The 115,343-nt window shown below is 42.5% G+C and carries 104 protein-coding genes (2 of these 104 running past the window's edge); 54 read left to right on the forward strand and 50 right to left on the reverse strand.

What is annotated here, in order from left to right; translation table 11 throughout:
• The 3 genes from ACFSJE_RS10890 to ACFSJE_RS10900 all read left to right on the forward strand — a co-directional run.
• Window positions 1–378: the 3' portion of an APC family permease gene (locus ACFSJE_RS10890; protein WP_379831002.1), read on the forward strand. The gene continues 918 nt to the left of window position 1, outside the view; the window shows 378 of its 1,296 coding nt (coding positions 919–1,296); its start codon lies off the left edge, out of view; the stop codon is at window positions 376–378.
• Window positions 375–2,810, forward strand: a complete 2,436-nt coding sequence (locus ACFSJE_RS10895) for a family 78 glycoside hydrolase catalytic domain (protein WP_379831003.1) — start codon at window positions 375–377, stop codon at window positions 2,808–2,810. The genes ACFSJE_RS10890 and ACFSJE_RS10895 overlap by 4 nt, the downstream gene beginning before the upstream one ends.
• 201 nt (window positions 2,811–3,011) lie before the next feature.
• On the forward strand, window positions 3,012–3,767 hold the full coding sequence (locus ACFSJE_RS10900) for a class I SAM-dependent methyltransferase (RefSeq protein ID WP_379831004.1): 756 nt from the start codon (window positions 3,012–3,014) through the stop codon (window positions 3,765–3,767).
• A gap of 16 nt (window positions 3,768–3,783) precedes the next feature.
• Here the strand turns inward: ACFSJE_RS10900 and brnQ are convergent, their stop codons facing one another.
• Window positions 3,784–5,037 (reverse strand): branched-chain amino acid transport system II carrier protein, encoded by a 1,254-nt coding sequence (gene brnQ, locus ACFSJE_RS10905; RefSeq protein WP_379831005.1) that lies wholly within the window; start codon window positions 5,035–5,037, stop codon window positions 3,784–3,786.
• A 265-nt stretch (window positions 5,038–5,302) separates the two neighbouring features.
• On the opposite strand from brnQ, the gene ACFSJE_RS10910 reads away from it, so the two are divergent.
• Window positions 5,303–5,557 carry a hypothetical protein gene (locus ACFSJE_RS10910; protein ID WP_379831006.1) on the forward strand — a complete coding sequence of 85 codons (255 nt, stop codon included), beginning with the start codon at window positions 5,303–5,305 and terminating at the stop codon, window positions 5,555–5,557.
• A gap of 131 nt (window positions 5,558–5,688) precedes the next feature.
• Here the strand turns inward: ACFSJE_RS10910 and thiL are convergent, their stop codons facing one another.
• Entirely contained in the window at window positions 5,689–6,729 is a 1,041-nt protein-coding gene (gene thiL, locus ACFSJE_RS10915) for a thiamine-phosphate kinase (RefSeq protein ID WP_379831007.1), read from the reverse strand.
• A gap of 75 nt (window positions 6,730–6,804) precedes the next feature.
• Between thiL and ACFSJE_RS10920 the strand changes: the two genes are divergently transcribed.
• The 12 genes from ACFSJE_RS10920 (at window position 6,805) to ACFSJE_RS10975 (ending at window position 16,939) form a co-directional block, all read left to right on the forward strand.
• The gene (locus ACFSJE_RS10920; RefSeq protein WP_379831008.1) at window positions 6,805–8,064 is read left to right on the forward strand and encodes a choice-of-anchor B family protein; all 1,260 of its coding nucleotides are present in this window, start codon (window positions 6,805–6,807) and stop codon (window positions 8,062–8,064) included.
• Between the two features lie 3 nt (window positions 8,065–8,067).
• Window positions 8,068–9,411 (forward strand): hypothetical protein, encoded by a 1,344-nt coding sequence (locus tag ACFSJE_RS10925; RefSeq protein WP_379831009.1) that lies wholly within the window; start codon window positions 8,068–8,070, stop codon window positions 9,409–9,411.
• Between the two features lie 46 nt (window positions 9,412–9,457).
• Window positions 9,458–9,667: a hypothetical protein gene (locus ACFSJE_RS10930; protein WP_379831010.1), complete on the forward strand. Its 210-nt coding sequence runs from the start codon at window positions 9,458–9,460 to the stop codon at window positions 9,665–9,667.
• Between the two features lie 157 nt (window positions 9,668–9,824).
• The gene (locus tag ACFSJE_RS10935) at window positions 9,825–10,154 is read left to right on the forward strand and encodes a HesB/IscA family protein (RefSeq protein ID WP_379831011.1); all 330 of its coding nucleotides are present in this window, start codon (window positions 9,825–9,827) and stop codon (window positions 10,152–10,154) included.
• 38 nt (window positions 10,155–10,192) lie between these two features.
• The gene (sufB, locus tag ACFSJE_RS10940) at window positions 10,193–11,638 is read left to right on the forward strand and encodes a Fe-S cluster assembly protein SufB (RefSeq protein ID WP_379831012.1); all 1,446 of its coding nucleotides are present in this window, start codon (window positions 10,193–10,195) and stop codon (window positions 11,636–11,638) included.
• A 46-nt stretch (window positions 11,639–11,684) separates the two neighbouring features.
• Window positions 11,685–12,437, forward strand: a complete 753-nt coding sequence (gene sufC / locus ACFSJE_RS10945) for a Fe-S cluster assembly ATPase SufC (RefSeq protein ID WP_379831013.1) — start codon at window positions 11,685–11,687, stop codon at window positions 12,435–12,437.
• A gap of 59 nt (window positions 12,438–12,496) precedes the next feature.
• The gene (gene sufD / locus ACFSJE_RS10950; protein ID WP_379831014.1) at window positions 12,497–13,813 is read left to right on the forward strand and encodes a Fe-S cluster assembly protein SufD; all 1,317 of its coding nucleotides are present in this window, start codon (window positions 12,497–12,499) and stop codon (window positions 13,811–13,813) included.
• Between the two features lie 26 nt (window positions 13,814–13,839).
• On the forward strand, window positions 13,840–15,066 hold the full coding sequence (locus ACFSJE_RS10955) for an aminotransferase class V-fold PLP-dependent enzyme (protein ID WP_379831015.1): 1,227 nt from the start codon (window positions 13,840–13,842) through the stop codon (window positions 15,064–15,066).
• A 72-nt stretch (window positions 15,067–15,138) separates the two neighbouring features.
• On the forward strand, window positions 15,139–15,561 hold the full coding sequence (locus tag ACFSJE_RS10960) for a SufE family protein (protein ID WP_379831016.1): 423 nt from the start codon (window positions 15,139–15,141) through the stop codon (window positions 15,559–15,561).
• Between the two features lie 6 nt (window positions 15,562–15,567).
• Window positions 15,568–15,897 carry an SUF system Fe-S cluster assembly protein gene (locus ACFSJE_RS10965; protein ID WP_379831017.1) on the forward strand — a complete coding sequence of 110 codons (330 nt, stop codon included), beginning with the start codon at window positions 15,568–15,570 and terminating at the stop codon, window positions 15,895–15,897.
• A 117-nt stretch (window positions 15,898–16,014) separates the two neighbouring features.
• Window positions 16,015–16,377 carry a four helix bundle protein gene (locus ACFSJE_RS10970; RefSeq protein WP_379831018.1) on the forward strand — a complete coding sequence of 121 codons (363 nt, stop codon included), beginning with the start codon at window positions 16,015–16,017 and terminating at the stop codon, window positions 16,375–16,377.
• 61 nt (window positions 16,378–16,438) lie between these two features.
• Window positions 16,439–16,939: a DUF2480 family protein gene (locus tag ACFSJE_RS10975; RefSeq protein ID WP_379831019.1), complete on the forward strand. Its 501-nt coding sequence runs from the start codon at window positions 16,439–16,441 to the stop codon at window positions 16,937–16,939.
• Between the two features lie 69 nt (window positions 16,940–17,008).
• Here the strand turns inward: ACFSJE_RS10975 and ACFSJE_RS10980 are convergent, their stop codons facing one another.
• The 4 genes from ACFSJE_RS10980 to ACFSJE_RS10995 all read right to left on the reverse strand — a co-directional run bounded on the left by ACFSJE_RS10980 (window position 17,009) and on the right by ACFSJE_RS10995 (window position 22,573).
• Window positions 17,009–18,529, reverse strand: a complete 1,521-nt coding sequence (locus ACFSJE_RS10980) for an IPT/TIG domain-containing protein (protein ID WP_379831020.1) — start codon at window positions 18,527–18,529, stop codon at window positions 17,009–17,011.
• 124 nt (window positions 18,530–18,653) lie between these two features.
• A complete protein-coding gene (locus ACFSJE_RS10985; protein ID WP_379831021.1) occupies window positions 18,654–18,947 on the reverse strand; it encodes a hypothetical protein in 294 nt (97 codons plus the stop codon).
• A gap of 26 nt (window positions 18,948–18,973) precedes the next feature.
• Window positions 18,974–20,707, reverse strand: a complete 1,734-nt coding sequence (locus tag ACFSJE_RS10990; protein WP_379831022.1) for an Ig-like domain-containing protein — start codon at window positions 20,705–20,707, stop codon at window positions 18,974–18,976.
• A 327-nt stretch (window positions 20,708–21,034) separates the two neighbouring features.
• Window positions 21,035–22,573 carry an Ig-like domain-containing protein gene (locus ACFSJE_RS10995; RefSeq protein WP_379831023.1) on the reverse strand — a complete coding sequence of 513 codons (1,539 nt, stop codon included), beginning with the start codon at window positions 22,571–22,573 and terminating at the stop codon, window positions 21,035–21,037.
• A 236-nt stretch (window positions 22,574–22,809) separates the two neighbouring features.
• Here ACFSJE_RS10995 and ACFSJE_RS11000 point away from each other — a divergent pair, with 236 nt between their 5' ends.
• Complete coding sequence (locus ACFSJE_RS11000) at window positions 22,810–23,742, forward strand: DUF3078 domain-containing protein (RefSeq protein ID WP_379831024.1); 933 nt, start codon at window positions 22,810–22,812, stop codon at window positions 23,740–23,742.
• A 264-nt stretch (window positions 23,743–24,006) separates the two neighbouring features.
• On the opposite strand, the gene hflX is transcribed toward ACFSJE_RS11000, so the two are convergent.
• Complete coding sequence (gene hflX / locus ACFSJE_RS11005) at window positions 24,007–25,218, reverse strand: GTPase HflX (RefSeq protein ID WP_379831025.1); 1,212 nt, start codon at window positions 25,216–25,218, stop codon at window positions 24,007–24,009.
• A gap of 324 nt (window positions 25,219–25,542) precedes the next feature.
• Here hflX and ACFSJE_RS11010 point away from each other — a divergent pair, with 324 nt between their 5' ends.
• Entirely contained in the window at window positions 25,543–27,738 is a 2,196-nt protein-coding gene (locus ACFSJE_RS11010) for a S8 family serine peptidase (protein WP_379831026.1), read from the forward strand.
• Between the two features lie 175 nt (window positions 27,739–27,913).
• Here the strand turns inward: ACFSJE_RS11010 and ACFSJE_RS11015 are convergent, their stop codons facing one another.
• The 15 genes from ACFSJE_RS11015 to hemA all read right to left on the reverse strand — a co-directional run bounded on the left by ACFSJE_RS11015 (window position 27,914) and on the right by hemA (window position 45,334).
• Window positions 27,914–28,627 (reverse strand): 3'-5' exonuclease, encoded by a 714-nt coding sequence (locus ACFSJE_RS11015; RefSeq protein WP_379831027.1) that lies wholly within the window; start codon window positions 28,625–28,627, stop codon window positions 27,914–27,916.
• Window positions 28,628–28,636: 9 nt separating this feature from the next.
• Entirely contained in the window at window positions 28,637–29,107 is a 471-nt protein-coding gene (locus ACFSJE_RS11020; RefSeq protein WP_379831028.1) for a methylated-DNA--[protein]-cysteine S-methyltransferase, read from the reverse strand.
• On the reverse strand, window positions 29,107–30,228 hold the full coding sequence (locus ACFSJE_RS11025) for a CNNM domain-containing protein (RefSeq protein ID WP_379831029.1): 1,122 nt from the start codon (window positions 30,226–30,228) through the stop codon (window positions 29,107–29,109). The genes ACFSJE_RS11020 and ACFSJE_RS11025 overlap by 1 nt, the downstream gene beginning before the upstream one ends.
• A gap of 36 nt (window positions 30,229–30,264) precedes the next feature.
• Window positions 30,265–31,569: a serine hydrolase domain-containing protein gene (locus ACFSJE_RS11030; RefSeq protein WP_379831030.1), complete on the reverse strand. Its 1,305-nt coding sequence runs from the start codon at window positions 31,567–31,569 to the stop codon at window positions 30,265–30,267.
• Between the two features lie 74 nt (window positions 31,570–31,643).
• Window positions 31,644–32,339, reverse strand: coding sequence for a hypothetical protein (locus tag ACFSJE_RS11035; protein ID WP_379831031.1), 696 nt, complete (start codon window positions 32,337–32,339; stop codon window positions 31,644–31,646).
• On the reverse strand, window positions 32,336–37,576 hold the full coding sequence (locus ACFSJE_RS11040) for a BspA family leucine-rich repeat surface protein (RefSeq protein WP_379831032.1): 5,241 nt from the start codon (window positions 37,574–37,576) through the stop codon (window positions 32,336–32,338). Before ACFSJE_RS11040 ends, ACFSJE_RS11035 begins: the two co-directional genes overlap by 4 nt.
• A 222-nt stretch (window positions 37,577–37,798) precedes the next feature.
• A complete protein-coding gene (gene hemB / locus ACFSJE_RS11045) occupies window positions 37,799–38,785 on the reverse strand; it encodes a porphobilinogen synthase (RefSeq protein WP_379831033.1) in 987 nt (328 codons plus the stop codon).
• 31 nt (window positions 38,786–38,816) lie between these two features.
• Window positions 38,817–39,182, reverse strand: a complete 366-nt coding sequence (locus tag ACFSJE_RS11050; protein WP_379831034.1) for a four helix bundle protein — start codon at window positions 39,180–39,182, stop codon at window positions 38,817–38,819.
• Between the two features lie 37 nt (window positions 39,183–39,219).
• On the reverse strand, window positions 39,220–40,008 hold the full coding sequence (locus ACFSJE_RS11055) for a PhzF family phenazine biosynthesis protein (protein ID WP_379831035.1): 789 nt from the start codon (window positions 40,006–40,008) through the stop codon (window positions 39,220–39,222).
• A 28-nt stretch (window positions 40,009–40,036) separates the two neighbouring features.
• Window positions 40,037–40,939 (reverse strand): oxygen-dependent coproporphyrinogen oxidase, encoded by a 903-nt coding sequence (hemF, locus tag ACFSJE_RS11060; protein ID WP_379831036.1) that lies wholly within the window; start codon window positions 40,937–40,939, stop codon window positions 40,037–40,039.
• Window positions 40,939–41,430, reverse strand: a complete 492-nt coding sequence (locus ACFSJE_RS11065) for a DUF6973 domain-containing protein (RefSeq protein ID WP_379831037.1) — start codon at window positions 41,428–41,430, stop codon at window positions 40,939–40,941. The genes hemF and ACFSJE_RS11065 overlap by 1 nt, the downstream gene beginning before the upstream one ends.
• Complete coding sequence (gene hemE / locus ACFSJE_RS11070; RefSeq protein ID WP_379831038.1) at window positions 41,427–42,452, reverse strand: uroporphyrinogen decarboxylase; 1,026 nt, start codon at window positions 42,450–42,452, stop codon at window positions 41,427–41,429. The genes ACFSJE_RS11065 and hemE overlap by 4 nt, the downstream gene beginning before the upstream one ends.
• Window positions 42,453–42,508: 56 nt before the next feature.
• The gene (locus tag ACFSJE_RS11075) at window positions 42,509–43,174 is read right to left on the reverse strand and encodes a uroporphyrinogen-III synthase (protein ID WP_379831039.1); all 666 of its coding nucleotides are present in this window, start codon (window positions 43,172–43,174) and stop codon (window positions 42,509–42,511) included.
• Window positions 43,152–44,078 carry a hydroxymethylbilane synthase gene (gene hemC, locus ACFSJE_RS11080; RefSeq protein ID WP_379831040.1) on the reverse strand — a complete coding sequence of 309 codons (927 nt, stop codon included), beginning with the start codon at window positions 44,076–44,078 and terminating at the stop codon, window positions 43,152–43,154. Before hemC ends, ACFSJE_RS11075 begins: the two co-directional genes overlap by 23 nt.
• On the reverse strand, window positions 44,075–45,334 hold the full coding sequence (gene hemA, locus ACFSJE_RS11085; RefSeq protein ID WP_379831041.1) for a glutamyl-tRNA reductase: 1,260 nt from the start codon (window positions 45,332–45,334) through the stop codon (window positions 44,075–44,077). Before hemA ends, hemC begins: the two co-directional genes overlap by 4 nt.
• Before the next feature lie 192 nt (window positions 45,335–45,526).
• On the opposite strand from hemA, the gene ACFSJE_RS11090 reads away from it, so the two are divergent.
• A complete protein-coding gene (locus ACFSJE_RS11090) occupies window positions 45,527–46,423 on the forward strand; it encodes an AraC family transcriptional regulator (protein WP_379831042.1) in 897 nt (298 codons plus the stop codon).
• Between the two features lie 10 nt (window positions 46,424–46,433).
• On the forward strand, window positions 46,434–47,195 hold the full coding sequence (locus ACFSJE_RS11095; RefSeq protein ID WP_379831043.1) for a ThuA domain-containing protein: 762 nt from the start codon (window positions 46,434–46,436) through the stop codon (window positions 47,193–47,195).
• Here ACFSJE_RS11095 and ACFSJE_RS11100 read toward each other — a convergent pair.
• Together ACFSJE_RS11100 and ACFSJE_RS11105 are read right to left on the reverse strand one after the other, a co-directional pair.
• A complete protein-coding gene (locus ACFSJE_RS11100) occupies window positions 47,181–47,921 on the reverse strand; it encodes an N-acetylmuramoyl-L-alanine amidase-like domain-containing protein (protein WP_379831044.1) in 741 nt (246 codons plus the stop codon). The genes ACFSJE_RS11095 and ACFSJE_RS11100 overlap by 15 nt on opposite strands.
• A gap of 100 nt (window positions 47,922–48,021) precedes the next feature.
• Entirely contained in the window at window positions 48,022–49,092 is a 1,071-nt protein-coding gene (locus tag ACFSJE_RS11105; protein ID WP_379831558.1) for a mechanosensitive ion channel family protein, read from the reverse strand.
• Window positions 49,093–49,244: 152 nt separating this feature from the next.
• On the opposite strand from ACFSJE_RS11105, the gene hemH reads away from it, so the two are divergent.
• From hemH to ACFSJE_RS11125, 4 genes are read left to right on the forward strand one after another with little or no spacing between them, the layout of a single operon-like run.
• Complete coding sequence (gene hemH / locus ACFSJE_RS11110) at window positions 49,245–50,291, forward strand: ferrochelatase (protein ID WP_379831045.1); 1,047 nt, start codon at window positions 49,245–49,247, stop codon at window positions 50,289–50,291.
• 23 nt (window positions 50,292–50,314) lie between these two features.
• Window positions 50,315–51,097: a DUF3050 domain-containing protein gene (locus ACFSJE_RS11115; protein WP_379831046.1), complete on the forward strand. Its 783-nt coding sequence runs from the start codon at window positions 50,315–50,317 to the stop codon at window positions 51,095–51,097.
• 33 nt (window positions 51,098–51,130) lie between these two features.
• Window positions 51,131–52,507: an MATE family efflux transporter gene (locus ACFSJE_RS11120; protein WP_379831047.1), complete on the forward strand. Its 1,377-nt coding sequence runs from the start codon at window positions 51,131–51,133 to the stop codon at window positions 52,505–52,507.
• A 45-nt stretch (window positions 52,508–52,552) separates the two neighbouring features.
• Window positions 52,553–53,653: a lactonase family protein gene (locus ACFSJE_RS11125; protein ID WP_379831048.1), complete on the forward strand. Its 1,101-nt coding sequence runs from the start codon at window positions 52,553–52,555 to the stop codon at window positions 53,651–53,653.
• A 36-nt stretch (window positions 53,654–53,689) separates the two neighbouring features.
• Here the strand turns inward: ACFSJE_RS11125 and ACFSJE_RS11130 are convergent, their stop codons facing one another.
• The 3 genes from ACFSJE_RS11130 to ACFSJE_RS11140 all read right to left on the reverse strand — a co-directional run bounded on the left by ACFSJE_RS11130 (window position 53,690) and on the right by ACFSJE_RS11140 (window position 56,516).
• Window positions 53,690–54,826: a TFIIB-type zinc ribbon-containing protein gene (locus ACFSJE_RS11130; protein ID WP_379831049.1), complete on the reverse strand. Its 1,137-nt coding sequence runs from the start codon at window positions 54,824–54,826 to the stop codon at window positions 53,690–53,692.
• 79 nt (window positions 54,827–54,905) lie between these two features.
• Complete coding sequence (locus ACFSJE_RS11135; RefSeq protein WP_379831050.1) at window positions 54,906–56,042, reverse strand: SPFH domain-containing protein; 1,137 nt, start codon at window positions 56,040–56,042, stop codon at window positions 54,906–54,908.
• Between the two features lie 33 nt (window positions 56,043–56,075).
• Window positions 56,076–56,516, reverse strand: coding sequence for a YybH family protein (locus tag ACFSJE_RS11140; RefSeq protein WP_379831051.1), 441 nt, complete (start codon window positions 56,514–56,516; stop codon window positions 56,076–56,078).
• Window positions 56,517–56,637: 121 nt separating this feature from the next.
• Here ACFSJE_RS11140 and ACFSJE_RS11145 point away from each other — a divergent pair, with 121 nt between their 5' ends.
• Entirely contained in the window at window positions 56,638–57,762 is a 1,125-nt protein-coding gene (locus ACFSJE_RS11145; RefSeq protein WP_379831052.1) for a DUF2891 domain-containing protein, read from the forward strand.
• A 6-nt stretch (window positions 57,763–57,768) separates the two neighbouring features.
• On the opposite strand, the gene ACFSJE_RS11150 is transcribed toward ACFSJE_RS11145, so the two are convergent.
• From ACFSJE_RS11150 to ACFSJE_RS11160, 3 genes are read right to left on the reverse strand one after another with little or no spacing between them, the layout of a single operon-like run.
• A complete protein-coding gene (locus ACFSJE_RS11150; RefSeq protein WP_379831053.1) occupies window positions 57,769–58,272 on the reverse strand; it encodes a DinB family protein in 504 nt (167 codons plus the stop codon).
• 18 nt (window positions 58,273–58,290) lie between these two features.
• A complete protein-coding gene (locus ACFSJE_RS11155) occupies window positions 58,291–59,715 on the reverse strand; it encodes a Gfo/Idh/MocA family protein (protein WP_379831054.1) in 1,425 nt (474 codons plus the stop codon).
• A gap of 17 nt (window positions 59,716–59,732) precedes the next feature.
• Window positions 59,733–60,527, reverse strand: coding sequence for a 3-keto-disaccharide hydrolase (locus ACFSJE_RS11160; RefSeq protein ID WP_379831055.1), 795 nt, complete (start codon window positions 60,525–60,527; stop codon window positions 59,733–59,735).
• 104 nt (window positions 60,528–60,631) lie between these two features.
• On the opposite strand from ACFSJE_RS11160, the gene ACFSJE_RS11165 reads away from it, so the two are divergent.
• From ACFSJE_RS11165 to ACFSJE_RS11205, 9 genes are all read left to right on the forward strand, one after another.
• The gene (locus ACFSJE_RS11165) at window positions 60,632–63,766 is read left to right on the forward strand and encodes a WD40/YVTN/BNR-like repeat-containing protein (protein ID WP_379831056.1); all 3,135 of its coding nucleotides are present in this window, start codon (window positions 60,632–60,634) and stop codon (window positions 63,764–63,766) included.
• Between the two features lie 18 nt (window positions 63,767–63,784).
• Window positions 63,785–66,907, forward strand: a complete 3,123-nt coding sequence (locus ACFSJE_RS11170) for a VPS10 domain-containing protein (protein WP_379831057.1) — start codon at window positions 63,785–63,787, stop codon at window positions 66,905–66,907.
• A gap of 16 nt (window positions 66,908–66,923) precedes the next feature.
• Entirely contained in the window at window positions 66,924–67,472 is a 549-nt protein-coding gene (locus tag ACFSJE_RS11175) for a CopD family protein (protein WP_379831559.1), read from the forward strand.
• A gap of 182 nt (window positions 67,473–67,654) precedes the next feature.
• The gene (locus ACFSJE_RS11180) at window positions 67,655–69,061 is read left to right on the forward strand and encodes a sensor histidine kinase (RefSeq protein WP_379831560.1); all 1,407 of its coding nucleotides are present in this window, start codon (window positions 67,655–67,657) and stop codon (window positions 69,059–69,061) included.
• 20 nt (window positions 69,062–69,081) lie between these two features.
• Window positions 69,082–69,864 carry an enoyl-CoA hydratase/isomerase family protein gene (locus tag ACFSJE_RS11185; protein WP_379831058.1) on the forward strand — a complete coding sequence of 261 codons (783 nt, stop codon included), beginning with the start codon at window positions 69,082–69,084 and terminating at the stop codon, window positions 69,862–69,864.
• A gap of 26 nt (window positions 69,865–69,890) precedes the next feature.
• Window positions 69,891–71,441, forward strand: a complete 1,551-nt coding sequence (locus tag ACFSJE_RS11190) for a hypothetical protein (protein ID WP_379831059.1) — start codon at window positions 69,891–69,893, stop codon at window positions 71,439–71,441.
• Between the two features lie 78 nt (window positions 71,442–71,519).
• Window positions 71,520–72,593 carry a PA0069 family radical SAM protein gene (locus tag ACFSJE_RS11195; RefSeq protein WP_379831060.1) on the forward strand — a complete coding sequence of 358 codons (1,074 nt, stop codon included), beginning with the start codon at window positions 71,520–71,522 and terminating at the stop codon, window positions 72,591–72,593.
• A gap of 99 nt (window positions 72,594–72,692) precedes the next feature.
• On the forward strand, window positions 72,693–73,043 hold the full coding sequence (locus tag ACFSJE_RS11200) for a YciI family protein (protein WP_379831061.1): 351 nt from the start codon (window positions 72,693–72,695) through the stop codon (window positions 73,041–73,043).
• Between the two features lie 126 nt (window positions 73,044–73,169).
• Window positions 73,170–74,423, forward strand: a complete 1,254-nt coding sequence (locus ACFSJE_RS11205; RefSeq protein WP_379831062.1) for an RNA polymerase sigma factor — start codon at window positions 73,170–73,172, stop codon at window positions 74,421–74,423.
• A 2-nt stretch (window positions 74,424–74,425) separates the two neighbouring features.
• Here ACFSJE_RS11205 and ACFSJE_RS11210 read toward each other — a convergent pair whose 3' ends face one another.
• The 5 genes from ACFSJE_RS11210 to ACFSJE_RS11230 form a co-directional block, all read right to left on the reverse strand.
• Window positions 74,426–75,895: a vanadium-dependent haloperoxidase gene (locus tag ACFSJE_RS11210; RefSeq protein ID WP_379831063.1), complete on the reverse strand. Its 1,470-nt coding sequence runs from the start codon at window positions 75,893–75,895 to the stop codon at window positions 74,426–74,428.
• A gap of 84 nt (window positions 75,896–75,979) precedes the next feature.
• Window positions 75,980–77,404 (reverse strand): Gfo/Idh/MocA family protein, encoded by a 1,425-nt coding sequence (locus ACFSJE_RS11215; protein ID WP_379831064.1) that lies wholly within the window; start codon window positions 77,402–77,404, stop codon window positions 75,980–75,982.
• 39 nt (window positions 77,405–77,443) lie between these two features.
• Entirely contained in the window at window positions 77,444–78,118 is a 675-nt protein-coding gene (locus ACFSJE_RS11220) for an HD domain-containing protein (RefSeq protein ID WP_379831065.1), read from the reverse strand.
• Complete coding sequence (locus tag ACFSJE_RS11225; RefSeq protein ID WP_379831066.1) at window positions 78,115–78,852, reverse strand: lysophospholipid acyltransferase family protein; 738 nt, start codon at window positions 78,850–78,852, stop codon at window positions 78,115–78,117. Before ACFSJE_RS11225 ends, ACFSJE_RS11220 begins: the two co-directional genes overlap by 4 nt.
• 126 nt (window positions 78,853–78,978) lie before the next feature.
• Window positions 78,979–79,389, reverse strand: a complete 411-nt coding sequence (locus tag ACFSJE_RS11230; protein WP_379831067.1) for a BrxA/BrxB family bacilliredoxin — start codon at window positions 79,387–79,389, stop codon at window positions 78,979–78,981.
• 124 nt (window positions 79,390–79,513) lie between these two features.
• Between ACFSJE_RS11230 and ACFSJE_RS11235 the strand changes: the two genes are divergently transcribed.
• From ACFSJE_RS11235 to ACFSJE_RS11250, 4 genes are all read left to right on the forward strand, one after another.
• A complete protein-coding gene (locus ACFSJE_RS11235; RefSeq protein ID WP_379831068.1) occupies window positions 79,514–80,251 on the forward strand; it encodes a TerB family tellurite resistance protein in 738 nt (245 codons plus the stop codon).
• A 112-nt stretch (window positions 80,252–80,363) separates the two neighbouring features.
• Complete coding sequence (locus tag ACFSJE_RS11240) at window positions 80,364–80,948, forward strand: HupE/UreJ family protein (protein WP_379831069.1); 585 nt, start codon at window positions 80,364–80,366, stop codon at window positions 80,946–80,948.
• Window positions 80,949–81,034: 86 nt separating this feature from the next.
• Entirely contained in the window at window positions 81,035–81,472 is a 438-nt protein-coding gene (locus ACFSJE_RS11245) for a deoxycytidylate deaminase (protein ID WP_036381356.1), read from the forward strand.
• A 16-nt stretch (window positions 81,473–81,488) separates the two neighbouring features.
• Window positions 81,489–83,117 carry a S41 family peptidase gene (locus ACFSJE_RS11250; RefSeq protein WP_379831070.1) on the forward strand — a complete coding sequence of 543 codons (1,629 nt, stop codon included), beginning with the start codon at window positions 81,489–81,491 and terminating at the stop codon, window positions 83,115–83,117.
• Here ACFSJE_RS11250 and ACFSJE_RS11255 read toward each other — a convergent pair.
• On the reverse strand, window positions 83,114–83,317 hold the full coding sequence (locus ACFSJE_RS11255) for a hypothetical protein (protein ID WP_379831071.1): 204 nt from the start codon (window positions 83,315–83,317) through the stop codon (window positions 83,114–83,116). The genes ACFSJE_RS11250 and ACFSJE_RS11255 overlap by 4 nt on opposite strands.
• A 9-nt stretch (window positions 83,318–83,326) precedes the next feature.
• On the reverse strand, window positions 83,327–83,911 hold the full coding sequence (locus tag ACFSJE_RS11260) for a MarC family protein (RefSeq protein ID WP_379831072.1): 585 nt from the start codon (window positions 83,909–83,911) through the stop codon (window positions 83,327–83,329).
• A 121-nt stretch (window positions 83,912–84,032) separates the two neighbouring features.
• Here ACFSJE_RS11260 and ACFSJE_RS11265 point away from each other — a divergent pair, with 121 nt between their 5' ends.
• Entirely contained in the window at window positions 84,033–84,605 is a 573-nt protein-coding gene (locus ACFSJE_RS11265) for a DUF3109 family protein (RefSeq protein WP_379831562.1), read from the forward strand.
• Here the strand turns inward: ACFSJE_RS11265 and ACFSJE_RS11270 are convergent.
• Both ACFSJE_RS11270 and ACFSJE_RS11275 read right to left on the reverse strand, forming a co-directional pair.
• Entirely contained in the window at window positions 84,595–86,559 is a 1,965-nt protein-coding gene (locus ACFSJE_RS11270) for a tetratricopeptide repeat-containing sensor histidine kinase (RefSeq protein WP_379831073.1), read from the reverse strand. The two genes, ACFSJE_RS11265 and ACFSJE_RS11270, sit on opposite strands and share 11 nt — an antisense overlap.
• Window positions 86,560–86,574: 15 nt before the next feature.
• Window positions 86,575–87,309: a LytR/AlgR family response regulator transcription factor gene (locus ACFSJE_RS11275; protein WP_379831074.1), complete on the reverse strand. Its 735-nt coding sequence runs from the start codon at window positions 87,307–87,309 to the stop codon at window positions 86,575–86,577.
• Window positions 87,310–88,221: 912 nt separating this feature from the next.
• Here ACFSJE_RS11275 and ACFSJE_RS11280 point away from each other — a divergent pair.
• Window positions 88,222–89,208, forward strand: a complete 987-nt coding sequence (locus ACFSJE_RS11280) for a ribonucleotide-diphosphate reductase subunit beta (protein WP_379831075.1) — start codon at window positions 88,222–88,224, stop codon at window positions 89,206–89,208.
• Window positions 89,209–89,325: 117 nt separating this feature from the next.
• The gene (locus tag ACFSJE_RS11285; protein WP_379831076.1) at window positions 89,326–91,794 is read left to right on the forward strand and encodes a ribonucleoside-diphosphate reductase subunit alpha; all 2,469 of its coding nucleotides are present in this window, start codon (window positions 89,326–89,328) and stop codon (window positions 91,792–91,794) included.
• A 176-nt stretch (window positions 91,795–91,970) separates the two neighbouring features.
• Here ACFSJE_RS11285 and ACFSJE_RS11290 read toward each other — a convergent pair whose 3' ends face one another.
• On the reverse strand, window positions 91,971–92,624 hold the full coding sequence (locus ACFSJE_RS11290) for a gluconate 2-dehydrogenase subunit 3 family protein (RefSeq protein WP_379831077.1): 654 nt from the start codon (window positions 92,622–92,624) through the stop codon (window positions 91,971–91,973).
• Window positions 92,624–94,342, reverse strand: coding sequence for a GMC oxidoreductase (locus ACFSJE_RS11295; RefSeq protein WP_379831078.1), 1,719 nt, complete (start codon window positions 94,340–94,342; stop codon window positions 92,624–92,626). Before ACFSJE_RS11295 ends, ACFSJE_RS11290 begins: the two co-directional genes overlap by 1 nt.
• A gap of 136 nt (window positions 94,343–94,478) precedes the next feature.
• Between ACFSJE_RS11295 and ACFSJE_RS11300 the strand changes: the two genes are divergently transcribed.
• Genes ACFSJE_RS11300 through ACFSJE_RS11320 form a run of 5 tightly spaced genes read left to right on the forward strand, consistent with a single transcriptional unit; the run spans window position 94,479 to window position 99,606 of the window.
• Complete coding sequence (locus ACFSJE_RS11300) at window positions 94,479–95,474, forward strand: sugar phosphate isomerase/epimerase family protein (RefSeq protein WP_379831079.1); 996 nt, start codon at window positions 94,479–94,481, stop codon at window positions 95,472–95,474.
• A gap of 24 nt (window positions 95,475–95,498) precedes the next feature.
• Window positions 95,499–95,942, forward strand: a complete 444-nt coding sequence (locus tag ACFSJE_RS11305; protein WP_379831080.1) for a DinB family protein — start codon at window positions 95,499–95,501, stop codon at window positions 95,940–95,942.
• A gap of 7 nt (window positions 95,943–95,949) precedes the next feature.
• Window positions 95,950–97,176, forward strand: a complete 1,227-nt coding sequence (locus ACFSJE_RS11310; protein WP_379831081.1) for a nucleoside permease — start codon at window positions 95,950–95,952, stop codon at window positions 97,174–97,176.
• 25 nt (window positions 97,177–97,201) lie between these two features.
• A complete protein-coding gene (locus ACFSJE_RS11315) occupies window positions 97,202–98,440 on the forward strand; it encodes an MFS transporter (RefSeq protein ID WP_379831082.1) in 1,239 nt (412 codons plus the stop codon).
• A gap of 29 nt (window positions 98,441–98,469) precedes the next feature.
• Window positions 98,470–99,606, forward strand: a complete 1,137-nt coding sequence (locus ACFSJE_RS11320) for a Gfo/Idh/MocA family protein (protein WP_379831083.1) — start codon at window positions 98,470–98,472, stop codon at window positions 99,604–99,606.
• A 52-nt stretch (window positions 99,607–99,658) separates the two neighbouring features.
• Here the strand turns inward: ACFSJE_RS11320 and ACFSJE_RS11325 are convergent, their stop codons facing one another.
• The gene (locus tag ACFSJE_RS11325) at window positions 99,659–100,123 is read right to left on the reverse strand and encodes an ASCH domain-containing protein (RefSeq protein WP_379831084.1); all 465 of its coding nucleotides are present in this window, start codon (window positions 100,121–100,123) and stop codon (window positions 99,659–99,661) included.
• Window positions 100,124–100,279: 156 nt separating this feature from the next.
• On the opposite strand from ACFSJE_RS11325, the gene ACFSJE_RS11330 reads away from it, so the two are divergent.
• From ACFSJE_RS11330 to nadD, 6 genes are all read left to right on the forward strand, one after another.
• On the forward strand, window positions 100,280–101,332 hold the full coding sequence (locus ACFSJE_RS11330) for a sugar phosphate isomerase/epimerase family protein (protein WP_379831085.1): 1,053 nt from the start codon (window positions 100,280–100,282) through the stop codon (window positions 101,330–101,332).
• Window positions 101,329–102,096 (forward strand): 3-keto-disaccharide hydrolase, encoded by a 768-nt coding sequence (locus tag ACFSJE_RS11335; protein ID WP_379831086.1) that lies wholly within the window; start codon window positions 101,329–101,331, stop codon window positions 102,094–102,096. The genes ACFSJE_RS11330 and ACFSJE_RS11335 overlap by 4 nt, the downstream gene beginning before the upstream one ends.
• Window position 102,097: 1 nt before the next feature.
• The gene (locus ACFSJE_RS11340) at window positions 102,098–102,853 is read left to right on the forward strand and encodes a 3-keto-disaccharide hydrolase (protein ID WP_379831087.1); all 756 of its coding nucleotides are present in this window, start codon (window positions 102,098–102,100) and stop codon (window positions 102,851–102,853) included.
• Between the two features lie 80 nt (window positions 102,854–102,933).
• Window positions 102,934–103,791, forward strand: coding sequence for a YicC/YloC family endoribonuclease (locus ACFSJE_RS11345; RefSeq protein WP_379831088.1), 858 nt, complete (start codon window positions 102,934–102,936; stop codon window positions 103,789–103,791).
• Window positions 103,788–104,387 (forward strand): guanylate kinase, encoded by a 600-nt coding sequence (gene gmk, locus ACFSJE_RS11350; RefSeq protein WP_379831089.1) that lies wholly within the window; start codon window positions 103,788–103,790, stop codon window positions 104,385–104,387. The genes ACFSJE_RS11345 and gmk overlap by 4 nt, the downstream gene beginning before the upstream one ends.
• A 4-nt stretch (window positions 104,388–104,391) precedes the next feature.
• Window positions 104,392–104,976, forward strand: a complete 585-nt coding sequence (gene nadD / locus ACFSJE_RS11355; RefSeq protein WP_379831090.1) for a nicotinate (nicotinamide) nucleotide adenylyltransferase — start codon at window positions 104,392–104,394, stop codon at window positions 104,974–104,976.
• Between the two features lie 12 nt (window positions 104,977–104,988).
• On the opposite strand, the gene ACFSJE_RS11360 is transcribed toward nadD, so the two are convergent.
• The 3 genes from ACFSJE_RS11360 to ACFSJE_RS11370 form a co-directional block, all read right to left on the reverse strand.
• Window positions 104,989–105,675, reverse strand: coding sequence for a DUF6503 family protein (locus ACFSJE_RS11360; protein ID WP_379831091.1), 687 nt, complete (start codon window positions 105,673–105,675; stop codon window positions 104,989–104,991).
• 44 nt (window positions 105,676–105,719) lie between these two features.
• Window positions 105,720–108,002, reverse strand: coding sequence for an inorganic phosphate transporter (locus tag ACFSJE_RS11365; protein WP_379831092.1), 2,283 nt, complete (start codon window positions 108,000–108,002; stop codon window positions 105,720–105,722).
• Window positions 108,003–108,075: 73 nt separating this feature from the next.
• Window positions 108,076–109,263 (reverse strand): porin, encoded by a 1,188-nt coding sequence (locus ACFSJE_RS11370; RefSeq protein ID WP_379831093.1) that lies wholly within the window; start codon window positions 109,261–109,263, stop codon window positions 108,076–108,078.
• Between the two features lie 353 nt (window positions 109,264–109,616).
• Between ACFSJE_RS11370 and dgt the strand changes: the two genes are divergently transcribed.
• Complete coding sequence (gene dgt, locus ACFSJE_RS11375; RefSeq protein WP_379831094.1) at window positions 109,617–110,975, forward strand: dGTP triphosphohydrolase; 1,359 nt, start codon at window positions 109,617–109,619, stop codon at window positions 110,973–110,975.
• Here dgt and ACFSJE_RS11380 read toward each other — a convergent pair.
• The gene (locus tag ACFSJE_RS11380) at window positions 110,972–112,036 is read right to left on the reverse strand and encodes a DUF3078 domain-containing protein (RefSeq protein ID WP_379831095.1); all 1,065 of its coding nucleotides are present in this window, start codon (window positions 112,034–112,036) and stop codon (window positions 110,972–110,974) included. The genes dgt and ACFSJE_RS11380 overlap by 4 nt on opposite strands.
• Window positions 112,027–113,805, reverse strand: coding sequence for a 1-deoxy-D-xylulose-5-phosphate synthase (dxs, locus tag ACFSJE_RS11385; RefSeq protein WP_379831096.1), 1,779 nt, complete (start codon window positions 113,803–113,805; stop codon window positions 112,027–112,029). Before dxs ends, ACFSJE_RS11380 begins: the two co-directional genes overlap by 10 nt.
• Before the next feature lie 83 nt (window positions 113,806–113,888).
• Between dxs and ACFSJE_RS11390 the strand changes: the two genes are divergently transcribed.
• Complete coding sequence (locus ACFSJE_RS11390; RefSeq protein WP_379831097.1) at window positions 113,889–114,338, forward strand: nucleoside deaminase; 450 nt, start codon at window positions 113,889–113,891, stop codon at window positions 114,336–114,338.
• 51 nt (window positions 114,339–114,389) lie between these two features.
• On the opposite strand, the gene ACFSJE_RS11395 is transcribed toward ACFSJE_RS11390, so the two are convergent.
• The 3 genes from ACFSJE_RS11395 to ACFSJE_RS11405 form a co-directional block, all read right to left on the reverse strand.
• Entirely contained in the window at window positions 114,390–114,584 is a 195-nt protein-coding gene (locus tag ACFSJE_RS11395) for a cold-shock protein (protein ID WP_379831098.1), read from the reverse strand.
• Between the two features lie 79 nt (window positions 114,585–114,663).
• Window positions 114,664–114,927: a hypothetical protein gene (locus ACFSJE_RS11400; RefSeq protein ID WP_379831099.1), complete on the reverse strand. Its 264-nt coding sequence runs from the start codon at window positions 114,925–114,927 to the stop codon at window positions 114,664–114,666.
• Window positions 114,924–115,343 carry the 3' portion of a chloride channel protein gene (locus ACFSJE_RS11405; protein ID WP_379831100.1) on the reverse strand. 1,374 nt of this gene lie beyond the right edge of the window, so only the last 420 of its 1,794 coding nucleotides appear in the window; its start codon lies off the right edge, out of view — the gene reads right to left on this strand; the stop codon is at window positions 114,924–114,926. The genes ACFSJE_RS11400 and ACFSJE_RS11405 overlap by 4 nt, the downstream gene beginning before the upstream one ends.

Genomic DNA, 115,343 nt, shown 5'->3' on the forward strand with positions numbered 1-115,343 from the left:
GAAATCGCTGAGGATGATGAACTTCCCCATCACTTTCTGTCCAAATTTTGGAACCAACCTATTGGGTTGATGATTACCGCAATTGCCACTTTGGTTTTGGTAAATCTCTTGGATTTGGAAAGCATTTCTACTGCAGGGAGTATTGGGTTTCTTTTGATTTTTGCCATCGTCAATTATGTGGGATTCAAACTCCATAATGAAATAGGAGCCCGAAAATGGTTGCCCATAACCGGTTGCATCCTTTGCCTATTGGCTTTGGCTACATTGATCATCCAACAATTAAACTCCAACTGGGCGGGAGTAGCCGTTTCTATTGGGCTGATAGGACTCTGCTTTTTAATCGAGTGGGGGTATAAAAAGACTGAACATAAAAAATGATAAATTCCTTGAGTAAACTTTCAAAGCAGATGCCTGTCCTGGCGATTGTTATTTCCTTAATCGCTTTGTCTTGTAACCCGACCGCAAAAACTAAAGAAAAGAATACCGACACCCATGATTTGGTCAACGCCCAATGGATTGCGGTACAAGAGGATTTGCCCAAGGTAGATTCGCTTCTTTATGATGAACATCCCGCGCCCATTTTTCGGAAAGAGTTCAGCATAAAAAAGGATATCCGTTCGGCCAAGTTGTACATTACCTCAGCAGGGTACTATCGGGCGTCACTCAACGGTGAACGAATCGGTAAAAATTACCTTGACCCTGCATGGACCAATTTTGCAAAACGCGTCTATTATTCGGAATATGACCTCACTAAAGACCTAAAACAAGGTGCAAATTGCCTTGGGGTGACTCTTGGGAACGGATTCTATAACCCACTTCCTATGAAAATGTGGGGAAATTTAAATCTACGGGATGCCTTACCCACCGGAAAACCTCAATTCATAGCCAAGTTAAAATTGGAATATGAAAATGGTGAAATAGAAGAGATTCTCACAGATAATACCTGGACCTATTCCTATGGGCCTATTCGAAAAAACAGCGTGTACCTAGGCGAAGTTTATGATGCAGGAAATGAAGTGGCCAAATGGAAAACCGTAGGTTTTAAAGAGGACTCATGGAAAAAAGCTATTGAGACCAAAGGGCCAGGAGGAGTATTGCAAAAATCATTTTTCCCACCCATTCAAATAACGGACATAAAAACCCCTGTGTCTATAGCAAATGTAGCCGATGGAACGTATGTGATTGATATGGGTGTGAATTTTACGGGTTTATACCGAATCCATCTAAAAGGGGAAAAAGGGGATACCATTTCTTTTCGGTTTGGGGAACGAATTTATGACGATGGAACGCTCAATCCCATGACCACGGTAGCAGGTCAGATTAAAAAGAAAGGTACAGGAGGTCCCGGTGCCCCGGAGATTGCTTGGCAGACGGGCAGCTATATTTTTGGGGACAAAAATGAGATTTGGTACCAGCCGGAGTTTACATTTCATACCTATCAATATATGGAAGTATCGGGGCTTAAGAATGCTCCAGACATTGGAGATGTGGAAGGACTTTCACTACATACCACGGTGAAAAATGAGAATAATTTTGCCTCCTCATCAGAACTTATCAATTCCATACAAGAAATTACGGTGCGTACATTTTTGACGAACCTCATCAGTGTGCAATCGGACTGCCCTGCCCGTGAAAAGTTTGGCTACGGAGGGGATTTAAATGCGACGAGTGAATCGTTCATTTACAATGCAGACATGCAAGATTTTTATAGAAAGACCATTTACGATTGGGTCGATGCGATGAATGATTCAACCTTTGTGGATACTGCGCCTTATGTGGGTATAAAGTATTGTGGGTTGAGTTGGGAATCGGCCTTTATCACCACCCAAAATAAGCTTTGGCTCTATTACAAGGATGCCGACATTATTAAGGAATTGTATGAAAAGGATTTACAATGGATGGATAAAGCAGCTCGTATTCATCCTAATGGCATTGTAGACGAAGGTTTGGCCGACCATGAGTCGTTGGAGCCAGTTCCTGTTGAACTGACCGGAACCTCACATTACCTTCAGTGTGCACGCATCATGAAAGATTTTGCGGCTTACATGGGAGATGCAGCCCATGAAAAACACTTTGAAACCCTCACGGATAAACTAGAAACCATCCTTGTTGACCGTTTTTGGAAGACTCCCGTCACGGAGCCCATAAATAAACAAACCCTTTTCTCGACATTGGTTTATTACGATGTTATTCCAGAAAATGAAATGGAACAAGCGACCGACTCGTTGCTGGCTTCCTTATCTGGACCAGAGGGACATTTTACCACGGGTATTTTTGGAACCAAGTACATGTTGGAAGCGCTATCCAAAACGGGGAATGCCAATACCGTGTACAATATTGTCAACAGCACCGCCTACCCCGGTTGGGGCTATATGATAGATCAGGGGGCAACCACCCTTTGGGAAACCTGGAAGGAAAGTGACAATACCTATTCTAATAATCATCCGATGTTTGGCACGGTGACCGAATGGTTTTATCGATGGCTTGGGGGCATTCGACCCGATCCCGATTACCCAGGATTTGAGAAATTTTTCATCAATCCGGCATTGCCCGATGATTTGTCGGAAGTTACGAGTTCATACCACTCACCTTTAGGTGAAATCGTTTCCAACTGGAAAAAAGAGAAAGGAAAACAGCTTTTCGAAATAACCATTCCTGAAAACAGCGCGGCATGGGTCGAACTTCCAGTAGGTGAGGAACAGGAAATTTCCATTTCTAAAAATGGAACCGCGATTTCTACGGAAAGCAATGGGAATAAAAAAGGATCCTTTGAGCTAACATCAGGCAGCTATACCATTTGGGTTGAATAGGTATACATCCTTTTGAGCCAAATTGAGAATTCGTTGAAATTATTGTCTTGAATTGTTGATTACATTCCCCACTATGAAGGCCAGCACCGCAGGCAATACCGATCTCAACTGGTACTTCGTCAATTCATATACCCAATCCATCAATCGGCAGATTGTACTTAACTGAGTTGCTGTTAATTTTTCTAGAGAAAAATAAATAACATGCAGCAAAGAAAAAATGGTCTTAATAGGTTGTTGACGGAGTATAAAAAATCAAAAAAAGAAAGTATGTATGCTGGGGATAGAGTGCTTTGTCCCATTTGCATGTCATGCTATAAAGAATTTGGGCCGTATGGAAAAAGGAAGAGAAAAAATGCAAGATGCCACAATTGTCTTTCTCTAGAAAGGCATCGTTTGGTTTGGAGTTATATTCAAGAGAAAAAATTGCTGAAGGAAGGAATGACCCTATTGCATTTTGCTCCCGAAAAAGTATTCTACGCTTGGTTTTCCGCGATGGATTATATTGAATATCTCCCCTGTGATTTGAATCCAGAAGATTTTGATTTTCAAGAAAAAGTAGAGATTGTAAAAGTTGATATTACCAATATACCCTTTGTAGATAATTCATTTGATTTTATATTATGCAACCATGTTCTAGAGCACATTCCGAATGATAGGCAGGCCTTGTCTGAATTGTTTAGGGTAATGAAAAAGGGAGGCTGTGGTATCTTTCAAGTTCCCATTGATTATTCTAGAGAGGTTACATATGAAGATTTAACGATCACTTCCAAAAAGGGAAGATTAAAGGCATTTGGTCAACGTGATCATGTAAGATGGTATGGGAAAGATTATGTGAACAGACTTGCTCATGCAGGGTTCAATGTTCAACAGGATGACTTTTTGAATGAGTTTTCGGAACAGGAGCAGTATCGATTTGGGTTTGATGAAACTGAAATGATTTACTTCTGTAGGAAATAAAAGATTTCAAAAATGATCATTTTATATTGCCAACCATAAAAGCCACCACCGCAGGCAATATCCATCCCAATTGAAATTGGGCCAGTGGCAACCATTCTAAGTAGTGGTAGGGCACCAAAAAGCCAAGGGTGCCCAAAAAATCAGGAATACTGAAAACAATTGTGGTGATGACCACCCACCTGAAGACGGCTGGTGACGCCCATTTTTCAGGAACAACATTCAAAAGAATCAATATAATGGTAATGGGGTAGATAAACATGAGTGCCGGTAGGGCCACTGCAATAATATATCCCACATTAAACTGACCTATTAGCACGCCTAAAAGGCATCCAAACAGTGCAGTTATTCGGTAGGCCACATTTGAGTCGTTGAACCGAGCGCGTACAAAATCCGAAGTCCCCGTAACAATCCCAACAGCGGTGGTAAAACAAGCTAGACTTACCAAAAGACTCAAGAATAGGGTGGCAGTGCTACCAAGGGTTTCGGTGCTTATACCACTTAAAAGGGTGGTTCGGGTAATGTCCGAGGCAAAAACATCACTGAATAAAGCCCCAGTTAAAATGAGCCCGGCATAGACGAGAAGCAATCCCAATCCGGCCCAAAATCCTGCCTTTCGTATGAGGTCTTTTTTGGTTTCATAACTCGCCGTTTTGTCTTTTATATTGATGGAAATAATAATGACGGCTCCCACGACCACAGCACCAATGGCATCAAAGGTTTGGTAGCCTTCCAAAATGCCATCACTCAACGGATGTTTTAGTTCCGAAGTGGAAAAATCAAAATCCAAAGTACCTAAAGCTGTAGCCACAATGAGCAAAAGAATAATAAGGATGCCGGGGGTGAGCAGTTTTCCAACGATATCCAGCACCTTGGACCGATTGATGGCAAATACGAAAACCAACGCAAAGTAAATGAGACTGGTGAGCAAGGAAGAGGAATCAAAGAGGGGCTGAATGGCCATCTCATGGGTTACCGATGCTGTTCTGGGCGAGGGGAGGGCAATGGCGATGGCATAGATCAGGTAGCAATACACCAAACTGAACGTTGGGGATACCTTTTTAGCGAAATCGAACAGTGTACCTTGGAGTCGGGCATGGGCCAAAATGCCCAAAATGGGAATCAAAACAGCAGATAGACAAAATCCCAAAGTGACCAACCACCAAGAATCACCTGATTTAAATCCCAAAAGAGGCGGCAAGATAAGATTGCCCGCTCCAAAAAAGAGGGAAAAAAGGGCAAACGATGTAATTGTTAACGTTTTTTTGTTCATAAGATGTTGATAATTATCAGGCAATGTAGTATATTTCGAAAGTGCGCTTCAACGAAAATAATTGACTTTTTGACGATTATGATGTATTTCATCGAAAAAAAGTAGTTGCACAAATTTGATCAAAATAAAAAGTTATCAACATTCGTTGAGATAGAAAACCATTAACTTAAAATCAAACGTATAACTGAAAATTACTAATTAATCAAAACGGCATTTTAAACGATCCCCAAATCGCATCGATGCTTACCTAAAACACAACCGGCTTATGAAAACTTCTACCCACCACCATGGCAACAAAATCTCTTCTTTATTCTGCAACGTATTTGGTCACCACTATGTAGTTTCCAAAAAAGTTACACAACACATTAAGGAATACAAGTGCGTCCATTGTCAAAAAGAAGTTACCACAGATGTTAGTGGTAGACTTTCTATTTTGACTCCCCAGATGCAGGAAATCAACAACACTTTAGAGGACATGTACAGAAAACGAAGAACAAAATTGGTACAGCGCGTGGCGTAACCATTTTTTTTCTTCAAGAAGTTTTTACGGTTTATCCCGGACTTAAGAAAGTACCTACTGCTATACAGGTCGCGTGCCCCAAGACCATGAAGTGGATACCCTTGAGTTTCGGGATTTTTTGTGTCTATCCGTTAAAAAGAATTCCATCCTTGGGCCTTAAGCGGAATTTTGGTTTCAGCGCGGGTAATAAGATGTGCACCTTCGCTCTTATCGGTGATGTGACCAATGACAGTCAAATTGGGATTGGCTTTTATTTTGGGAAAATCAGCTTGGGCTATGGTAAACAATAATTCGTAATCCTCTCCACCACTCAACGCTATCATGGTGCTATCCATTTGAAACTCTTCGGAGGTGGAAATCACCGTTGGGTCCAACGGAATTTTATCTTCAAAAAGGTTGCAGCCTACATCACTTCGCTTGCAGAGATGCAGAATTTCCGATGACAATCCATCGCTGATATCAATCATGGAAGTGGGCTTTACTTCCAGTTTTTTGAGCAGTTCCACAATGTCTTTGCGCGCCTCCGGTTTCAGCTGGCGCTCCACAATATAGGAGTAAGGTTCCAGATCGGGTTGACTTTCCGGGTTGACCTTAAAAACTTCTTTTTCCCGTTCCAAAACTTGTAGTCCCAAATAGGCACCACCTAAATCTCCGGTGACCACCAAAAGGTCATTCGGTTTAGCCCCTTTACGATAAACTATATCCTTTTCTTGAGCCATCCCCAAAGCCGTAACACTAATGAGCATTCCTTTGTTGGAAGAAGTGGTGTCTCCCCCTACCAAATCCACATTATAAAGTTTGCAAGCCAAGGCCACTCCAGCATAAAATTCTTCCAAGGCCTCCAACGGAAATCGATTAGAAACGGCTATGGAAACCGTTACTTGGGTAGCTTCGGCATTCATGGCATAAATATCGGATAGGTTCACCATGACCGATTTGTAGCCCAAATGTTTTAGAGGGGTATAACTGAGGTCAAAATGTACCCCTTCCACCAACATATCGGTGGAAACCACCGTTTTTTTGTCCTTGAAATCCAAAACGGCAGCGTCATCTCCAATGCCCATTTTGGATGAAGGGTGGTGCAGTTCAAAGTTTTGGGTAAGGTGGTCAATCAGGCCAAATTCTCCCAATTCTTCAAGTGATGTACGTTGTGGATTCTTGTCTTCTAGCATTCGGCAAAAGTAAAAAGGATAATTTTAAATTGTATCTTTAAAAGAAAACAAACTTTCAATTGCTATGTTATGGGAATGAAAGCGTTAATACCATTTTTAGTCATTTTATTTTTTGCGTCGTGCTCTGGCGATGGAACTGTTGATTCGGGAGAAGATGATGGAATGGGTATGGTTGATGATGGCCCGGATATTGGGGACGGAAGTGTTTTTCTTGGATTTACCCCATGTGAAGCAGGAATAGCAACGGTTTACCCCTGTGAAGGATATGACCTTCTTTTTCAGATGCGATTGGATGCTTTCAAAGCAAGTGCTGGGAATGACATTTGGGGTTGGACCGATGCTTCCACCGGGAACGAATACGCATTGGTCGGATTGGATAACGGCACTGCCTTTGTGGACATTACCGATACTTCAAATCCAGTTTATCTGGGAAAACTTCCCACCGCTACTGAATCCAGTATTTGGCGAGATATTAAAGTGTATGGGGACTATGCCTTTATTGTGTCCGAAGCCGCTAACCATGGTATGCAGGTTTTCGACCTAAAGAAACTACGCAATGTTACAGACCCGCCACAGCTCTTTGCTTCGGATGCCCGCTATACTGGAATTGGGAATGCCCACAATATTGTGATCAATGAAGAAACGGGTTTTGCTTACCCTGTAGGAACAGCTCGAAATGATGCGTTTAATGGAGGCGTCCATTTTGTAGATATCCAAAATCCAACCAGTCCAACCGGAGTGGGAGGTTATGGTGCCAATGGCTACACGCATGATGCCCAAGTGATTACGTACAATGGACCGGACACCGATTATTCGGGGCGAGAAATTTTTATTGGAGCCAATGAAACCCAGATAGCCATTGCCGATATTACCGATAAATCCAACCCGACTGAAATTGCCACTCTCACGTACGCAAATCGAGGATATACCCATCAAGGGTGGTTTACAGACAATCATCGCTATTACATTTTGGGCGATGAAACCGATGAAATCAATTTTGGTTTTGATTCCAGAACTCTGGTTTTTGATATGACCGATTTGGACAATCCTGTGCTGCACACTACGTACATTGGTCCCACTTCGGCCACGGACCATAACGGTTATGTAAAAGGGAACGAATTCTTCTTGGCCAATTATTCAGCAGGAATACGGGTTTTGGACATTTCAGGCATTGACTCAGAAACCATTACCGAAACAGGTTTTTTCGACACCCACCCTTCCAACAACGTACCCGGATTTGATGGTGTTTGGAGTGTTTACCCCTATTTTGAAAGTGGCAAAATCATCATCAACGATACCGAGGCAGGGTTGTTCGTGGTTCAAAAATCCAATTAAGCCATGAAAAAGCTCGGATATATTTTCTTTATGATGAGTCTGTTGTCATGCTCTGATGATGATTCGCCAACCGATACACCATTGCAAGACTCCTTTCTCGGTGAAGTGGAATGGATCAAAAGTTTTGGGGGCTCGGGAGAAGATGCAGGGCATGATATCATTCAAACTGCGGATGGAGGTTATGCCATTTTGGGCTTTAGCAATAGTACCGATGGAGACTTGGCCCATAAAACTCTGGCCGTAAGTGATTATTGGCTCTTGAAACTGGATTCTGAGGGCAACAAAGAATGGAGTAAAACCTACGGTGGAAGCAAGGAAGATTTAGGCCAAGCTGTGATTCAGACTTCGGATGGAGGTTACGCCATTGTGGGCTATGCAATGAGCGATGATGGAGATGGGAGCAACAACGAAGGGTTCCATGACAATTGGATTCTTCGGTTGGATGCAGCAGGCAACATTTTATGGGAGCATAGTTTTGGATTTGCAGGACACGACCATTCGTATGATGTCATTCAAACTACCGATGGGGGCTTCTTTTTTGCCGGGTTTTTGGATGTGACCCTCTCTGATGGTGAGGGAAATTTTGGAAAAGGATCAAGCTCGCTGACCAGTCATGGGGTGGGGGAATTTTGGGGCACCAAGCTCGATGCCGATGGTAATTTGGAATGGCGTCGCTATTTTGGGGGAACCAACAACGATCGCGCCCACGGAGTGGTTCAGGCAGATGATGGCAGCTATGTGATGGCAGGCTTTTCCGAAAGTGACGATTTTGATGTATCAAACACCAAGGGAAGCTACGATTTTTGGGTCGTTAAAGTAGCGCCGGATGGAACTTTGGTTTGGGAAAAATCCTTTGGCGGAACAGGTATCGAGGTTTCGTATGACATCAAAAAGACCTTGGACGGAAACTACGCCATTTTAGGACACACCTTCAGTACCGATACCGACATTTCCAAAAATCATGGAGAGTCCGATGTGTGGCTCATCAAAATAGATAATGATGGAAAGTTGCTTTGGGAGAAAACCTTTGGCGGAACCGAGTTTGACGATGCCAGAGGGTTGGGTCTAACGGCAGATGGAGGTTTCTTGATAGCCGGAAACTCAAAGAGCATGAACGGTGATGTTTTGGAGAATCATGGTGAAAATGATTTTTGGGTTGTTCGGGCCGATGCGGATGGAAAGCTTGTTTACCAAAAAACGTTTGGGGGGACCGACCTTGACTTTGGGTTCGATGTGGTACAAAGTTCGGATGGAAGTGTGGTACTTATTGGAAATTCGTCCAGCACTGATTTTGAAGATATTGAGGCAAAAGGCATGTCCGATTTGGTTGTCATAAAATTGAAGTAATTCCAAATCAATATCTTTGAGCGAATACGAATTAAAACATACGATAATGAAAAAGTTGATTTTAATAGTAATGACAGTGGTTTCCATCAGTGCATTTTTCTCTTGCAGAGAGCAAAAAGAAGAGAAACCCGAGGTCATAGAAAAAACAGTGGAAGAAGACGATGAAGGCGTTTTGGAAAAGGTAGGTAAAGAAGTTGACGAAGAGGTGAATGAGGAAATCGATGAAACTATTGACAAGATAGGAGACGATAATTAACCACATGTCACGTATGGATATAGGCCAACCTAGTTTAGGTTGGCCTTTTTTTATAGCAAAAACTTATGCCAGTATTCGTTATTAATATGTTAGGAACTATGGAAAAACCCTACTTATACAGTATATTTGTGGGCTATTTAGAACAAATCCAGTTAAGATGATAAAAGTTTCGGAAACTGCTAAGCAGAAAGTGGTGTCGCTCATGACCGAGGAAGGTTATGATGCCAGCACCGATTTTGTGCGTGTAGGTGTAAAAAGTGGAGGGTGCAGCGGTTTGTCCTATGAATTGAAGTTTGATAAATCAGCTGCTGATACCGATAAGATTTTTGAAGATAATGCCGTGCGCATCATCGTAGATAAAAAGAGTTTTTTATACCTCGTGGGCACTACATTGGAATATTCAGGGGGATTGAACGGAAAAGGCTTTGTCTTTAACAACCCCAATGCACAGCGCACTTGCGGTTGTGGGGAGAGTTTTTCACTCTAAGGCTTGATAAAGAGCGTTCATTTGACTAACTTAAGTTTATGGCTTATACAGAAGAAGAATTAAAAAAAGAACTGGAAACCAAGGAGTATGAGTATGGTTTCTACACAGATATAGAATCGGACACCCTGCCCAAGGGATTGAACGAGGAAATCGTCATTGCCATTTCCAAAAAGAAAGAGGAGCCGGATTGGATGACTGCTTGGCGTTTGGAAGCTTTTAGGGCATGGGAACAAATGAAGGAGCCGGAATGGGCCAATGTGAAGTACAAGAAGCCCAATTTTCAGGATATTTCCTATTATTCCGCACCCAACAAAAAACCCAAATACAACAGTTTGGATGAAGTAGATCCCGAATTGTTGGACACCTTCAAAAAGCTGGGTATCTCCTTGGATGAGCAAAAGAAACTGGCTGGGGTTGCTGTGGATATTGTAATGGATTCCGTTTCTGTGGCCACCACCTTTAAAAAGACTTTGGCTGAAAAGGGTATTATTTTCTGCTCCATCTCAGAAGCAATCAAGGAACACCCAGAGTTGGTGAAAAAATATATCGGCTCGGTAGTGCCCAAAAAGGACAATTTTTATGCGGCATTGAATTCAGCGGTTTTTTCTGATGGGTCTTTCTGCTACATTCCAAAGGGAGTGCGTTGTCCTATGGAATTGTCCACCTATTTCCGAATCAACCAAGCCGGAACAGGTCAGTTTGAGCGGACCTTGGTCATTGCCGATGAAGGAAGCTACGTGAGCTATTTGGAAGGATGCACTGCGCCCATGCGAGACGAAAACCAATTGCATGCTGCGGTTGTAGAACTCATCGCTCTGGATAATGCCGAAATTAAATATTCCACCGTTCAGAACTGGTTCCCTGGCGATAAAGAAGGGAAAGGTGGAGTTTTCAACTTTGTGACCAAACGAGGTCTTTGCGAAAAAAACGCCAAAATTTCTTGGACTCAGGTGGAAACAGGTTCAGCCGTTACTTGGAAATATCCTTCCTGCATTTTGAAGGGAGACAATTCCATCGGTGAGTTTTATTCCATCGCGGTGACCAATAATTTTCAGCAGGCGGATACGGGTACGAAGATGATTCACTTGGGAAAAAACACCCGAAGTACGATCATCTCCAAAGGAATTTCTGCAGGAAAATCACAGAACAGTTACCGAGGATTGGTACAGGTGAACAGCAGGGCAGAAAATGCACGAAACTTTTCCCAGTGTGATTCTTTGTTGATGGGAAATGAATGTGGAGCACATACCTTCCCATACATTGAGGTGAAAAATAAAACGGCTCAGATTGAGCATGAGGCCACTACCAGTAAAATTGGTGAGGACCAAATTTTTTATTGCAACCAACGTGGAATCGATACGGAAAAAGCCATCGCTTTGATCGTGAATGGTTTCAGTAAGGAGGTATTGAACAAACTTCCGATGGAATTTGCTGTGGAGGCACAAAAATTATTGGAAATCAGCCTTGAAGGTTCCGTAGGATAATATTAAAGCATTAGTCAACCGACAAAAATAATTTGAAGAAGAACAGATGTTAGAAATCAAAAATTTACACGCCAGCATAGATGACAAAAAAATCCTGAAGGGCATCAACCTTGAGGTAAATGCAGGAGAGGTACACGCCATTATGGGCCCCAACGGTTCAGGGAAGAGTACCTTGGCTTCCGTGATTGCCGGAAAAGAAGAATTCGAAATCAAAAAAGGAAGCATTTCCTTGGAAGGTGAAGATTTGGAAGAATTGGCCCCAGAAGAAAGAGCCCATAAAGGTATCTTTTTGTCGTTCCAATATCCGGTTGAAATCCCTGGTGTATCGGTGACCAACTTCATCAAAACGGCCATCAACGAATCCAGAAAGGCTCGTGGTTTGGAAGATATGCCCGCCAACGAAATGCTGAAACTGATTCGTGAGAAATCGCAATTGTTGGAGATTGACCGCAAGTTCTTGTCTCGTTCCCTGAATGAAGGATTTTCCGGTGGGGAGAAAAAACGTAACGAAATCTTCCAGATGGCCATGATGGAACCCAAACTGGCCATTTTGGATGAAACCGACTCTGGATTGGACATTGATGCGTTGCGTATTGTGGCCAATGGGGTCAACAAATTGCGTAGCAAGGACAATGCAATCATCGTGATTACCCACTACCAGCGTTTGTTGGAATACATCGTTCCAGATTACGTTCATGTATTGCATGATGGTAAAATCGTGAAATCCGGCACCAAGGAATTGGCCTTGGAATTGGAAGAAAAAGGATACGATTGGTTAAAGCAAGAAGCCACGGTATAATAATTTAAAGACTTCTGATATCAGATATCTGATGTCTGAACTCTGACAACTGAAAAAGAATGGATTTAAAAGATAAATTACTCTCATCGTTCTTGGCTTTTGAGAACACTATGGACTTGGACCACCCTGTTCATGATGTACGCTCTGAGGCAATCAAGAACTTTGAGGAAAAAGGGTTTCCTTCCAAAAAAGAGGAAGCGTGGAAATATACGTCACTGAACAGCTTGCAAAAGGTGGACTTCAGCATTTTCCCAAAACAGGAAAATACCCTGGAGTACAAGGACATCAAGAAGTACTTTTTGCATGAGATAGACACCTACAAGATTGTTTTTGTAGATGGGGTCTACAGTTCATACCTATCTGAAACTACCCATGATGGGGTGGATGTGTGTTTGATGAGCTCCGCGTTCAGCAAGCCCATGTTCCGCCCGGTGATTGATGTGTACTTCAACAAAGCCGCTTCCAAAGACGAGTCTTTGACCACATTGAACACCGCTTTTTGCAAGGAAGGAGCCTATATCTATATTCCAAAGAACAAAATGCCCAAAAAGCCCATCCAAATCTTGCATTTGGCCACGGGCAATGAAGCCGCGCTGATGTTACAGCCTCGAAATTTGATCGTTGCAGAGCAAAATGCCGAAGTGCAGATCATAGAGCGTCACCAAAGTTTAACAGACAATGAGGTCTTCACCAATTCCGTAACCGAGATTTTTGCAGGCAAGGATGCTATTGTGGACTACTACAAGGTGCAAAATGACAATGATAATGCTTCGTTGGTGGACAACACCTATATTTCGCAGAAGGACAGCAGCGTGGTTCGGGTGCATACCTTTTCCTTTGGAGGAAAATTGACCCGTAACAACCTGAACTTCTATCAAAACGGGGAGCGTATCGATTCAACCTTAAAAGGGGTGACCATTTTGGGCGAAAAGCAGCATGTGGACCATCATACCTTGGTGCACCATGCCCAACCAAATTGTGAAAGCCATCAAGATTATAAAGGAATTTTTGGGGAACGCTCCACTGGGGTTTTCAATGGAAAGATCATTGTGGACAAAATTGCCCAAAAAACCGATGCTTTTCAGCAGAACAACAACATTTTGATCAGTGATAAGGCCACCATCAACTCAAAACCGCAATTGGAGATTTTTGCCGACGATGTAAAATGTTCCCACGGGTGTACCATTGGTCAGTTGGATGAGGAAGCTTTATTCTACCTAAGATCAAGGGGAATACCCAAAAAAGAGGCCACAGCATTGTTGATGTATGCCTTCGCCAACAACGTATTGGAAAGCGTTCGAATTCCAGAATTAAAGGTTCGGATCAACAAGATTATCGCCAACAAGTTGGGCGTTCGCGTTGGATTTGAGCTTTAAGGACTGCAACCCATAAGGGGAAACTCATGATACAAACCTCTCTCGATATCGCCACCATCCGAAAGGATTTTCCCATCCTCAACCGAAAGGTCAATGGGCAACCTTTGGTGTATCTGGACAATGCGGCAACATCCCAAACACCGCAGCAGGTTATTGATGTGATTGTGGAGTATTATCAAGGCTATAATGCCAATATCCACCGTGGGGTACACAGCCTTTCCCAAGAAGCTACGGATGCCTACGAAGTGGCCCGAAAGAAGATTCAGGCGCATTTCAACATTGCGAAATCGCAAGAGGTGATTTTTACCTCCGGCACCACCCATGGCATTAATTTAGTGGCCACTGGATTCACTTCTTTTTTGCAGAAAGGGGATGAGGTCATTGTTTCGGCCATGGAGCATCATTCCAATATTGTGCCATGGCAAATGTTGTGCGAACGTACCGGTGCGACCCTGAAAGTCATTCCCATGAATGTAGAGGGAGAACTGATCATGGAGGAATACCATAAACTGTTATCGGAAAAGACCAAGTTGGTGTTCTGTAACCATGTTTCAAACGCCTTGGGCACCATCAACCCCATTGAAGAAATTATTGAGGCGGCCCACAAAGTAAGTGCTTCGGTTTTGATTGACGGCGCACAGGCTGCTGCCCATATCAAGCCAGATTTGCAAGCATTGGATGTGGATTTTTATGTGGTTTCGGCCCATAAAATGTGTGGACCGACTGGTGTAGGGATGTTGTATGGTAAAGAGGAGTGGCTCAAAAAATTACCGCCCTACCAAGGTGGGGGTGAAATGATTGCAGAGGTCACCTTTGAAAAAACCACCTATGCCGATCTGCCCCACAAGTTTGAAGCAGGAACGCCGAACATTTGCGGGGGAATCGCCTTTGGTGCCGCATTGGATTATATGAACAGCATCGGGTTTGAAGCCATTGCCCAATATGAAGATGAACTTATGCACTATGCCACGGAGCAATTGCTGAGTATTGAAGGGTTACGTATTTATGGCAACGCCAAGCACAAAACTTCGGTGATTTCGTTCAATATTGAAGGGATTCACCCCTATGATATTGGCACCATTCTGGACAAATTGGGCATCGCTGTCCGTACCGGACACCATTGCGCCCAGCCCATTATGGATTTTTATAAAATTCCAGGTACGGTTCGGGCCAGTTTCAGTTTTTACAACACCAGGGAAGAGGTTGATAAGCTGGTGGAAGGCGTAAAACGCGCCAAAAGCATGTTGGAATAACCGATTCGTTATCTTTGTCTTAAAGACTTGATACGCATTTGTCCGAGTTGTACTTTTGAAGAAATCAGACACATGACCATACAAGAAATACAGGAAGATATTATTGACGAGTTCTCCCTATTCGACGACTGGATGCAGCGCTACGAATACATGATAGAACTGGGCAAATCCCTTCCCTTGATTGAAGAACAATACAAAGTGGATGACAACCTTATTAAAGGTTGCCAGAGTAAGGTTTGGGTGCACGCTGAGTTGGATGGTGACAAATTGGTGTTCACTGCGGATAGTGATGCCATCATCACCAAAGGGATCATTGCTATTTTGATTCGCGCTTTTAGCAACCAAAAACCGCAGGACATCATTGAAGCCGATACGGCCTTTATTGACGAAATTGGATTGAAAGAGCATTTATCCCCAACCCGTGCCAATGGACTGGTAAGCATGGTAAAGCAATTGAAACTGTACGCCGTAGCCTACCAAACACAATTAAATTAGAACAAGATGAGCGAAGAAATCACCATAGATACCCAAGAATTGGGAGAGAAAATAGTAAGGGTTCTCAAGACCATTTATGACCCAGAAATTCCTGTGGACATTTATGAATTAGGATTGATTTACGACGTGTTCGTAAATGAAGACAACGATGTAAAGATTTTGATGACCTTAACGTCGCCCAATTGCCCTGTGGCGGAAACCTTGCCTGTTGAAGTGGAAGAAAAGGTAAAATCCCTTGATGATTTAAATGATGTGGAGGTGGAAATCACCTTTGATCCCCCTTGGACCCAAGAATTGATGAGCGAGGAAGCAAAGTTGGAGCTGGGACTGTTGTAGTTTTTCAGATGTCAGATATCTGAAATCAGGCGTCAGAGTTCAAGAATTAGTTAAAAGCATAGAATCTTAAAAAATAAGGTATCATAACCTCGGATATCTAAAATAGTGCATGCTATTATGGATAAGGGGTTTGAACAAATCATTTCTTGGAAGCTAGCCCGAAAGCTCAACAAGGAAATTTATAGGATTACCTGCGATACTGGTTTTCAATGGGATTTTGCGTTGCGGGACCAAATTAGAAGAGCTTCGATTTCTATCTCTTCGAATATTGCGGAAGGTTATGGAAGAAAAACTGACAAAGAGTTCATTTATTTTTTGAATGTGGCCAAAGCATCATGTTACGAAGTAAAGTCACAGCTCTATTTAGCGTTGGATACGGACTATATTAGAAAGGAACTGTTCGATAAAGTATACCAGCTTTGTGATGAAATTTCCAAGACCCTTCATGGATTGATAAAACATTTAGAAAACAAACAATGATTGATTTTTCAGAAATCTGACATCTGAAGTCTGATATCTGAGTACTGAAACCTGAAATCTTATGTCTGATATAATAAACAGAGTAGCCCAAAGCAAACTGGTCACTTTTGATCTAGAGGAATTGTATCCCAAAGGGGAACGCAAGGTTCTGGATATTAAAGACTGGTTGTTGGAAGGTATTATTTTACGCGAAAAGGAGTTCAGAACCCATGTCGAGGAACACGAATGGTCTACCTACCAAGATAGTTATGTGGCCCTGCAATGCTCCACCGATGCCATTGTGCCCGGATGGGCGTTTATGCTAATTGCTTCCAAATTGACCCCCTTTGCCAAAAAAGTGGTGGTTGGGAGCCTCGAAGATTTGGAAACAGCACTTTACCAAACAATTCTACAAGACTTGGACGTATCTCCATACGCAGACAAGCCTGTGATCATAAAAGGCTGCTCCAAAAAGCCCGTTCCAGAAAATGCCTACCTCATGGCGATTGAAAAAATACAGCGCGTGGCCAAAAGCATGATGTATGGGGAGGCTTGTTCTTCGGTGCCCTTGTTTAAAAGATAATAAAATCTATAATAGTGAAACCAAAAGCCCAACTAAATTGTTAAGGCAGTTGCTATTTAAAAGATTAAATTATTTTACATATATGGAATAAGAATTACTGTTTTCCAAACCATCACCCAGTTCTATGGGCTCTCCATTCTTCCACATAGTAGCAGTGAAGATTTGATTTTTCACTTCATAACCAGTCACGTAAACATCGTTTTCAAATATAAAAACAGCATTTGCACGCGCTTCATTGGTTCCATCCGTAAGGTTGGTGGCGATATCATTCACCCATAATTTGGCCACGCTGATACCTCCTTCCTCTTCATACCCTACTACATATAGATCTGATTCAAATACCAACACGGAGTTTGCGCTAGCATTGCTTGTACCATCGGTAATACTTGTATCTCCACCATTTACCCATAATTTAGCTACATTAATCCCATCGATTATTTCATGCCCTACTGTAAAAACACCAAAGCCATTGGCAAAAACGGCGTTGGCAAAAGTATCGTTAGAGCTAAAAGATACAGGTATGTTCGACCCAAACCCCCAATATCTAGCCTGAGTTATTTGATCGGTAGTTTCATATCCTGCCACATAAGCACTGGATCCGACCGCATACATTCCTGTAACATAGTTGTCCGTTGTTCCATCGGAAAGGTCCGTGACAATCCCGTCCACCCATAGTTTGGCCACTTGAACGCCATTTATTCGTTCAGAACCAGCTACCATTAGTTTTTCGTTACTTACCGCGATTGAATTTGCATAGGACGGATTTGAATCATCGGTCAAAGGAATTAAAGTGCCATCGAACCAAACCCTAGCCCTATCATCTCCATTAACATTCTCATACCCAGCAGCAAAGAAAGTTTCTCCATCTGATAAAGGAAAAACAGAATATGCTCTGGCCTCACTAGAACCATCACTTAAAGCGATAGGTTCCCCATTCTTCCATACATGAGCTACATTTGTGCCACCTATGCTTTGATATCCAGCGACATAAACATTAGGATTTACGGTTATTTCGCACATGTCGGAAACACCATCCACTTCAGCAGAAATAACGGCATTTCCGGAATTCAGGGCAGTAACATTCCCATTATCATCCACTATAGCCACGTTTTCATTGTTGGAGGACCACGTTATGGGCTTTGCACTACCATCACCCGTAACCATAGCTTCAAGGACTGCACTTTCACCAGTGAAGATTTCAAGCGCTTCTTTGTCTATTTCAATAGCGGTTGGCACTACATTAGGTTCAACCGTAAACAAGGCACTCGAAGTTACCGTCTTGACCCCAACGGTAACGCTTATCTTTCCCGTGGTCGCCCCTTCAGGAACCGTGATAAAGATTTCGGTGGCCGAGGAACTTGTTATGGGTGCGGTGGTATTTCCAATTTTTACGGTATTGTCGGATTTGGTGGAACTAAAATTTGATCCCTGAATCCAGACAGTGGTACCCACATTTCCTTCCAATGGGCTAAAACTTGTAATTTTTAGTCCTGTTTCTTTCGGGCTATCTGTCCCGTCGTCTTTACTACAGGAAAGGATGGTCAATCCTATACAAAGTAATAGCGATGCTAAAAAAGCAATTTTTTTCATGATTTTAATAATTCAACGGTTAAAGTCTACTAAGGAAGCATAAAATGTCAGCGCTACATTTAGACAATTCACGTATGCCCTTTTTGGGTTGATGGATAAGGGTTCAGTAGTCAGTTATCAGGGGTCAGATTTCAGAAATAGGAATAGGGTCAACAACGATCAATGAAAATTGGTGAAGGGTAATGGGGTCTCGGCTCGTTAAAGCGATATGGATTCTTCGCTTTTGCCTATGGTAACCGCTCAGAATGACAACTAGAACGCAACTGGAAACAGGCCAATTGTCATTTTGAAATGAGCGCAGCGATTGAGAAATCTGTTTTTTAGACGATAGATTCCTATTTGCCCGTACCATGGTGCTTCGACTCCGCTCAGCACCCATGCGGGAATAAAAAAACCCGACCAAGATGGCCGGGCTCATATCCACAACTAAATTTTTTGGGTTACTTATTTTACAAATACGGAACTGGCATTTCCAGTCTCAGAAAGAACAGTAATCTCACCATTTACCCAAAGGACAGCTTTATCTTCGCTATCTTGCACAATTAACGAACCGGCTATATATACATTGCCATTTTCATCTACATTAATAAAAGCACCTGGATCAAATTCGTCATTGGAAAAGTCCTGTGCCACATTGTTTACCCAAAGGGTAGGGACAAAATTCAACTCGCCGAGCACATAGGCAATGCCATCACTATTCACAACAACAGACTTTATATCAACAAAACCGCCATCAGAAGGGAGGTCCTGTGCTACACCATTTACCCAAAGGGTAGGAATATCATTTTCTTGACCGGCAACGTATATTTCTCCATTGCCGTCCACAAAAACAGAATTTGCTTGCGCATGGTTTGCGCCATCAGTAAGGCGTTCTGCTACACCGTTTACCCAAAGGGTGGCCACATTTATATTGTTGATTCGTTCATAACCGGCCACATAGAAATTGCCATCAAAAGCTGTAACAGAATAAGCATTAGAGGTATCTGCCCCATCGGCAAGAGGCTGTGCTACACCGTTTACCCAAAGGGTGGCCACATTTATATTGTTGATACGTTCATAACCGGCCACATAAACATTGGTGCCATCCACGAATACAGATAGAGCTCTACTACTATTTTCAGACAATACTTGTTTTACTTCATTTTCCCATAGTACTGCAGAGCCATCTTCGTATCCTACTACATAAACCTCGCCATTGTCTGTTACAAATACGTCCTTAGCAAAGGATTCTTGTCCTTGGGTTGGGAGGATAGTCTCTTCTCCATTTACCCATAAAGCAGCAACATAAAATCCATTAACAATTGTAGTACCAGCCACATAAACATCAGGGGCTTCAGTTACGGTCACGGTCACTGAGGCAGAAGCATTGTCCACGGTAGCGGTAATGGTGGCGGTTCCGGTGCCTACGGCGGTAACGTTTCCGTCTTGGTCCACGGTGGCCACGGTCTCATCGCTGGAGCTCCATACCGGGTCGCCCGTTTGTTCCACGTCCGCTTCCAAGGTGGCAATGGCCACTTGGGCAGACCCTCCTGAGGAGAGTTCCAGCGCATCATTGTCCAAGATCAGGGAGGTCACGGGGCCATCGGCTACGGTTACGGTGGCACTGGCCGAGATACCCGCCACGGTTGCAGTAATAGTTGTGGAGCCCACGGCCAAGGGGGTCACCAGTCCGTTCTGGTCCACGGTGGCCACACTGGTATCGCTACTGGTCCAGGCAATGGTGTTGGTGCCAATATTTGAGGTCACACTAAGGGATTCCGCATAATGTGCAAAGGGGTAAAGGGTAAGCGCACTGTTGTTGAGCACCACTTCCACGGCACTTCCGGTGGTCACGGTAAAAGAACCGCTTGTTGTATTGGTCTTTCCGCCCACAGTCACACTTATCTTACCGGTGGTTGCCCCTTCGGGAACTGTGATAAAGATTTCAGTGGCCGATGCACTGGTGACCGTTGCGGTGGTATTTCCAATTTTTACGGTATTGTCGGCTGCTTTGGCGCCAAAGTTCTGGCCTGTGATAAAGACATTGGTGCCCACGGGCCCACTGGTGGGGCTAAAGCTTGTGATTTTGGGATCCCCTTCTTTTGGCGTAGGGTCATTTGGGCCGTCGTCCTTGGAACAGGAGATGACACCTATGACCAAGGCGGCCAAAAGCGATGTGAGAAAGGCAATTTTTTTCATAATAATGATTTTAATAGGTTAAAGGCTCCCAAGGAAAGGGAATAAACGGAAACGGAAGGGGTACAATTTATGGATGCCCTGTTTGGGTTGATGGATAAGGGTTCAGTAGTCAGGTTTCAGAGGTCAGATTTCAGAAGTCAGACATCAGAAATCAGAATTGAGTGAACACGAACAACAAGCAACCGAAAACCAATAACGAAAAATGGGTGAAGGGTCTTGGGTGAAGGGTAATGGTAAAAGAGGATTTATTCGCTAAGTAACCATGCGGGAATAATAGAAAAAACCCGACCAATTTGGCCGGGCTTCATTTAAGATTTAGAAATTTCCCTATTTCACAAAGACGGATTCGCCCTGACCTTCAAATCCAAGGTCGGTGGATTCGCCATTGACCCATAATCTGGCGATACCAGTGTTGAAATTTGGGGCCTCATACCCTGCTAAATAAATGTCGGTACCATAGATAAAAACAGAACGCACCGATCCAGAATCAGCCACAGGGGAAGGCGAACCATTGATCCATACTGTGGGCAGATAATCTAAAGATTGTGAAACCGTTTGCGTACCTCCTACATAAATATCACTTCCATTTACAACCACGGAATTTGCCGCACCCAAGTTAATATTGGTAAGGGCAGTAGATTGGTTATTGTTTTGCCAAAGCATGGCCTTGGAGCCTCCAATGTATTGATAACCTGAAATATAGTAACTGCCATTATCTACGTAGATGGAAAAGGCCTCAGCTTGCGAGGAGCCATCGGTAAGGTCTACATCCACATTATCATTTACCCAAAGCTTTGCTTTGGAAAAATTTTCGTTCTCAACCCGTTGTCTACCTACAAGATAGACATCATTTCCGTCTAAAAATACATCAAAGGCATTTGCAGAAGTGAGTCCGTCTGATATGGTATTGCCCACTTGGTTACGCCATAACATAGCATTAAATACGCCATTGTTCGCTTCGTTTCCCGCAACAAAGGTTGTTCCAGTATCATCAACGAATATGGCATTGGCCTCGGCACCACCACCATTTCCATTGGAAAGCACAATGGGGTCTTCGTCATTTTTCCACAACAAGGCCGTTTTTACACCATTTATAAACTCATATCCGGCCACATAGACGTTGTTGTCCTTGTCCACGAATACAGAATTTGCTTTTGAATTTCCGGAAGCCAAAGTGGCAAGATTTCCGTTTTTCCATAAAACGGCATTGCTGATGTTTCCTATAGTTTCAAAACCAGCTATGTAAACATTGGGATTGACAGTGATTGTACTTGAAGCAGAGGCATTTCCAACCGTTGCGGTAATTTCTACGATGCCTGCATTCAATGTGTTTACGTTACCATTCTCATCAACTTTGGCAATCGCCTCGTTATTTGAGGTCCATTCAATGGTAAGCTCATCTGCGTTGGTTGTGGTTGCAGTAAGGGTAGCCATTTCACCTGTATAAAGTTCCAATGAGTCAAAATCCAACACAATAGTAGGGTCTGGTTTTTCCACATTGACCGTAATTTCTGCGGAACGTCCTACGATGCCATCATAAGCCCTGACTGTAAAGGTGTGTTTATCTGCTATATCAAAATTAAGGCTATTGCTTTGGATCAAACTTAGATTGCCTGAAGGTGAAATTTCGAAAAGACCACTGTCATCGGAAGTAATGCTAAAGGTGATTTTATCATTATCAACTTCATCTGTGGCGGTCACCTGACCAATGATATAAGTGTTGTCTATATCTTCCTTGACATTAAAACTTTGATTTTTGATGACGGGAGCGGTATTTACGTAAGTGGAATCTGGCTCATTGGGTTCGCAGGACCAAAAAAGTAGTGCAGCCCCTAGTACACCAAATACAATATTTCTAGTTTTCATTTCATTTTTTTTTGGATTAGAATGCCAAGATGATTCATAATTTGGAGAATAGGGGGTACGATCTTACCAATGCTAGTTATGAGTTTATGGATTAAGGGTTTAAATCAAATAAAGAAGGAATTCTCTCAAACCAACAAAGGGATAATCACGGTAATGTTTTCTTGGGAGCGAACTTTTTGGAGCTATAAAATGGTGACATTTCTTACTTTTGGGGTCTAAACACTAAACCTCATACTATGAAAAAGCTACTTTTTATCGCAGGGGTATTTTTTTCCCTTGTTTCACTACAAGCACAGACCGCTGAGGAAATTAAAGCGGAGATGGCGCCAAAAAAGGATTCCATCGCAGCCATTCAAGGTCGGGTCAATGCCTTACAAGCCCAATTGGATGCCCTTCCGGGTTGGAAAATCGGGGCCTTTGGTACCATTGGTGGAAGCCTATCGCAATTCAACAACTGGTTTGCTCAAGGAATTCCCAATAACTCCTCAGGAAACATTGGCTTTACCGTAAATGCCTATGCCAATTTGCAGGAAGAAAAATTCTTTTGGCGAAATGCGGGCAATCTTAATCTTGCTTGGGTAAAGTTGGATGACAAAGATGACCCCACAGATGATGATAGCTTTAGACAGGCGACGGATGTGTTCAATATTTCATCTTTGTATGGTAGAAAGCTGAGTGAAAAGTTTGCTATTTCTGCCTTGGCGGAGTATAGAACCACAATTTTGAGCAACTTCAACGATCCTGGATATCTGGATTTGGGTATCGGGGCAACCTGGACACCGATCACTGATTTGATTGTTGTGATACACCCCTTAAACTACAACTTTGTGTTCAGTAGTGAGGATACCATTTTTGAGTCTTCCATGGGGGCCAAGATTGTGGCCGATTATACCAAGAAACTAGGGGCCGTAAACTTTAAGACCAACCTTTCCCTATTTCAAAGTTATAAGAGCAGCAATTTGAGCAACTGGACTTGGACCAACTCATTCTCTTACACCCTCTGGAAAATGATTGGGGTGGGATTTGACTTTGGTTTACGAAACAACAAGCAGGAAACTTTGAACTATATCGTAAACAATGCGCCCACACCGGATCCAACCGCTACATTTGACACCATTGACAACGAATTGCAAACGTATTGGACTTTAGGATTGAGCTATAAGTTTTAATGGAGTGACCAACTACAAAAAAAGCCCTCAACTAGGAGGGCTTTTTTGTGGGGTTTAAAAGATTTTTCAATGTTTTTAAGACCATGGCCAAAGTAGGTTAAGATCACAAAGATCAGAGTTGGACACTAAAGGCTTAAAAACAAGTTGAAAGTAGTTTTTATGTGGTTACCCTTTAAATTTTTGTTGTGAACCCATTAAAAGTTGTGGTATCGGAGCCTTTAAAAGCGGTTTATCGAAGAAGTACGCATTTTGCCCACCTAACTTTTAATACTGATCTAAATGCTCTGGGTACAAAAAGTTATTATAAGGGAAGCGTGTAACATGAATATCTCGTACTTCGTCATAGACTCGCTTTCTAAATTCATCCAAGTTTTCCTTGTTCAATGCTGAGATAAAAATAGCTCGATCCCCAATTTTATTGAACCACGTGTTTTTCCATTCGTCAATGGTAAAATGGGCAGAGGTTCGTTCAGTGACCAAGTCGTCCTCGTCAATAGTTTCGGGCTGGTATTTGTCAATCTTATTGAACACCATGATGGTCTGTTTGTCCGAACTTTTGATTTCGTCCAGAATTTGATTCACAGAGGCAATGTGTTCTTCAAAGTTGGGGTGTGATATGTCTACCACGTGCAACAGCAAATCGGCTTCCCGAACCTCATCCAAGGTGCTTTTAAAACTTTCTACCAGTTGGGTAGGCAGTTTTCGGATGAACCCCACCGTATCACTTAATAAAAAAGGAAGGTTGCCAATGACCACTTTTCGTACTGTGGTGTCCAAAGTGGCAAAGAGTTTATTTTCGGCAAACACATCACTCTTGCTGATCACGTTCATCAAGGTGGACTTTCCTACGTTGGTATAGCCAATCAAGGCTACCCGCACCAATGCGCCGCGGTTGCCTCGTTGGGTCTCCATTTGGCGGTCAATTTTCACCAATTTCTTCTTCAGCAAGGCAATTCGGTCACGAACGATACGCCTATCCGTTTCAATTTCGGTTTCACCGGGACCCCGCATACCAATACCTCCACGTTGCCGCTCCAAGTGCGTCCAAAGTCCCGTCAATCTAGGCAACAGGTATTCGTATTGGGCCAATTCTACTTGGGTGCGGGCATAACTGGTTTGGGCACGCTGCGCAAAAATATCGAGGATGAGTCCAGTTCGGTCCAGTATTTTACAGCGAAGTATTTTTTCGATGTTGTTTTGTTGGGCAGGGGTAAGCTCATCATCAAAAATTACGGAACCAATTTCATGTTCTTTCACATAGCGTTCCACCTCTTCCATTTTTCCAGTACCGATATACGTCTTTGGATTAGGCACATCAACGCGTTGCACAAACCGTTTTTCAACCTCACCACCCGCGGTATAGGTCAAAAATTCCAGTTCATCCAAATACTCGGTCACTTTGGCCTCATCTTGGCTTTGGTTGATAACTCCCACAAGCACCGCCTTTTCATATTCTATCGCCTTCTTTTCTAGCATACAATCAAATAAAGTGCAAATCTAAGCAATGTTTTGAAAGCTGATTTTTAATGAGAGGTTTTTATGGCTTGTTCATTCTGAAAAGCAGGATTATTACCAATTTCATGCTAATTATGGTTTGGATTAAGCCCTTAGTTGTTATCGGTTGGGTCATCGAATTATTTAAAACAAAAATGAAAGAAAAATAGCACACAACAGAAAAGTTAATTTTCACAACAGGTTTAGGAAAAAGAATGTGCAGTTCATCGAAAAAACCTAGGTTTTTAACGATGATTTATTTGTTCAGAAATATATTCGTAGTCCAAATCTTACCTTAACTTAACTATGGACTACAGATTTCCTTTCGGGGCTAAGGCGACAATCTTCTCCATTTTTTTGGCAGTTTTTGGTATTTGCTCAGTGATTGGTCAATCCAAAAATGCGAAGGAACACATTAAGGCCACCTACAATCAAGGTAAAATGACCTCCATTATTTCAAATATGGAGGAAGAATATCAGGCCAAAAATCAAAAAATAGAACAACTTCTCAAAGCCAAGGGTTGGGATAGATCTGAAAAATCAACGAATGGTTCCCAAGTTGCGTTGAAAGATATCGGAACCGATGGCACCCCTCTTTTTTATACGACACTCAATGATCCTTCCACACAAACCGCCAGAGCGCATACTCTTTATGCTGATGGACTCTTGAATTTAGGTTTAACTGGTGCTGGAATGGAAGTTGGTATTTGGGATGCCGGTGTAGCACTCTCTTCTCATCAAGAATTTGATACCCGCGCCAAAAATGCAGATAACTCAGATGAAATTAGCCTGCATGCCACTTTGGTAACGGGTAACTTGATATCTTCAGGAGTTCAGGCCAGTGCCAAAGGTGTGGCGTATGGTGCACAGGCATTGACCCACGACTGGACCCGCGATAAAATTGAAGTAGCCGAAGCTGCTGCCGATGGGCTTTTGTTGAGCAATCATTCCTATGGAATATTGTCGGATAGAGTGCCAGATTGGTATTTCGGAGCTTACATTAAGGTTGCCCAGGATTGGGACCGAATCATGTACAACGCACCCTATTATTTGATGGTGACCGCTGCCGGGAACAATCAGAAATCATTTGATAACGCGTCCCCTAATTTTGGCAAAACTGCCGATGGTTTTGATTTGCTATTGGGATTCACTACCACGAAAAATGGACTTACCATAGCAGGTGCCAATACGGAAATTGGAAGTAAAGGAGAGTTAAAATCCGCCACTGTTGCCGGTTACAGCAGTTTTGGACCTATGGATGATGGGCGCATTAAGCCAGATTTGGCTGGGGATGGCTCCAACATTCTTTCTACGAGTTCCGAAACCAATACCAGTTATCAGATTTCATCAGGGACTTCCATGGCGGCACCAGGGGTTACGGGCTCACTGTTGTTATTGCAGCAATATCACGAAGAGCTTTTCGGTTCTTATATGAAAGCGGCTACGCTTAAGGGACTTGCCCTGCATACCGCGGATGATGTGGATGCCCAAGGGCCCGATTACAAAATGGGTTGGGGGGTTATGAATGCCAAAGCTGCTGCTGAAGTGCTTCAGAATAAAGAATACACCACTATCATTAATGAAGAAACCCTACTGCAAGGAGACACCTATTCATTTACAGTGGTGGCCAATGGTTCAGAATCGCTAGTGGCTTCACTTTCGTGGACAGACCCCGAAGGGGCATACATCAATAGTGGAGAAATGAACAGCACAACTCCTGCTTTGATGAACGATTTGGATATTAGAATCACCAAGGCTGGTGGTATCTATTACCCTTGGAGATTAAATCCGGCGAGGGCAAACGATGCCGCAACTCGAGGAGACAATGCTGTTGACCCTTATGAACGAGTGGAAATTGAAAATGCGAGTGGGGTGTATACGGTTACCATTTCGCACAAAGGAAGTTTAACGAATGGTTTTCAAGATTTTTCCTTGATTGTTTCCGGAGCCCAGGTTTCCCAATGTTCCATTGAAACCCCTTCAGATTTGACACTGTTGGGTTCTACAAGTGAAAGTTCTACCCTAAGCTGGTCAGAAGCCGAAGAAACTCTTTTTGAAATTCAATACAAAGCCATAGATTCAGATGCCTGGAACAGTGAAATGGTGTGGGAAAACAGTTTTGAACTTACCAATTTGGAGGTAGGAAAAGTGTATGAAGCCCAAGTCCGTTCCATCTGCACCGAGAATGCGGTATCTGAGTTTTCGGATGTATTTCAGTTTGAATTCAATGGCGAGGAAACTGAGGCTATGGTATACGAACCTCTTACATATGCACAGGAGTTTCAGGTGACCGTTTATCCCAATCCTGCGGTGAACTATTTATCCATTCAGGCACAATTATCCCCAGATGCGCAGTACTCGATTGTTACCACTTCAGGTAATATCATCAAAAAAGGCAAGGTTGAGGACGCCATCAATGTTTCTTCTCTTGCAACGGGCTTGTATGTGTTATTGGTACAAGATCATGCCGGGGCCAGAAGCACGAAGTTTTATAAGAACTGATGCAAGTTCAAGTTTCAAGTTCAAGCTCAAAAGTCAATCTTTAAGCTGATATTGAATAACAGATTTTTTGGATGCAAATACCTAATGTGAGCTTGGAAAGGATTTCTCGACTGCGCTCAAAATGACAATATCGCATTCGAGAAAATTGGTAAAATTTGTGTCAGACCAATTGCTTTTAAACCTTTTTTATTTCATCTTCCGATAGAAGTTCTTCGTTACGCATACGCAGAAAAACTTGAGCCGTGGTCACCACATCCAATTCGCAATACGAAATGATTCGGTCTACATCGTTTTCCTGATAAAACACATCCTTGACCATACTACCATCCATGTCTTCCTTGGGTGATGGGATTCCGAGCACATGAGCTAGAAGTTTTAAAGATGTATAGTGTTTGTAATCCCCGAACTTCCAGAGTTCCATAGTGTCCAGATGGGGCACTTCCCATGGTTTTTTGCCAAATAGGTCCAATTTGTAGGGTAGGTTGATGCCATTGATGACCATCCTTCGGGCAATGTACGGAAAGTCGAATTCCTTACCGTTATGCGCGCAGAGCAGATGTTTGGTCTGACTAAAATGGTCTTTCAGCAATTGTTTGAATTGATTCAGAATTTTGGGTTCTTCGCCATGGAAAGAAGTGACCCGAAAACTTCGGACATCCCCTTTATGGGTAAAATAGCCCACGGAAATACAGACGATTTTTCCGAATTCGGCCCAAATGCCAGCTCTTTCGTAGAATTCCTCTGCGGTGAATTCTTCCTTGCGTTGATACTGTGATTTCTGTTCCCAAAGCGATTGGGAAACTTCATCCAAATCGGTGAAACTCGGTTTTTGGGGTACGGTTTCGATATCCAAAAAGAGGATATGTTCTAGGTTAAGTTTGTAAAGCATGGTAAACTATTAAAAGAGCGTCGTCTGCTTGGCAGGACTCTCATGTTCCAACAACCATTTTTTTCTATGCAGTCCACCTGCATAGCCAGTGAGGTCTCCGTTGCTCCCAATAACACGATGGCAGGGAACAACAATCCAGAGCGGATTTTTACCATTGGCCGAGGCTACTGCACGTATGGCCTTTACGTCGCCCAGTTGTTTGGAAAGGTCTAAATAAGAAATGGTTTTTCCAAAAGGAATTTTTAGAAGTGCATCCCATACCCTAAGTTGAAAATCAGTTCCAGAGGGGTTGAGTTTAAGGTCGAATTGCTGCCGGGTACCTTCAAAATATTCCCGAAATTGATAGACGGCATCTTCCAAAACCTCAGGAATTATACCAATAGGTTTTATTTCATCCAAAACAGACACTGAGGCAAGTCCATTTTCATCACCTTGAAACTCTGCTGTACCGATAGGTGTTTGTAAATAAGCAATTTCCACTACTTTAGTTTACGCTTCCCTTCAATAATTCCCAACCGCTTTGCACGGGTCTCCCAGTTCTGTCTGGCCAACATTTGAAGGTCTTCAACGTTGTCACTTTCGTCCATTATCTCCAAGCCTAGCAAAGTTTCAATAACATCCTCCATGGTTACCAAGCCACTTACCGAACCATACTCATCAACCACCAAGGAAACCTGCTCTCTTTTCTCCACAAATTTTTCAAAAAGTTCTGGAATGGGGATGCTTCGGTTGGAAACAAGGATTTCTCTTTTTAAAGTGGAAAGCATTTCATCTCCTCGCTTGTTGATGATGGCTTCCATAAGTTCATCCTTTAAAAAGAACCCGGTGATGTTATCCATTCGGTCTTTGAATAATGGAATCCTCGAGAAACGCAAAGGCTGATTAGCCGTAAAGAAGTCGTGGATGGTTTTGTCTTCGGAGGCGATTTTCATGACGGTTCTGGGAGTCATGACATCCTTCGCCAAAATTTCATCAAATTTTAATAGGTTTTTGATGACTTTGGACTCAGATTCTTGAAAAACTCCTTCCTCATGGGCAATATCGGTCATCGCTGTAAAATCCTCTCGACTCAGCACACTGCCATGATGGCCTTTTTTGCCAATCAACTTGGTGAAAAGCTGCAGCATCCATAACAGCCCTGTCCATTTTAAGACGAACACCATTGCAGTAAGTGCTTTGGCGGTGAAGTTGGCCAATTGTTTCCAATAGGTGGCGCCGATGGTCTTGGGGATAATCTCAGAAGCGACCAAAATTAATATGGTCATAAGAGTGGAGACAATACCAACCATTAGATCTTCTGTCAACTGAAAACCCAAAATGGTTCTCTCGGTTGTGCCATATAGTTCAGCATAGGCCACTTTGGCCTGCACCCCTACCAAAATGGCTCCTACAGTATGCGCCACCGTATTAAGGGTAAGGATTGCGATCAACGGTTTATCCACATCCTTTTTTAAGGATTCCAAAATGGCACCGTAGTCTTTGCCCTCTTGTTTTTTAACATTGATAAAGGTTGGGGTAATACTCAACAATACGGCTTCCAAAATGGAGCACAAAAAAGAAAAGAAAATGGAAATAAGGGCGTAAAAAATCAGGAGTCCCATAGGCTATATCTTGAGTACCAAGATAACGAATAGGAATCAATTTTGATGCGGGATTGCCTGCGCTTTGTAAAAAACATCCATCAGAGCTGTTCTGATATTCAAATCATATAAATTACGATGATCTCTTGTGGGGTAAACTCTGTTGGAAAGAAAGATAAAAACGAGTTTTTTTTCGGGGTCCGCCCAAACAAAGGTTCCTGTAAATCCGGAATGGCCAAAACTTGCTTCACTTGCCAAAGGGGAGGGGTAGGCGTCTTCCAATGGAAGTTCTGCGTTGTTGAACAAAGGCTTGTCAAAACCCAAACCGCGACGGTTTTCATTTTCAGGATATTGAACTTTTGTAAACTCTTTGACCGTTTCTTCTGAAATCAGTTGTTCGCCATTGGCGGCGCCATAGTTTTCGTAGAATAGCATCATCTTGGCGAGGTCATCGGCGGTTCCGAACAAACCTGCGTTACCGGAAACTCCTCCCATTAAGGAGGCATTTTCATCATGTACCCAACCTTTGACCACCGTTTTTCTAAATAGCGTATCGTTTTCCGTAGGAACAATGGAATTTACCCAATGTTTTAGGCTTGGTAGATATCCCAGCGTATGACATCCCAAAGGCTCGTAAAACGTATCGTGCAGATAGGTTTGGTAATCGGTTTGCGTAAGTTGTTCTATCAGGGTAGGGAAAATTAGAAAAGACAAACCGGAATAGACATATTTTTTTTCATCGGATACTTTTGAGCGATTGATGATGCGATTCATTTTTCGTTCAAAGCGACGGTTGATATAGAGCTGATCATTGACCCGCTTTTCAAACCGTTTGTTGAAGGTACTTCGAACAAAGCGATTTTTAAGTTCACCATTCTTGATGACTTTCTGCAAAAAAACGATATACGGAATCAATCCAGCCTGATGACTCAAGATTTCACGTAGGGTAAGGTCCTTTTTATCTTTTCGGTTTCTCCAGGGCTTCCAGTAGGTGCTGAACGGAACATCCAACTTAATTTTATCCTCGTCCACCAATTTCATCAAAGCAGGTAAAGGTCCTAAGACTTTGGTGACCGATGCCAAATCGTAGAGGTCATTCAATGCAACGGGTTGAAGGCTATCATAGGTATGAAAACCGTACGCTTCATGAAAGATGACGGTGTCATTTTTCGCCACCAAAAGCTGCGCTCCCGGAAAGGCTTGTTCCTTAATACCCAATTGCATGATGGAATCCACTTTTTGAGAAATAAAAATGCTATCCAAGCCCAATTTAGAAGGGTAGGCATGGATGAGTTCGTTTTGGGCAACGCCAAAGAACGTGGTAAAGGCGGTAAAGAGCAATGAAATTATGATTCTAGACATTTGCCAGTGACTTATGTCCAAAGATCCAACAAAAATCTTGGTAAAAAAACTTCTAGTGATTTTGATTCGGACATTTAGTTCGGAGCTGTAACCGTAGTTTTTGAAATGGAAGCGCTTCCATGTGGGTCTTTGGAAATAACTTCAACATCGTAGATAGCTCCGGGTTCAAAGTCTAAAGGGTTTATGGAGGTATCACTAAAATCTGTTTCTTGGGTCAAAATCAATTCATCATTTTTTACGACAATATCATATGTCAACTCGTCTCCATCTTCATCACTGCCAACCCAAGAAATTGACATTTGGGTATTGAATGTGACTGTTATTTCAGCGGCATAGGGAGCAAAGTTGCCAACAGGAGTTCCAGGACTTGTAAAAGAATACGTGTCACCTTTGGTTTCGCCATCTTCATTTATGGAATTTAAAAACCAAGAATAGGTTTTTCCCCGATTCAGCTGTACTTCGGTTTCAAGGACATTTAAGGTACTTGAAAACACCTCGTTTGAACCTTCCAAAATGACAAGATTGTAATTTTCGGCATTTTGAGCTGCATTCCATTTAAAGTAAATCAGGACCTTGGAATCGTCATTGTCAACCTCGGTATAATCAGCACAAGGCTCGCCATTTTCTGGAACTACCCCAATGGTTTTTGCCGGAGGGGTTAAATTTTCTGGAGGAGATGGAGGTGGAGTTTCATCACCAGACGAACTGCAAGAGAGAAACAAGAAGACCATCCAGGCCGCAGTGATTATTTCGAATTTTACTCTTGTCATTTTTTGATGATTTTTAGGGTTCGCTGCTCTCTTTCCATATAAAGTTTCAGAATATATGGTCCGGATTTTATGGTGGATAAATCTACAGTATTTTCTTGCCCATCTAACTGTTTTTCATTGACCAATCGCCCAGTAAAATCAAAAATTTGAGCTTTATAGGTAGTGGAGTTTGAAAATATGTTAATGGTTGAAGAAGTGATTGTGGGGAAAACCTCAACGGAATCTCCGAAATAAAAACTATCTGAAATCATGCCTTGGCAATCGCTCTCACCAAAAATGGATATTGTTACCGGGCCGGTCGGAATATGGTCCAGCATAATTGTTTGTTGGCCTGAATCAGCAAAGGAAAAGTTCTTCTTCTCATCATTGACCAAAACCTGGTAATTAGTGCTGCCTGATACACTATAGGTAACCATAGCTGCTTTGGAATCGAGTAAAGCTCTTTTGCCAGTAAGCGATTCCAGTGAATTAATGGTGGCCACATAGCGTTGTTCGAATACAATTTCTGGAATGGAAACAGAAACGGAATAGGAGCCCTCAGGCAAATCATCAACCTTAAATGGGGTTCCTGAGGGAACATCCATAAATTGATTGGAATAACTGTCACTCTCTAGGGCAATATCAAGTAAATGTCCTTCGGTTTCCATAATTATTTCAATGGAGCCATCTTCATTGCCAATACAACTTGGCGTTGAAGCATACACTTTAATGGCTGTATTTGGAATCACTTCGCAGCCGTTGGCATTGACCACAGCCCCGGGTTGGGTATCAAGACAGGCATCTAGATGATCAAGAACACCGTCCTCATCGTTATCTTCGTTACAATAGGGGATTTTCCCCAAGTCTTCAATGGTCCAATTAAAGGTGTCTATTATAAACTGTCGAGCATCTGATGCGTCGCAAAACAGATTTAAACCACCATCAAAATAAACATCATTCTGTAAATTAAGACTAGCCCATCCTTGTAAGGTTTTGTCATAATTCTCAGTTGATAAAGAAGTTTCATCAAACATGCCGGGCATATTGGTAACGCTTGAGACATCCCAAGTTCCAAGGTTTTGATCAAAGCCAATGGCACCCGAGAACATGCTGCCCATGAAGGTAACATTGCTGACATCCCAATCACCAATATCTTGATTAAATACAGTGTTCTCACCAAACATTCCTCCCATATCAGTTACGTTGCTCACATTCCAATTGCCAATATCTTGGTTAAATGATGTGCCATAAAACATAACATTCATGTTGGTTACCTGACTTACATCCCAATCACCAATGTCTTGATTGAAACCACTGCCACCAAACATTGCATCCATTTTGGTAACCTTTGAAACATCCCAACCACTAATATCTTGGTTGAAATTATAGGTTTCAAAAAGCATTTGGGTCATGTCTGTTACATTACCAACACTCCAATTACCAATGTCTTGGTTAAATGATGTTGCCCCATGGAACATGGCCCTCATTGTTTCAACCTTAGAAGTATCCCAACCACCTATGTCTTGATTAAAAGAGCTGGCGTCTTGGAATACTGTATTCATTGAAGTGATATTTGAAGTATTCCAATCGCCAATATAACTGTTAAAAGATGTGGCTTCCAAGAACATTGCACCTACATTGGTAACAGAACTTAAATCCCAGTTGTTAAATGAAGAATTTCCAGTCATCTTTTGGCAATACCTGAACATTCCGACCAATGAATTCAAGGCCGAAAAATCCGGAATATCAGTTGCCTCTACTTCAAGATTACTACACCCAGAGAAAGCGAGACGCATGGATGACCATTGTGTACTTCCCCATTGATTAATTTCCAATAGTTTAGTGGCATCACTGTTCGATTCATTTCCCACATAACTATTAAAATAAATTGAGCTCAATGAGCCAGATAGAGAAACAACATATGAGCCTGGAGAGGTATACGTATGTGTAACCTCGCCATATTGGTCTGTTTCTACTGAACCATCTCCCCAATCAACCGTAAATGGGCCACTGCCTACAGGAATTGAAATTTGGTTGTCTCCCGATTTACCAGGATTGTCCGTTTTCCAAGTGGTAATAAATTGACATTCATTATTTTCACCGGCATCATTTATGGTCCACCCATACGTGTCAATGATAGATTGGCGTTCTTCCTTGCCGTTGCAGTAATAATTATTGGGAGCATCTAGTTGCACCCCATTCTGTAAAGAAGGTAATTGGCTCCATCCTATCAAAATGGAATTGTAATTTTTATTGGAAAACCCGGAACCTATGAACAGGTTATTCATTGCTCCCACATTCCCGATATTCCATTGGCTTAAATCTTGGTTAAAGGCCACCGCTCCTTCAAACATACCCGCCATGGAAGTTACATTTGAGGTATCCCAACTGCTCAAATCTTGATTGAAGGTAGTGTTGTACTTAAATAACCCTTCCATAGTAGTTACGTTGCTTACATCCCAATTGGTAATGTCAGAAGTGAATGAATTTGCTGCTGCGAACATCAGGCTTAATTCGACGGCATTGGACATATCCCAAATTCCAATGGGTTGATCAAAACTTGGTGCATTATTGAACATTGCCCCAAAATTTTCAATAGTTGAGACATCCCAACTTGAAATATCCTGATTAAAAGACGTAGCAGATTGAAACATTCCCGCAAGGTTGGTTACTTTTGGAAAACGCCATTCGCTAATGTCTTGGTTAAAGGAATTGGCAAAGCTAAACATGTAAAATATTCTCTCTGCATTACTAATATCCCAATTACCTATGGGTTGGTTAAATGACTCTGCTTGAAAGAAAAAATAATCCATGTAAACCATGTTAGAAACATCCCACCCACCAATGTTCTGATTGAACAAAGAGCAACCTAAAAACATAGACGATCCATCGATTATAGTTGAGACATCCCACAGTCCAAAACTTTCATTTCCCAACAAGCTTGAGCAGTTAAGAAACATCCCTTGCGTACTGTTCACATTTTCCAAATTTGGTATGTCAGTTGCAACAACATCCAATTCCCGACAACCTGAGAAGGCAGAACTAAAATTCCTCCATCTAATATCTCCCCATTGATTTACCTGTGTAATTTTAAGATTGGAGTCTTGATTTCCTTGGAAAAGAATTGCTGGAAATTCTCCGGAGATTGCCACTTGGTAGGTGCCGGCTGCAGCATACGTATGGGTAATATCTCCAGTAACATTCGTATCCGATGTGCCATCACCCCAATCCACCGTATAATCGTAGGTCTCTACCGAGTAGGTCGGAATTGTAATTTGATTGTCTCCCGATGTTCCAGGATTGTCTGTTTTCCAAGTGGTGATAAAATGGCATTCATTGTTTTCCCCGGCATCGTTTATAGTCCATCCATAGGTGTCAATGATAGATTGACGTTCTTCTTTGGCACTGCAGTAATAATTATTTGGAGCATCTAATCGGACCCCATTCTGTAAAGAAGGTAATTGGCTCCATGCGATCAATATGTTATTGTAATTTTTGTTTGAAAGCCCGGAACCTATGAACAGGTTATTCATTGCTTCTACATTTTCAACATTCCACTGGCTCAAATCTTGGTTAAAAGAGGAAGCGTTTTCAAACATGTTACGCATATACCTAATACTGGATACATCCCAATCGTCAATCGGAATATTAAAATTAGTGGCATCTCTAAACATATTTATTGTGGAATAACCATCTTCAAATACCCAATCTGAAATGGACTCGTTTCCCACTAGTGAGGAACAACCTAAAAACATTGCGTCTAAGAAGACTCCTCTTGAGAAATCAGGAATGTCCGTTGCTTTCACATCTAAGTTTTCACATCCTGAAAATGCATAAGACATGGATTTCCATCGATTGGTACCCCACTGATTTACGGAAATTATTTTTAAATCATCGGGATTTTTGGAAGGAAACTCGTGAGACAATTCGGAACCATTAAAATAAATCCTAGGAAACTTCCCGGTTATTGATACCACATATTCACCAGGAGTAGCATAAGTGTGTGTAATGTCGCCTGTCACTCCTTCGTCAAATGTACCATCACCCCAGTCCACACGATAATTATAAATATCCAATGGATTTGTAGGTATAGTAATCTGATTGTCATTGGATGGGCCGGGGTTGTCCGTCTTCCAAGTGGTAATGAATGCACGTTCGTCTTCACAATTGCTTCCATAATCGTTGATTGTCCAACCAAAATTGGTCATCAAAGAATTTCTCTCTGCCTCTGCTAAACAGTAAACAGCATCATTTGCACCCAATACAACACCAAATTGCAAGTTAGGAAGTTGCGCCCAAGCAGTTAAAATAGCATCATAGTTCTCTTTGGAAAGGTCAGATTCATCGAAAGCATTTGATAAATCAGTAACATTTGAAATGTTCCAAGAGCTGAGGTCTTGATCAAAATCTCCTTGACTGAACGCATGTCGCATACTAATGGCGTTTTCAACATTCCAATTTGTAATATCGTGATTAAAATAAGTGCTGTTGAATATCAAATCAAAGAACTGCACATTACCAACATCCCAACCAGAAATATCTTGATTGAACGAACTACTTCCAAAAAGGCCAGACATATTTGTAACATTACCAACATTCCAAGTGCTAATGTCACTATTAAAAGTGCTGCTGTAAAACATATAAGACATATCCTCCACTAAGCTCACATCCCAGGATGAAATATCTTGGTTAAAAGAGGATTTATCAAACATTGCCGACATATCGGTAATAGTGCTTACATCCCAGGAATTGAAATTTTCAATACCATTGAAATTTGCAAACTCTCTACTGAAGGTAGCATCAAAAGAGTAATAACAGTAGAAAAACATTCTTCTAAGACTAGTGACATTGGACAGATTGGGAGTGTCGGTCGCCGCAACAGCTAAATTGAAACACCCTGCAAATGCCGATTCCATGGAGGTCCATTGAATGTTGCCCCATTGTTTGATATTCAAGAGTTTATCCTTATCTCCGCTTTCATTGAAAAATATTCTTGGGAAAGTTCCGGTGATGGAAATTTGGTAAGTTCCAGATGAGGGGTAGGTGTGGGTAATATCGCCTATTACATTGCTGTCTGATGTGCCATCGCCCCAATCCACCGTATAATCGTATGTCTCGCCCGGAAAAGTGGGAATTGTAATTTGATTGTCATTTGATGTTCCGGAATTGTCCGTTTTCCAGGTAGTGATAAATTCGGACTGTGCTTGTGCAACAAAACCAACTAGGCATATAAGAAGGCCAACGTATTTTTTTAGCATGTTTGGTTGTTCAATGGGGTCTAAAATAACTCAAACTCCAGGTAAAGATAGCCAACCCTCAAAGAAAAGGGAATAATATCGATGAAGCGGTGAAAATTCAGTTTTAAGGGTTTTTCCTTCAAAAATTATTGAAAAACAAACCAAGTTATGAGTGACTTGATTTTATCAAACATAAAACCAAACAATTGTAATCCTGTGCTTAACCTGGAATAGCTAAAAGTCTTAGAGCAACTTCACGGCATCCTTAGCAAAATAACTGGCAATGATATCTGCACCTGCTCGTTTAATGGCGGTCAATTGTTCCAACATCACAGCATCATGGTCCAGCCAACCTTTTTCAGAGGCTGCTTTTACCATGGCATACTCACCTGAAACTTGGTAGACTGCAACGGGTACCTCGACCTCGTTTTTGATTTCCCGAACAATGTCCAAATAGCATAAACCGGGCTTTACCATTACAATATCGGCTCCTTCATCAATGTCCATTTGGGTTTCCTTGATAGCTTCATACCGATTGGCATAATCCATTTGATAGGTCTTTTTGTCTTTGGGCACATTGGCGATATCCACTGGGGCGGAATCCAACGCATCCCGGAACGGACCATAAAAAGCACTGGCATATTTCGCGGAGTAGGCCATAATTCCAGTGTTGATGAACCCTTCATCTTCCAATGCTTCGCGAATGGTAAGAATACGACCGTCCATCATATCGCTGGGTGCAACAAAATCGGCACCTGCTTGGGCATGTGATACACTCATTTCGGCCAAAACCTCGGCAGTTTCATCATTGAGGATTTGACCTTCGGCCACAATACCGTCGTGTCCATAAGATGAAAAAGGGTCAAGGGCTACATCGGTCATGACCAACATTTGTGGGCAAGCGTTTTTAACGGTTTTAATGGCGCGCTGCATCAAACCATTGGGGTTGATGGCCTCTGTTCCTTTATTGTCTTTGAGCTTGTCATCGACCTTAACAAAAAGCAGTACAGAACAGAGACCCATCTTCCAAAGTTCCTTGACTTCTTTTTCCAAATTGTCCAGGCTCAATCGAAAATAATTGGGCATGGAAGCAATCTCTTCTTTGATTCCCTTTCCTTCCACCACAAAAAGTGGCACAAGAAAGTCATCTGGTGTAACTAAGGTTTCGCGAACCAATCTGCGGATGGATTCGGATGCACGGAGTCTGCGATTTCGTATAAGTGGATACATAATTTGACCTTTAAGTTTAAAGCATTAAGCATTAAGCGTTAAGTGATGATTTAATAGTTTTTATTAGGGAAAAAAGCATCCTTTTGATCTCATCAATTTCTGAAATGATACTATCAGATATGTGAGGTTTCATAAATCCTAATTCTTTTGCAACCAATAAAAGATAATCGAGTTCGTGGGCAGAACCAGAAGCAATATAAAGAAATCGAACCAGTTCTTTTTCTGTTTCTCTTCCACAGCCTTCGGCAATATTAGTAGGAATGGATACAGAAGCTCTATTCATTTGAGATGTAAGGTTGTACATTTCTGATTTTGGAAAACTGCTGGTTACATCATAAATCTTAAGAACTAAATGATGTGATTTTTCCCAAACCTTATAATTTTTGTAGTTTACCATAGACTTAGAGCTTTTCACTTAATGCCTTAAGCTAAATTCAAATATCAATTTCACCAAATAGATAGGGGACTGCCTTTCCGGATATTTTAACGCGATTGCCCAAATATTCACAAACCAAATTTCCTTGTCGTTTTGACAACTGTTTGGCGGTCAATTTGGTCTTTCCGAGAACTTCGGACCAATATGGGGTCAAAGAAGTATGGGCCGAACCGGTAACCGGGTCCTCAGGGATGCCGCATTTTGGAGCAAAAAAACGGGAGACAAAATCTACATCGTCCCCAGGTGCGGTTATGATTACTCCTCTGCAATCCAACTGATTTAATAAGTGGAAGTTGGGCTGTATGGCTTCAATCTCTTGTTGCGAGTTGTAGACCATAACATAATCTGTTTTTCCCTTCAATGTTTTTATTGGAGTGAGGCCAATGGCATTGTCCAATTCTGCAATATTTCGGATAGCCACTATGGGGTCGGTTGGAAAATCTAAGGTCATCCATCCGTTGGCTCCTTTTTTAACATTGAGCTCACCGCTTCGTGGCGAATAAAACTGAATGGTATTTTCTGTTATTCCATAATAATTGAAGAGGACAAAGGCTGTTGCTAAAGTGGCATGACCACAGAGGTCAACCTCCGTTTCTGGAGTAAACCAGCGAAGTTCGTATGTATCACCTTTTTTAACCGCAAAAGCAGTTTCTGCCAGATTGTTTTCTTCCGCAATTTTTTGCATCAATCCGCGGTCCAACCATGAATCCATAATGCATACTGCAGCGGGATTTCCTCCGAACAAACGGTCCGTAAAGGCATCGATTTGATAGATTTTCTGTTTCATCGGTTTGCTGTGATAACAAAACTAAGGATTAAACCCAATTTTTGGGCTTCTGCAATACTTCAATGAGTTTTTCTTCTTCACTTCCTTTTTCAGGATGATGGTCATATCGCCATTGCACATGGGGTGGTAGACTCATCAAAATACTTTCAATCCTACCATTGGTTCGTAGGCCAAATAAGGTGCCTTTGTCATGAACCAGATTAAATTCTACATAGCGACCACGACGTATTTCCTGCCAATCCCGTTGCTCGTTGGTATAAGAAAGTCCCTTTCTTTTTTCAACGATGGGCACATAGGCTTCCAAAAAACTATCGCCCACTTCAGTCACAAAATTGTACCAATCCTGCATTTGCATGTTTTCGTTGGCTTTGCAATAGTCAAAGAAAAGTCCGCCAACACCTCTGGCTTCATTGCGATGGGCGTTCCAAAAGTAGTTATCGCATTTTTCCTTGTAGTTAGGGTAAAAATCGTGGTTATGGGCATCACAAGCCTTCTTACAGATCTTATGAAAATGGATTGCATCTTCTTCAAATAAATAATAGGGGGTGAGGTCCTGACCGCCGCCAAACCATTGGTCCACAATTTCCCCATCTTTGTTGTACATCTCAAAATAACGCCAATTGGCATGCACAGTAGGCACCATGGGATTTTTGGGATGAAGGACGAGACTAAGGCCACAAGCAAAGAAATCGGCATCTTTTACCCCGAAGTAATTCTGCATACTTTGTGGAAGTTCCCCAAATACTTTCGAGATATTGACCCCTCCTTTTTCAAAAACAGCACCATTTTCAATGACCCGGGTTCTGCCGCCGCCGCCTTCAGGGCGTTCCCAGAAGTCTTGCTGGAATTTGGCGGTTCCATCCACCGTTTCCAACTTTGAAGTGATGGTATCTTGAAGTTGCTCAATGTATGCGTAAAATTTATCCTTCATCATACTGCTGTTATGTGTACTAGTTGATTTTCAAGCTCCGCCAAATTTGAAGATGTATCAATTAGTTTGGAATCCTGTGCCATTTGTTTTAGAATCCCTATTACTTCAGTTTCGGTCTGTTCAAAATTATTTTGAAATACAAACCGTCCGACGGCATTGTTGTGTAAATCCATTTTTCGCGCCAAAGGCGTATTTGGAAAAGCGCTTTCATGCCAATCCGTAATCTTTTCGGTCCAATTCAATATCGCCTGGATATTCTCTTGCCATTTGTAGCATTTTTTCGCAATCAAATAGTTCCAAAACGCATGCCTGAAAGCATTGGCAGGTCCATTTTTATAATGCAACCGGCCATAGAGTTCGGTTGAAACCTTCATACATTCCCTAGTGGCCTTGAGGGTTGGTACAGCAAAATGGGGATAACGAAGGACAATAAATATAACTTTCAGTATATTTTTAAAGCTTACCCGTTTTAGTACCGATATTGGGTTCACTCCGAATATTCTTTTACCGCATCTATAAAGGCTTTTGCGTTCTCCACAGGAATGTTTGGCAATATGCCATGACCCAAGTTCACCACATATTTGTCCTTGCCAAATTCACGAATCATTTGAGTGACCATTTTCTTTATGGTCTCAGGAGGTGAAAGCAATCGAGCTGGGTCGAAATTACCCTGAAGAGTAACTTTGCCCTTGGTCAAATAGCGGGCATTCTGAGCAGAGCAGGTCCAATCCACGCCCACAGCCGAGGCTCCAGATTCTGCCATTTCACCTAATGCGAACCAACATCCCTTTCCAAAAACAATCACAGGCGCCAATTCTTTTAGGGCATCTACAATCTGTTGGATATAGGGCCAAGAAAATTCTTGATAATCTTTTGGCGAAAGCATTCCTCCCCAAGAATCAAAAATCTGAACAGCGTTTACACCGGCCTTCACCTTGGCCTTTAGATAGGCAATGGTGGTATCCGTAATTTTTTGAAGCAGCGCATGGGCAGCTTCGGGCTGGGTAAAGCAGAATCCGCGAGCTTTGTCAAAGCTTTTGCTTCCTTGTCCCTCAACACAATAGCATAGGATGGTCCAAGGTGAACCGGCAAATCCAATCAACGGGATCTCATCGTTCAGCTTTTCCTTGGTCATTTTGATGGCGTCCATCACATAACCTAGGGTATCTCCAATATTGGGAACAATTATGTTCTCCAAATCTTCTTTTGAACGGATTGGGTTGGGTAAATAAGGTCCAAAATTAGGTTTCATCTCCACTTCAATATCCATTGCCTGGGGAATCACCAAAATATCAGAAAAAAGGATGGCTGCATCCATACCATATCTTCTGATGGGCTGCACCGTAATTTCCGAAGCAAGTTCTGGAGTTTGACAACGGGTGAAGAAATCGTATTTTTTACGTAGTTCCATAAACTCGGGTAGATATCGTCCCGCTTGACGCATCATCCAAACTGGAGGACGGTCCACAGTTTCACCTTTCAACGCTCTTAGGAACAAATCGTTTTTGATCATATGTTTTCTATTTGTCATTCCTGCCTACGCAGGAATCTTGTTTTATGGATTCCACATCAAGTGCGGAGTGACATTTCTTTTATGGCCTGAACCAACACGTTTTCCACCGTAGGTTTGTTGGCCACTATAATTTGATTTGAATATTTTGAGGCTTCCGCTGCCGTGGTTTCACCAATACAGAAAATTGATTCTCCAGCGATTCGATTTGCTTGGATATAACTTCGCACGCCACTAGGACTATAGAAAAGAAGTCCATCAAAATTGCGACTGAACTGCTTGGCATTAAGATGTGTTTGGTAAACCTCAACCTCTTTATGCTGAACGTTATTTTCTGAAAGAATTTGTGGTAATTCTTCTCTTCTTAGGTTTCCACAAACGAACAAAAATCCTTCATTTTGGTGATTTTCCGCGATAAAATGGGCCAAATCAGATGAATTATTAGCTACTTTGGACACTTTTAGTCCGTTTTCTTCCAAAAAGCGTTTTGTTTTTTCACCCACGCAAAACATCTTGTAATTTGAATATTCTGTACCCTCAGTCCGATTTAAAAATGCTTTTACTGCGTTTTTGCTCGTGAAAATATAATTCTCGTAGTTCAGGGGAATCTCAACATCCAAGAATTCGATTTTTAGAGCGTTGTACTCTACCAAGCCCAACCCGGAATTTAGAAACAGTTCCTTTTGTGAAGGAGTTAATATTTTAGTGGAGAGCACTGTTTTCATTTCGGATTTCCTGCATCAATTTATCCCCGCCTTTGCTCAATATTTCCTTCGCACATTTTTCTCCCAAACCCTTCGCCTCTTTTTGGGGAACACTCTTTTGTATTGCTAAGCGTTGTTTTCCATCCAAAGAAAACAGCACGCCTTCAAAATGTACCGTTTGGTCTTCAAATTGTGCTAAAGCGCCGATTGGGGCGGTACAGCCTCCCTCCAGCGTACGTAGAAATTCACGTTCAATGGATGTGCCCAATTCAGAATTTGGGTCATTGAGCTTTTGAAGAGCTTTTATGGAAAAGGCATCATCCTTTTGCGCTACAACAACCATGGCGCCCTGTGCTGGAGCAGGAACCATCCAATCCAAAACTACGGCGTCCTTCGGCAACAATTTTATGCGTTCCAGCCCGGCTTGTGCAAAAATTGCTCCCTGCCAATCGTTTTCAATCAATTTAATGAGGCGCGTGTTTACGTTACCTCTCAGGTCTACCACCTTATGACTGGGATATTTGTGTAACCATTGGGCTTTTCTTCGCAAACTTCCCGTAGCAATGGTGGCTGGGCTATTGGATTCGAGAAATCCAGCACCCTTGTGAACCAAAATATCGTGGGAAATGGCGCGTTCCAAAACAGCCACTTGTACAATGCCCTTGGGCAACTGTGTGGGCACATCTTTCATGGAGTGCACGGCAATATCAATCTGGCCTTTTAATAGGGCGATGTCCAACGTTTTTGTAAAAATCCCAGTGATGCCAAGTTCGTAAAGCGGTTTGTCCAGAACTTCATCACCTGTGGATTTAATCGGAACCAAGGTGGTGTCGTACCCCAAAGTTTCCAGCTTTTCCTGCACGGTGGTAGCTTGCCACAGCGCCAATTCACTATCGCGGGTGCCAATTTTTATGATCTTGCTCATTTCTTTGAATCGATTTCCAGTTCAAAGACGCGTTGGATGAGTTCCAGGCTATCCTCAGTGTCAACTTCCGACCGTTTAAGGTGGTTGGCAAATTGTTTAGTGATTTTTTGGATGATTCGTTCCGATATCATCTCGGCCTGGTCTTGGTTGAAGTCGTTTATTTTTTTGGAATGAAAGTCGATTTCCTCAGCTTTCATCGTCTTCAGTTTTTCTTTAAGCGCATTGATGACCGGAGCGAATTTCCGTGTCTCCAACCATTTTAGGAAGTCCTTTCTAACCTGCTCAATAATGGCCTCGGCCTTGGGAACATATTCCTTTCTTTTAGCCAAAGTATCATCCGTGATTTGTGAAAGCTGGTCCAGATGCACCAATGAAACGTTTTCCAATTCCAAGACATCGTCCGAAACATTTTTGGGAACGGAAAGATCTAAAATCAAAAGTGGCTTTTTTGGGTAGATCAATGCTTTGGAAACCGTAGGCAACTGTGCTCCGGTGGCCACGACCAAAATATCGGCTTTCCGTATTTCGGTCTGAAGGTCGCCATAATCCTTAACCGTCAAGTGAAACTTTCCAGCAACGTCCTCCGCTTTTTCCCGAGTTCGGTTAATTAAAGTGATATGCGAGTTGTTGGAATGTTTGATGAGATTTTCGCAGGTATTCCTTCCGATTTTACCCGTTCCAAACAGTAGAATATTCTTTTCAGAGATGTCCGGAACATTATCCAAAATGTACTTTACCGAAGCAAAAGCAACCGATGTGGCACCAGACGATAATTCCGTTTCATTTTTGATACGCTTGCTGGCCTGGATCACCGAGTTGCACAAACGTTCCAAAAACGGATTGGCCATTTCCAACTTTCGGGCACGATAAAATCCTTGCTTGATTTGGCTGATGATTTCAAAATCACCTAAAATCTGACTATCCAAACCAGTGCCAACCCGGAACATATGCGAAATGGCCTCGTGGTTTTTGTACACATAAGCCACTTCTTGAAATTCTTCAACGGTGCCTAAAGTTTGGTCGCAAAGCAATTTTATAAGCTGATAGGGATGTTGCGCGAAGCCATACAACTCGGTTCGGTTGCAGGTAGAAATAGCCAAAAGACCATCAATCCCAAGTTCCTTTGCCTTGACCAGAATATGGTCTATGGCCGGAACATCCAGACTGAATTTTCCCCGTACCTCTGCATCTGCCTTCTTGTAACTCAGCCCAATGGCATAGAAGGAATTATGTTTGGAAATGTTGTAATTCCTCATAAAGGATTAAAATCGCAGCACAAAAATAGGAGTGTTATCCAATAAAAAATAACGCTAGCGGAACTATAAATAACCAACGAAATGATTTTCATCCCAAATTTTGGCCAAAACTGCCGAAAACAGCACTTTTATTGGTAAATTAGATGTTTATAAGTATAATTTAGAGTGATTCTAAATTGAAAAGCACACTGTATGAAATCAAATTTAGCCGTTGAAAATATCGCCAAAGGGTCCTACGATGAAATTTTGGTGGAAGATGGGTTTTATATCCTTAAAATTCAGAATGATACCAAAGATTTTCAGGGAATTGAGCGCAATATTGATAGTTCCTTCATTCAGTTCCATTTTTGTTTGAAGGGAAAATCACTTTTTAATTTTAATGAAGGGCATTATCAATTGGAAGTAACCGAGGAAAATTCTTTACTGTTGTACAATACCCAAAAGGATTTGCCGCTGGATGTAACGGTTTCACCAAACTCCTGGCTGCTCTCCGTAGTGATGACGATTCGGAAATTTCACAGCCTTTTTTCCAACGAGGCGGATTACATTCCATTTTTAAGCGGTGAGAACCAGGAAAAGAAATACTATTCCCAAGAAGTAGTCTCTCCGGCCATCGCGGTGGTATTGAGCCAATTGATGAACTATAACCTGCATCCCTCGATAAAAAAATTGTATGTCAAGGGGAAAGTCTACGAATTGATTTCACTCTATTTCAATAAAACAGAGGAAGCCGATTTGGAACAATGTCCCTTTTTGGCGGATGAGGACAACGTGCGTCGGATAAAAATGGCGAAGGAAATCATGATTTCTCGTATGGCTGAGCCACCAACCTTATCGGAGCTTTCCACGGAAATTGGGCTAAGCTTGAAAAAGTTGAAGGAAGGATTCAAACAAATTTATGGTGATTCCGTCTACGGCTTTTTGTTCGATTACAAGATGGAATATGCCCGCAAAATGTTGGAATCCGGAAAGCATAATGTGAATGAGGTGGGATTGAAAGTGGGCTATAGTACGGCAAGCCATTTTATCACTTCCTTTAAAAAGAAATACGGCACCACGCCCAAAAAATATTTAACTTCAAACACATAAAATCAGAACAATGAAGATTCTTTTTTCAGCCTTATTGGCCATCTGTTTGATGGTCACGGCCACTGGACAAGACACTCCAAACACCCAAGAAACCGATAGTGTTAAAATGCCTGAGTTGGTGATGGTTTTTACCAAAACCGAAGGGTATCGACACGAATCTATTGAAAAAGGTGTGAGTACTTTACGGGAATTGGGCCGAAAAAATGGATTCATTGCGTTGCAAACAGAATCTTCGGAGGATTTTACGCCCCAAAACTTGGCCAATTATAAATTGGTTGTTTTTCTCAGCACCACTTTGGATGTTTTGGACGACAACCAGCAAAAGGCATTTGAGGGTTACATTAAAAACGGAGGTAGTTTTTTGGGCATCCATGGCGCTTCCGATACCGAATTTGATTGGCCTTGGTATGGCAAATTGGTCGGGGGCTATTTTGTGGATCACCCCAACAATCCTAATGTGCGAAGTGCAAAAATCAATGTGGTGGACAAATCCCATTCCTCAACGTCACATTTACCCGATGTTTGGCCTCGCGAAGATGAATGGTACAATTTCAAGGATTTGAATCCGAATGTAACGGTGCTGATGAAATTAGATGAAACCAGTTATGAGGGTGGCACCAATGGTGAAAATCACCCAATTGCTTGGTATCATGAGTTTGATGGAGGAAGATCTTTTTACACGGGAGGAGGGCATACCAATGAATCTTTTGATGAGCCTAATTTTAAACAGCACCTGTTGGGTGCCATTGAATGGTGTCTAAAGCGAAAGTAATGTGGGCCTTGCCACAATGATTCCAATATTACTTTTGATGTTTTTTAGATAATCTGCCAACGGCTCTTCGGTGATTTCAACTTTTCCATTTTTACTGGAAGCATGTAACAAATGCAACCGTCCATCAGGTTGATGAATGGCAATACCGGTGTGGGTCACATCCAACCCTTTTATGGAAGTAGCCAAGGCGATAATGTCTCCAGATTGAATGAGGTGTTCCTTGCTTTGAATTTGATCTTGGGGTAAATAACAGAGCTCTTCATCCGCCAATTCCTTTTCCACTTGAAGCATGGCCTCAAAATTTCCATCATCGGTTAAAAATGGATACAGTGAGCGGTGTGTTCCCATAAAATTGATGGGTTTATTGAGCGTAACACCACCCAATTCTGAAGTGATGTCCTTCACTAGACCCTTCTTCTGATTGTTTCGAATCCAATCCGTAAAATAATGTAAACGTGAAGGATAGCCATTCAATATTCCATTTCTATACCGAATGGTCTCTAAATTTTCAACAAAAGCATCAAAAGAGTGTTGTTCTTGCTTGAGCATAGACCCAAAAGCCAAGACATTTTCCACAAAAGTGGTACAATCCAGGCCGCTAAAATTCACGACGAGGGTTTCGGTGTCGCCTATTTCGAGTGTTTTTTCCACATAAGGTGTACCCATAAATGACTTTCCCACTAGAACAAGAGTGTCGCCCAATTTGGAAGATTTTACTGTTTGCAACGCCTCGAGTTTAGACTCAAAAAGTGACTTGTCTTTCGGTGAACAAGTAATTTGTTGCCCATGGACCACAAGTCCCAGCAACAAAAAAATAAATGTTATGCTATGTTTCATCCTCATTTCGTTCCGGTTGTTGCAAAAGTACGCGCGTTCTAGCAATACTTTCGGGATAATTTTCTTGCAAGTATACAATCAATTTCTCCCGAACATGAACCCGTAGGTCCCAAGCGGTAGGGGAATCCTTGGCACTCATCAACGCACGTACCTCCACATAATTGGGTTTGGACTCGGTTACCTGAAGCACATTCACCTCCCTATCCCACAACTCAGTGTTCTTTAAAACTCGAGTGAGTTCTTCCCTGAGTTTATCAAAGGGTACTTTATAATCCACATACAAAAATACGGTTCCTAAAATAGCGGATGAGGTCTTGGTCCAGTTTTGGAAGGGCTTCTCAATAAAATAGGGAGTGGGCACAATTAACCGTCGCTTGTCCCATATGGCTACCACCACATAGGTTAACGTAATCTCCTCAATACGGCCCCATTCTCCTTCCACGATTACCACATCATCCAATTTTATGGGCTGGGCAATTGCAATTTGAATACCAGCCAAAATGGTTCCAATAAATTTTTGTGCCGAGAACCCAATGATGATACCCGCAACACCCGCCGAGGCAAAAATACTTAATCCAATTTCCCGGATTTCTTCAAAACTCATGAGCGCCAAACCCATGGCCAACACAATGACTATAAAAATGATGATGCGCTCCAAGATGGTGAATTGGGTATAAATCTTTCTGGCTTTTAAATTATCGGCCTCCCCAATATCGTAGTTGCCAATAACCACCTTTTTCACAATCTTTAAGAGGGCAATGACCAACCAGGTCATGGCAAGGATGAAAAGCAATGTACTTGCTTTTTTAAACCAAAATCCTGATTCTTCCAAATTCAAAACATCGCGCAAGGCATTCATCCGTAAGATGACCGAAAGGAAAATCAAGATCAACGGTATTGCCAATTTTCGGAAAGACCCTGAGGGTAAAAGATATTTTGGGTTCTTGCCCAATCGTTTTAAAACAATGGAAGTGGCCCAATACAGAAAGATCAGACAGAAGAGCGTGACCCCAAGATATATCAGTGATTCTTTGGAAACATTGTTGTAGAAGACATCCATATCAACAAAAATAAGGGAGAAAAGCGAGCATGGAAGAATTGTGGCCTTCATTTCTGGATTGAATTTCATTATTAACCCATAAGAAAGTATTTTGGTTGTTAAAATGCAAAGTCGCTCCCAAGTTGTATTTTTGAACCCTAAACTAAAAAGCTGTGCCAAAAGGAGTTTTATTGGTCAACTTGGGCTCACCAGAAAGCCCTACCCCCAAAGATGTTAAGCCGTATTTAGATGAATTTTTAATGGATGAGCGTGTCATAGACGTGAATCCTGTCCTCCGGAACATTATTGTTCGGGGAATTATTCTGAATACCCGCCCCAAACGTTCGGTGGAAGCCTATGCCAAAATATGGTGGGATGAAGGTTCCCCGCTTATTGTGATTTCGGAACGATTTACAGAAAAAGTTCGCCAACAGACCAGTCTTCCCATTGCATTGGGAATGAGATACGGTACCATGTCCATTAAAAATGCGCTTCAAGAATTGAAAGAGCAAGGTGTGGATGAGGTTTTGTTGGTTCCCTTATACCCTCATTACGCCATGTCATCCTACGAAACAGTGGTGGTAAAGGCGATGGAAGTGCAACAAGAACATTTTCCTGAAATGCACCTGACCACATTGCCTGCATTTTACAGCAATCCGGAGTATGTCAATGTGCTATCAAAAAGTATAGCCGAAGGATTAAAGGGCTTTGAATATGATCATATCCTGTTTTCCTATCATGGGATTCCAGAGCGGCACATCAAAAAATCCGACCCCACCAAATTCCATTGCAAAATAGATGGGCAATGCTGCAAAACCAATTCGGTGGCACATCATACTTGCTACAAGCATCAGTGTTTGGATACCACGGAATTGGTGAAAAAGGCTTTGGATTTGGATGAAACCAAAGTAAGTTCATCATTCCAGTCCCGATTGGGAAGCGACCCCTGGTTGCAACCATTTACCGATAAGGAATTTGAACGATTGGCCCAAGAGGGCAAAAAGCGTTTGGCCGTGATTACCCCCGCATTTGTGAGCGATTGTTTGGAGACGCTGGAGGAAATCGCTATGGAGGGAAAGCACCAATTTCAAGAAGCCGGAGGGGAGGATTATATTCATATTGCCTGTTTGAATGACCGAGATGATTGGGCCGAATTGATGGCTTTATGGATCAAAACATGGGACGAAAAGGGAACACTGCCAGAAACGAGGGTTCACTAAAAATTAAATGAAGTAGCACAAAAATGCATATTGAAAAAGTAGAAACTAATCTTCAAGAAGTACGAAACCAATTGACCAACCATGAACTTTATGGACAATTGGAATCTGTGGAGGACATCAAGATTTTTATGGAATCCCATGTGTATGCCGTTTGGGATTTTATGTCACTTTTGAAAGCGTTACAGCGTCACCTGACCTGTGTAGATTTGCCTTGGAAGCCTGCAGCGGATTCAAGTGTGGTTCGATTTATCAACGAAATTGTGCTGGAGGAAGAAAGTGACAGAAATGAGCTCGGCGAGCCCAAAAGTCATTTTGAAATGTACTTGGATGCTATGGAAGAAGTAGGAGCGGATACGTCAAAAGTGCTTCAGGCCCTAACTAATTTTTCTTCCTTGGAGACTATTTCCGGGGATATTGAAAATTCGGATTTGAATGCTGCTGAAAAAAGCTTTTTGAAGTTTACTTTTGAGGTAATCAACACCCAAAAACCCCATATCATTGCAGCTGCATTTACATTTGGACGAGAAGAGGTAATCCCCGATATGTTCCTGAATATCATTGAAAAATCAGGGAAAGAAGGAAGTAGTAGTTATCCAAAACTGACCTATTACCTTAAACGTCATATTGAATTGGATGGTGATGAGCACGGTCCCTTGGCTTTAAAAATGATCAAGACACTTTGTGGTTCAGATGTTCAAAAATGGGAAGAGGTGATTCATTTCAGTAAGAAAGCACTGGAAGTAAGGATTGCGTTGTGGAACAGCATTGCGGTATCAATAAAGCAAAACAAAGTAAGCCTGGTTTAAAGGCTCAACATATTTTAAAGAACTAGCATTGGCATGGCCAAAGTAACCTCTGAAGAACTTGGCGTAGAACCCATCGGAAAATTGCTCATCAAACAAGCCGTTCCGGCTTCCATTGGTATTTTGGTGATGTCGCTCAATGTGCTGGTGGATTCCATTTTCGTTGGAAATTGGATTGGCTCCATCGCCATAGCCGCTATCAATGTGGTACTTCCGGTCTCGTTTTTTATTGCGGCGTTGGGCATGGCCATCGGTATTGGAGGTTCCAGTATTATTTCACGCGCCTTGGGGGCCAATAATAGGGACAAGGCACTTAAAACGTTCGGCAACCAGATTACCCTAACGCTTATAGTTACCATTACCATGGTCGCTTTGGGACTCTACTACGTAGATAGTCTTATTCCAGCTTTTGGCGGAAAGGGTGCCATTTTTGACCCAGCAAAAGTTTACTATACCATCATTTTGTACGGGGTACCCTTTTTGGCACTCTGCATGATGGGAAACACGGTCATTCGAGCTGAAGGAAAGCCCAAGTTCGCCATGATTGCCATGATCATTCCATCTGTGGGGAACTTACTCATGGACTATGTATTCATTTATGTGTTCGATTGGGGAATGCATGGGGCCGCTTGGGCCACTACTGTTGGGTATTTACTCTGCTTTGTTTATATCCTCTATTTCTTTCTCTCCAAAAACTCGGAATTAAAGATTAGTCTTCCCCATTTTGGACTGGATATGCCCATTTTGAGAGAGATCGGTTCACTAGGTTTCGTGACCTTGGCCCGTCAGGCAGTGACCAGTATCACCTATCTTCTGATGAACAATATCCTCTTTAATTTGGGAGGGGAAGCCATGGTTGCCGTTTATGCCATTATCGGAAGAATGCTCATGTTTGCCCTGTTCCCGGTCTTTGGGGTCACACAGGGATTTCTGCCTATCGCCGGATTTAATTTTGGAGCCGAAAAATATGATCGGGTCAAGGAGTCCATTTACACAGCCATAAAATATGCCGCGTTGGTGGCCACGCTGGTCTTTGTGGTTTTGATGGTGTTTCCAGGTGAGATTGCCTCATTATTTTTAAGCAACCGACCTGAGCTGTCGCAACATGAATTGGAAACCAATGCTTTTGTGCTTCAACATGCACCCTTTGCCATGCGTTTGGTTTTTGCCGCCACACCGATTATTGCGTTGCAATTGATAGGTGCCGCCTATTTTCAGGCGGTAGGTAAGGCCATCCCAGCACTTTTACTGACTTTGACACGGCAAGGGTTCTTTTTCATCCCATTAATTTTGATTCTTCCTCATTTTTGGGAGGAGACAGGGGTGTGGTTATCATTTCCCATAGCGGATACCCTTTCTACCATAGTGACAGGGTTATATTTGGTGAGGGAAGTAAAAAAACACCTCTCCTAAATACGTATCATGCTGAATTATTTCGAAATACATAAATTTAACCTCATGAAAAAAATTCTTTTGCTTTGCCTGTTGGTTGTCTTGGGAATGGGCTGCGGAGAAAAACCAAAAGAAAAACCGATGTACACCCTATTTGTAGGAACCTATACCAACGGAGATAGTGAGGGCATTTATTCGCTACAATTCAATCCAGAAAATGGAAGTTTGGACTCCTTAACGCTAGAGGCCAAGATTCCCAATCCTTCCTTTTTAACCATTTCAAAGGACAAACAACATCTATATGCGGTTCAAGAAACCGCCAACTTTGATAGTTTGGGAGGAGGCGTTTCCGCCTATAAACTGAATATGGGCAAATTGGAATTTCTAAATAGTATGGGTACTGAAGGCCCAGGCCCTTGCCATGTATCGCTTTCTGGTGATGGCTATTTGGTGGTTTGCAACTATTCTGGGGGAAGTGTGGCACTGTACAAACTAAATGAGGATGGATCTTTTGGAGATGCGCCCCAAATTATTGACCATAAAGTTTTGGATACCACCAAAACATCACATGCCCATATGGCTCAATTCACCCAAGAAGGTCTTTTTGTGGCTGATTTGGGTCTTGATGCCATAAAACGCTATCAATTAAAGGGTGATGAATTTGTTCCCGGCGAGCAAGCTACATTATCTTTTGCAGAGGGTGCAGGACCACGTCATTTTACATTTACACAAAATGAAAATCTACTCTATGTCATTAATGAACTGAACGCAACCATTTCAGTTTTTGAAAAGAATGCCGATGGAACATACGAAGAAATTCAAGTGATGGAAACTTTGGACCCTGATTTTGATGGAAACAATGCCTGCGCTGATATTCACTTGTCTGCAGACGGAAAGTTTTTGTACGGTTCCAATAGGGGAGAGAACACCATCGTAATTTTTAAAGTGGATGGAGATTCCGGGAAATTGAATTTGGTTGGAAGACAAGATGTTCATGGCAATTGGCCACGTAATTTTTCGTTGGATCCCACCGGAGAATTTTTATTGGTAGCCAACAAAATTAGTAGCAATGTTGTGGTGTTCAAAAGAGATGTGGAAGCTGGCACGTTGACTTACCTAAGCGAAATTGAAGTGCCCAACCCCATTTGCCTCGAGTTTTTGGATTAGCTAGGGAATCATAGAGAAAAGTATCTTTTCACATGACTACTTGCCAAAAAAGAAGACAAGAAGTCCAACTACCAACAATCCGGCTAGCACCGCAAAGAAAATCTTCCAGAAACTATACGGTCGCGTACCAGAAATCTGACCATTCTCCCCATTGATAAAGAAATTATATTCCTTGCCCTGGTACCGATAGGCACTCACATAAACCGGTAACAAAATATGCTTAAAAGTTTCTTCGGAGAGCTGCATGTTCATACTTGTGACTCGTTGCGTGTCACCACCAATATCCTGACGGCACCACCGCTCCGCAATGTCTCGAGCCACTTCCTTGGAATGCAGATGCCCTTCTTGCAAAGGAATCGTATATTTTTCGGTGACAAAACCCGATAGAAAACTACTATTAAACGGCTGCAATTTGGTCAAGTTCCACTGGGCAATCTTTTGGGGAATCCGACCCGATTTTTGCTGCGAAGCTTTAATCAAAGTGTCATCCACAAAACCAGAAACGCTACCAGAGGCTGGGTACCATCTGGTTTTCCGAACTTGTTGCGTTACCATTTTGCCATTGGCATTGCGGACCCTTCGGGTTTCATAATAATATTCCCCTCGCTGGCCTATATAGGTGGCTGAAAGCTGCGCATCAAAAGTCCAATAGGGCAAATAGAGCCCTTTGGTAAATTGCGGGTCTAAAGCAGCTTTTTGCAATTTGTTCGGGGCAAACCACAGCCGCTTTACCCACTTCTTAAAGATGATAAATGATGCATTTTGGTCAATTTGAAACGGAAGTACCGCCCCGGGTAGAATCCAATCTTCCTTGTAGGCATCTTCCAAAATCAAGGGCATGCCGCAATACACGCAATGCAGGGATTTGTAGTTTTCCTCTACATGTTGATTGGCGCCGCAGTTTTTGCAGTGCAACATACTGATTTCTTCACTGTGCCGTTGCGCACCCATCTCCTTGAGGTAGGGGTACAGCTCCAGCTCCTCAAACCCTTTTTCATCCAGTTTGATGGTTTCCTCATGCCCGCAATACTCACAACTAATACTGGTGGTGCCGGGCTTGTATTTAAGTTCGGCACCACAGTTGACGCAGGCTTTCTTGAGTTCGGTCTTTTGGATTTCTTCTTCTTCCAATGGCTTTTTGTCATTCTGAGTGAAACGAAGAATCTCACTCATTTACTATTAAAAAATGAGAGATGCTTCACCTGTTTCTCGACTCCGCTCGAAGTGACGGTTCAGCATGACAGGGTTAAAACTACTCCGTTGGTAATGGCGGAGGGGTATTGCCACCCAAGAATGATTTTAGTTCTTCCACTTCCTTTAACGGGGTCCAAGCAGCCATACCCTGTTTCCAGACCAAACTATCCCGGTTGATGGTTCTACCGGCAAACAAAGCTTGTAGCTGTTCAAAAGAAACCGGACCGTGTTGCGTCCCGTTCACCGCGTAAAAATATTGCGTCGGTGTGGGCATGGGTGGCGGGGTTTGCGCCGCTGCAGGTTGTCCTTGGACGGGTCCACCTCCGGTTTGGGGGTTCATCATGCCTCCCATTTGCTGGGCCAAAACAAAACCCATTCCCATTCCCATTCCGGCTCCAGCGGTTCCACCTTCGTTTTGGGCGGCCGCTTCAATGGCTTTTGCCGTTTTGAACTTGGTCAATTTGTCCAAATCCAATTTATCGATACGGCTGTACTCAAAGATTTCTTTCTTAAGGTCTTCGGGCATGGAGACGTTTTCAATATAGAATTTCTCCAAGGAAATCCCCACACTTTGAAACTCGGGAGCCATCACCTCACGGCAGGTGTCCGAAAGTTCGGTGGTATTGGCCGCGTAAAGTTCAATAGGTAAATTGGCCTGTCCGACGGTGTTGGTAAATCGCGTAGCGATCAAACTTTTCAAATGCTCATTGATTTCAAAATTGGTGAAGTTGCTATCGGTTCCTACAATGTCGATGATGAACTTCCCTGCATCCGAAATTTTGAAAGCGTAAGTCCCAAACGCTCGTATTTCCACCAATCCAAAACGGTCATCACTTAAAGTGATGGGACTTTTGGTTCCCCATTTTTCATCGGTGAACAAATGGGTGTTGACAAAATAAACTTCTGCTTTAAATGGAGAATTGAACCCATACTTCCATCCTTTCAGCGTGGATAGAATAGGAAGGTTTTGGGTGGTAAGGTCGTAGGTGCCCGGTTCAAAGACATCCGCGAGTTGCCCCTCGTTGATGAACACAGCGGTCTGTCCTTCTCGGACAATCAACTTTGCCCCGTTTTTGATTTCATTTTGGTAGCGCTCAAACCGATGCGCAATGGTGTCATCGGTATAGTCCAGCCACTCAACAATGTCAATAAACTCATTACTGAGCTTTTCTTTGATTTTGCCAAAAATATCCATGGTTATAGTGTTTAAAGTGATTCTTCAATATAATTATTTCACCTCACAAGAGGTGTCCGCAATGATTTTCCATTCCCCATCAATTCGTTTAAGGACGAGCATAAAAATACCATGCATGTTCCCTACGGTCCGGGTAAGGTTATATTCCCCCATGACCATATAGGCATCGTCGTAAACTTTGGAAACTTCGCTCGAGGTCAATTCAAGATGGCCAAAATGCTCTTTGGACGGATAATTTTTTTTGTAGCGGTCCATGGTGCCTTGCCAGCCTTTTACCACCCCAGCACTTCCATAAAAAGTGAGCTCCTCCGATTTCCAATAGGTTTCCATAAATGTGTCAATGTCATAATCGTTCCACGCATCCTGCTGAACGGACAATACCTTTAAAATATCGGCTTTGTCTTTTGCCCCATCCGGCGCCTGTGAAAAGCAGGTTAGCGAAAACAAGAAAATCAAGGCACATAAATTTTTCATATCAGTTATTGTTTGGTGCTTTAAATCTATGAAAAACGAACTTAGCTTCCCATGGATTAGTATAAAATCGAGGGGTTTTGTTACATTGCCGCCTTCGAATAGGACAAAACGAAATAACCCAATGAAATTTCTAGCCAGAATACCCTTAGTTGCCGCATTGCTTCTTTTTGCTTCGTGTGGAGAAGTGAGTGAAAAATCCAAACCCACAGAAGAAGTATCAGACATACCCGCTTCAACTACAGAAAAAATCACCCTAACCTTGGAACAGGCCAATAGTCTGGCCACGCTTCCGTTGGAATGTGTGCAAAAGGAATACCCCAACAAGTTGGGGCATACTTTGGGCAGTAAGGAAGATTTGGGAGAACCCCAAGCATTGCACCCTGCATTTTACGGTTGTTTTGATTGGCATTCTTCCGTACATGGCAATTGGTCCATGGTGCGGTTGCTGAAAGAGTTTCCAAATGTTGAGGAAGCGGAACGGATGCGCAGGATTCTATCCGAAAATATTACCCAGGAGAGCATCGCTGGGGAAATAAAATACTTTGAAGGCGAACACAACAAAAATTATGAGCGCACCTATGGTTGGGGCTGGTTATTAAAATTGGCAGAGGAACTCCACACCTGGGATGACCCGCTTGCCCAGGAATTAGAAACCAATTTAAAACCGTTGACGGAGTTGATTGCCCAAAAATTCATTGATTACCTGCCCAAATTGCAATATCCGGTTCGGGTGGGAACGCATACCAATACCGCTTTTGCATTGGCCTTTGCATGGGATTACGCCCAGACCCTGAACAATACTGCCTTGCAAGATGCGATAAAACAACGTGCCTTGGATTTTTACCAAAATGATATGGATTGTCCCTTGACGTGGGAACCCAGCGGCGCCGATTTTCTTTCCCCATGTTTTGAGGAACTAGATTTAATGCGACGCATTCTGGGGAAAGAAGAATTCTTAAAATGGACGGAACAATTCCTGCCCAGTTTAAAAGAGACGGATTTTGATATAGAAGTCGCTTTGGTGGGTGACCGTGAAGATGGTCAAATGGTACACTTGGATGGATTGAACTTTAGCCGAGCTTGGGTATTGTTTGGATTGGCCAATCAATACCCAGAGGAATATGGACATTTAATGCCATTGGCCCATGAGCATTTGGCCTATTCCTTCCCAAACTTGATTGGCGACAATTACGAAGGCGGTCACTGGTTGGGCACCTTTGCGATTTATGCGTTGGGGGAGCAGTAGATAATACTAGCCTTTCAAAGCACTCACTGTAACCAATAATTGCCCCACATGACGCTGGCTATGTTCGGCTGCATGAAATAACAATCCAATTACCGTTGAGGGTAATCTTTTTCGTCCTACGAACCGTTCTTCGGTAAGGATTGATTCGGGTGTTTTTTTAAAGTAGTCCAACGCTTGGTTCACCTTTGCCTCAAAATCAGCGATCAATATTTTGGATGATGGAGCATTTTCACCATCGCCTTCATTTTTTAGAAAAGCAAACTGTGCTTCGGTCAATGACTTTTGGTCGGCATAGGTGAGCATTCGGTCCAAAACTCCAGTGATATGTCGTAAATGGAACCCAACCGAAGCCCTGCCAAATGGCTTTTTCCAAAGTTTTTCTTCGGGAAAATCCGCTAAATAGACCTTTACTTCCCGAACGGATTGCAACAACGCATGGGCCGCTGGTTGCAAAAGCGCAGGAACATCAGGGATGGGACCACTCAACCAATATTCTTGGGGAGCTGACATAAAATGGCTTTTTATTCTTTAAAAATCCCGGTAATTGCCAGACAAGTACTGATTCGCTTTCTCTTCTTTGAATTTCGCGGTTTCCGAATCCCAATGCAGGGTTTCACCGGGGAATCGACCTGCGATGGTGCCCAAAAGGATGGTTTCCGTTAAGCGAGCGGCGTAATCAAATGGGGCCGTTGTTTCTCCTTTACCCAAACAGGCATCCACAAATTGATGGTAATGCTTGGGGCCTTCGGTTGCGTAATTGCGTATGGGTTCACCCAAATTATGCTCTTCGGAAATCTTGGCAATTTCTTTTGAAATGTCCACATATTTCCCTTTTCTGATTTTCTTCGGCAATTGCATAAAGTGTGGCAACAACAATCGTCCTTTTTCACCCACAAACATGGCACCTTGTTCTGGCAATTCATTTTCACCGGCAACGCCTGCATCCAACGAAATTTTGTCTGCTACACTTTTGTCTCCGGATTTAGCGGTTTTTTTCATTTCCATGCCCGGTAACATAAGGTCTTCGCTCAAGGTTGGAGCTCCTGGGCCATCGTACCAAACCCATTTTAGTGTTTTAGTGGTATAGGGCGTTTGAGGAAATTCATACGTAACCGTATTTTTTTCGGGATAGCCATAACCGCTTGGAGGTCTGCATGTAGTAGTAATGGTAGTGGGAACATCCAATGCCAAAGCATTGTAAGGTGTATCAAAAATATGAACGCCCATATCGCCCAAAGTACCACAACCGTAATCGACTAATTTTCGCCAATTACCGGGGTGGTAGTATCCATCTTTGTAAGGTCGTTCCGCCGAAGTGCCCAACCACAGGTTCCAATCCAATTGTGCTGGAACGGCATCTTCACCTTCGGGTGCTTTGCCGTCAAATCCCCAATTTTTGGGTGACCAAGCATGAACGGTATGTACTTTTCCAATGATTCCAGATTGAATCAACAGTGTAGCTAATTTGTAATCGTAAAAAGAATGCACCTGAATGCCCATTTGGGTCACCAATCCTTTATCCGCGGCGATTTTTTTCATGGCTCGTGACTCGGATACATAGTGCGTCAAGGGTTTTTGGCAATATACGGGTTTGTTCATCTCCATGGCCATCAATGAAGCAGGGGCATGGGTATGGTCAGGGGTTGACACAATAACGGCATCAATTTCATTACCGATTTCTTCGAGCATGGCTCTGTAATCAAAAAACACCCTCGCGCTTGGATGCAGTTTATGTGCAGCAGCCAAATTAACGGCATCCACATCGCAAAGGGCCGTCACCTCAACTTGGGGGTGTGAAGAAATGGCCTTAAGGTCCTCACCACCCATATTGCCCACACCGATATGGGCGGTACGAAGTTTTTGCTGTGGATCTAAATTTTTCAATAGTGATGGTGCCAGCGCCAAGCCCAAAACGCCGACGCTACTTTTTTTGATAAACTCTCGTTTGTTCATGTGAAGTTATTGGTAAGTTATAGTTTTTTGATTTTAATATTGCGGAACCAAATGGGGCTGGAGTGGTCTTGCAGGGCAATGTACCCTGTTCTGAACTTTCCATAATCCGGCGCATTGTCCCATTTTCCGGAATTCTTTTTGGCTTTCCAATCCTCGGACCAAGGCACAAATTCCAATAGCTTTTTACCGTTGAGCCAGTGTTCTACCTTTTCTGGGGTAAATACAATGGTCGTGGAATTCCATTCCATTACTGGATTCAATTGCTTTTGGGATTCATCCGCAACGTGCATGGCGTAATCCGCCCCGGTTTTCTGCCAATCTTGAAGCAGCTCTGGATGCTCCGCACCAAATTGCGAGTTGTATCCCACCAAATCATGGATGTTGGCGTAGTTTTCATCATCGATAAGCTGATATTCAGGAGCTACTTCTGGAGGTCCGTCATAACCTTCCTTCACGTGGTAAAGGATGCCACTGTTTCCACCAGCGGGGATTTTCCATTCCAAATACAATTCAAAATTTTCGAACTCTTCGGCTCCGTACAAAATATCTTTTCCTCCGGTATAATCTTGTTCCAATCCCAATTCGGTATCAAAGGTGAGTGTACTGTCTTTTATGGTCCAACCCGGAGGTAGTGAATCCATACCATACCCACGCCAGCCATCCAAACTGGTTCCATCAAAAAGATAGACCCAATCTGAGTCCACTTTTTCAGGAGTCTCGACCGTTTGGGGACTATCTTCATTTTTTTTGGTGTTTTTGCAGGCAGTTGTAAGGGCAATAACTAGAATTAGGAGCTTGAAATACTTTTGCATTGTGTGGTTAAAGATTTTTCTGGATGGTTAAAGTACAAAATATTGGTAACCTTTTTTCTCTCATTTTCATTACATTTAAGGCCGACTAACTCAACACTTTTAAAATGAAGACTTGCTTTCTCAAAATCGGTATGCTTGTGCTTGCCGGAATCTTATGCATCGCCCCAGTTCAATCCCAACGAAAAAAGAATACTCAAGCCACTCCCGAATATCCAAAGGAGCTCTATTCCAGTCTGGAATATAGGCTGATAGGCCCCTTCCGTGGAGGTCGTTCAGGTACCGTGGCCGGCGTTTCAGGAGAACCCAATCTATTTTATTTTGGAGCCACAGGCGGAGGTGTCTGGAGAACCACAGATGGGGGTATTACCTGGAGTAATATTTCTGATGGTTTTTTTGGCGGAAGTATCGGAGCCGTTGAAGTTGCCCAAAGCGACCATAATGTAATTTATGTTGGCGGTGGTGAACAGACAGTCCGTGGTAATGTATCCTCTGGATATGGTGCCTGGAAAACGGAAGATGCCGGTAAAACCTGGAAATCCATTGGGTTGGAGAATAGCCGACATATTTCCCGTATGCGTATTCACCCCACAGATTACAATACCGTCTATGCCGCTGTAATGGGAAATTTGTACAAACCTACCAAGGAAAGAGGTGTGTATAAAAGTACCGACGGAGGTGCTACTTGGAACAAAGTGCTTTATGCCAATGACATGGCTGGTGCTGTTGATCTAGTATTTGACCCCAACAATCCAAGGATATTATATGCATCCACATGGAGAATACAGCGTACACCCTATAGTTTAAGTAGTGGTGGCGAAGGTTCCGCACTTTGGAAAAGTACCGATAGCGGTGAAACTTGGACCGAGATTTCCAAAAAAGACGGTTTCCCTGCGGATACCTTAGGGATCATTGGCGTGGCCGTTTCTCCAAAAAACAGCAATCGGGTTTGGGCCATGGTCGAAAACAAGGACAAAGGAGGACTTTATCGCTCTGATGATGGAGGCAATAAATGGACACTTGTTAATAGTGATAGAAGCCTAAGACAACGTGCCTGGTATTATACCCGGGTTTATGCAGATACCAATGATGAGGACATTGTTTATGTGTTGAATGTAAGTTATCATAAAAGTACCGATGGAGGTAAAACATTTACGTCTTCAAACGCTCCTCATGGGGATCACCATGACCTTTGGATTGCCCCGGAAGATTCCAACAGAATGATAATGGCCGATGATGGTGGCGCTCAAATAACCTATGATGGTGGCGAAACTTGGAGTACCATGTACAACCAGCCCACCGCACAATTTTATAGGGTTACTACGGACAATGCTTTTCCATATCGGATTTATGTAGCCCAACAGGATAATTCAACCTTGCGAATCAACCATAGAAGCGATGATGGTTCTATTGGTGAGGATGATTGGGAGGAAACCGCCGGAGGTGAATCGGCCCATATTGCTGTGGACCCAACAAACGACGATATTGTTTATGGCGGTAGTTATGACGGCTTGTTGGTGCGTGTTAACCATGCAAAGAATACATCAAGGGGGGTAAATGTTTGGCCAGATAACCCTATGGGTTATGGAGCGGAAGGAATGAAATACCGTTTCCAATGGAATTTCCCGATTATGTTCAGTAAGCACGACCCTAAAAAATTGTATACCTTCTCCAACCACGTGCACATGACCACCAATGAAGGTCAAAGCTGGGAATTATTGAGCGATGACCTAACACGAAACGATCCCACAAAATTGGTTTCCAGTGGTGGGCCCATCACTCAGGATAATACCAGTGTGGAATACTATTGCACCATTTTTGCGGCCAACGAAAGCCCCCTTAAAGAAGGATTGCTTTGGGTAGGTAGTGATGATGGTTTGATTCACGTGACAAAAGATGGTGGAAAAACGTGGGAAAATGTTACGCCACCCAACATGCCTGAGTGGAATATGATCAACAGTATTGAACCTTCAGCTTTTAATGAAGGTACTTGCTACGTTGCCGCCACACGATACAAATTGGGTGATTTTGCCCCGTATTTGTATAAGACAACCGATTACGGAAAAACTTGGACCAAGATTACGAACGGCATCGAAAGTGAACATTTTACCCGTGTGGTTCGTGAGGACCCAAAAAGAAAAGGATTGTTATATGCTGGAACGGAAACGGGCATGTACATTTCCTTTAATGATGGGCAGAACTGGGAAAAGTTCCAAATGAACTTACCCATTGTTCCTATCACGGATCTAACCATCAAAAATGACAACTTGATTGTGGCTACCCAAGGCAGAAGTTTGTGGATTATCGACGATCTTACGGTGCTTCATCAATTGGATGATGCAAAAAAATCAGCAAGCGCCATTTTATATCATCCAAAAGACAGTTATCGCACCAAGGGCACCGCGGCACAAAAACCTTCACTGACCGAAGGTCAAAACCATCCCAACGGTGTGGTGACCCATTTTTATTTGAACAACCTTGCTGAAAAGGATAGCGTTGCGCTCACCTATTCCTCAATGTCTGGAGACACCTTAGTTTCATTTAGCAATTACGCAGAAGATAAGGACAAAAAACTGACGGTGAAGAAAGGCGGTAATACCCATGTTTGGAATACAAGGGGCAAGAGCGCAGAGAAATTGGATGGGATGATTCTTTGGTGGGCCAATTTAAGCGGACCAAAGGCGGTGCCGGGGACCTATAAGGTGAGTCTAACGGTTAACGGAAGTACACAAACAGAAGATTTCAAAATTCTTCCAGACCCAAGAGCGGAAGCAACGGTTGCCGATATGCAAGAGCAGTATGATTTCATTTCGGAGGTGAATGCAACGGTGGATTTGGCACACCAATCCATTAAAAAAATTCGGGCCGTGAATGGAAAGTTGGAAGAATTCATCAAAAAATATAAGGATGAAGAGGCCACAAAAGCTCTAGTGGAGAAAGCCAAAACCATGAAAGAGAAATTCGGTTCCATTGAAAAGGAATTGTATCAAACCCAAAACAGAAGTAATCAAGACCCATTGAATTTCCCAATCCGATTGACGAACAAATTGGCACACTTGAACAGTTTGGTTTCCATTGATGATTTTCCACCAACGGACCAAGATATTGCCGTCAAAAATGAACTGTCGGTTGAAATCAAAAAACAATTGACCGCTTTTGATGCCTTGGTGGATGAAGAAATCCAAGCATTTAATGATGAGTTCAACAGTTTGGGATTAGAGTATTTGAGTATAGAGGATTAAGCATGTAAAACTTCGGCCATGAAAAAAGGATTCTTTTTACTGTGTGCACTCTGCGGAACTTTGACCTTTGGCCAGACCGCAAACGAGTATTTTAAACCCATGAAGTTTAGGAACATCGGTCCGTTTCGAGGTGGCCGTTCCGTAACTGCAAGTGGTGTGGTGGGTGACCCATTGACCTATTATATGGGCACCACCGGAGGTGGACTTTGGAAAACCAGCAATGCCGGACAACGTTGGGACAATATCTCAGACGGTTTCTTTGAAATGGGTTCCGTGGGAGCAGTGGCTGTATCGGAATCGAATCCGAATATTGTCTATTGCGGAATGGGAGAACATCCGCCTCGAGGGGTAATGACTTCCTACGGAGATGGGGTTTACAAATCCAACGACGCAGGAAAGACCTGGATTAAACTTGGATTGGAAAAAACCCAGCATATTTCTCGAATTGTCATTCATCCTACCAACCCCGATATTGTTTATGTCGCTGCCCAAGGAGCATTGTACGGGCCCAACAAGGAACGGGGCGTGTATCGCTCAACCGATGGGGGCAAAACGTGGAAGAACATCCTTTTTGTGGATGAAGGTACCGGTGCTGTGGAACTTTCTATGGATGCCAACAATCCTTTGGTGCTGTATGCAGCCATGTGGGAGCACCAGCGCAAGCCCAATATAGTGATCAGTGGAGGTGAAGGTAGCGGATTGTACAAAAGTTCTGATGGAGGCGATTCTTGGACGGAATTGACGGAAGGGCTTCCCAAAGAAAAAGGAAAGATGGGCATTGATGTCAGTCCTGCGAATTCTGATAAAGTATATGCCATTATTGAGAGTGATTCCAATGCGGATAAAGGCGGACTTTTTGTGTCCAACGATGCTGGAAAAACCTGGAGCATGGTCAGTGGAGACAATCGGTTGGTACAGCGCGCTTGGTATTATATTGAAGTGTTTGCCGACCCCAATGATGAGGATACGGTTTACGTGTTGAGTGCTGAAATGTTTCGGTCTGAAGATGGCGGGAAAACCTGGGAAACCATTGAGGTACCCCATGGAGACACCCATGATCTTTGGATCAATCCGAAGGATTCCAAAAACATGGTTATGGCCGATGATGGAGGAGCCGTCATTACGTTCAACCGTGGTGAGAACTGGACGCAACCGTATAATATGCCCACGGCCCAGTTTTATCGCATCAATACCGACAACCTCTTTCCATACAATATTTACGGCGGACAGCAGGACAACACTTCAGTTAAAATTGCTAGTCTTTCTGTGGGTCGATGGAGCATCAGTCTGGAAGATTGGCATTATTCTGCAGGTGGTGAAAGTGCCTTTTTGGGCTTCGACCCGGATAATCCGCGCTATGTGATGGGCGGGAGTTATTTGGGTACCATTGAACTGCTGGATATGGAATCCAAAATGTCCACCAATGTCATGGCGGCACCCATTCAATATTTAGGTCGCGATGCACGGGATATGAAATATCTGTACAACTGGAATGCCCCTATTATTTGGTCAAAACACGAACCCGGCACTTTTTATCACGGGGCACAATTGGTACTTCGTACCAGAGATAATGGAATGACATGGGAAGAAATCTCTCCTGACCTTACCCGTGACCAAGATGCGCTTCAGGGAAAAGGCGGAGGACCTTATACCAATGAGGCTGTAGGCGCCGAGAACTATGGTACGTTGGCCTACATCATTGAATCGCCCCATGAAAAGGGAGTTCTATACACTGGAAGCGATGATGGGTTGGTTTACGTAACCCGAAATGGAGGCGAGACTTGGGAAAACATCACCCCAAAAGGATTGCAGGAGTGCTTGGTCAATGCCATTGAGGTGTCGCCACACGATCCTGCTACGGTTTATATTGCCACAACCCGATACAAATTCAATGACCATACTCCGGGCTTGTACAAGAGTACCGATTATGGAAAAACATGGACGAATATCAGTTCTGGAATTCCGTATGGTGCATTTACAAGAGTGGTTCGCGAAGATGTTGAGCGCAAAGGATTGCTCTATGCTGGTACGGAAAAGGGGTTGTACATTTCTTGGAATGATGGTAAAAGCTGGGAGCCCTTACAATTAAATCTACCCAAGGCGCCCATCACCGATTTAAAGATTCACAAAGGGGATTTGATTGTTGCCACGTCCGGACGTTCGTTCTGGATTCTGGACAACATCACCACCTTGTCGCAATACACATCGAACCCCAATGCGTTAAAACTTTTTTCACCCGAAGATGCCATTTATGGTTTTTGGGGAAGTCCATTGAGCAGTAGCTCAAAAGAGGTTGAAGGCACCAATCCGTTTGAAGGCGTGAACCCAGCCAATGGCATGGTCATCTATTACAATCTGCCCAAGGCGATGGACAGTACGGAAATCACCATGGAAATTTTGGATGGTCAGGGCAAAATAGTCCGCAGTTTTACCTCCAAAAAAGATGAGGATTATATTCCACACCATGGAGGAGGCGCACCACCAGCACCCGTTTTGGGAACAGACAAAGGATTGAATCGATTTGTGTGGGATTTAAAGACACCCATAGTTCCCGGGATTCCAAATGTGTACATTGAAGCGGATTTCACAGGACATAAAGTCCCTCCGGGAACCTATACTATCCGTTTAAAAGCCGCCAGAGAAACGGTAACCGCTCAAGGCACCGTAGTACCTACTCCAAATGTTGATGTAACACCAGAAAATTATAAGGAGCACGATGCTTTTATGACTGAGGTTGAAGCCAACTTGACCGACATGCACCAGAAATTGAATACCTTGTTCAAGGTTCAGGGGCAATTGAAGGAGCTTTTGGAGGGCTTGAAGGACGAATCCCTAAAAGAAGAAGGAAAGGCTCTGTTGGCCAAACTAAAGGCATGGGACGAAGATATGGTGCAGCGCAAGTCGCAGGCGTATGATGATGTGGAGAATTTCCCCAACAAGTTTACGGCTGAGTATTTGTTCATGGCGAACCATAGCAACAGTGCATTGCCCAAAATCAATCAACCTTCAAAGGATCGAAAAAAAGAATTGGATGCCCAGTGGGTGGGATTGCGGCAACGCGCCCAGACTTTAATGAACACTGATATCCCCAATTACAATAAAAAGCTGTGGGAGAATGGTATTGGTGCCATCCGAATGTAGAACTTAAAAACAAGGCATATTGCTGTACAATTATATTAAATCATTGCACTTGATTTTTGTGGCGACCTGGTTTGCCGGGCTGTTCTATATTCCCAGACTGTTCATCTACCATATTGAAGCAACCCAAAAACCATCACCCGATAAAGAAATTCTGAGCAACCAGTTGAAATTGATGACCAAACGGTTGTGGTATATCATCACCTGGCCTTCGGCCATCTTGTGTACCCTATTCGCCATTTGGCTATTGATTTTGATGCCAGTGTGGTTACAGCAACCTTGGATGCATGTGAAACTGGCTTTTGTGGTATTGTTATTTGGATACCATTTCAAGTGTCACCAAATATTCAAACAATTACAGCGGGATGAGGTCAACTACACCTCAAGATTTATGCGGATATGGAACGAAGTGGCCACACTGATTCTATTCGCCGTGGTGTTCTTGGTCATTCTAAAAAACGCCTTCAATTGGATTTATGGCGTTATTGGAATTGTGGTTTTGGGCATTTTGTTGATGCTTGGGATTCGGTTGTACAAACGCATACAAGATAAAAATCCGAATGCTTGAAAAGTTCAAGTGCAATGGTCAAGTATCAAGTTCAAAAGGACAGAATTCAAATTTACGCGAACTTGGGTTTGTCACTTGAACTTGAACTTGAGCTTGATTTGGCTTGATAATTGCGTAATTTTATCTCAAATCTGGTAAGCTTGTTCAGTAAACTCTCCTTACGGTCCCGGATATTTTTCAGCATGATTCTGCTTGTGGTCATCGCATCCGTATTGATTGCGGGGGTTACCATTTACCAGTATCGAGAAGAAGCCAAGGATTACCACCAAAACCGATTGGAGCGAAAGGAGGAGCAAGTTGTACAAAGCATTGTCTATACCATCAAAAAAACCACATATCCGGTCACTGCCGAGAATCTCGCATTGATTTTCAAGGACGATATCTATGAAATTGCGGATGTTCAAAATGTAAACTTTAATATCTATGATCTGGATGGAAACCTTATCAAAAGTTCAAGACCGAGTTTTGAGGCTGATTCCATCTCAAACTGTTTAGATGCACAGGTGTTGAACTACCTTCGGGAGAGCAAAGACAAGAGGTATGTTGAGGAGAAAAGGGCTGCGGGCGATAATTACCAAGCTATTTACACCTACATCAACGACCCAAAGTTCAAACCTATCGGGATAATGAACCTTCCTTATTTTGAAGACAACTCATTCAATAATAAGGAGTTAAAAGAGTTTTTATTGCGATTGGGAGCCGTGTATCTTGTGATGCTGCTCTCAGCTATATTTTTGGCCTATTTCATTTCAAAATATATTACCCGCTCGTTACAGACCATTTCTGATAAAATGAAACGGACCAACCTCACCCAACAAAATGAAAAAATTTATTTGGAAAATCCCGGTGAGGAAATCGACAAATTGGTGGATTCGTATAACCGAATGATTGACGAACTTGAAGAAAGTGCGGTAAAACTTGCCCGTAGCGAACGAGAACAGGCATGGCGTGAAATGGCAAAACAGGTGGCACATGAAATCAAAAATCCCTTGACCCCTTTACGATTGACCGTACAAAACTTTGAGCGCAAGTTCGACCCTAATGATCCTGCCATTCAAACTAAAGTAAAAGAGTTTTCCAAAACTTTGGTACAGCAGATAGATACCATGAGTAATATTGCCACAGCGTTTTCCAGCTTCGCCAACATGCCGGCACAGCAAAATGAGACGCTGAACGTGGTGAAAATCGTGAAGCTGGCCTTGGAAATTTTCAATGAAGATTACATTCACTTCATTACGGATGAGGAGGAAATTATCGCCAAGTTGGATCGTACGCAACTTATACGGGTAATCACCAACTTGGTCAAAAATGCCATTCAAGCTGTTCCAGAGGTGGAATCACCCCGAATATTGGTCACGGTGGCCAAGGAAGGACAGCAGGTTAAAATTTCAGTGGCTGACAACGGCGTGGGTATTTCAGATGAGGTGAAACACAGGGTGTTCGAACCCAAGTTCACCACAAAATCCAGTGGTACTGGTCTAGGACTTGGCATGGTAAAAAACATTGTGGAAAACTATGGAGGAACCATTACTTTTACTTCAAAAGAAGGAAAGGGAACCGTCTTCACCATTCGGTTTCCAAAAGAATAAAGGCAACCAAAAAACTGCACATGGACTACGAGAACATTTACATAGAAGAGGAAAACAGTATTGCGACCATTACCATTAATCGGCCCGAGAAAATGAACGCCCTCAATAGACGGACTATTGAAGAGCTTCATGTGGCCTTTAAGGAATTGGATGAGGACGATGAAACCAAGGTGATCATCATTACTGGAAATGGGCTAAAATCCTTTGTGGCCGGAGCGGATATTTCCGAATTCGCTCATTTTTCGGTGAAGGAAGGTCGACAACTATCTGCCATGGGTCAAAAAAACCTGTTCAACCTTATTGAAGGTCTTACTACACCCGTTATAGCCGCCATCAATGGTTTTGCCCTTGGAGGAGGTTTGGAACTGGCAATGGCCTGTCATTTTCGGATTGCCAGTAGCAATGCTCGTATGGGTCTTCCCGAAGTTTCTCTAGGCGTTATCCCCGGATATGGTGGTACACAGCGGTTGCCACAGCTTATCGGTAAGGGAAGGGCCTTGGAAATGATCATGACGGCAGGAATGATCGATGCAGATAAAGCCTTTGCCTACGGATTGGTGAATCATGTGGTCTCCCCCGAAGAATTACTGCCCCTGTGCGTTAAAATAGCGAGCAGGATATCGAATAATTCCACTGTGGCCATAAAACATGCAATAAAAGCAGTAAATGCTGGTTTTAAGTATGATGCTGATGGCTATGCCGTGGAAATTGATGCCTTTGGCCATTGTTTTGGCACCGATGACTTCAAGGAAGGAACATCGGCCTTTTTAGAAAAGCGCAAAGCGGATTTCCCCGGATCATGACCATTGGCTTAACTAAGCCAGACCGGATGAAAAAACAGCTACTTTTATTTTGTTTCCTTCTTATTGGGATGATTGCGGGTGCTCAAAAGATGCCCGTTTCCTATGATTTTGGTGAAAAATTCAATGACCGATATCGGTATTCCAACCTTCTGACGTTGGATGAGGATGGTTCTGGAGGCTATATTTTGGTACGGGCCTATTATCAAGGACTCATTTTAAAACCAAAAGGGTACCTCATTGAACATTACAATAAAGATTTGGAACTGGTTTCTGAATACAACTACAAGCTAAAAGGCTTGGATTTTGTGGACGGATTTCTTAAAAATGGACAACTGAACCTATTGTTCCTCAACTACAACTACGACCGGGGGCAATATGAGTATTGGGTGCATACCAGTCCAATCATTGCGTTTAATTTTAGGGAAGAAAAACTGCTTTCCATTGCTTCCGAAGAGGTGGACAACCCCGTGGGCAAGAACTACTACAACCGCAATTTTTCCAATGGATTCAGTACCGCTATCCTTTTTAATGAAAATAAAACAGGATTTATCATCAGCACGCACCATAAAAAAGGAAAAGACAACAAACACATCATTCATCTTTTTGATACAGCCTTGCACAAAAAGTTTGAATACGATTTTTCGGCAGAAATTGAGGAAAAAAACTATGCTTTTGAGAACATAGCCATCAGCCCTGACCTACAAACGGTATACATCGTGGGGAAGGCGTATTTTAAAAAGAAACGTTTTCAGGTAGATGAAAGGAAATTTCAATACGAACTGGTCGAGATTTCCCAAAATGGAAGCAAGACCCAGTCTTTTGTGGACCCTGGAAAATATCCCGAGGCGCTATATCCTGTTATTTTAAGCGACAGACTGGTCTGTTTGGGGTTTTATGCGGATAGAAAGGATAATCGCTACAATGGAATCGCCTATTTTGAGGTTGACCCTTCAACGTTGGAGATCAATGCCCGAAAGTACAATCCATTTTCACAACAGTTCATGGATGACAAATTTGGGCGAGAGGAAGACAAGGACATCAAAAACCTTGTGTTCAAGGGCGTAGAGATTACTCCCGAGCAGGAAATCTTTTTCAATGCAGAGGAATACTTCGTTACCTCAGGACTTGAGGTTACCGGGGCAGGCCAACGCCTGAAAATTGAGCGGTATCACTACAATGACATCGTAAGCGTAAAATTGGACCCCACAGGCAATATGGAATGGGCTCGCAACATCAACAAGACCGAAGTGACCCAAGGTGATGGTGCCTATGCATCCTATAGCTCGTACTGCAAGGACGGGAAAACCTATTTCTTTATCTGTACTGCTGCCGAAAATCCCCAGTTGATCAACAACGAACGCCTGATTTTTAAACAAGGATTAAGCCGAAACCGAAACGTGTTCCTCATCTCGTTGGATGAAAACGGGGTAATGGATTACGAAAAAATCATTGACCAACAAGAAGCGCGATTGCCTTTAATGGTATCCAAACCTTTAAAGAACGAGCAGGCCGATAACATGCTTTTTTATGCCAAACGGGGCAGTAAAAAGCAGTTGGTGAAGGTAGATTTCAATTAAAACGCTCTAAACGTTAAATTACGTTTTTAGAATCCATTAATTGGAAATATTCCATAAATTAGGATTAAATCCAGTTTTATGGAATCCAAGGAATTTCTCAAAGGAAGAGGTGCCCAACAAAATACACCCAACAAATTTCTAAAGCACGTATACGAAATGCGGGAGGATTTTTTGGAATTCTGCCGTGTGGAAGGCGAAGAAGCGGAAAACAACAAGACTCAATACATTCCCATTTTTCCAAAGACCATTGTCAACAAGGTGGACAGTCCAGATGTAGGGATGATGTATTCCATGAACCCCTATAAGGGCTGTGAGCATGGCTGTATCTATTGCTACGCTCGAAACGCCCACGAGTATTGGGGGTATAGTGCCGGATTGGATTTTGAACGAAAGATTTTGGTAAAAAAAGCAGCTCCAGAACTATTGGAAGCCAAAATCAAACACAAAAATTGGAAGGCGGAGACCATTGTGCTTTCAGGGAACACAGACTGCTACCTACCCGCTGAGCAAAAGTTTGAGATTACCCGAAAATGTCTCGAAGTCTTCCTTAAGTACCGACATCCAGTAGGCATCATCACCAAGAATTCCCTTATTCTTCGCGATTTGGATATTTTAAAAGAATTGAATGCCCATCAATTGGTGGGTGTGAATATTTCCATCACATCCCTCTCCGAAAAAACCAGAAGAAAATTAGAACCCCGAACGGCCTCCCTTCAAAAAAGATTGCAGGCCATACAGGTGCTTTCCGAAAATAATATTCCGGTGAATGCCATGCTGGCCCCCATGATTCCTGGAATCAACAGCCACGAATTGTTGAATCTGGCCAAGACGGTTTCAGAACACGGCGCACTTTCGTTTGGGTTTACGGTGGTTCGACTCAATGGTGCCATTGGTCAAATTTTCACGGATTGGATAAAAAAGGCGATGCCGGAACGGGCTGAAAAGGTGTTGCACCTTATTCAAGATTGCCATGGAGGAACCATTAACGATAGCCGGTTTGGAGTTCGAAGTCGTGGTGAAGGAAAAATAGCCTCACAAATCCATGATATGGCCAAACTGGCCAAACAACTTTATTTTAAGGATAAAAAATTCCCATCCTTGAATTATGGCTTGCATGAGCAGCATAAAAACGGTCAAATGCGATTATTTTAAATAAATTTATCAGGCTTGTCCAATCCAGAATCCACCTTTCGTCTTTAGGATGAAAACAAAGTATAACAGTCCGTTTATGCGGACATAAAATCTAAACTGATGAGTAATTTTTTGTATTTGTTCAGGGGCGGTGATGATGCCTTTGATAAACTGTCGCAAGAAGAAAAACAAGCCCACATGGAGGTTTGGGGCCAATGGATGGGTGGTCTTCAAGAAAAAGGACAACTTTTGGATGGTCTTCCTTTGGATAAGGATGGAAAAGTAGTCAAAAATAGAGGGGATTTGGTCACCAATGGACCCTTTGCCGAAGGAGCAGAGATGGTTGGAGGCTATTTGATTGTTTCGGCAAAGAATATTGACGAAGCAGTTGAAATATCCAAAGGATGCCCCATTTTTGATTATGAGGGGGCATTTGTGGAAGTCCGCGAAATCTTGACCATGGAGCATTGAAAATCCAATGTCATTTCGAACGGATGTGAGAAATCTAAAAACTCTTGATTGGCATACTATAGATTTCTCGTTTCACTCGAAATGACATTTTTTAAGAAACAGACAAAGTCTGTTTCTTTACTACTTATGTCACAAAATCATCATAAAGCCATAGAACACCTTTTCCGAACAGAATATGGAAAAGTAATGGCTTTGTTGACCCATAAATTTGGAACATCCTATCTGGAGCAAGTTGAAGATGCCACCCAAGATACCTTTATCAAGGCCATGCAAGTGTGGGCCTATCAATCTATACCAGACAACCCTACGGCGTGGCTTTATCGGGCAGCAAGCAACAGGATGATCGATGTTTTGCGAAGGGATAAAAAAATCGAATATGGAGCGATTGAAGAACTAGTTCCAAAGGATGTTGAGCTTTCGGTGGACCCAACGTTGGACCAATCCATTTCCGACAGTCAATTAAAAATGATTTTTGCTTGTTGTCATCCTGCATTGACCCAGGAATATCAAATCATTTTGAGTTTAAAATTGATTGGGGGATTCAGCAATAAGGAGTTGGCAGATGCTTTGTTGAAAAAAGAGGAGACGGTGGCCAAATCGTTTACCCGCGCAAAGAAAAAGTTTAGGGAAGAAGTACAACTTTTGACAATTCCAGTGCAAATGGGATTGCAGAATAGATTGTTTCAGGTATTGCGGGTCATTTACCTGTTGTTTTCGGAAGGATATGCTGCCACCTCGGGCTCACAAATCATAAAAAGGGACATTTGTTATGAGGCACTCCGTTTAGCCCTTTTACTAAAAGAAAACAACTATTGCCAGCATCCCAATTTGAACGCATTGATTGCCTTAATGTGTTTTCACGCGTCCCGGTTTGATGCTCGCTTGGACGAAGCAGGGGAATTGGTGACCTTGGAAAATCATGACAGGTCCAAATACAATCAGGAATTGATTTCGATTGGGATTCGCCATTTGGAACAAGCTGGGACCTTGGACCGTACTCCATCCGATTATCATTTGGAAGCCGTCCGTTCTTATTATCACAGTATGGCCAAAACGTTTGAGGAAACCGATTGGAAAAGCATTCTTTACCTATACGATGTGCAATTGAAACTCTTTTATTCACCCATGGCAGCATTAAATCGAATCATCTCATTTTATCAGGTGCATGGTGCAAAAGAAGGACTAGCCGAATTGGAATCGCTTAAATCGATAAGTGATTTGGAGGTACAAGGGCTTTACCATGCCATCAAAGCTGAGATTTTTTCCGAATTAAGCAATAAGCCTGAGCAGCAGTCAGCTCTAAAAAAAGCCATTACCCTCACGGAAAATGAGCTTGTCAAAAGGCACTATGAAAAGGAGTTGAACCTTAGCCAAGAATGATTTTACATCTGCTCTTCTTCCCCAATATGCTTTTTGTAAAACTTCCATGCTTCGTGCGCCACATCACGCCCCAGTTGCAAACCGGCCACATTATCAGCCTGAATATGATACCCTCCCAAAACTCGAGAGATACCTGCCATTTCCGCGGTCTTGGTAAATGTTGGGAATTTTAAGGTGATGGTATCACCCAAGTTGTCTGGTTCAGTCATGGCACCTGCCACAAGTTCCACTTCCGAGCCGAACTCATCACTCCCGGTCCATAATTTTAAGGCTTCGGCACATCCACCGCTAATGGTGCTATGGCCAGAGGTGTAGCTTGGGAAAGGAGGGCATAAAAAGGTGTCAGGGGAATAAGGACGCCATTGGTTGCCATCCATTTCTATCATTCCTTTTCCTACACCGCCCCAAGCCTTTATTTTCTGTTGGTCATAATATTCGTGGACCAAAGCATAAGGTCTTGCAAAGTCGTAGTACATTTTACTGTCCCAAGAAGCGATAAAGGCATCCATGGCCACTACTTGGTTGTAGAAGAACATTTTTACGTCCTCGTCCAACGTATGATTATCCCGAAGAGATACGTCTTGGGCAAACTTTAACCAGTGACCCGCTTGCTGCACGGATTGGGGCCCATCTCGCATAAACTCCACCAACGCTTTCTGCTCGTCGGTAAGGTTGGCCTGTAATTCAATAACTTCTTTTACTTCTTCTTCCAGTTGTTTAGATCCTATTTTTGGTGGAGGACCTGGTCGGAACTGGTCCCCAGACTTCATGGAAACGGGTATGACTTTATCCCAAAATGGCGTTAGACATGCAGGAGCAAATTTTCCGCCTTTTCCATCCGAAAAATATTTGGGTTGCCAACGATTGGGGTCATTGTTCTGATTTACCGGATTGACTGGCTCATACCCAGTATAATCAAAATAAGGGACACCATCGGAACCTTCTTCCTCTCCATATTGATTGGCTCCATCCCCTTTTCTGGCTTCGATGACCGCTTTTGCGGCTAGATTTCCAATGCCTTCTGGAGTGGTGGGATCTAAGGACTCATTATTGGGGTCCAAGCCCAACTCTACCATGAAATTGGTGAAGAGTTCCTTATCTGAATAATAATATTCATTCATGGCCCTGTATGCCGCATAACTGATGGCAATCTCCTTGTTTTTGAGCGTCTGTTCATCCATCGGGCGTCTTTCAACACCATCAAGATAAACAGGAATCGCTTTTTCATCATACCTTGACCAAGCATCAAAGATGGAAACAAAGATCAAACCCAAAAATCGGGAAGTGATCGTAGGTCTTGGCTTAAACATTTCGGTATCGTTTGCGGTTGCTGTAATGGCCATTTCACTCCATTGGTAGGCTATGTTATCTGCGCCTTTGGGTTCAATAGCGGTCTCCGTTGACGATTGTGTTTTTTGCTTGCAGTTTAGTAGAGTTACTGAAGCGAAGAATAGTAGAATGACTTTTTTCATAGTTGGTCTCAAATTCTATGGCTGGCGAATATAGGGGTTTACCAACCTAAATGCCAGCCATTAAGCTAAAAAAAAAAGATGTTATTAGGTCAACTCCCAACCCTCGCGGTATTCACGGGTGACCCATTCATTGGCTTTTTCATAATTGGTAATTTTCATGTTTTCGCCATCCCAATACAGTTTACGTCTGCCGGGATATTCAAACGGTTCCCAATCCCCAATTTTTTTACCGGGTTTCAATACTTTGTATTGATAGGCTTTGATTGCCAAGTTACCCATAAGTACGGTTTCGGTTAATCGACCGGCTTTGGTGAAGTTTGAAGATGTTGGTGTTCCATTCAAACAGCCATCCACAAAATTGGCGATATGACCCCCTACGCTTCCAGGAATCCTTGGATACTTGGGTGCTGGTGTTTTGTACAGCTCCATCATGTCAGAAGGGAGCAAACGGGCATTTTCTGAATAGGTATCACAAATCAATGTACCTTTTTCGCCATACATAATGGTTCCTCCACCGCTATCGCCGATAGTTTCCCCATCCTTTAATTCATCAGGAAGGTCGGGTTTTATTCCACCATCGTACCAATTAAGGGCAATATCACCATGGTGCTCATGTTCAAACTTTAAATGGATTTTTGATGATGGGGGACATGATGAACTATAATCGGCTTCAACAAAATCACCCACCCAAACGGTTGTACAGCTGGCTTCAGCCTCGGTTGGATACCCTAAATCAAGAACACTGAATGGAGTTTCCATAATATGACAACCCATATCGCCCAAAGCACCGGTGCCAAAATCCCACCAACCGCGCCATTTAAAAGGCAAATAAGCGGCGTTATAATCTCTCATGGCGGCTGGCCCAAGCCAAGTATCCCAATCCAATTCCTTGGGCACTCTTTGTTTTTCCGAAGGAACAGGAACTCCTTGCGGCCAAACAGGGCGGTTGGTCCAGCAATCGATGGTGTGCACCTTTCCAATAATTCCGGATTCTACCCATTCGCGAGCAATACGACTGCCGTCACTGGATGCACCTTGGTTCCCCATTTGGGTTACAATTCCATTTTCCTCAGCCACTTTGGTCATCAAACGGGCTTCATAGATATTGTGGGTCAACGGCTTTTCAACATAGGCGTGTTTTTTCTCCCGCATAAAGGGTAGCGCAATGGTAGCGTGCATATGATCGGGTGTGGCCACCATTACAGCATCAATATCATTTAAATGTGCATCGAAGACTTTTCTAAAATCCTTGAATCGTTTTACATCGGGGAATTGTTCGTAGGTGGGTTGAGCCCGGCGGTCATCTACATCGCAAAATGAAACAAACTTCACTTTACCTGTATCATGGAGTCCATTTACAACGTTGTTGCCTCTTCCTCCCACACCAAATGCCCCAACGTATAAAGTATCACTTGGAGGGACATGGGTTTTTCCCAAAACATGACTTGGAACAATTGAAAAAGCAGCTGATGCAGCTGCCGCATTTTTAATGAATTTTCTTCTTTGCATCTTGTTTAGTTTGAATAGTTTTCCAAGATACAAAAAGTGTTAGAGATTATGTCCTGCTGAATCGGCCCTCCATTCATTGTAAAAATGTTCTAAGTAATCCAACATAAATTGATGACGCTCTTCAGCCAACTTCTTTCCAGTTTCCGTATTGATTTTATCCTTTAATAGAAGGAGTTTCTCGTAGAAATGGTTGATGGTCGGTGCGTTGGATTTTTTATATTCCTCTTTGGTCATATTTAGGTTTGGTGGAATATTGGGGTCATAGAGTGCTCTATTTTTGAATCCACCATAATTAAATGCCCGGGCAATACCGATAGCCCCAATGGCATCCAAACGGTCGGCGTCTTGCACTACATGCAGCTCCTTGGATGAAAAAGTTGGTGAACTGCTTTCCAAACTATTTTTAAAGGACATGTGCTGTATGATGTTGACAACATGATCAATGATATAATCATCCACCTGGTGAGATTTGAGAAAATCATGGGCCATTTTGGGACCGACACTTTCATCACCATCATGAAATTTGGGGTCTGCAATGTCATGCAACAGTGCCGCCAATTGAACCACCAATGGATCAACTTGCTCATATTGGGAAATCAGCTTCGTGGTGTTGAAAACACGTTCAATATGGAACCAATCATGGCCACCTTCGGCATCATGAAGGGTTGTTTTTACAAAATTGATGGTATTTTGTACCAATTGGTCTTGACTCATGGTGTGTTGGATATGCCGGATACAATCTGTTGTTCAACTTTGGCAATCAATGCTTCGGCATCTCCTTCAATCTCCACTGGAGGATGGACAATAAATGTAAGATGGTTGCCCAACCCCATGGGGAATTTTCCAAAACGTAACAACTTCCATGAATTATTTATACTGATGGGTACAATCAATGCGGAAGGCGCATTTTTCATCAACACCTTTAATCCAGTGGTACGGAAAGGTTTTGGAACCCCATTTCGGCTTCGGGTGCCTTCCGGAAAAATTACGGCACTGCGTTTGTTTGCTTCAATATATTTGCCCAATTTTTGGAGCTCGGCAATACTTTGTTTGGGGTCTTTTCGGTCTATCAAAGCAGAACCGCTGTTTCTTAAATTGTAGGACACACTGGGGATGCCTTTCCCCAATTCAATCTTGCTGACAAACTTGGGGTGGTACTTTCGCATATACCAAATCAAAGGTGGAATGTCATACATGCTCTGGTGATTGGTAACAATCAGTAAAGGTCTATCAGTAGGAATGGTTTGATGGTTTACAAAGGTGTATCTGGTGCCAAGAACATTGGTGCATCGCATAATAAACCAATTGAGGATGGATACACTTCGTTTGTGCGCATCATACCCAAAAACCTTCAAGCAAAACCATTGAATGGGATGAAAAATCACCAAGACCAGTCCAAAACAAATGAAAAAAAGTACGGTCAAAGGATAGGATAGCAACTTTTGCATGCGCAGCGTATTCTGGATTTAGGTTATTGAAATCAGGGGCTAAAATAATACATCGGTAAGGTCTTTCAGTCTTAAAAACAAAAAACCACCCTTTAGGGTGGCTTAATTTTTTAAATCGATGAAGGATTAACAGAATTCGTTATACGCTTCCATTAAGTTTTCTGCGATTAGTTCCGCAGGTCTTCCTTCAATGTGGTGTCTTTCGATCATGTGAACCAATTCGCCATCTTTAAACAATGCCATACTTGGTGATGACGGAGGGAAAGGTACCATGTGGTTTCTTGCAGTGGTTACCGCTTCGGTGTCCACACCGGCAAATACAGTGACCAAGTGGTCTGGTTTTTTACCGTTTTGCAGGCTCAGCTTGGCAGCTGGTCTGGCGTTGGCGGCCGCACATCCACAAACAGAATTCACCACAACCAAGGTAGTTCCATCTTGTTTAAGGGCATTTTCAACGGCTTCACTTGTATATAGTTCTTCAAACCCGGCGGTGGCCAAGTCTGCTCGCATAGGTTTTACCAATTCTTCAGGATACATAGGCTTCTTTTTAATTAGGTCACAAAGATACGTTTTTGTCGGGTTTTTACCATGACCCTTAACATTGCTTATGGTTTAGTTTCCTGAGCAAAGCCCTATATTTGGGCTTTAAATTTTTTGAAGGATGATTAAATGGGTGGCCGCCTTTCTCGGCTATTTTTTATTTAGGTTTCCGGGAGCCATTTTGGGATTCATCGTGGGGAGTCTGTTGGATAACCTCGGAGGTTTCAGTAGCGGCCCTAAAACCGTATTTCAAGATTACACGCGACAACGAGTTTCCCCGGCAGACTTTGAGCTGAATCTATTGTCGCTTTGCTCTATCATCATTAAAGCGGACGGACAGGTCAGTCAAAGGGAGTTGGATTATGTGCGCCAATATTTTTTGAGCACCTACGGGAAGGAAAAGGCCAATGCCATTTTTAGGACCTTTAACGAGGTGATTAAAAAGCGAGAAATCTCCGCGCAACGCATCTGTGCCTACATGGTACAACGCACCCGTTATGAGGTTCGTCTGCAAATGTTGCACTTTTTGTTTGGGATAGCCCAAGCAGATGGTCAGGTAAGCAAGTCCGAACTTGATAAACTTCGGGAAATTGCAGGGTATTTTAAGGTGGGTCGGCATGATTTTGACAGCATCATGGCGATGTTCATCAAGTCAGCGGACAATTCCTATAAAATTTTGGAGATTGAAAAGAATGCCACAGACGAAGAAGTGAAGAAAGCCTACCGAAATATGGCCAAAAAATACCATCCCGACCGGGTGGTGACCGAGAATGAGGCCATCCGTAAAGGGGCGGAGGAAAAATTCAAGGAAGTACAAAAGGCGTATGAGACCATTCAGAGGGAAAGAGGGGTTTCATAGGTTTGTTAGGTGTTAGGTGTTAGGTGTTAGGTGTTAGGTGTTAGGTGTTAGGTGTTGGTGAAATGACATTTCATATAAAACCATGAACTCTGAACCATTAACAATAAATTGGATGCAGGAATTTTTGTTTTACATCAAATTAGGGTTGAACCATGTTCTGGATTTTGGTGCGTATGACCATATCTTATTTTTATCCGCTTTGGCCGTACCGTTTACCTTCAAAAATTGGAAGCATGTAGTTGTTCTTGCCACCATTTTTACCATAGCGCACTGTAGCTCGTTGGCCTTGTCCGTTTATGAGGTGTTTACGGTGGATGTTGGTTTGATAGAATTCTTGATTCCAGTCACCATATTGATCACTGCACTTTTCAATTTTACGTATGTTTTTAAGGAAGGTGTGAATCTAGGCGAACTATTGCATTATATAGCCACCGCATTTTTCGGGTTGATCCACGGTTTTGGCTTTTCCAACTACTTTAAAATGTTAATGGCCGAAGAGGAGGACAAAATCACTCCATTATTGGGTTTCGCCACAGGAATAGAGCTTTCGCAAGTGACCATTATCCTAGTGATTTTAACCTTGGCTTATGTACTATTGAACCTCTTGAAAGTGAAAAGACCCATTTTTATTGCAGTAGCTTCCATTTTGATCATTGCCATCACAATACCCTTGCTCATTGCAACGTTTCCCAACTAGGGGCTTCGTTAAAATTAATCGAATAAGGTTGTAAGGGTCTTTCAAAGCAGGTATATTTATTTCATTATCCGCTGATTTAATGCTATATGAAGGAGAGTAAACAAGAAAAATACGACAAAGCGTATCTACGAATGGCCCAAGAATGGGGCAAACTCTCCTATTGCAAAAGAAGACAAGTTGGGGCCATTATTGTTAAAGATCGGATGATCATCTCCGATGGCTACAACGGCACCCCTACCGGTTTTGAAAATTTTTGTGAAGACGATGAAGGGTACACTAAGTGGTATGTGCTCCATGCTGAGGCCAATGCCATCTTAAAAGTGGCTTCCTCCACTCAGTCTTGTGAAGGGTCCACGTTGTACATCACCTTATCCCCTTGCAGGGAATGCAGTAAGCTGGTGCATCAAGCTGGCATAAAACGTGTGGTATACCAAACTGCCTACAAAGATGATTCCGGGTTAAAATTCTTGGAAAGGGCAGGAGTAGAGACCGTTCATTTGCCGGTTTTGGAAGAAATGGTCTAAAAAAACCATTGCTATTATGAAGAAAATTAAAGGATATATTTGGCCCACATTGCTAGCTCTTGCTGTAGCGATTGGGATTTTTATTGGAGGGAAGCTTCACTTTAATGACAGTCCAGAAAAGCTGTTTTCCACCAATTCCAAAAAAGACAAACTCAACAGACTCATCGATTATATCGATTACGAATACGTGGATGATATCGATACCGATAGCATTGTAGATGTTACCGTGAACAATATTTTAGGGAAATTGGACCCTCATTCGGTCTACATTCCCAAAAGCGAAATGGAAGAGGTTTCCGAAAGCATGAAAGGTGATTTTGTGGGAATCGGGGTAAGCTTCTACAAATACAAGGACACCATTACGGTTATCAGAACCATTAAAAATGGTCCCAGCTACATCAGTGGTATAAAACCGGGTGACCGCATTCTCTCGGCAAATAATGACACCCTTTTTGGCCGCAGAATTTCAAATGATGACATGGTCTCCAAATTAAAGGGTAAAGTCGGGACAAAGGTTGATTTAAAAGTGTTCCGAAAGTCCGAAAACAAGATTTTGGATATTACTGTTATCCGTGATCATGTACCAATTAAAAGTGTGGATGCGTATTACATGCTTACTAAGGATATGGGATACATCAAAATCAATAGGTTTGCCGAATCCACATTTGATGAATTCAAGGACGCTTTGAAAAAACTAAAAATACGGGGAGCTGAAAAGTTGGTATTGGATCTTCGCGATAATCCTGGAGGTTATTTGGGCATTGCGGAAAAGTTGGCGGATGAGTTCTTGGAAGACGACAAGCTCATTCTCTTCACCAAAAACAAGAAAGGGCGAATCAAAAAAGCCTACGCCACAAGCAAAGGTGACTTTGAGAACAAACCTGTTTACGTTTTGATCAATGAGCGCTCCGCTTCAGCCAGTGAAATTATTGCGGGGGCTTTGCAAGACAATGATATAGGTACCATCGTAGGAAGACGTTCCTTCGGAAAAGGACTTGTACAGCGCGAAATGGATTTGGGGGACGGTTCCGCGGTTCGATTGACAGTTTCCAGATACTACACCCCAACGGGTCGTTCCATTCAAAAATCATACAAGAATGGCAACCATGATTACTATCAAAAATTCATGGAGCGTTATTCCAGTGGGGAACTAAGCTCCGCGGATAGCATTAAAGTGGCCGATTCTTTAAAATTTGTCACCCCAAAAGGAAAAATTGTCTACGGTGGTGGCGGAATTATCCCTGATGTGTTTGTTCCCATTGGCAGCAATGAGGAAGAAGCCATTGAAAGTATGGACGATACCTATCAATTCTTTTCCCGATTTGTTTTTGAACATCTGGAAGAGGACCGTAACCGATATTCAGACTATACCCTCAATGAGTTTTTGGATGAATACCGTGTGGATGATATCCTTTTTGATGAGTTTATTGAGTTTGTATTGAACCGTAAGGTCAAACTTGATTTTTATGCCCAGGAAGACAAGATAAAAGCATTCATTAAAGCAAACATTGCAGAGCAATTGTTCTCACCCAATCTTTCAGCCCAGATCAAGGGCGAATTCGATTCCATGCTCAAAAAGGTCAAGGAAGTTGATGCGGCCGTAATTGAACGGTCTTCAGAAGGGATTATTGGAATGCAGAATTAATCCTTGTTCAGCTTGTTTTGAATTTTTTTGGAGGTCATAAAAATCAGAAGCAGTACTATGGCGCATAATGAGGCAACGATTCCAATCAATGCAACCGTGCTATCTCCCTGAAAAGGATTTTCAAAATCTACCAAGGTCACATTATATGCAATTAGGGCCAAAGCCAAAATAATAAGGATAATACTGAAGGTCTTGCTCATAATACGGCGTTAAACTCCCTGGTCAAATAGTTGGTTGATGTTGGCGGCGAAAAGCTTTACAGCAATGGCCAAAAGAACAACGCCGAACACCTTTCTAATGATGTTAAGCCCATTTTTTCCCAACACTCGCTCAATTTTGGCGCTGGATTTTAGTACGAGATATACAAAGATAATGTTTAGGACAATGGCAACGATAATGTTTTCCACATGATATTCTGCACGTAAAGCCAAAAGTGATGTCATAGTACCCGCACCGGCAATCAGCGGGAATGCAATGGGAACAATAGATGCACTTTCCGGCACATCATCTTTGTAAAGGGTAATGCCCAAAATCATTTCAATGGCCAAAAAGAATATGATAAAGGAACCCGCTACGGCAAAGGAGTTGACATCAATACCGATCAAGGAAAGAATGCGTTCCCCAACAAAAAGAAAGGCAACCATAATACAGGCCGCCACAATGGAGGCTTTTTCGGACTGAATGTGGCCTACTTTGCTACGCAACGATATGATGACGGGAATGCTTCCCACGATATCGATCACGGCAAAAAGAATCATACTGGCAGTGGCGATTTCCTTAAAATTGAAATTCATGACGTTACTTTTTTCGGTCTGCAAATGTACGTCTTAAAACGACTTTTGGATGACATAAAATGTTGGGAAAATGTCAAATTTTGGGTTTTGGATTACCTTTGCCCAAAATGAAGCGAAACACATGTTCCAATTAGGTAATACCATTGTGTCTGAAGAGATTCTGGAAAACGATTTTGTCTGCAATCTAAATGCATGCAAAGGCGCTTGTTGCGTAGGAGGCGAATATGGTGCTCCCGTGGAGAATTCAGAAACTGATATTCTAATTAACATCTTTGATAAAGTTAAGCCCTACCTAAGGCCCGAAGGTATAAAAGCCATTGAGGAGCAGGGCACTTTTGTTAAGGGAGAAGATGGTGAATGGGAAACTCCTTTGGTCAACAATAGTGAATGTGCCTATGTTATTTTTTCAAAAGAAGGAGTGGCTAAATGCGGTATTGAAGCCGCTTGGGAGGATGGAGCTGTAAAATGGAGAAAGCCTATCTCTTGTCATCTATACCCAGTCCGTACTCGAGAATATACTGAGTTTACCGCGGTGAACTATCACAAATGGGAAATCTGTGATGCAGCCTGTAGTTTGGGAAAAGAACTGAAAGTGCCCATTTATAAGTTTGTGAAGGATGCCCTCATCCGAAAGTTTGGAAAGAAATGGTATGAGGAGTTGGAAGAAGTGGCCCAGGGCCATGCTAAACCGTAGGAATGTCCAAAATGACTCTCGTGCCCTTTGGGCTACCATCGGGATTGAATAAATCCACAATATCCACATCAAATTTATTCTGATAGTCTTTGGAAAAGTTCGCCAAACGCTCTTTGGTAATGCGGATACCGACGGATTTTCTCTTCAAAACTCGATTTTCCTTATTGGCCTCTGCGGCTCCTCGGCCCACACCGTTGTCTTCAATTTCGATGGAAACATGGCCTTGATTCTTCCGTTTTACGTTCAGGTGAATCATTTTTCTGCCCTCTTTGGGTGAAAGACCGTGCCAAAGTGAGTTTTCCAAAAATGGTTGTAATGCAAGTGATGGGATTTTGATATTGGAGGGACAAAGGTCTTCATCCACCGTAATCTTAAAATCAATTTCATTGGAAAACCGAATGTTCTCAATATTCATATAGAGTTCTATGGTCTCCAATTCTTCGGCAAGGGTAATTTCCCTTTGGGAAGAAGCCTCCAGAATTTTCCGGATCAGCTTGGAAAATTTATTCAGGTAATGAACCGCATTTTTTTGCTCGTTGTTGATGATGTACAACTTAATGGAGTTCAATGAGTTGAACAGGAAATGGGGATTCATTTGGCTGCGGAGCATATTTTGTTCCAAGGAGAGCACCCTTTTTTCATTTTTGTTCTGGTACTGGCGGTATAAAATGTAAAGGATGGAAGCCACGAGACCCACAATCAACGCACTGACCAAGAGTGTGGTCTGGTTTTTTTTCAACCGCAGACGAACGATTTCATTTTCTTTAGCCAAAACCGAAATCTGGTTGTTCTTTTTCTCAGCCTCGTACCGCACAATAACATCATTCATGTACCTGAGGTTAGTGGCGCTGGAGATTTGTTTTTCTTGCTCGGAGGCCTTTTTATAATCCATATACGCCTCTTCGTAATTACCCATTTCACGTTCTAGGTCGGATAGTTTTTGATAGCCAAGGGCAACATTACTGGGCATATTGTGGTTTTGGGCCATTTCCAAACCTTCTTGGATGAACTTTTTGGCTTTATCAAATTCCCCCAATTTGGTATAGGCCCACCCAGTGTTTATATAAATGGATGAGGTAATGAAAAAGTCGCCTACAGTATCGGATTCTTCTTGAAGGGGTTCTAAAAGCACTAGTGCTGCATAGGGCATATCTTGTTTTAAATAGACCTTGGCCAAGCTGTTTTTGCAGATGATGCGTCCATAATTCGACCCGATTTCCTCATTATAGGCCAAGGATTTTCGGTAGTTTTCCAGAGCAGCTTCCAAATCACCCTTTTGTTCCAGACAATCTCCTATGTTCTGGTGGTTGATGGCAAGGCCAAGTTTATTTCCAAGCTCTTCTTCCAATTTGAGGGCCCTTTTGAACTGCATAATGGCCAAATCATACTGCTCCAAGGTTTGGTAAAGATTTCCAATACTGTTCAGGGACACATTGATGCTTCGTTTGATGTGGTGGGATGGGTTCTCTACCTCTTCAGCAATCTCCAAGGCTTTTTGGTTATAGTCCAAAGCCGTTTTTATGGCATCGGTTCGGCGATAGACCACTCCGAGCATGTTCAAACTTAAAACCTTTAGTTCTGTATTGTTTGCTTTTTCCGCGAGCTCCAAGGCCTTCTCGTGCAGGTCTGCCGCTTTTTTAAATTGGGAAATATTCCTGTATTTGGTCCCAATCTGGTCAAGTGCATAGGCCTCTCCCTCCAAGTAATTGTTCTCGCTTGCCAAATTGGCAAAATAGCGTAGGAGGGTGGTATCCTGTTTTTCGTCTTTGAGCTCGGTGTCCAATGAGAGATAAGTCTTGGGCATTAGCTCTACCAATCGCGCTGCTTTTATCTGGAAATCTTCTGGAATTTCTTGAGCTGATATTTGAGCGACCATCAACAAAAACAGGAGGCGTAAAACTACCTTTCGTAGTCGACCTAGGTTGTTGATTTGTGTGGACTCAATTTTAAGCACAGGTACGTTGGGGGATTACAGCATATCCAAAAAATCGGACTTTTTTTGCCGGGAGACTGGGATTTTATGGTTGGATTCCAAAACGACGTATCCATCCGTCTTTAGGAATTCCTTTATTTTATTCAGATTGATAATATAGGAATTGTGAATCCTGAAGAAGCTATTGTCTGGCAAGAGGGTATTTACTTCCTTCAGTTTTTTTGTAAGCAATATTTTTTGGCCATCGGTCAAGAAGATAGTGCTGTAATTTCCATCAGACTCAGCATAAAGGATATCATCGCTGTTCAAAAAAAGCAATTTGCCATCCGTATTTATAGTAATTTTCTTGCTTTGTGACTCGGCATTGAAATTCAACAATATCTTTTCCAATCTATTGATTGTTAAATTTTTGGCGTTAAACTTTTTGATTTTTGAGATGGTGAGCTCAAGGTCGTCGGTGTCAATGGGCTTAAGCAAATAATCTATTGCCTCGTTCTTTAGGGCTTGAAGGGCGTATTGGTTATAGGCCGTAGTGATTACGACGGGAAAATCCTTGTTCTTAAGGTTTTTAATGAATTGAAAACCATCCATGGCCGGCATTTCTATGTCCAAGAAGAGACAGTCCGGAGTATGGTTCTCCAGATAGCCCAAGGCCTCGTGTGCATCCGTAAATGACGCAATGATGTCCACTTCATCACTTAAGTTGGTCAATTCCCAACTTAAGCTTTGCAGTGCCTTGATTTCATCATCAACAATAACCGCTTCAAGCATATAACTAATATAGGTATGTCAAAGTTAGGATTATTCTGTTTAAGCTATTTAAAATTATGTGTTGTTGGGCATTTAACACGTATAACTGGTAAAAAATGCCAAGTTTGGTGAAAACAAGCCCGTTTTGGGACAATATTGGCCTATTCGTAAAAAAGTAGGAGCTAAAGTTGTAAATCACCAAAACCAATTATACATAAAAGCGAACCGTTTATACATACCGAGGTGGAGGCAGTTTTAATGTTGTCTATATTGGCCCTGTCAAAAATTGGCGTATTGTATAATATTGATTTAAATGAAAAAGTGTTTCATATTGTTCATCGTATTAATCGTCGCCCTAATTTTTGCGGCTGTGTCTGAAAGTAAGGACTTAAAGACCCAAGCCACTAAATGGGATAGAGTGGCTGTTGAAAGTCATCAAGGTCCCAGATAACGTTCATATCATTATTACCAATAAATAGTACGGCCAAAGCAACCAATTCTCTTGATTATAGAAACCGCTTGCAAAGAAAAATCTTCAGAGGAGCCCTGGTTTACCGTTTGGTTTTAGGTTTCGGGGGAACTACCTAGAATTAAATATTTCCAATGGCCTATCCTGAAGAGGCCGTACGTTTGGTAATACACATCATAATAGCACTAACCGCAATTCATAAGCAGTAAGACCAAACAGTATGTTACAATATACTTTTTGGTCTTTTTTGTTGTCTATAAATTAAGCCCCAAAAAGTTATCAAAGTCCATATTTTGCTGAGGCCGCCGAGGGTAACCCGCTGCCCGAGATTTCAACAGTCAGTGTTAAAAACTTTGCTCCCGTTTCGCGAAAACCCTCTTTACATTCTAATAACAATTTTGAATCTTTGTTAGCTCTGTTCACAAGGGAATCTCCTTCCAGATTGTAAATTTTAACGAGCGATTATGTCAGAAGCAATTGAACCCATTTTACAAGAAAACAAAGATAGATTTGTCATTTTCCCCATTAAGCACCACGATTTATGGGAATGGTACAAGAAACAGGAAGCTTGTTTTTGGACTGCTGAGGAGATTGATCTTCACCAAGACTTATCGGATTGGAACACGAAGTTAAACGGTGATGAGCAGTACTTCATAAAACACATCTTGGCATTTTTTGCCGCTTCGGATGGAATTGTGAACGAAAACCTGGCTGAGAACTTTGTGAACGAGGTGCAATATTCAGAAGCGAAATTTTTCTACGGCTTCCAGATTATGATGGAGAACATCCATTCAGAAACCTATTCGTTGCTCATCGATACCTATGTGAAAGAGGAAAAAGAAAAAAATGTCCTCTTCAAGGCCATTGAAAACTTTCCTGCCATTAAAAAGAAGGCCGATTGGGCTTTAAAATGGATTGAATCTCCCAGCTTTGCAGAACGATTGATCGCCTTTGCCGCTGTGGAAGGTATCTTCTTTTCCGGTGCATTTTGCTCCATCTTTTGGTTGAAGAAAAGAGGACTTATGCCCGGACTTACCTTTTCCAACGAATTGATTTCCCGCGATGAGGGAATGCATTGTGACTATGCGGTGCACCTTCATAACAACCATTTGATGAACAAGGTTCCCAAAGAACGTATCAAGGAAATCATTGTGGATGCTCTGGACATTGAGAGGGAATTTATCACCGAATCACTTCCGGTGAGTCTCATTGGGATGAACGCCAAATTAATGACCCAATACTTGGAGTTTGTAACCGACCGCTTGTTGGTGGAGTTGCAATGCGAGAAGGTATACAACGCCACCAATCCATTTGATTTTATGGATATGATTTCACTCCAAGGCAAGACCAATTTCTTTGAAAAACGCGTGTCGGAGTATCAAAAGGCAGGTGTTTTGAACAAGGAGCAAGATTCTGATTCACAAAAAATCAGTTTCGACGCAGATTTTTAAGTAACCAAAGTATTTGTTGACTTCCGATAGCACCGGCAGTCTTGATGCACTCAACATAAAATGTTAAATTTTTAACATTCATAGAAACCAACAATAACACTAAATATTCGTAGCGCCATGTATGTAGTAAAAAGAGATGGAAGAAAGGAGCCGATCATGTTCGACAAGATTACGGCCCGAGTTAGAAAACTTTGTTATGGACTCAATCCCTTGGTGGACCCGGTAAAGGTTGCCATGCGCGTTATTGAGGGATTGTACGATGGGGTTACCACATCCGAGTTGGACAATTTGGCTGCTGAGATTGCCGCCACCATGACCACTACGCATCCAGATTATGCAAAGTTGGCTGCACGAATTTCTGTTTCCAACCTGCATAAGAATACCAAAAAATCCTTCTCCGAAACCATGAAGGATCTTTACGAATATGTGAATCCAAGAACAGGAAAAAAGGCTCCTTTGTTATCTGATGAGGTCTATAAAGTGGTTTCTGAAAATGCCGAGACCTTGGACTCAACCATCATTTACAACCGGGATTTTGGCTACGATTATTTCGGTTTTAAAACCTTGGAACGTTCCTATTTGCTTAAAATCAATGGAAAAATTGCAGAACGCCCCCAACACATGCTCATGCGTGTCGCCGTTGGTATCCATTTGAATGATATGGAATCTGCCATAGAGACCTATGAGTTGATGTCCAAAAAGTATTTTACGCACGCTACACCAACCTTGTTCAATTCAGGAACACCAAAACCACAAATGTCTTCCTGTTTCCTATTGGCGATGAAGGATGACAGTATAGATGGCATCTACGATACCTTGAAGCAAACCGCTAAAATCTCGCAGTCTGCTGGAGGAATTGGACTTTCAATCCACAACATTAGAGCAACAGGTTCCTACATTGCCGGCACCAATGGAACCTCAAATGGAATTGTGCCCATGCTTCGCGTTTATAATGACACAGCACGCTATGTGGACCAAGGTGGTGGAAAAAGAAAAGGGAGCTTCGCCATTTATGTGGAGCCTTGGCATGCTGATATTTTCGACTTTTTGGATTTGAAGAAAAACCACGGAAAAGAAGAAATGCGCGCCCGCGATTTGTTCTATGCCATGTGGATTCCAGACTTGTTTATGAAACGCGTGGAAGCGGATGGCGAATGGACGTTGATGTGCCCCAATGAATGCCCAGGGTTGTTCAGTAACCATAGCGAAGAGTTTGAAAAGCTGTACACCCAATATGAAGCTGAAGGAAAAGGACGCAAGACCATTAAAGCTCGTGATCTTTGGGAGAAAATATTGGAGTCCCAAATAGAAACGGGAACTCCGTACATGCTCTACAAGGATGCCGCCAACCGTAAGAGTAACCAGAAGAACTTGGGAACCATCCGTTCTTCCAACTTGTGCACTGAGATTTTGGAGTACACTTCTCCTGATGAGGTGGCTGTATGTAATCTGGCCTCCATTGCGTTGCCTATGTTCATCAAAAATGGGGAATTTGACCACAAGGAACTTTTCCGGGTAACCAAACGAGTGACCAAAAACCTAAATAAGGTAATTGACCGTAATTTCTACCCAGTGGAAGAAGCGCGGAATTCCAATATGCGACACCGACCAATTGGTTTGGGGGTACAAGGCTTGGCCGATACGTTTATTATGTTGCGTATGCCCTTCACCAGTGATGAAGCCAAAAAATTGAACCAGGAAATCTTTGAGACATTATATTTCGCGGCGGTAACTGCTTCCATGGAAATGGCCAAAGAAGAAGGGGCTTATTCCAGCTATGAAGGTTCACCGATTTCAAAAGGAGAATTTCAACATAATCTTTGGGGCATCAAGGACCAAGAACTTTCAGGTCGATGGGATTGGGATAAACTTAGAAAGGATGTCAAAAAGAACGGTGTTCGGAACTCTTTGTTGGTAGCGCCGATGCCGACTGCTTCAACATCACAGATTTTGGGGAATAACGAATGTTTTGAGCCCTACACTTCCAACATTTATACCCGTAGGGTATTGTCTGGAGAATTCATCGTGGTGAACAAGCACCTTTTGGAGGATTTGGTTCGATTGGGTCTATGGAACGAAAATCTTAAACAAGAGTTGATGCGTGCCAATGGTTCCGTTCAACATATTGATGTGATTCCGCAAGACATCAAGGAGCTTTATAAGACGGTTTGGGAGCTTAGCATGAAAGACATCATTGATATGAGCAGACAACGTGGCTACTTTATTGATCAAAGTCAATCGTTGAACCTCTTCATGGAAAATGCGAACTACTCCAAACTTACATCCATGCATTTCTATGCTTGGAAGAGTGGTCTTAAAACAGGGATGTACTATCTAAGGACCAAATCTGCAGTGGATGCCATCAAGTTCACCTTGGATAACACGAAGAAAGAAGAGCCCGTTGCAGTGGCCACCGAAGCGGAAATGACGGCGGCAGCTTCAGCTGAAGCGATAAAAGTGGAAGCTGTGGATGCAACTCAGCAGGAAGTAGATATACGCCCTATGACGCCTGAAGAGATGAAAGAAATGATCGCACGCGCCAAGGAAGGTCAAGCAGACGATGATTGCTTGATGTGCGGATCATAGCCTGTACTGAGCTTTATCAGTATGTGTGATAGTGTTTATTGATTAGATGCCTCGGAGAATGTTCACCCCACTCAGAACAATCCGAGGTATTTTCATTTAACGCGAGAAGAACCCAATAACAAAAAAAACCTCCTTTTAAAGGAGGTTTTTTATTTCAAATTAAAAGGAGAACAAAACTACAGCGACCAGGCTTTGCCATCAGTCAATGCAGTTACATCGTCACATGGAATGTATTGGCCAGGAATAGGATCGTAGGCCAATACCTCTTCCCCAATAAATTCTGTATTCTTAAAGGCCCAAATGGCCATGTCCCTGATATCATTTGCAAAGGAGAAACGGGCAATGTCATCGTCAATATCCGCTTGACCACCGTCCATTGTGGACTCCATATAACTGTTTATGGCATCTGTATGGGCTTCTTCCACTTCTGGAGTACGTTTGGCCAAGTAGGTTTTTAAAACGGGCTCAATATCAGTAGCTTCCACATCCGCTAAGGATTCTTTTCCAGAATCCGATAGGACTTTATCGTAAAACCTGTCCATTTTCAGCTTCACAAAATTCAATTGGTCTTCTGGCATCACCTCATTCAAGAACGAATCAATGAACACATGAAGGTTCAATTCAGTTGCTGAAGGGGTATCCGTTTTCGGCAATATAATATCCAAGGTCTGTGCAAGGGCATAACCTTGGTCCTTGCTCAAAAGAGAGGGCACCCATTCCGCATACGGAGCTTTGTCCTTACAACTTTGAAGTATTCCCAAGAGTGTTGGGGTGGCCACAGCGTAACCGAAGGCCAATCCCATATTTTTAAGTGCAGATCTTCTTTCCATTATATACTTCCTTTTTTAAGTTCTTGAGCGGCATGGTTTGCAGCTCTTGCAGTAAACGCCATATAGGTCAATGAAGGATTCACACAACTTGCAGATGTCATGAAAGCTCCATCGGTCACGTAAACATTTTTACAGGCATGGACTTGGTTGTATCCGTTCAAAACAGAGGTTTTGGGATCACGACCCATACGGGCGGTTCCCATTTCGTGGATTCCAAGACCCAATGCGCCAGGGTTATCATACGGTTCAACATCCCTAACACCAGCTTTGGTAAGCATTTGAACGGCTTGTTCTTTCATGTCTTCACGCATTTTCCATTCGTTGTCCTTTAATTCGGCATCAAAGGTAACGGTAGGCAATCCCCATTGATCCAACTTGTCATAGTCAAGGGTCATTCTGTTGTCTTCGTATGGCAATACTTCACCGAATCCTCCGATTCCGAAGTTCCATCCACCCGGCTTAAGAATAGCATCTTTAAGGTCTTTTCCGTAGGAAAGCTCGGCAATCGATTCTTCCCAGTTTTCTCTACGGGCACCCCCTTGGTATCCATACCCCCTGATGAACTTATCCATATTGGAGTTGCCTCCCAAGTTTCTAAATCGTGGAATGTATACGCCGTTTGGCTTTCTTCCTTTATAGTATTTGTCTTCAAATCCGTCAAACTTACCTGAAGCCCCTACATTTAAGTGGTGGTCCATGATATTTCTTCCCAACTGGTCCGAATCATTACCCAATCCATTTTCGAATCGGTCTGATTTGGATTGCATCAAAATGGAAGTGGAAGCGATGGCAGAGGCGCAAAGGAAAATCACCTTGGCCTTGAACTCAAACTCCTCTTTGGTCTCACGGTCTATGACTTTTACCCCCGTTGCTTTTTGGGTATTGGGATCATAAATTATTTCATGGACAATGGAATCTGGCCGTAATGTCATGTTGCCTGTTCTTTCCGCTGCCGGCAGGGTTGAAGAAACACTACTGAAGTAGGCCCCAAACGGACAACCTCTCATACAACGGTTCCTAAACTTACAGCGGGAACGTCCATCGCCATCAAACTGTTTATCACTATTAATGTGGGCCACCCTACCTGCAGTGATCACACGCCCATCAAAATGTTCGGCTACTTTATCTTTTACATGGCTCTCCACACAGTTGAGTTCCATCATAGGCTCAAAAACACCGTCAGGAAGTTGTTCCAATCCCAAGGTCTCACCGGTAACCCCAATATAACTTTCAACTTTGTCGTACCAAGGCGCAATATCTTTATAACGAACAGGCCAATCTACAGCAATACCGTCATTTTTGTTGGCTCCAAAATCTATGTCGCTCCAACGGTAGCTATGTCGACCCCACATAATGGAACGTCCACCAACGTGATACCCTCGCATCCAATCGAATCGTTTGGTTTCATTATACGGGTGATCGATATCATCCACAAACCAGAAATTGTGCGGCGCCTTAACCGTATATCCGGTCCTGGCTTGTTTTTCCTGTCTGGCAGCTTTTTCTCGTGGCAATTCACCGTTATGGGGGAAATCCCAGTTGTCTAAATTGGCCGTGGGATAATCTTCTCTGTGCCTAACCATGGGGCCACGTTCCAAAACTAATGTCTTGAGGCCATTTTCACACAGCTCCTTTGCAGCCCAACCACCGCTAATGCCTGTTCCTACTACAATGGCATCGTATGATTCTTGCTCCTCGTTGTAATAAAATTTACTCATTTATTCGGATTGTTTATTTGCTAAATGTATTAATTATTAAATTAATTTTCTACATTTAATCCCTATGTTTATTGAGAATTCTGTACTATAACGTTGTAGTTTTTGGATTCTATAAGAAAATCGATAGTTTGAGTTTATGAAGAAAAAGAATGTTTTTCAAAACGGTTTTTTGGCTGTTTTGGCAATTGTGGTAACAGGTTTTTACTCCTGTAAACCGAATCAAAAAAAGGAAACCTCTGCAAATCAAGAATCAGAAGAAGTAATGGCCGAAATTACCGAGCCTACCTATCAACTTTCCTTGGCCCAATGGTCTATCAACAGAATGATTCGCGAAGAGGGCGTGGACCCCTATACATTTGCTGAAAAAGCTAGCAAATGGGGTTTTGATGGATTGGAATATGTAAGCCAGCTCTATTACCCAACTTTGGAAAAGGATAATTTCTCAGAAGAAGCCATGAACACTTTTGTTGAAAAGTGTAAGGTCGAGAGCGAAAAGTATGGTCTGGAGAACCTATTGATCATGATTGATGGACAGGGGGATCTTGCCGCGGAGGACGAAAATGAACGGAAAGAGGCTGCTGAAAACCATCACAAATGGGTAGATGCCGCAGCGGCTTTAGGCTGTCATTCCATTCGGGTGAACCTAAGCGGTACCATGGACCCAAGTTTATGGGTGGAAGCCTCTGTTGACGGACTCACCCAATTATGCACCTATGCCAAGGACAAGAACATCAATGTGATTGTGGAAAATCATGGAGGGCCTTCTTCCAATGCGGAATGGTTGTCTTCGGTAATAGAAAAGGTAGGGATGGACAATTGCGGAACACTTCCCGATTTTGGTAATTTCTGTATCAAAAGAGCAGATGGATCATACTACGAATCCAAATGCGTTGAGGAATATGATCGATATAAAGGTATAGAGGAATTGATGCCCTATGCCAAAGGGGTCAGTGCCAAATCCTATGGTTTTGATGAAGAAGGCAAAGAGACCACTATCGATTTTGCTAGAATGATCAAGATCATTAAAGATTCTGGTTATACTGGATTTATTGATGTGGAGTATGAAGGAAACGAAATGGGCGAGGAAGACGGAATTTTGGCTACCAAAAAACTGTTGGAGGAGCTACTTTAACCACCGCTTTAAGGTAAAGACCGTATGAAGGGATTTTTACAACAACTCTTCGACTATAATTACTATTGCAACAAAAAATTGATTGCACAGTGTGGTTCCCTGGAGAACATTCCGGAGAACTGCACTCGTCTTTTTAGTCATATCCTAAACGCCCATCATATTTGGAACCAACGGATTTTGGGAAATCCTTCGGAGTATAGCGTTTGGCAGGAGCATCCCTTTGCAAAATGGGAAGACATCCATTATGACAACCAAAGGAGTTCGTTTGAGATCATTACCAATGCAAACGACCTTCACAAAAGAGTGGACTATGAAAATAGTGAGGGAAGAACCTTTGCCAATGAAGTTCAGGATATTCTGTTTCATGTGGTGAACCATTCTACCCACCACAGAGGTCAGATTTTAAAAGATTTTAGGGATTCCGGTATCGTTCCAGAACCTTTGGACTATATATTTTATAAAAGGTAAACTCTATATGAGTACAAAGATAAAGTTCCAACTTTCGTTCATGATGTTCTTGGAGTTCTTCATCTGGGGAGGTTGGTTTGTCACTTTGGGAACCTTTTTGGGCAATAATCTAAACGCCACTGGAGGTGAAATGGCACAAGCATTTTCAACCCAATCATGGGGGGCGATCATTGCACCTTTTATTATTGGACTGATTGCCGACAGATATTTTAACGCTGAACGAATATTAGGGGTGCTTCATCTGGTAGGAGCCCTGTTGATGTATCAGATGTACCAGACCACTGATTTTTCTGTATTCTATCCGTACGTATTGGGGTATATGATTCTGTACATGCCTACATTGGCATTAGTGAATTCAATTTCCTTCAATCAAATGAAAGACCCTGCCAAGGAGTTTTCACCCATTCGGGTTTTTGGAACCATAGGTTGGATTGTGGCTGGACTCGTAATCAGCTATCTATTTCTTTGGGATTCGCCCGAAGGAATACAATCTGGCATGTTGAAGAATACGTTCCTAATGGTGGCGTTGGCATCCGCGGTATTGGGGATTTTCAGCTTTACATTACCCAAGACCCCGCCAAGGGTGGACAAAACGGAAAAAGTAAGAATTTCGGAAATGCTGGGACTCGATGCATTGAAGCTATTGAAGGATAAAAACTTCTTGATTTTCTTTATTTCATCCGTATTGATTTGCATCCCACTAGCGTTTTATTACCAAAACGCCAATCCATTCTTGTCAGAAATCGGGATGGCAAATCCAACAGGTAAAATGACCATCGGGCAACTTTCCGAAGTGCTCTTTATGCTCCTATTGCCGTACTTTTTTACAAAATTCGGATTCAAAAAGACCATAATGGCCGGGATGCTGGCATGGACCATCCGTTATTTGTTGTTCGCCTATGGCAATGCCGGTGATATGGCCGTTATGTTATTGATTGGGATAGCCCTGCATGGTATCTGCTACGATTTTTTCTTTGTATCAGGTCAAATTTATACCGATTCAAAAGCTGGGCACAAATACAAAAGTGCCGCTCAGGGATTAATTACGTTGGCAACCTATGGCGTAGGAATGTTGATTGGGTTTTGGGTGGCCGGACAAATTACCGATGCCAACCTTATCAATGAAAACCAACACAACTGGATGAACATTTGGCGCTTCCCTGCCTTCTTTGCACTAGGGGTGGCAGCCATTTTTATGTTGTTCTTTAAAAATGAAAACGTATCATATAAATAGAAATTAACTGACTAAATTGTATCTAATGAAACAAGTAAACAAGAATCAAATTTTTATCGCGGCATGTATATCGCTTGTGGTTACCGCAATGACCTTTGCCATTAGAGCGGGTATATTGACCCAATTGGGAGAGGAGTTTGAGATTTCCAATGAAAAATTGGGCTGGATCAACAGTATGGCATTTTTTGGTTTTCCAGTAGCCATGATTATCGGAGGGCTTCTTTACAACAAATTGGGAGCCAAAAAAATTATGGTGGCCGCTTTCTTTTCACATCTCTTGGGGTTGTTGTTGACCATTTTCGCAGGAGGGTTTTGGACCCTTATCATTTCAACCTTCTTTATTGGGTTTGCCAACGGAGCCGTTGAAGCTGCCTGTAATCCAATGATTGCGGACATGTATACCAAAAACAGAACAGCCATGCTGAACAAGTTTCATGTGTGGTTTCCCGGAGGGATTGTAATAGGTTCCCTAATCTCCAAGTTTATGACCGATTTTGGAATGGGATGGCAATTACAGATTGGTGTTATGTTGATACCAACCCTTATTTATGGGTACATGTTCTTTAAACAAGAACTTCCCGAAAGCGAACACATTGAAAAAGATACCGCTACAAACATCAAATCACTGTTAGACCCGCTATTCATTTTCATATTAATCTGTATGACGTTGACCGCAATTTCTGAATTTGGTCCACAGCAATGGGTGGAGACTATTTTGGGTAATTCAGGGGCAAGTCCTATGTTGGTATTGGCCATGGTGACAGGGATTATGGCTCTAGGTAGATATTTTGCCGGGCCCATTGTTCACCGATTAAACCCAATTGGCGTGTTATTAATGTCGGCCATCATCACTACGGCAGCTGTGTATAGTATGAGTATTGCCGAAGGGTCCATGATTTATTTGGCCGCAGTTCTTTTTGCGCTGGGAGTTTGTTATTTTTGGCCTACTATGATTGGGTTTACTTCGGAGTATTTACCCAAAACAGGTGCCTTGGGAATGTCTTTGGTTGGAGGCGCAGGAATGTTCTCCACTTCAATTTGGCAACCTGTGATCGGATCATGGTTGGATAATGCAAAAGAGACCGCCATCTCTTCTGGTATAGCAGAAGAAATTGCCGAACTCAGTGCCGGTAAGGCCACATTGGGAAAAATGATGTTCTTTCCCCTAACGGTTGGTGTTTTGTTTCTGATACTGTTTATGTTCAGGAAAAAACTGGAGGAAAGAAGGGTACCACAAGGACACACATCAGAAGAAATTGTGTAACAAAATAGATACGAATAAATAAAAAGGAAATGCCAAAAAAAATAAGACTTGGAATTCTTGGAGGAGGCGGAGATTCGCTCATTGGAGTGTTACACAGAGTAGCCTCGTTCATCAATGATAACTATGAAATCGTAGGGGCGGTCTTCAACCCCAATTTTGAGGACAATGTCAACTTTGCAAAGGAAATAGATGTTCCTACCAACCGAATCTATAAGGATTTTGACACCTTGGTGGAGGAAGAATTGAAACTTCCGGAGGACGAACGGATTCAAGTTTGCTCCATATTGACGCCTAATTTTCTTCACTTTCCAATGGCCAAGAAGTTGTTGGAAAATGGGTTTCATGTCATTTGTGAAAAACCAATGACAACTACCTATGAAGAAGCAAAGATTTTGCAAGAGACTTTGGCCAAAGCGGGAACTGTTTTTGCGGTTACCCATACCTATACCGGGTATCCCATGGTGCGTCAAATGCGTGAAATGATCAAGGCCGGTGAATTGGGGAAAATCCACAAAGTGGATGCCCGATATTACCAAGGTTGGATTAACGCCATTATCCATGACAAGGAAAAACGATCTTCAGTTTGGAGATTGGACCCCAAAAAAGCGGGTATCAGTTCCTGTATGGGTGACATTGGTGTCCATGCCTTCAATATGGTGGAGTTTACCACCGGATTGCAAGTAAAATCCCTGTTGTGCGACTTCAATTATATGTATGATGACAATGTCATGGATGTAGACGGAACCGTATTGATCCGTATGGGTAAGAATGTAAAGGGAGTAATCAGGGCAAGTCAAGTGGCCACTGGTGAGGAAAACGGGCTGGCCATTGCCATTTATGGTGAAAAAGGTGCCTTTAGATGGGAACAGGAGAAACCCAATTTCCTCTATAAAATGAGCGATACGGAGCCTGTACAAATCTATAAGCCTGGGCATGCCTACAATTCAGAACTTTCTTTGGATGGAACCAAATTACCTCCAGGGCATCCCGAAGGTATTTTTGATGCCATGGCCAATATTTATCTTGGAGTGGCCAGGGCCATTCGTGGTGAAAAATACAATGATGGAGAGTTTCCAACCATGTTGGATGGTGTTCGGGGACTCAATTTCATCGAGGGTACCGTTGCCTCGCACAAGCAGGGCAACATTTGGGTAGATTTGGATTAATCCGCTTCTCCTAAATAGTAAAGTAAAATGGCCGCAACTAGTGGCCATTTTTTTATCGTTTATAGAGCAATTCAATCTGCTGAAACACCACGATCATACTCTCGCGCGGAATCTTCCCGAAGGAGGCAAGTTCACGGGAAAAGAAGGACCAATGTGTCTTTTTCCAATGGTCAAGGCTTTTATCACCTTCACCCTCCAACCGGGCCTGTTCTTCCCGAACGGCAAAATAGGGAACCAGTTTTACAGCGGTGGTGCGAATGATGCATTTGGCTTTTCCCTCCCAATCGGTGACCACAGAAAACTCTCCAATCTTGGGTAGGGGCTCATTCCGTTGTTGCAATCCAATCAAAGACTGAGAAACAGCTCTTTTGGTTTCTTTGCAGATTAAGTCGACACAAGTATTTGCATCTGTTTCATTATCGTAAAACTTAACGACCTTGGGAGCATCTTTTGAAGCAAACTCCAAATGGGCGTCCAAAAAATCGCCCCACAGATTACGGGCAGATGCATTTTCCATAAGAGGTATTTAAAAGACTTTATGTTGTTTTTATTGTTGGCGAATTCCTATATTTATGTCTTCTCCATGGGAAGTAAAAATATCATAGAATTTTTTTAAATATAGAAGATAAATCACAATATTTTGAGGATTTATTGATTCTTAAAACCAATTTAAATGAAAACAATCAAAGGACCGGCTGTATTCTTAGCACAGTTTGTGGACAGTCAACCCCCGTTCAATTCGTTGGATGGATTATGTAAATGGGCATCTAGCCTTGGCTATAAAGGAATTCAAATACCCACTTGGGAATCGTTTCTGATTGATTTGGACAAAGCCGCCGAAAGTCAGGATTATTGTGACGAGCTCAAAGGTAAAATTAACTCCTACGGGCTAGAGATAACCGAGTTGTCCACACACTTGCAAGGACAGTTGGTTGCCGTTCATCCTGCCTATGACATTATGTTCGACAACTTTGCACCAGCGGAACTTCATGGAAAACCCAAGGAACGCACAAAATGGGCCATTGAGACCGTAAAAAAAGCCGCAACTGCCAGCAGACGGCTTGGGTTGAATGCCCATGCTACTTTCTCGGGAGCTTTGCTTTGGCATACCATGCACCCTTGGCCGCAAAGGCCTCCTGGTTTGGTTGAAATGGGTTTTGAAGAATTGGCCAAAAGATGGATGCCTATCCTGAACCACTTTGATGAAGAAGGTGTGGACGTTTGTTATGAAATTCACCCAGGAGAGGATTTGCATGATGGAGATACCTTTGAACGATTCCTAAAAGCCACTGGAAACCACAAACGGGTAAATATTTTGTATGACCCGAGCCATTTCGTGCTTCAACAATTGGATTACATTGAGTATATCGACTTTTATCATGAATTCATTAAATCATTCCATGTGAAGGATTCCGAATTCAATCCAACTGGAAAAAAAGGAGCCTTTGGAGGGTATAACGATTGGGGAAATAGAGCAGGCCGATATCGTTCTTTGGGTGATGGTCAAATCGATTTTAAGACCATTTTCTCTAAACTCACCCAATACGGATGTGATGTTTGGGCCGTCATGGAATGGGAGTGCTGCATCAAGAGTCCAGAGCAAGGGGCTAGGGAAGGAGCCAAATTTATTCAAGACCATATTATTGAGGCTACCCAAAAAACCTTTGATGATTTCGCAGGGGCTGATGTAGATACAGAAAAGCTTAAAAGAATACTCGGACTATGAAAAAAGTAGTAGGAATTGTCTTTGCAGTGCTGGTTTTGGCCTGTAAAGGAAAACAGGAGAAGCAAGGTGAGGTTGATTCGGACCCAATGGCCGGTAGTGAAGAAAGGATGCCTCCCCCGGCACCCATAGACGAGGGGACTGTTCTGTTCGATGGTTCATCTTTTGATGGCTGGCACATTTTCAATGGCGCGGAAGTAGGGGCACCTTGGAAGTTGGAAGATGGCGCCATGATTTTTGACCCTACTTTGGATGAATCCAAAGGGAAACACTACAATCTGGTAACAGATAAAGAATATACCAATTTTCAACTTTCATTGGAATGGATGGTAACCGAAGGAGCCAACAGTGGCGTCATGTGGGGTGTTGTGGAAGGTGAAAAATATGACGAACCCTATAGAACTGGACCTGAAATTCAAGTGCTGGACAATATTGGCCATCCTGATGGAAAGAATGGACCAACCCGCCAAGCTGGAGCGTTGTATGATATGATTCCAACTGATTCAACTGCGGTAAAACCGGTTGGGGAATGGAACCGGATGGTGATTACCATCAACCATGAAACCAATGAGGGCAGTGTGGTTCTAAACGATAACACCGTGGCGGAGTTTCCAGTAAATGGAGATGCATGGAAAGAAATGGTTTCCAAATCCAAGTTTGCTGATTGGGAGGATTTTGGGAAATTCAAAACCGGGAAGATTGGCCTTCAACACCACGGAGAGCCCATCGTAATTGGCTATAGAAACATTAAAATTAAAGAACTATAACATGTTGAAAGTAAAGAATACCCTTATCGCACTTTGCACTCTTGCAGGAGGATTCATCTTCGCTCAAGAGGTGGAGCCAACCAAACCAGAGGCCACTGAATTTTATGAGCCTGTTGTGCCTGTTGTAACGCCGGGAAAAGATGGCGCTCCACCTAGTGATGCCATAGTACTTTTCGATGGCAATAATTTGGACAATTGGATCAGTGCTGCGGATAGTACTGCAGCCAAATGGACAGTGAACAAAGATGGGAGCATGACGGTGAAGGACAGAACTGGAGACATCCAGACCAAACAAAATTTTGGAAGTGTTCAGCTTCATATCGAATGGAAATCACCCGCTGAAGTTAACGGTGAAGGACAGCATAGAGGCAATAGTGGAATCTTTCTTTCTGGATTGTACGAAGTACAGGTGTTGGACAACAATAACAACGATACCTATGTAAATGGTCAGGTGGGGTCCATTTACAAACAACATACCCCATTGGCCATGGCTTCGGTCCCAACAGGAAATTGGAACACTTACGATATCATTTACCATGAGCCCGTTTTTGAGAAGGGCCAAAAAGTTAAATCAGGGACCCTTACCGTGATTCATAATGGAGTGCTTATCCAAGATCATGTGGAGATTAAAGGAACCACTCCGTATATAGGATGGCCTAAGAATCCCGTACATGGAGATGGTCCACTTCGCCTTCAAGACCACGGAGACAACAGTAGGGTAAGCTACAGAAACATTTGGGTAAGGGAATTGGAATAATTCCATTTTAAACTCCACTTTCACAGGGTCAAGGGGCCAAAAGCTATTTTGGTTACCTTTGGCAAAATATCTATTTCTATATGATTCAATCCATGACCGGTTTTGGGAAGCATGTGGCGCAGCTTCCATCCAAGAAAATTACTGTGGAACTTAAATCACTCAACAGTAAAAGTTTGGACATCAATGCCAGAATTCCCCAATCCTATCGCGAGAAGGAGTTGGAGCTTCGTAAAATGATCGCGGATGTACTTATCCGCGGAAAGGTAGACCTAGGGCTCTATGTTGAGATAACCGGAGAGGAAACCACAGCAGAGGTCAACAAGGGTATGGTTAAGAAGTATATGGAACAATTGGCCCAGATAGCCGAAGGGGACGATATTAAACTTTTGGAATTGGCACTGCGGATGCCAGACACCCTTAAAACCGATAAGGACGATATTGACGAAACCGAGTATGAAGCCATAAAAGATGCCATGAAACAGGCCCTATCCGAGATTACTGTCTTCCGGAATGAAGAAGGCAAGGTGCTGGAACAGGATTTTGTGGAACGCATCAAAAATTTGACCTCGTTACTTGAGCAAGTCAATGCCATGGATCCCGAACGTTTGGCCACCGTGCGCGAGCGTTTGGAACGGGCTGTGGGTGATCTAAAGGTTGAAGTGGACGCCAATCGGTTTGAACAAGAACTCATTTACTACTTGGAAAAATACGATGTTACCGAGGAAAAGGTGCGTCTGGCCAATCACTTGAACTATTTTGAAGCTACCTTGAAATCAGATGATTCCAATGGAAAAAAGTTGGGGTTCATCGCCCAAGAAATTGGTAGGGAAATCAACACCATAGGTTCCAAAGCCAACTATGCACCTATGCAGCAGTTGGTGGTACAGATGAAGGATGAATTGGAAAAAATCAAGGAACAAATGCTGAATGTACTATGACAAAGGGGGGTAAACTTATTATTTTTTCGGCGCCTTCGGGCAGTGGAAAAACTACCATTGTCAAGTATTTGCTCGACCAGCCCGAACTTAATCTGGCTTTTTCCATTTCGGCAACATCCCGTCCTCGAAGAGGAAAGGAGAAACACGGCGAGAATTATTACTTCATGTCCATTTCTGAGTTTAAAAAGCATATTAAGCAAGGCGACTTTTTGGAGTGGGAAGAAGTGTATCGTGATAATTTTTATGGAACTCTGAAGGAAGAGGTAGAACGTCTTTGGTCCGAAGGAAAGAATGTCATTTTTGATATTGATGTTTCCGGTGGACTTCGCATAAAAAAGAAGTTTCCGGAAGAAACCTTGGCGGTCTTTGTAAAACCTCCCAGTGTGGATGAGTTGAAAATCCGATTGAAAAAGCGAAGCACCGAAAGTGACGACAAGATAAACATGCGGATTGCAAAGGCATCCGTGGAACTTGCCACGGCCCCCCAGTTTGATAAGATCATCAAAAATTACGATTTGGATGTTGCCCTTAAGGAAGCCCATGCGTTGGTGGCGGAATTTGTAGGGGCTAAAATCCCGGACGCAAAAGAAGATTAGCACCATGAAAAAGATAGGGCTCTTCTTTGGAACATTCAACCCTATTCATATTGGCCATTTAGCGATAGCCAACCATATGGTGGAGTTTTCCGATTTGGATGAGGTTTGGTTTGTGATAACCCCACAAAGCCCATTTAAGACCAAGCAATCCCTTTTGGAGGACCATCATCGCTATCAAATGGTATACGAGGCGGTACAGGATTATCCAAAACTGAAACCAAGCAAGATTGAGTTTGACCTACCGCAACCCAATTACACCGTAAATACCTTGGTGCATTTGGATGAACATTATGGGGAAGACCATCAATTTGCGCTCATCATGGGAGAGGATAATTTGAAAAGCTTCCACAAGTGGAAAAACTTTGAAACTATTTTGGAGCAGTATTCTATTTATGTGTATCCTAGAATTTCAGAGGGAAAAATAGAACATAAGTTTGAGGGCCATCCAAAAATCACCAAGGTAGATGCACCCATTATGGAGATTTCATCCACCTTTATTCGAAGGGAACATAAAAAGGGCAAGAATGTGAGGCCTCTGCTTCCTTGCACTGTTTGGAAGTACATGGACGAGATGAACTTCTATAGGTAGAAAAGTTTTTCTCTAGGATTTGGTCAAAATATCAGTGCCAAGGTATTTGTTGTCCTTATTCAAATACCAAGCTCTTGATTTAGGCATTTTTATTCCATTGATTTCCTCCAAGCCTTCCAACAGAATATATTCCCCATCATTTTTGCTTTCATCATGGTAGAACTGGTAGACCTCCATAGCATAGGTTTCGGGATCAAAATAGAAATACCAGACATCACTGCCTACATTCTCATCATAAGTTACTTTCAATACGAGATATTCCTTGCCCTTAAAGATCTTCTTTTGCACTTTCTGATTCAAAAGCGTGCCTGGGTCCTTTAATTTCATGGGAAGCCCGTAGAGATAGGTGTAGTAGTTTTTCATCATTTGGCCGCGCTCACAAGTAAGTCGGAATTTTTCCCTGTCCTCATTGCTTATTTCTGAAGAACCGTTCAATGTGGTAGTGCAATTTCCTTTATCAAAATGATAAGTATAGGAATCACCATCTTTTTCCACCAAGAGATTAAATTGTTCTTTGGGTGCGTTAAGGGTAATCGTGCTCAATCTATCGCTGGAGTTGGGACTCTTCATGCGCACTTTAAACGAGCCATCAAAGTTCTTCCAATTGCCATTTGGATCATGAAAAGTTATGGTCTTTTCCAAAAGTTGGGTTGCCGTGATGTCTTGCGCTTGGGAAATGGCGACGAAGCACAATGCCATAAGTAAAAAGACAAGTCTCATAAAACAAACATAAGTGGGTTAGCCTATTTATCCTTGTTCTTGTCTATTCGAGCAGGTTCAACGGTGCTGTCATGCTCAGAATAGTAAAGTTCCAACAGTTTAATCGTGGCTTTTACCATATCCTTACTTTCGGTAAGCAAAGAAAAGTACAAAGTGGTATTCTTTGGACTGGTTTCCTCGGTTCTTGTACGAGCAACCTGTTTTTCAACTTTATCCAAAATCAGGTCAAAATACTTATCCTTTTCATTTAAGATACCAGCAATATTCTCAAAAGACTTTTTACTGAATGTTTCAGTTGTTTTGGCAAAAAGACCTTCTAACAGGTGATCTAGGTCCTTAAGTTCCTTGATCTGGTTGTATTTTAGTTTCTTGTGGTTGTTGAGAACGTGGGTGTAACTCACTTTGGAGATATATTCCAATGACTGGGTGAAATCTTGGAGTACGCCCAACAACGTAATGTAGAAATTACTGGCTCCACCCACACTGGATTCATCTAAATTCTTAATAAAATAGTAAAGGTTGTTTTTAAGGCCATCAACTTCTTTGGCCAGCTTTTTAACCCCTTTGTTGTTCTTTTTTAATGCCTCAAGGTCGTGCTTTGCCAGTCCGTTTATCGCTCCTGTATAAATTTTATTACTTCGTTTTACCACACTGGCAATGTTGGTGGCACTTTCTTCAATGACACCTTGAATGGAGCTGCTTTCTGCTTTTCGTAGGATGTCCTCCACTTTGGTCTCAACTTTTTTGCGCGTGTGGCTCAAATAGTTTCTTACCAAAAGAATTCCGGCGAACAATAATAGAGCGATAAGGGCAACAAAACCTCCCAAATGCAACAAATAAGCGATTGTGGCCGCAGAAACAAAGGCGCTGATGGCCGTAAAGAACCAACCTCCAATTACATTGAGCACCCCTGCCACCCTGTAAACAGCACTTTCTGAACCCCAGGCACGATCCGCCAACGAACTTCCCATGGCAACCATAAAGGTTACATATGTGGTGGACAACGGTAATTTCATGGAAGTGGCCAATGAAATAAGCACGCTCGCTACCATTAAGTTAACGGAGGCCCGTACCATATCAAAAGCAGGTAAATCCTGTGCTTTTCCTTTGGGAATATATTGATTGGGTTTCGTCAATCTTCCCGAAACCCTATCCCTAAATCCGTTGGGGATGGTATTGGACAAGCTGTCAAAGGCAGTCATGGAGAATTTTACAATCTGACGGGATAGAAAATTAGGTTGAAAACGTTCTTCTCCTTCTCCTTCACGCGCTAGATTGATCTCGGTTTCGGTCACATAGCGAGCCTTTGTTGACAACCAGAGGGTGATGATCATCACAAGACCGGAGATTAGCAACAGATAGGTCGGAGTTTGGACTGCAGCAGCAAGCCCGCCCATGGAAAATTCGGAAGCAGGTATTCCAGACGCTTGCCAATCCTGAAAAGATTGCCAGGCCGCAATGGGCACACCGATGAAATTCACCAAATCGTTACCCGCAAAGGCCATTGCCAAGGCAAAGGTTCCTAACGTAATAATGATTTTATAAACATTGAGCTTAAAAGTAGTGGTAAGGATAAAAGAGATAAGGGTCCAAAAGATAAAATTTCCCAAAAGGAACACCTCTGGTTTTGTGGAGGCCAGCTCGGTTAAGGTGCCATTGAACAAATTGGCACTTTTTAATCCCTTTACCAATATAAAATGGATAATCGCTGTAATGGCCAAACCACCAAAAACGGAACCTATCCATTTAGGTTGTTCATTGAACCGGAACGAAATCAGTAATCTGGAAAAAAATTGAACAACTGCCCCAATGGTAAATGCAATGGCCACGGATAATAATATGCCCAAAATAATCTCGGTGGCCTTTCCTGTATTGATGTAGCTTCCCAAGGCCTCAAAACCACCACCTGTTCCCGAAACTTTGATCAAGGCCATGGCAACGGCCGCGCCCAATAGTTCAAAAACAATGGAAACTGTTGTAGATGTTGGCATTCCAAGCGTGTTGAAAAAATCCAACAGCAATACATCCGTGATCATTACTGCCATAAAAATGATCATGATCTCCGCAAATACGAATTCGGATGGGTTAAAAATGCCTTTTCGCGCCACTTCCATCATACCACTGGATGACATTGCTCCCAAGGCAATGCCTATACTCGCCACCACCATTATGGTCTTAAAAGAAATAGCTTTGGATCCCAGTGCAGAATTTAGGAAGTTAACGGCGTCATTACTGACACCAACGACCAAATCTGTAATGGCCAAGACTGCCAAGGCAACCATAATTACGAGGTAAATGTTGTCCATAGTTAAAACTTCAGAAAAAATTTTTCAAATATCTTGATAATGACCTATGCTTAAGTTATGTTAAGGTTATCATTTATAGGTGTACCTCCATTTGTAAACGCCACATTAACTCATCATTTCCCATGCTTAAAGTTAAGTAACTTAAATCGGTTTGCACCTTTAATTTATGTCCTACAATATACTTGGAAACGCCCAATGTAAATTGTTTTTGATCTTCTTTTCCGGTTATTTCTTGGTTTAGATCAATATTCGTAAACCGTCCGGATATTTCCCAATTATTTTTGAAAAGATATCCCGTTTGTAGGTTTAGTGCATTTCCAACAAGAACTGTATCACCTGTTTCGGAGCCATCCGAATTAAGGGCAATGGGAGTTTCCGAGTCTCGGTCAGCATATTCGCCCATAAATGAGAACCCTTGGTATTTTAACATTGCATCCAAAAACACTGTGGAAATGTCCGTTTCAAAGAAGCCGATATCATTGACCATGTATTTTCCAAGATTACTTCGCGTTTTCACGGCGTCTTTGTTGATGTCATACGTGGCCCCGAGCATGAGTTTAATGGTTTTCTCGCGCTTCAGGTCGGCTCCAGAATAGTCCCCTTTTGATGTGAAGTTGCCGAACGGCAACAGTTCCAACCGTGTGGTGTATTGATGGCCACCAAGATTTCCTTCGGTGACATTCCTACCTTCGCCTTGGGAAAATGCAAATTTTTCACGTACCAATGTATTCTTGCCCAAGGTAAAATGGTGTCTTAGCTGAAAACCTATGTCTCTATCAATGTTGAACTGGCTATTGAGCAAAGAGCGGTCTACTTGCTGCAGGTTAGCGGAGGAAATAACCCGCTCTATATTTCCGGGAAGTTTGGTTTGACCGAACCACAGCTCAAAGTTTTGGTAAAAATTCCATTTTACCACAGCATCCATAACGTATCTAGGGGTATTTCGGGTAAATTCAGAACCTCCTGAAATATCACGATTGGATAGTCCCAACTCTATTTTGTATTGAAGTTTTGGGGAATAAACAAAACCATCGAACTTTAATCGTGCTCTGCGAACCAAAAAGTTTTGCTCGGGGTTTCCGAAACCATTATCATTTTTGCTCCAACTTGAAATAGACAGTAGTTGCATTCTTACCCCAATTTTTGAAGACCAAGTACTGTCCTTACCGGTGAGGTTCAACAAGCCATTGCCAAAAGTTGAAGGCTGATTTTCCTGTGAATACGAAAAGGGAACGTATAGAAATAGAAAGAAAGACCCCATTAGGGCTAACTTTTTGAAATTCATTACGGTACTAGTTTTTGTCACTGCAAAGAACCATACCTTGTGTTAAGTTAACGTTTATTTTATGTTATTTTAAAAAAGTTATTTCAACAAAAAAGGGCTACCTTTTTAAGGCAGCCCCTAGGATTTCGAAGAATAGTCGACAAAAACTAATATCCGTAAAGAAATCCGTTAGTTTAATTTTCAAAAATGGTTGCTTGAGATTTCTTAACTGTAATTTTAAGTTTAAGTAATCATTAAAACTTTTAATAATCTGCGATTTAGCGCCGATACGCTTTCTTTCTTTGACTTCATAAAGGTTGATCGTATATTGCACTTCAAATTTACCGCCAATGGAATGGGAACAACTACTTTCCCTAAAAAGACAGGGAGATACCCATAAACGACTTAGAAGAGAACAGGAAGAGACCCGCTTGGGTTTTGAAGTGGATTACGACCGCATCATATTTTCTTCGGCATTCCGAAGTTTACAGGATAAGACCCAAGTGGTACCCATGCCCATAAGTGTGGGCTCCACAAAGGATTTTGTACACACCCGATTGACCCATAGCTTGGAAGTTTCGGTGGTGGGCAGAAGTTTGGGTCGTATTGCCGGACAGCAAATACTTGCAAAATATCCTTATTTAAAGGAAGTGCACGGCTATCATTTCAATGATTTTGGGGCTATTGTGGCCGCTGCGGCCTTGGCCCATGATATCGGGAATCCACCATTTGGACATAGCGGTGAAAAGGCCATTGGCAATTATTTTAAGCAAGGGAATGGCAAAAAGTACAAAGGGTTACTTTCTCCGGAGGAATATCAGGATTTGGTGGATTTTGAAGGAAATGCGAACGGATTCAAACTGTTGACAGAGTCTCGTGAAGGTGTTCCCGGTGGATTACGGTTAAGCTATGCAACCTTGGGGGCTTTTATGAAATATCCCAAGGCATCCCTTCCCAAAAAGCCATCCAAACATATTGCGGATAAAAAATTCGGGTTTTTCCAGTCTGAACAGGACTTCTTTTTGGAGGTTGTAGAGGAAATAGGTCTGGTACCCAACCCCAATAATCCTGAAATCGGATTTTTTAGACATCCATTGACCTATTTGGTGGAAGCCGCAGACGATATCTGCTACACGATAATCGACTTTGAGGATGGAATTAATTTGGGACTTATTCCGGAGGAATATGCGTTGGAATACCTCATTAATTTGGTGAAGGACACCATCAACACCAAAAAATACAATGCCATGACCAATTCCAGTGACCGATTGAGTTATTTGAGGGCCTTAGCGATCAATACCCTGATCAGGGATGCTGTTGATGTTTTCGTTCAGCACGAAACCCAAATTCTCAATGGAACTTTTGATTCCGCACTGCTGGACAAAGGAAAGTATCAGCCGCAGGTGGAAGACATTATTAAATTGAGTGTGGAAAAAATCTATCAATCCATTGAAGTGGTCGACAAAGAGTTGGCCGGTTACCGAATCATTTCGGATTTGTTGGACATGTACACTATGGCATTGATCAATACCAAAGAGGGTAATGCCAGCAATTATGACGGTTTGTTAATAAGAAGCTTGCCCGAAAATTATAGGAACGCGGATACATCGGTCTATAAAATCCTATTGGATACAAGTTGTTTTGTGGCCAGCTTATCGGATAGTGCTGCAGTGCATATCCATGATAAACTGACCGGGCGTAAGATCTAGAAACTGTAAAGCAGCCCTACCCCCAACAGCTGTTTAAACTGAACTCTGGGTATTCCAGGGTCCACGACGGTGCCATCCTCCGCGACAACCTCGTCAAATTTAATATCATCGTCATAGATCAGGTGGGTACCAATATTCGCATTGATGTAATCATTGACCTTTAGGTTAAAATTCATCTCCCAATCCACATCTATGTTTCCAAAGCTGTTGAGGTAGTCCGTATATAAATTTAGCCGGTGGCTTAACTTCACATTTCTTAGGATTTCCTTTTCCCATGTATTGGTAATAAGAAAACCGAGCTCAGTCAGGAGGTTATCACCTTCATCAACACCGAAAGCACCTTGACTGGAAAGCATTTCATCCAACACAAAAGTGGATTTCATGGTAATGGGAGAGATGTAAAGGTTGAACTTATCATCTTTTGGAATATAGGAGATACCAAGACCAAGAAACAAATACCCGGGAGCCATAAAGCGGGAAATCGGATTTTCACGATCGGGATATTTAAATCCGTTTGAGAACTGCGTATTAAAATTCGCCTTTACCGAAGAGTACCAATTGGTAAGGGTGTCCTTTCTAAAACTCAAAGTGGTGGAAAGTCGAATCTGGTCATCGGTTTTACGAAGTTTCCTGCCTTCTTGGGCGTTGAGACCGTATCGCAGAATAGCTTCATTTTTCCAATTGAGGTAGCGGAATTTGTAGTTTCGGCCAAATCGCATGCTCGCCAATGCCGAAACAGAATTGTCACCCCCCGCATTCCAGTTCACAAAGGAAACCTCGTTGATGTTCATTCCAAACTCATTGATTTTTTCCCAAAACGAAGTGGGTTCAAATCGTTTGTACCATCGTCGTAATGGCTTAATGCGATTTAGAACAGTTCTTGGGTCCGTAAGTTTTGCACTTCTCGTGACGTACTTCAGCTTTACATCTTTAATGCGAACCACCTTAAACGTATAATCCGTGCTATCGGATTTAAGTTCAAAGACCTTAAAAGGGGCTACTTGGGCGCTGGCGGAAAGAATAATAGTAAGAAAAAGGACTAAAAAACAAATTAATCGCATTGGTCTAAGGTTGATTTTATATAGGAATGTAGGGTATCAAAATCTATACCAGCCAGTTGGTGCGTCTCTGGGATTGTGCCTTGTGCAACAAACTCATCGGGAATACCAAAAATTTTAACGGGATTTGAATAGTGCTCTTGATTGGCAAATTCAAGTACCGATGAACCAAATCCCCCAATTTCACAGCCGTCCTCCACGGTAATGATATGATTATATTTTTTAAAAATAGTACGGAGCGTCTTTTTATCCAAAGGTTTTATAAAACGCATATCGTAATGTCCGATGGAATCGGGGTTATTAAGGGACTCCAATAACCGTGTAATCTCGTTTCCAATGTGTCCCACTGAGAGAATTGCGATTTCTGCTCCTTCTTTTAAACAACGGGCGGTGCCAATTTCAATAGGTTCAAATTGATTTTTCCATTCCAAAGTTACGCCGCGTCCTCTTGGATACCTGATGGCAATAGGGCCACTCAATCCCATTTGTGCGGTATACATGATGTTTCTGAGTTCCATCTCGTTCATCGGGGCAAACAGGGTAAGGTTGGGGATGCATCTCAAGTAGGCGATATCAAAAACCCCGTGATGTGTTGGCCCATCCTGACCCACCAATCCAGCGCGATCCAAACAAAAAATGACTGGAAGGTTTTGCAGTGCCACATCATGAATGACCTGATCGTAGGCCCGCTGCAGAAAGGTGGAATAGATGTTGCAAAAGGGAACAAGCCCCTGGGTTGCCATTCCCGCTGCTAGGGTGACGGCATGTTGTTCTGCAATGCCCACATCAAAAGCCCTATCGGGCATTTTTTCCATCATGTATTTTAACGAGCTCCCCGTGGGCATTGCTGGGGTAATGCCTACTATTTTTTTGTTTTTTTCAGCAAGTTCTACCAATGTAAGTCCAAAAACATCCTGATATTTAGGAGGTTGTACAACTTGGGATTTCTTGAGTCGCTCCCCGGTGACTTTATCAAATTTTCCGGGAGCGTGATACACCACTTGGTCTTCTTCTGCTTTTTTCAAGCCTTTCCCTTTGGTGGTGATTACATGAAGGAGTTTGGGGCCATCAACATGTTTCAATCGCTCAAGTTCGTGGACCAACCCTTTTACGTCATGGCCATCCACTGGGCCGGAATAGGTCAAGTTTAGGCATTCGAAAATATTTTCATCCTTTGCCGTGCCTGCTTTTACATTGGTGAGGTATTTTTTCAGTGCGCCGACACTGGGATCTATTCCAATGGCATTGTCGTTGAGAACCACCAGTGCATTCACATCGGTTACCCCAAGATGGTTGAGCCCTTCAAAGGCCATTCCGCTGGCAATGGAGGCATCTCCCACTACGGCAATGTGTTGTTTGGAGGGTTTCCCATTCAATTTTGAGGCCATGGCCATTCCTAAAATGGCGGATATTGCTGTGGAGCTATGACCGGTTCCAAAATCATCGTACTTGCTTTCACTGCGTTTGGGAAAACCGCTGATTCCACCGAGCTGGCGATTGGTATCGAATATTTCCTTGCGGCCTGTCAATATTTTGTGGCCGTAGGCCTGGTGCCCCACATCCCAAATGAGTTTGTCCTCGGGAGTGTTAAAAACGTAATGCAGGGCAATGGTAAGTTCCACAACCCCAAGACTTGCTCCTAAATGCCCCTCTTTGGTAGAGACAATATCAATGATGAATTCACGCAGTTCTTGGGCGAGTTTGGGCAGCTCATCCAACGACAGTTTTTTGAGGTCTTTCGGGGAACTGATATGTGTTAAAAGCTTTTCCAATGGATAAAAAACAAAAGTACCTATAATCGGTAAAATTATTTTATGTGTAGCTTAGCCATCTCATAAAATCCTTAAAAATAATTGTGGAAAATCCGTTTGACGATACGTATTTTATGAAGAAGGCCTTGCAAGAGGCCGAAATAGCCTTTGAAAATGGGGAAGTGCCCGTTGGTGCCGTTATTGTGGTGAATAACCGAATAATTGGCAAGGCCCACAATCTTACGGAGCGATTGATGGATGTGACTGCGCATTCCGAAATGCAGGCCATTACCGCTGCTTCCAATTTTTTAGGAGGGAAATATCTACAGGGTTGTACGCTGTATGTTACACTGGAACCGTGCCAAATGTGTGCGGGTGCTTTGTACTGGAGCCAAATTTCAAAAGTGGTGTACGGCGCGAGGGACTTGGAACGTGGTTTTAATGTGATGGGTGGTCATTTACATCCCAAAACGGAAGTGGTCGGCGGAATTTTGGAAAATGAGTCAGCCGAATTGTTGAAACGTTTCTTTATTCAGCGCAGAAACCTAAACTAAATAAAAACCCCCGGCAATGCCGAGGGTTGGTTAAATCAAAATAAAATATTGTTATCCGATTACCTGCACTTGGGCAGCAACCCTTCCTTTTCTTCCTTCTTCTTCTTCGTATTCTACTTTGTCGCCGTCGTTCAACTCCACTCCGTTCAAGGCTGTTACATGAACGAAAATGTCTTTTCCTGTTTTGTCGTTAGTAATGAACCCATAACCTTTGGATCCATTAAAAAATTTTACTGTACCGGTCATTAAAAAAATAATTTGTTAAAACACGAAAATATAATTTTTTACGTCGCCTTGGATCAATATAGTATTAAATCTTAGAAAATTATTGATTCCCAGTATTTTTGCCCTCTTTCTCTCTCATTTTCATAATATTGTCCTTCGTGAGCATGTAATCTTTCATGTCTTTGTGCTTACTTTCCTTATAAAGGAAAAGCGGCATAGCCACCAAAAACAGACTAACGGTCCCCAAACCAATGAATTTATGCGCAGATTCGGTCTTTTTTTTATCCAGGGTGAACCCATAAACAATTGAAGCTAGGGAAGCTAGGGTAATGAGAACTATAATATGTTTAAACTTAATTTTCATTGGGTGTAATTGATGAGTTCGCGACGGTAGGCCGTCAACAGTTTTGATTTTGAGATAAAACCTTCGTATTTCCCATCCTTTATAACTGGAAGGTTCCAAGCACCGCTATCCTGAAACTTTTGCATTACATCAGCCATCTTATCGTTTTCGAGGTCAATGACGTTCGGTGGGGTTTGCATAACATCGGTTGCCTTGACTTTATCGTACAAAGTTTGGTCAAACATGATGGGTCTTATATCATCCATAAGAATAATTCCTAATAGCGAACCATTTTTTTCATTGATAACCGGAAAAATATTCCTTTTGGATTTAGTAACTGCTTTGTGAAGAATTTCGCCTAAGGTCATTTTAGGAAAGACAGGTAAAAAATTGCGTTCTATGACTTTATCAATCTCCATGAACATCAATACCGCGTG

The organism is Flagellimonas iocasae, from assembly GCF_042682725.1.
GTDB lineage: Bacteria > Bacteroidota > Bacteroidia > Flavobacteriales > Flavobacteriaceae > Flagellimonas > Flagellimonas iocasae.

Bases quoted from the DNA above. Each gene is read 5' to 3' on its own strand.
- ACFSJE_RS10970 (WP_379831018.1), top strand. From the start codon at position 16,015: ATGGATAAGGGGTTTGAACAAATCATTTCTTGGAAGCTAGCCCGAAAG.
- ACFSJE_RS11310 (WP_379831081.1), top strand. From the start codon at position 95,950: ATGAGTACAAAGATAAAGTTCCAACTTTCGTTCATGATGTTCTTGGAG.
- ACFSJE_RS11275 (WP_379831074.1), bottom strand. From the start codon at position 87,309: ATGCTTGAAGCGGTTATTGTTGATGATGAAATCAAGGCACTGCAAAGC.
- ACFSJE_RS11360 (WP_379831091.1), bottom strand. From the start codon at position 105,675: ATGGCATTGTGCTTCGTCGCCATTTCCCAAGCGCAAGACATCACGGCA.
- ACFSJE_RS10925 (WP_379831009.1), top strand. From the start codon at position 8,068: ATGAAAAAGCTCGGATATATTTTCTTTATGATGAGTCTGTTGTCATGC.
- ACFSJE_RS10985 (WP_379831021.1), bottom strand. From the start codon at position 18,947: ATGAGCCCGGCCATCTTGGTCGGGTTTTTTTATTCCCGCATGGGTGCT.
- hemB (WP_379831033.1), bottom strand. From the start codon at position 38,785: ATGTATCCACTTATACGAAATCGCAGACTCCGTGCATCCGAATCCATC.
- ACFSJE_RS11300 (WP_379831079.1), top strand. From the start codon at position 94,479: ATGAAGAAAAAGAATGTTTTTCAAAACGGTTTTTTGGCTGTTTTGGCA.
- gmk (WP_379831089.1), top strand. From the start codon at position 103,788: ATGACAAAGGGGGGTAAACTTATTATTTTTTCGGCGCCTTCGGGCAGT.
- ACFSJE_RS11195 (WP_379831060.1), top strand. From the start codon at position 71,520: ATGGAATCCAAGGAATTTCTCAAAGGAAGAGGTGCCCAACAAAATACA.
- ACFSJE_RS11190 (WP_379831059.1), top strand. From the start codon at position 69,891: ATGAAAAAACAGCTACTTTTATTTTGTTTCCTTCTTATTGGGATGATT.
- ACFSJE_RS11340 (WP_379831087.1), top strand. From the start codon at position 102,098: ATGTTGAAAGTAAAGAATACCCTTATCGCACTTTGCACTCTTGCAGGA.
- sufC (WP_379831013.1), top strand. From the start codon at position 11,685: ATGTTAGAAATCAAAAATTTACACGCCAGCATAGATGACAAAAAAATC.
- ACFSJE_RS10980 (WP_379831020.1), bottom strand. From the start codon at position 18,529: ATGAAAAAAATTGCTTTTTTAGCATCGCTATTACTTTGTATAGGATTG.
- ACFSJE_RS11200 (WP_379831061.1), top strand. From the start codon at position 72,693: ATGAGTAATTTTTTGTATTTGTTCAGGGGCGGTGATGATGCCTTTGAT.
- hemE (WP_379831038.1), bottom strand. From the start codon at position 42,452: ATGATCAAAAACGATTTGTTCCTAAGAGCGTTGAAAGGTGAAACTGTG.
- ACFSJE_RS11125 (WP_379831048.1), top strand. From the start codon at position 52,553: ATGAAAAAAATTCTTTTGCTTTGCCTGTTGGTTGTCTTGGGAATGGGC.
- ACFSJE_RS11170 (WP_379831057.1), top strand. From the start codon at position 63,785: ATGAAAAAAGGATTCTTTTTACTGTGTGCACTCTGCGGAACTTTGACC.
- ACFSJE_RS11245 (WP_036381356.1), top strand. From the start codon at position 81,035: ATGAAGGAGAGTAAACAAGAAAAATACGACAAAGCGTATCTACGAATG.
- ACFSJE_RS11000 (WP_379831024.1), top strand. From the start codon at position 22,810: ATGAAAAAGCTACTTTTTATCGCAGGGGTATTTTTTTCCCTTGTTTCA.
- ACFSJE_RS11290 (WP_379831077.1), bottom strand. From the start codon at position 92,624: ATGGAAAGAAGATCTGCACTTAAAAATATGGGATTGGCCTTCGGTTAC.
- ACFSJE_RS10995 (WP_379831023.1), bottom strand. From the start codon at position 22,573: ATGAAAACTAGAAATATTGTATTTGGTGTACTAGGGGCTGCACTACTT.
- ACFSJE_RS11165 (WP_379831056.1), top strand. From the start codon at position 60,632: ATGAAGACTTGCTTTCTCAAAATCGGTATGCTTGTGCTTGCCGGAATC.
- ACFSJE_RS10955 (WP_379831015.1), top strand. From the start codon at position 13,840: ATGATACAAACCTCTCTCGATATCGCCACCATCCGAAAGGATTTTCCC.
- hemA (WP_379831041.1), bottom strand. From the start codon at position 45,334: ATGAGGAATTACAACATTTCCAAACATAATTCCTTCTATGCCATTGGG.
- ACFSJE_RS11235 (WP_379831068.1), top strand. From the start codon at position 79,514: ATGATTAAATGGGTGGCCGCCTTTCTCGGCTATTTTTTATTTAGGTTT.
- ACFSJE_RS11380 (WP_379831095.1), bottom strand. From the start codon at position 112,036: ATGCGATTAATTTGTTTTTTAGTCCTTTTTCTTACTATTATTCTTTCC.
- ACFSJE_RS11090 (WP_379831042.1), top strand. From the start codon at position 45,527: ATGAAATCAAATTTAGCCGTTGAAAATATCGCCAAAGGGTCCTACGAT.
- ACFSJE_RS11115 (WP_379831046.1), top strand. From the start codon at position 50,315: ATGCATATTGAAAAAGTAGAAACTAATCTTCAAGAAGTACGAAACCAA.
- ACFSJE_RS11295 (WP_379831078.1), bottom strand. From the start codon at position 94,342: ATGAGTAAATTTTATTACAACGAGGAGCAAGAATCATACGATGCCATT.
- thiL (WP_379831007.1), bottom strand. From the start codon at position 6,729: ATGCTAGAAGACAAGAATCCACAACGTACATCACTTGAAGAATTGGGA.
- dgt (WP_379831094.1), top strand. From the start codon at position 109,617: ATGGAATGGGAACAACTACTTTCCCTAAAAAGACAGGGAGATACCCAT.
- ACFSJE_RS11185 (WP_379831058.1), top strand. From the start codon at position 69,082: ATGGACTACGAGAACATTTACATAGAAGAGGAAAACAGTATTGCGACC.
- ACFSJE_RS11255 (WP_379831071.1), bottom strand. From the start codon at position 83,317: ATGAGCAAGACCTTCAGTATTATCCTTATTATTTTGGCTTTGGCCCTA.
- ACFSJE_RS11015 (WP_379831027.1), bottom strand. From the start codon at position 28,627: ATGCTTTACAAACTTAACCTAGAACATATCCTCTTTTTGGATATCGAA.
- hflX (WP_379831025.1), bottom strand. From the start codon at position 25,218: ATGCTAGAAAAGAAGGCGATAGAATATGAAAAGGCGGTGCTTGTGGGA.
- ACFSJE_RS11075 (WP_379831039.1), bottom strand. From the start codon at position 43,174: ATGAAAACAGTGCTCTCCACTAAAATATTAACTCCTTCACAAAAGGAA.
- ACFSJE_RS10965 (WP_379831017.1), top strand. From the start codon at position 15,568: ATGAGCGAAGAAATCACCATAGATACCCAAGAATTGGGAGAGAAAATA.
- ACFSJE_RS11225 (WP_379831066.1), bottom strand. From the start codon at position 78,852: ATGCAAAAGTTGCTATCCTATCCTTTGACCGTACTTTTTTTCATTTGT.
- ACFSJE_RS10990 (WP_379831022.1), bottom strand. From the start codon at position 20,707: ATGAAAAAAATTGCCTTTCTCACATCGCTTTTGGCCGCCTTGGTCATA.
- sufD (WP_379831014.1), top strand. From the start codon at position 12,497: ATGGATTTAAAAGATAAATTACTCTCATCGTTCTTGGCTTTTGAGAAC.
- ACFSJE_RS11330 (WP_379831085.1), top strand. From the start codon at position 100,280: ATGAAAACAATCAAAGGACCGGCTGTATTCTTAGCACAGTTTGTGGAC.
- ACFSJE_RS11280 (WP_379831075.1), top strand. From the start codon at position 88,222: ATGTCAGAAGCAATTGAACCCATTTTACAAGAAAACAAAGATAGATTT.
- hemC (WP_379831040.1), bottom strand. From the start codon at position 44,078: ATGAGCAAGATCATAAAAATTGGCACCCGCGATAGTGAATTGGCGCTG.
- ACFSJE_RS11345 (WP_379831088.1), top strand. From the start codon at position 102,934: ATGATTCAATCCATGACCGGTTTTGGGAAGCATGTGGCGCAGCTTCCA.
- ACFSJE_RS11230 (WP_379831067.1), bottom strand. From the start codon at position 79,389: ATGTATCCTGAAGAATTGGTAAAACCTATGCGAGCAGACTTGGCCACC.
- ACFSJE_RS11325 (WP_379831084.1), bottom strand. From the start codon at position 100,123: ATGGAAAATGCATCTGCCCGTAATCTGTGGGGCGATTTTTTGGACGCC.
- ACFSJE_RS11365 (WP_379831092.1), bottom strand. From the start codon at position 108,002: ATGGACAACATTTACCTCGTAATTATGGTTGCCTTGGCAGTCTTGGCC.
- ACFSJE_RS11265 (WP_379831562.1), top strand. From the start codon at position 84,033: ATGTTCCAATTAGGTAATACCATTGTGTCTGAAGAGATTCTGGAAAAC.
- ACFSJE_RS10895 (WP_379831003.1), top strand. From the start codon at position 375: ATGATAAATTCCTTGAGTAAACTTTCAAAGCAGATGCCTGTCCTGGCG.
- ACFSJE_RS11050 (WP_379831034.1), bottom strand. From the start codon at position 39,182: ATGGTAAACTACAAAAATTATAAGGTTTGGGAAAAATCACATCATTTA.
- ACFSJE_RS11010 (WP_379831026.1), top strand. From the start codon at position 25,543: ATGGACTACAGATTTCCTTTCGGGGCTAAGGCGACAATCTTCTCCATT.
- ACFSJE_RS11400 (WP_379831099.1), bottom strand. From the start codon at position 114,927: ATGAAAATTAAGTTTAAACATATTATAGTTCTCATTACCCTAGCTTCC.
- ACFSJE_RS10930 (WP_379831010.1), top strand. From the start codon at position 9,458: ATGAAAAAGTTGATTTTAATAGTAATGACAGTGGTTTCCATCAGTGCA.
- ACFSJE_RS11140 (WP_379831051.1), bottom strand. From the start codon at position 56,516: ATGAAAAATTTATGTGCCTTGATTTTCTTGTTTTCGCTAACCTGCTTT.
- ACFSJE_RS11220 (WP_379831065.1), bottom strand. From the start codon at position 78,118: ATGAGTCAAGACCAATTGGTACAAAATACCATCAATTTTGTAAAAACA.
- ACFSJE_RS11055 (WP_379831035.1), bottom strand. From the start codon at position 40,008: ATGAAACAGAAAATCTATCAAATCGATGCCTTTACGGACCGTTTGTTC.
- ACFSJE_RS11105 (WP_379831558.1), bottom strand. From the start codon at position 49,092: ATGGATGTCTTCTACAACAATGTTTCCAAAGAATCACTGATATATCTT.
- brnQ (WP_379831005.1), bottom strand. From the start codon at position 5,037: ATGAACAAAAAAACGTTAACAATTACATCGTTTGCCCTTTTTTCCCTC.
- ACFSJE_RS11305 (WP_379831080.1), top strand. From the start codon at position 95,499: ATGAAGGGATTTTTACAACAACTCTTCGACTATAATTACTATTGCAAC.
- ACFSJE_RS11130 (WP_379831049.1), bottom strand. From the start codon at position 54,826: ATGAGTGAGATTCTTCGTTTCACTCAGAATGACAAAAAGCCATTGGAA.
- ACFSJE_RS11095 (WP_379831043.1), top strand. From the start codon at position 46,434: ATGAAGATTCTTTTTTCAGCCTTATTGGCCATCTGTTTGATGGTCACG.
- ACFSJE_RS11155 (WP_379831054.1), bottom strand. From the start codon at position 59,715: ATGAACAAACGAGAGTTTATCAAAAAAAGTAGCGTCGGCGTTTTGGGC.
- ACFSJE_RS10920 (WP_379831008.1), top strand. From the start codon at position 6,805: ATGAAAGCGTTAATACCATTTTTAGTCATTTTATTTTTTGCGTCGTGC.
- ACFSJE_RS11210 (WP_379831063.1), bottom strand. From the start codon at position 75,895: ATGAAAAAAGTCATTCTACTATTCTTCGCTTCAGTAACTCTACTAAAC.
- hemF (WP_379831036.1), bottom strand. From the start codon at position 40,939: ATGAAGGATAAATTTTACGCATACATTGAGCAACTTCAAGATACCATC.
- ACFSJE_RS11215 (WP_379831064.1), bottom strand. From the start codon at position 77,404: ATGCAAAGAAGAAAATTCATTAAAAATGCGGCAGCTGCATCAGCTGCT.
- ACFSJE_RS11025 (WP_379831029.1), bottom strand. From the start codon at position 30,228: ATGGGACTCCTGATTTTTTACGCCCTTATTTCCATTTTCTTTTCTTTT.
- ACFSJE_RS10960 (WP_379831016.1), top strand. From the start codon at position 15,139: ATGACCATACAAGAAATACAGGAAGATATTATTGACGAGTTCTCCCTA.
- ACFSJE_RS11320 (WP_379831083.1), top strand. From the start codon at position 98,470: ATGCCAAAAAAAATAAGACTTGGAATTCTTGGAGGAGGCGGAGATTCG.
- nadD (WP_379831090.1), top strand. From the start codon at position 104,392: ATGAAAAAGATAGGGCTCTTCTTTGGAACATTCAACCCTATTCATATT.
- ACFSJE_RS10910 (WP_379831006.1), top strand. From the start codon at position 5,303: ATGAAAACTTCTACCCACCACCATGGCAACAAAATCTCTTCTTTATTC.
- ACFSJE_RS11135 (WP_379831050.1), bottom strand. From the start codon at position 56,042: ATGGATATTTTTGGCAAAATCAAAGAAAAGCTCAGTAATGAGTTTATT.
- ACFSJE_RS11145 (WP_379831052.1), top strand. From the start codon at position 56,638: ATGAAATTTCTAGCCAGAATACCCTTAGTTGCCGCATTGCTTCTTTTT.
- ACFSJE_RS11240 (WP_379831069.1), top strand. From the start codon at position 80,364: ATGCAGGAATTTTTGTTTTACATCAAATTAGGGTTGAACCATGTTCTG.
- ACFSJE_RS11030 (WP_379831030.1), bottom strand. From the start codon at position 31,569: ATGTCTAGAATCATAATTTCATTGCTCTTTACCGCCTTTACCACGTTC.
- ACFSJE_RS11150 (WP_379831053.1), bottom strand. From the start codon at position 58,272: ATGTCAGCTCCCCAAGAATATTGGTTGAGTGGTCCCATCCCTGATGTT.
- ACFSJE_RS11205 (WP_379831062.1), top strand. From the start codon at position 73,170: ATGTCACAAAATCATCATAAAGCCATAGAACACCTTTTCCGAACAGAA.
- ACFSJE_RS10975 (WP_379831019.1), top strand. From the start codon at position 16,439: ATGTCTGATATAATAAACAGAGTAGCCCAAAGCAAACTGGTCACTTTT.
- ACFSJE_RS11250 (WP_379831070.1), top strand. From the start codon at position 81,489: ATGAAGAAAATTAAAGGATATATTTGGCCCACATTGCTAGCTCTTGCT.
- ACFSJE_RS11395 (WP_379831098.1), bottom strand. From the start codon at position 114,584: ATGACCGGTACAGTAAAATTTTTTAATGGATCCAAAGGTTATGGGTTC.
- ACFSJE_RS11040 (WP_379831032.1), bottom strand. From the start codon at position 37,576: ATGCTAAAAAAATACGTTGGCCTTCTTATATGCCTAGTTGGTTTTGTT.
- ACFSJE_RS11120 (WP_379831047.1), top strand. From the start codon at position 51,131: ATGGCCAAAGTAACCTCTGAAGAACTTGGCGTAGAACCCATCGGAAAA.
- ACFSJE_RS11035 (WP_379831031.1), bottom strand. From the start codon at position 32,339: ATGACAAGAGTAAAATTCGAAATAATCACTGCGGCCTGGATGGTCTTC.
- ACFSJE_RS11180 (WP_379831560.1), top strand. From the start codon at position 67,655: ATGATTCTGCTTGTGGTCATCGCATCCGTATTGATTGCGGGGGTTACC.
- ACFSJE_RS11335 (WP_379831086.1), top strand. From the start codon at position 101,329: ATGAAAAAAGTAGTAGGAATTGTCTTTGCAGTGCTGGTTTTGGCCTGT.
- ACFSJE_RS10900 (WP_379831004.1), top strand. From the start codon at position 3,012: ATGCAGCAAAGAAAAAATGGTCTTAATAGGTTGTTGACGGAGTATAAA.
- ACFSJE_RS11285 (WP_379831076.1), top strand. From the start codon at position 89,326: ATGTATGTAGTAAAAAGAGATGGAAGAAAGGAGCCGATCATGTTCGAC.
- ACFSJE_RS11370 (WP_379831093.1), bottom strand. From the start codon at position 109,263: ATGGGGTCTTTCTTTCTATTTCTATACGTTCCCTTTTCGTATTCACAG.
- ACFSJE_RS10935 (WP_379831011.1), top strand. From the start codon at position 9,825: ATGATAAAAGTTTCGGAAACTGCTAAGCAGAAAGTGGTGTCGCTCATG.
- ACFSJE_RS11160 (WP_379831055.1), bottom strand. From the start codon at position 60,527: ATGCAAAAGTATTTCAAGCTCCTAATTCTAGTTATTGCCCTTACAACT.
- sufB (WP_379831012.1), top strand. From the start codon at position 10,193: ATGGCTTATACAGAAGAAGAATTAAAAAAAGAACTGGAAACCAAGGAG.
- ACFSJE_RS11260 (WP_379831072.1), bottom strand. From the start codon at position 83,911: ATGAATTTCAATTTTAAGGAAATCGCCACTGCCAGTATGATTCTTTTT.
- ACFSJE_RS11315 (WP_379831082.1), top strand. From the start codon at position 97,202: ATGAAACAAGTAAACAAGAATCAAATTTTTATCGCGGCATGTATATCG.